Annotated in this window: 81 protein-coding genes and 4 pseudogenes (1 of these 85 running past the window's edge); 40 read left to right on the forward strand and 45 right to left on the reverse strand. The window is 65.0% G+C overall.

The genetic code is table 11. The features are described 5' to 3' along the window. The first annotated feature begins 139 nt into the window (after nt 1-139). The 4 genes from A9971_RS03245 to aepX all read left to right on the forward strand — a co-directional run bounded on the left by A9971_RS03245 (nt 140) and on the right by aepX (nt 4,719). Nucleotides 140-1,369, forward strand: a complete 1,230-nt coding sequence (locus A9971_RS03245) for a pyridoxal phosphate-dependent aminotransferase (RefSeq protein ID WP_183000907.1) — start codon at nt 140-142, stop codon at nt 1,367-1,369. Nucleotides 1,370-1,488: 119 nt separating this feature from the next. Beyond that, on the forward strand, nt 1,489-2,319 hold the full coding sequence (locus A9971_RS03250; protein WP_011060440.1) for a hypothetical protein: 831 nt from the start codon (nt 1,489-1,491) through the stop codon (nt 2,317-2,319). A gap of 81 nt (nt 2,320-2,400) precedes the next feature. After that, on the forward strand, nt 2,401-3,786 hold the full coding sequence (fumC, locus tag A9971_RS03255) for a class II fumarate hydratase (RefSeq protein WP_161467372.1): 1,386 nt from the start codon (nt 2,401-2,403) through the stop codon (nt 3,784-3,786). 42 nt (nt 3,787-3,828) lie between these two features. Continuing rightward, the gene (aepX, locus tag A9971_RS03260; RefSeq protein ID WP_011060442.1) at nt 3,829-4,719 is read left to right on the forward strand and encodes a phosphoenolpyruvate mutase; all 891 of its coding nucleotides are present in this window, start codon (nt 3,829-3,831) and stop codon (nt 4,717-4,719) included. Between the two features lie 351 nt (nt 4,720-5,070). On the opposite strand, the gene A9971_RS03265 is transcribed toward aepX, so the two are convergent. Beyond that, on the reverse strand, nt 5,071-6,501 hold the full coding sequence (locus tag A9971_RS03265; protein WP_011060443.1) for an efflux transporter outer membrane subunit: 1,431 nt from the start codon (nt 6,499-6,501) through the stop codon (nt 5,071-5,073). 59 nt (nt 6,502-6,560) lie between these two features. Beyond that, on the reverse strand, nt 6,561-7,361 hold the full coding sequence (locus A9971_RS03270) for a helix-turn-helix transcriptional regulator (protein ID WP_011060444.1): 801 nt from the start codon (nt 7,359-7,361) through the stop codon (nt 6,561-6,563). Nucleotides 7,362-7,956: 595 nt separating this feature from the next. On the opposite strand from A9971_RS03270, the gene ofaA reads away from it, so the two are divergent. The 5 genes from ofaA to A9971_RS03295 all read left to right on the forward strand — a co-directional run bounded on the left by ofaA (nt 7,957) and on the right by A9971_RS03295 (nt 45,720). Then, entirely contained in the window at nt 7,957-14,322 is a 6,366-nt protein-coding gene (gene ofaA / locus A9971_RS03275) for an orfamide A non-ribosomal peptide synthetase OfaA (protein WP_183000908.1), read from the forward strand. A 317-nt stretch (nt 14,323-14,639) separates the two neighbouring features. Further along, nucleotides 14,640-27,743 carry an orfamide A non-ribosomal peptide synthetase OfaB gene (gene ofaB, locus A9971_RS03280; RefSeq protein WP_183001963.1) on the forward strand — a complete coding sequence of 4,368 codons (13,104 nt, stop codon included), beginning with the start codon at nt 14,640-14,642 and terminating at the stop codon, nt 27,741-27,743. Beyond that, entirely contained in the window at nt 27,740-42,457 is a 14,718-nt protein-coding gene (gene ofaC, locus A9971_RS03285) for an orfamide A non-ribosomal peptide synthetase OfaC (RefSeq protein WP_183000910.1), read from the forward strand. The genes ofaB and ofaC overlap by 4 nt, the downstream gene beginning before the upstream one ends. A 150-nt stretch (nt 42,458-42,607) precedes the next feature. Further along, nucleotides 42,608-43,759: a macrolide transporter subunit MacA gene (gene macA, locus A9971_RS03290; RefSeq protein ID WP_011060449.1), complete on the forward strand. Its 1,152-nt coding sequence runs from the start codon at nt 42,608-42,610 to the stop codon at nt 43,757-43,759. 2 nt (nt 43,760-43,761) lie between these two features. Then, nucleotides 43,762-45,720, forward strand: coding sequence for a MacB family efflux pump subunit (locus A9971_RS03295; RefSeq protein ID WP_041117091.1), 1,959 nt, complete (start codon nt 43,762-43,764; stop codon nt 45,718-45,720). Nucleotides 45,721-45,780: 60 nt separating this feature from the next. Here the strand turns inward: A9971_RS03295 and A9971_RS03300 are convergent, their stop codons facing one another. The 11 genes from A9971_RS03300 to A9971_RS03350 all read right to left on the reverse strand — a co-directional run bounded on the left by A9971_RS03300 (nt 45,781) and on the right by A9971_RS03350 (nt 55,528). Next, entirely contained in the window at nt 45,781-46,569 is a 789-nt protein-coding gene (locus A9971_RS03300; protein ID WP_041752100.1) for a LuxR family transcriptional regulator, read from the reverse strand. A 336-nt stretch (nt 46,570-46,905) separates the two neighbouring features. Beyond that, nucleotides 46,906-47,631 carry an N-acetyltransferase gene (locus A9971_RS03305; protein ID WP_041117100.1) on the reverse strand — a complete coding sequence of 242 codons (726 nt, stop codon included), beginning with the start codon at nt 47,629-47,631 and terminating at the stop codon, nt 46,906-46,908. Between the two features lie 48 nt (nt 47,632-47,679). Beyond that, nucleotides 47,680-48,090 (reverse strand): GtrA family protein, encoded by a 411-nt coding sequence (locus tag A9971_RS03310; protein WP_051167105.1) that lies wholly within the window; start codon nt 48,088-48,090, stop codon nt 47,680-47,682. Between the two features lie 57 nt (nt 48,091-48,147). Further along, nucleotides 48,148-49,086: a glycosyltransferase family 2 protein gene (locus tag A9971_RS03315; RefSeq protein ID WP_197731928.1), complete on the reverse strand. Its 939-nt coding sequence runs from the start codon at nt 49,084-49,086 to the stop codon at nt 48,148-48,150. A 39-nt stretch (nt 49,087-49,125) separates the two neighbouring features. Further along, nucleotides 49,126-50,340: a hypothetical protein gene (locus tag A9971_RS03320; RefSeq protein WP_015634939.1), complete on the reverse strand. Its 1,215-nt coding sequence runs from the start codon at nt 50,338-50,340 to the stop codon at nt 49,126-49,128. A gap of 532 nt (nt 50,341-50,872) precedes the next feature. Next, entirely contained in the window at nt 50,873-51,286 is a 414-nt protein-coding gene (locus A9971_RS03325) for a VOC family protein (RefSeq protein WP_041117105.1), read from the reverse strand. A 175-nt stretch (nt 51,287-51,461) separates the two neighbouring features. After that, nucleotides 51,462-52,928 (reverse strand): GDL motif peptide-associated radical SAM/SPASM maturase, encoded by a 1,467-nt coding sequence (locus A9971_RS03330; RefSeq protein WP_183000911.1) that lies wholly within the window; start codon nt 52,926-52,928, stop codon nt 51,462-51,464. Between the two features lie 132 nt (nt 52,929-53,060). Beyond that, nucleotides 53,061-53,669 carry a DUF1842 domain-containing protein gene (locus tag A9971_RS03335; protein WP_011060454.1) on the reverse strand — a complete coding sequence of 203 codons (609 nt, stop codon included), beginning with the start codon at nt 53,667-53,669 and terminating at the stop codon, nt 53,061-53,063. Nucleotides 53,670-53,720: 51 nt separating this feature from the next. Next, nucleotides 53,721-54,356 (reverse strand): DUF1842 domain-containing protein, encoded by a 636-nt coding sequence (locus A9971_RS03340; protein ID WP_011060455.1) that lies wholly within the window; start codon nt 54,354-54,356, stop codon nt 53,721-53,723. 36 nt (nt 54,357-54,392) lie between these two features. Further along, complete coding sequence (locus tag A9971_RS03345) at nt 54,393-54,581, reverse strand: DUF1843 domain-containing protein (protein WP_015634943.1); 189 nt, start codon at nt 54,579-54,581, stop codon at nt 54,393-54,395. Between the two features lie 317 nt (nt 54,582-54,898). Beyond that, nucleotides 54,899-55,528, reverse strand: a complete 630-nt coding sequence (locus A9971_RS03350; protein ID WP_183000912.1) for an HAD family phosphatase — start codon at nt 55,526-55,528, stop codon at nt 54,899-54,901. 163 nt (nt 55,529-55,691) lie between these two features. On the opposite strand from A9971_RS03350, the gene A9971_RS03355 reads away from it, so the two are divergent. Next, nucleotides 55,692-55,898 carry a DUF6021 family protein gene (locus tag A9971_RS03355; RefSeq protein ID WP_015634945.1) on the forward strand — a complete coding sequence of 69 codons (207 nt, stop codon included), beginning with the start codon at nt 55,692-55,694 and terminating at the stop codon, nt 55,896-55,898. Nucleotides 55,899-55,993: 95 nt separating this feature from the next. Continuing rightward, nucleotides 55,994-56,179, forward strand: a complete 186-nt coding sequence (locus tag A9971_RS03360; protein WP_011060459.1) for a DUF2188 domain-containing protein — start codon at nt 55,994-55,996, stop codon at nt 56,177-56,179. Between the two features lie 94 nt (nt 56,180-56,273). Here the strand turns inward: A9971_RS03360 and A9971_RS03365 are convergent, their stop codons facing one another. From A9971_RS03365 to A9971_RS03385, 5 genes are all read right to left on the reverse strand, one after another. Next, nucleotides 56,274-56,798, reverse strand: coding sequence for a hypothetical protein (locus tag A9971_RS03365; RefSeq protein WP_019095111.1), 525 nt, complete (start codon nt 56,796-56,798; stop codon nt 56,274-56,276). A gap of 50 nt (nt 56,799-56,848) precedes the next feature. After that, the gene (locus A9971_RS03370) at nt 56,849-57,451 is read right to left on the reverse strand and encodes a hypothetical protein (RefSeq protein ID WP_183000913.1); all 603 of its coding nucleotides are present in this window, start codon (nt 57,449-57,451) and stop codon (nt 56,849-56,851) included. A 50-nt stretch (nt 57,452-57,501) separates the two neighbouring features. Then, the gene (locus A9971_RS03375; RefSeq protein ID WP_183000914.1) at nt 57,502-57,915 is read right to left on the reverse strand and encodes an LIC_13387 family protein; all 414 of its coding nucleotides are present in this window, start codon (nt 57,913-57,915) and stop codon (nt 57,502-57,504) included. Between the two features lie 120 nt (nt 57,916-58,035). Next, a complete protein-coding gene (locus A9971_RS03380) occupies nt 58,036-59,808 on the reverse strand; it encodes an acyl-CoA dehydrogenase C-terminal domain-containing protein (RefSeq protein ID WP_183000915.1) in 1,773 nt (590 codons plus the stop codon). Between the two features lie 196 nt (nt 59,809-60,004). Next, the gene (locus A9971_RS03385) at nt 60,005-61,627 is read right to left on the reverse strand and encodes an acyl-CoA synthetase (protein WP_015634950.1); all 1,623 of its coding nucleotides are present in this window, start codon (nt 61,625-61,627) and stop codon (nt 60,005-60,007) included. Nucleotides 61,628-61,937: 310 nt separating this feature from the next. On the opposite strand from A9971_RS03385, the gene A9971_RS03390 reads away from it, so the two are divergent. Both A9971_RS03390 and A9971_RS03395 read left to right on the forward strand, forming a co-directional pair. Continuing rightward, on the forward strand, nt 61,938-63,839 hold the full coding sequence (locus A9971_RS03390; protein ID WP_123430357.1) for a PAS domain S-box protein: 1,902 nt from the start codon (nt 61,938-61,940) through the stop codon (nt 63,837-63,839). Next, nucleotides 63,836-64,471: a response regulator transcription factor gene (locus tag A9971_RS03395; RefSeq protein WP_015634952.1), complete on the forward strand. Its 636-nt coding sequence runs from the start codon at nt 63,836-63,838 to the stop codon at nt 64,469-64,471. The genes A9971_RS03390 and A9971_RS03395 overlap by 4 nt, the downstream gene beginning before the upstream one ends. 3 nt (nt 64,472-64,474) lie before the next feature. Here A9971_RS03395 and A9971_RS03400 read toward each other — a convergent pair whose 3' ends face one another. Both A9971_RS03400 and A9971_RS03405 read right to left on the reverse strand, forming a co-directional pair. Beyond that, a complete protein-coding gene (locus A9971_RS03400; protein ID WP_161467367.1) occupies nt 64,475-65,071 on the reverse strand; it encodes a TetR/AcrR family transcriptional regulator in 597 nt (198 codons plus the stop codon). Next, on the reverse strand, nt 65,064-65,915 hold the full coding sequence (locus A9971_RS03405) for a 3-hydroxybutyryl-CoA dehydrogenase (RefSeq protein WP_183000916.1): 852 nt from the start codon (nt 65,913-65,915) through the stop codon (nt 65,064-65,066). Before A9971_RS03405 ends, A9971_RS03400 begins: the two co-directional genes overlap by 8 nt. Before the next feature lie 171 nt (nt 65,916-66,086). On the opposite strand from A9971_RS03405, the gene A9971_RS03410 reads away from it, so the two are divergent. Next, on the forward strand, nt 66,087-67,103 hold the full coding sequence (locus tag A9971_RS03410) for an AraC family transcriptional regulator (protein WP_183000917.1): 1,017 nt from the start codon (nt 66,087-66,089) through the stop codon (nt 67,101-67,103). 691 nt (nt 67,104-67,794) lie between these two features. Here the strand turns inward: A9971_RS03410 and A9971_RS03415 are convergent. Further along, on the reverse strand, nt 67,795-69,663 hold the full coding sequence (locus A9971_RS03415; RefSeq protein ID WP_183000918.1) for a sigma-54-dependent Fis family transcriptional regulator: 1,869 nt from the start codon (nt 69,661-69,663) through the stop codon (nt 67,795-67,797). A gap of 355 nt (nt 69,664-70,018) precedes the next feature. Here A9971_RS03415 and A9971_RS03420 point away from each other — a divergent pair. The 6 genes and pseudogenes from A9971_RS03420 to A9971_RS03445 all read left to right on the forward strand — a co-directional run bounded on the left by A9971_RS03420 (nt 70,019) and on the right by A9971_RS03445 (nt 76,260). Then, nucleotides 70,019-71,094, forward strand: a pseudogene (locus tag A9971_RS03420) (ATP-NAD kinase family protein). A gap of 2 nt (nt 71,095-71,096) precedes the next feature. Continuing rightward, nucleotides 71,097-72,074 carry a thiamine pyrophosphate-dependent dehydrogenase E1 component subunit alpha gene (locus A9971_RS03425; protein WP_065363509.1) on the forward strand — a complete coding sequence of 326 codons (978 nt, stop codon included), beginning with the start codon at nt 71,097-71,099 and terminating at the stop codon, nt 72,072-72,074. 30 nt (nt 72,075-72,104) lie between these two features. After that, nucleotides 72,105-73,118 (forward strand): alpha-ketoacid dehydrogenase subunit beta, encoded by a 1,014-nt coding sequence (locus A9971_RS03430; RefSeq protein ID WP_183000919.1) that lies wholly within the window; start codon nt 72,105-72,107, stop codon nt 73,116-73,118. Then, complete coding sequence (locus tag A9971_RS03435) at nt 73,118-74,230, forward strand: acetoin dehydrogenase dihydrolipoyllysine-residue acetyltransferase subunit (RefSeq protein WP_077933760.1); 1,113 nt, start codon at nt 73,118-73,120, stop codon at nt 74,228-74,230. Before A9971_RS03430 ends, A9971_RS03435 begins: the two co-directional genes overlap by 1 nt. 88 nt (nt 74,231-74,318) lie before the next feature. Further along, nucleotides 74,319-75,392: a 2,3-butanediol dehydrogenase gene (locus A9971_RS03440; protein ID WP_011060473.1), complete on the forward strand. Its 1,074-nt coding sequence runs from the start codon at nt 74,319-74,321 to the stop codon at nt 75,390-75,392. A gap of 142 nt (nt 75,393-75,534) precedes the next feature. Then, the gene (locus tag A9971_RS03445; protein ID WP_183000920.1) at nt 75,535-76,260 is read left to right on the forward strand and encodes a hypothetical protein; all 726 of its coding nucleotides are present in this window, start codon (nt 75,535-75,537) and stop codon (nt 76,258-76,260) included. A gap of 224 nt (nt 76,261-76,484) precedes the next feature. Here A9971_RS03445 and A9971_RS03450 read toward each other — a convergent pair whose 3' ends face one another. Beyond that, nucleotides 76,485-77,771 carry an MFS transporter gene (locus A9971_RS03450; protein ID WP_077933761.1) on the reverse strand — a complete coding sequence of 429 codons (1,287 nt, stop codon included), beginning with the start codon at nt 77,769-77,771 and terminating at the stop codon, nt 76,485-76,487. 75 nt (nt 77,772-77,846) lie between these two features. Then, nucleotides 77,847-79,226: a M20 family metallopeptidase gene (locus A9971_RS03455; protein ID WP_183000921.1), complete on the reverse strand. Its 1,380-nt coding sequence runs from the start codon at nt 79,224-79,226 to the stop codon at nt 77,847-77,849. Nucleotides 79,227-79,342: 116 nt separating this feature from the next. Here A9971_RS03455 and A9971_RS03460 point away from each other — a divergent pair, with 116 nt between their 5' ends. Continuing rightward, nucleotides 79,343-80,227, forward strand: coding sequence for a LysR family transcriptional regulator (locus tag A9971_RS03460; protein ID WP_183000922.1), 885 nt, complete (start codon nt 79,343-79,345; stop codon nt 80,225-80,227). A 214-nt stretch (nt 80,228-80,441) separates the two neighbouring features. Here A9971_RS03460 and A9971_RS03465 read toward each other — a convergent pair whose 3' ends face one another. Beyond that, nucleotides 80,442-80,798, reverse strand: coding sequence for a DUF6572 domain-containing protein (locus A9971_RS03465; RefSeq protein WP_015634966.1), 357 nt, complete (start codon nt 80,796-80,798; stop codon nt 80,442-80,444). A gap of 266 nt (nt 80,799-81,064) precedes the next feature. Here A9971_RS03465 and A9971_RS03470 point away from each other — a divergent pair, with 266 nt between their 5' ends. After that, nucleotides 81,065-81,496 carry a hypothetical protein gene (locus A9971_RS03470; protein WP_183000923.1) on the forward strand — a complete coding sequence of 144 codons (432 nt, stop codon included), beginning with the start codon at nt 81,065-81,067 and terminating at the stop codon, nt 81,494-81,496. Nucleotides 81,497-81,716: 220 nt separating this feature from the next. Here the strand turns inward: A9971_RS03470 and A9971_RS03475 are convergent, their stop codons facing one another. Further along, complete coding sequence (locus A9971_RS03475; RefSeq protein WP_065363518.1) at nt 81,717-82,073, reverse strand: DUF6572 domain-containing protein; 357 nt, start codon at nt 82,071-82,073, stop codon at nt 81,717-81,719. A 520-nt stretch (nt 82,074-82,593) separates the two neighbouring features. Between A9971_RS03475 and A9971_RS33090 the strand changes: the two are divergent. After that, nucleotides 82,594-83,349 (forward strand): annotated as a pseudogene (locus A9971_RS33090) (MCP four helix bundle domain-containing protein); the annotation flags it as partial. A 66-nt stretch (nt 83,350-83,415) separates the two neighbouring features. Further along, entirely contained in the window at nt 83,416-84,204 is a 789-nt protein-coding gene (locus A9971_RS33095; protein WP_370059486.1) for a methyl-accepting chemotaxis protein, read from the forward strand. Nucleotides 84,205-84,312: 108 nt separating this feature from the next. Here the strand turns inward: A9971_RS33095 and A9971_RS03485 are convergent, their stop codons facing one another. Both A9971_RS03485 and A9971_RS03490 read right to left on the reverse strand, forming a co-directional pair. Then, nucleotides 84,313-84,747, reverse strand: a complete 435-nt coding sequence (locus tag A9971_RS03485) for a hypothetical protein (RefSeq protein WP_183000924.1) — start codon at nt 84,745-84,747, stop codon at nt 84,313-84,315. Between the two features lie 32 nt (nt 84,748-84,779). Then, on the reverse strand, nt 84,780-85,148 hold the full coding sequence (locus A9971_RS03490) for an antibiotic biosynthesis monooxygenase (RefSeq protein ID WP_015634969.1): 369 nt from the start codon (nt 85,146-85,148) through the stop codon (nt 84,780-84,782). Nucleotides 85,149-85,280: 132 nt separating this feature from the next. Between A9971_RS03490 and A9971_RS03495 the strand changes: the two genes are divergently transcribed. Further along, nucleotides 85,281-85,709: a MarR family winged helix-turn-helix transcriptional regulator gene (locus A9971_RS03495; RefSeq protein WP_041752108.1), complete on the forward strand. Its 429-nt coding sequence runs from the start codon at nt 85,281-85,283 to the stop codon at nt 85,707-85,709. 75 nt (nt 85,710-85,784) lie between these two features. Here the strand turns inward: A9971_RS03495 and A9971_RS03500 are convergent. The 5 genes and pseudogenes from A9971_RS03500 to A9971_RS03520 all read right to left on the reverse strand — a co-directional run. Continuing rightward, nucleotides 85,785-85,988: pseudogene (locus A9971_RS03500) on the reverse strand (type II toxin-antitoxin system HicB family antitoxin); the annotation flags it as partial. Nucleotides 85,989-86,018: 30 nt separating this feature from the next. Continuing rightward, complete coding sequence (arsH, locus tag A9971_RS03505) at nt 86,019-86,717, reverse strand: arsenical resistance protein ArsH (protein WP_015634972.1); 699 nt, start codon at nt 86,715-86,717, stop codon at nt 86,019-86,021. Nucleotides 86,718-86,726: 9 nt separating this feature from the next. Beyond that, nucleotides 86,727-87,197, reverse strand: a complete 471-nt coding sequence (locus tag A9971_RS03510; RefSeq protein ID WP_015634973.1) for an arsenate reductase ArsC — start codon at nt 87,195-87,197, stop codon at nt 86,727-86,729. A gap of 28 nt (nt 87,198-87,225) precedes the next feature. Beyond that, a complete protein-coding gene (locus tag A9971_RS03515) occupies nt 87,226-88,509 on the reverse strand; it encodes an arsenic transporter (protein WP_183000925.1) in 1,284 nt (427 codons plus the stop codon). Nucleotides 88,510-88,529: 20 nt separating this feature from the next. After that, nucleotides 88,530-88,877: a metalloregulator ArsR/SmtB family transcription factor gene (locus tag A9971_RS03520; RefSeq protein WP_169894003.1), complete on the reverse strand. Its 348-nt coding sequence runs from the start codon at nt 88,875-88,877 to the stop codon at nt 88,530-88,532. 106 nt (nt 88,878-88,983) lie between these two features. Between A9971_RS03520 and A9971_RS03525 the strand changes: the two genes are divergently transcribed. Beyond that, nucleotides 88,984-89,661 carry a hypothetical protein gene (locus tag A9971_RS03525; protein WP_310889323.1) on the forward strand — a complete coding sequence of 226 codons (678 nt, stop codon included), beginning with the start codon at nt 88,984-88,986 and terminating at the stop codon, nt 89,659-89,661. A gap of 206 nt (nt 89,662-89,867) precedes the next feature. Here A9971_RS03525 and A9971_RS03530 read toward each other — a convergent pair whose 3' ends face one another. The 3 genes from A9971_RS03530 to A9971_RS03540 are packed head-to-tail and all read right to left on the reverse strand — an operon-like array spanning nt 89,868 to nt 91,391. Then, nucleotides 89,868-90,299 carry a carboxymuconolactone decarboxylase family protein gene (locus tag A9971_RS03530; protein WP_011060488.1) on the reverse strand — a complete coding sequence of 144 codons (432 nt, stop codon included), beginning with the start codon at nt 90,297-90,299 and terminating at the stop codon, nt 89,868-89,870. A gap of 28 nt (nt 90,300-90,327) precedes the next feature. Then, complete coding sequence (locus A9971_RS03535) at nt 90,328-90,948, reverse strand: FMN-dependent NADH-azoreductase (RefSeq protein WP_183000926.1); 621 nt, start codon at nt 90,946-90,948, stop codon at nt 90,328-90,330. Beyond that, nucleotides 90,945-91,391 (reverse strand): GNAT family N-acetyltransferase, encoded by a 447-nt coding sequence (locus A9971_RS03540; protein WP_183000927.1) that lies wholly within the window; start codon nt 91,389-91,391, stop codon nt 90,945-90,947. The genes A9971_RS03535 and A9971_RS03540 overlap by 4 nt, the downstream gene beginning before the upstream one ends. Nucleotides 91,392-91,478: 87 nt before the next feature. On the opposite strand from A9971_RS03540, the pseudogene A9971_RS03545 reads away from it, so the two are divergent. Next, a pseudogene (locus A9971_RS03545) lies at nt 91,479-92,881 on the forward strand (PLP-dependent aminotransferase family protein). A 150-nt stretch (nt 92,882-93,031) separates the two neighbouring features. On the opposite strand, the gene A9971_RS03550 reads toward A9971_RS03545, so the two are convergent. Both A9971_RS03550 and A9971_RS03555 read right to left on the reverse strand, forming a co-directional pair. Beyond that, a complete protein-coding gene (locus A9971_RS03550; RefSeq protein WP_182999911.1) occupies nt 93,032-93,433 on the reverse strand; it encodes a type II toxin-antitoxin system HicB family antitoxin in 402 nt (133 codons plus the stop codon). A 35-nt stretch (nt 93,434-93,468) separates the two neighbouring features. Then, on the reverse strand, nt 93,469-93,651 hold the full coding sequence (locus A9971_RS03555; RefSeq protein ID WP_041752740.1) for a type II toxin-antitoxin system HicA family toxin: 183 nt from the start codon (nt 93,649-93,651) through the stop codon (nt 93,469-93,471). 692 nt (nt 93,652-94,343) lie between these two features. Between A9971_RS03555 and A9971_RS03560 the strand changes: the two genes are divergently transcribed. From A9971_RS03560 to A9971_RS03595, 8 genes are all read left to right on the forward strand, one after another. Beyond that, nucleotides 94,344-94,862 carry a sugar O-acetyltransferase gene (locus tag A9971_RS03560; protein WP_053150430.1) on the forward strand — a complete coding sequence of 173 codons (519 nt, stop codon included), beginning with the start codon at nt 94,344-94,346 and terminating at the stop codon, nt 94,860-94,862. 20 nt (nt 94,863-94,882) lie between these two features. Next, nucleotides 94,883-96,121 (forward strand): aminotransferase class III-fold pyridoxal phosphate-dependent enzyme, encoded by a 1,239-nt coding sequence (locus A9971_RS03565; protein WP_041117182.1) that lies wholly within the window; start codon nt 94,883-94,885, stop codon nt 96,119-96,121. Then, nucleotides 96,099-97,886, forward strand: coding sequence for a 1-deoxy-D-xylulose-5-phosphate synthase N-terminal domain-containing protein (locus A9971_RS03570; RefSeq protein ID WP_220802792.1), 1,788 nt, complete (start codon nt 96,099-96,101; stop codon nt 97,884-97,886). The genes A9971_RS03565 and A9971_RS03570 overlap by 23 nt, the downstream gene beginning before the upstream one ends. Nucleotides 97,887-97,982: 96 nt before the next feature. Beyond that, nucleotides 97,983-98,828 (forward strand): SDR family NAD(P)-dependent oxidoreductase, encoded by an 846-nt coding sequence (locus A9971_RS03575; protein ID WP_015634986.1) that lies wholly within the window; start codon nt 97,983-97,985, stop codon nt 98,826-98,828. Then, nucleotides 98,821-99,444: a DUF1349 domain-containing protein gene (locus tag A9971_RS03580; protein ID WP_053157465.1), complete on the forward strand. Its 624-nt coding sequence runs from the start codon at nt 98,821-98,823 to the stop codon at nt 99,442-99,444. The genes A9971_RS03575 and A9971_RS03580 overlap by 8 nt, the downstream gene beginning before the upstream one ends. A 6-nt stretch (nt 99,445-99,450) precedes the next feature. Further along, nucleotides 99,451-100,236, forward strand: coding sequence for an HAD-IIB family hydrolase (locus A9971_RS03585; RefSeq protein ID WP_182999912.1), 786 nt, complete (start codon nt 99,451-99,453; stop codon nt 100,234-100,236). 18 nt (nt 100,237-100,254) lie between these two features. Beyond that, complete coding sequence (locus A9971_RS03590) at nt 100,255-101,280, forward strand: methyltransferase (protein WP_015634989.1); 1,026 nt, start codon at nt 100,255-100,257, stop codon at nt 101,278-101,280. 109 nt (nt 101,281-101,389) lie between these two features. Further along, a complete protein-coding gene (locus A9971_RS03595; RefSeq protein WP_283990159.1) occupies nt 101,390-102,580 on the forward strand; it encodes an MFS transporter in 1,191 nt (396 codons plus the stop codon). Between the two features lie 269 nt (nt 102,581-102,849). On the opposite strand, the gene A9971_RS32830 is transcribed toward A9971_RS03595, so the two are convergent. Further along, entirely contained in the window at nt 102,850-104,010 is a 1,161-nt protein-coding gene (locus tag A9971_RS32830; RefSeq protein ID WP_244868188.1) for a hypothetical protein, read from the reverse strand. A 12-nt stretch (nt 104,011-104,022) separates the two neighbouring features. On the opposite strand from A9971_RS32830, the gene A9971_RS03605 reads away from it, so the two are divergent. Then, the gene (locus tag A9971_RS03605) at nt 104,023-104,610 is read left to right on the forward strand and encodes a hypothetical protein (RefSeq protein ID WP_042942434.1); all 588 of its coding nucleotides are present in this window, start codon (nt 104,023-104,025) and stop codon (nt 104,608-104,610) included. A 613-nt stretch (nt 104,611-105,223) separates the two neighbouring features. On the opposite strand, the gene A9971_RS03610 is transcribed toward A9971_RS03605, so the two are convergent. The 7 genes from A9971_RS03610 to A9971_RS03640 form a co-directional block, all read right to left on the reverse strand. Continuing rightward, a complete protein-coding gene (locus tag A9971_RS03610; RefSeq protein WP_182999924.1) occupies nt 105,224-105,502 on the reverse strand; it encodes a hypothetical protein in 279 nt (92 codons plus the stop codon). Nucleotides 105,503-105,634: 132 nt separating this feature from the next. After that, nucleotides 105,635-106,435, reverse strand: a complete 801-nt coding sequence (locus A9971_RS03615; protein ID WP_259652279.1) for an amino acid ABC transporter ATP-binding protein — start codon at nt 106,433-106,435, stop codon at nt 105,635-105,637. Nucleotides 106,436-106,451: 16 nt separating this feature from the next. Continuing rightward, nucleotides 106,452-107,693 carry an FAD-binding oxidoreductase gene (locus A9971_RS03620; RefSeq protein WP_182999913.1) on the reverse strand — a complete coding sequence of 414 codons (1,242 nt, stop codon included), beginning with the start codon at nt 107,691-107,693 and terminating at the stop codon, nt 106,452-106,454. 46 nt (nt 107,694-107,739) lie between these two features. After that, a complete protein-coding gene (locus A9971_RS03625) occupies nt 107,740-108,450 on the reverse strand; it encodes an ABC transporter permease (protein WP_011060496.1) in 711 nt (236 codons plus the stop codon). Continuing rightward, nucleotides 108,447-109,166, reverse strand: a complete 720-nt coding sequence (locus A9971_RS03630) for an ABC transporter permease (protein ID WP_182999914.1) — start codon at nt 109,164-109,166, stop codon at nt 108,447-108,449. Before A9971_RS03630 ends, A9971_RS03625 begins: the two co-directional genes overlap by 4 nt. An 86-nt stretch (nt 109,167-109,252) precedes the next feature. Beyond that, nucleotides 109,253-110,005 carry a transporter substrate-binding domain-containing protein gene (locus tag A9971_RS03635; protein WP_053150435.1) on the reverse strand — a complete coding sequence of 251 codons (753 nt, stop codon included), beginning with the start codon at nt 110,003-110,005 and terminating at the stop codon, nt 109,253-109,255. A 16-nt stretch (nt 110,006-110,021) separates the two neighbouring features. Beyond that, nucleotides 110,022-110,897: a MurR/RpiR family transcriptional regulator gene (locus A9971_RS03640; protein ID WP_047285528.1), complete on the reverse strand. Its 876-nt coding sequence runs from the start codon at nt 110,895-110,897 to the stop codon at nt 110,022-110,024. A gap of 131 nt (nt 110,898-111,028) precedes the next feature. On the opposite strand from A9971_RS03640, the gene A9971_RS03645 reads away from it, so the two are divergent. From A9971_RS03645 to nahK, 4 genes are all read left to right on the forward strand, one after another. Further along, on the forward strand, nt 111,029-112,075 hold the full coding sequence (locus tag A9971_RS03645) for an Ldh family oxidoreductase (protein WP_169894017.1): 1,047 nt from the start codon (nt 111,029-111,031) through the stop codon (nt 112,073-112,075). A gap of 224 nt (nt 112,076-112,299) precedes the next feature. Next, complete coding sequence (locus tag A9971_RS03650) at nt 112,300-113,484, forward strand: porin (protein WP_182999915.1); 1,185 nt, start codon at nt 112,300-112,302, stop codon at nt 113,482-113,484. 520 nt (nt 113,485-114,004) lie between these two features. Further along, entirely contained in the window at nt 114,005-115,168 is a 1,164-nt protein-coding gene (gene nosP / locus A9971_RS03655; RefSeq protein ID WP_011060502.1) for a nitric oxide-sensing protein NosP, read from the forward strand. Further along, nucleotides 115,098-115,343, forward strand: the start of a protein-coding gene (nahK, locus tag A9971_RS03660) for a hybrid sensor histidine kinase/response regulator NahK/ErcS' (protein ID WP_182999916.1). The gene runs 2,397 nt beyond the window's last position; the window shows 246 of its 2,643 coding nt (coding positions 1-246); its start codon is at nt 115,098-115,100; its stop codon lies beyond the right edge, outside the window. The genes nosP and nahK overlap by 71 nt, the downstream gene beginning before the upstream one ends.

Below are 115,343 nucleotides of genomic sequence, written 5' to 3' on the forward strand. Positions count from 1 at the left end.
CGCAAACAGTATTGGCCGCTATTTGCGACTGTCATCAGAATGTAAGACGACCAGCCTAGACCAGCTTTCCAGGTTGCCGGGGGCACATGGGTACAGGCTCGGTTCACTCTGTTTTCCGATTGTTTTCGCAGGTACAAAAATGACAAGCAGCGAAGCCACGGCCGTCCGTTTTTCCTTGTCCCAGCGTGCGCTGGGCCTCAGTGCTCCAGGCACCTCGAGCATGCGCAGCAAAGCCAACGCCCTGAAGGAAAGCGGGATCAAGGTGATCAATTTCGCCGCCGGCGAATTGTCCTTCGATGCCTGCGAGGACATGCGCGCCGGGGCCATCGAAGCCATCGCCAATGCGCGCAACCGCTACACCCCGCCCATCGGCCTGCCGGCCCTGCGCGAGAAGCTCGCGCAACGGGTCAGCCAGCGCACCGGGGCTGCGTTCGCCGCCAATGAAGTGGCGGTCACCGCCGGGGCCAAGCAGGCGCTCTACAACGCCTGCATGGTGCTGCTCAACCCCGGGGACGAGGTGATAGTGCCCACCCCGTACTGGGAAACCTTTCCCACCCAGATCCGCCTGGCCGGCGCCACCCCGGTGTGCGTCCAGACCCGCGCCGACCACTACCGGCTGACGGTGGACGCGGTGCGTGGCGCGCTCACCGAGCGCACCCGGATGATCGTCATCAACACCCCCAACAACCCCACCGGCACCGTCTATGAACGCGAGCAACTGCTGGCCATCGCCCAGTTGGCCCAGGAGCGGCAACTGTGGGTGATGTTCGACGAGTGCTATCGCGGCCTGGTGCGCGAAGGCCACGAGCACCACAACATCCTGGCGCTGTGCCCGGCATTGAAAGGGCAGACGGTGCTGATCGATTCCTTCTCCAAGAGCCAGGCGGTGACCGGCTGGCGGGTCGGCTACGCCTGCGCCCCGGCGCCGGTGATCGCGGCCATGCACAACCTGCAGGGGCACACCACCTCAAACCCCAGCAGCCTGTCCCAGTACGCCGCGCTCAATACCCTGAACGCCGATTCGTCGCACTTTGCCGACCTGGTCAACCCGTTCCTGCAACGCCAGCTGCACGCCGCACGCACCTACCTCGACCGCCTGGAAGGGGTGAGCTATGCGCCGCCGGAAGGCGCCTTCTACCTGTATATCGATGTCTCTTCCCGGCTCGGCGGCTACTACCAGGGCGAAGCGGTGCGCGATGTGGATCACCTGGCCGACCTGCTGCTGACCGAGGCGCACATCGCGGTGGTGCCCGGTTCCGGTTGTGGCGACCCCCACTGCATCCGCATTTCCTACGCCGTGGAATATGAGGAACTGATCGAGGGCCTGGGCCGTTTCGCCCAGTTCATCTCGGCGATCGTCATCGACTGAAGCGGCTCCCGGCAGCCCAGCCCCCAGGGGATCAAGCCCGTTCCTGAGCCCGCCGTGGCCCGGGCCGGCGTCGTTCATCTTGTTGTCCGTGAAGTGAAGAACAATTACAGGAGAAAAACATGGAGAGTTCCCGCAAGGCGTTCATCGGCTACGTGCACCAGGCCCTGGTGGATGTCGAGGACCGCAACCTGGTGGAGGCCCTGCTGACGGGCTTTGAAAACCACCCCGACAAGCTGGACGGCTACTGCCTGACCTACCAGCGCATGACCTCGCGCAAGTGGTCCGAGGACTCGCTGTGCACCTTTTTCTGCGGCTGGCGCAGCCCGGATGGCGCGGCCCATGCGGTGTCCAGCATCATCGTGCGGCTGCTGCAGGAGTCCGAGGACCTGCCCGGTGATGACAACAAGCTCAAGCTGCTGGAGGCGGCCCGGCACTGCGGCGAGATCATCGTCGAGGACGTCGGCCTGGGCGAGATGCACGGCCATCCCCACCATTCCAAGCTCTACCACCGCATGGCCTCGGCCATCTGCGGCTCGGACAACTGGCGCCTGCAGGACAAGTACCTGAACCCCATCACCAAGGAGTTCTCCACCTGGGTCGGCGAGAAGCGCCCGCTGGCTCCGAACCTGGTGGAAGCCCTGGAGATGATGGCCCTGACCGAGCTGTTCAACACCGGCGAGTACAACCTGATGACACCGCTGTGGAAGAACTGGCTGCGCGAATCCTGCGGTTACCCCGCCGGGGAAGCCAACCGCATCGCCGGCTTCCTCAGCGTTCACTGCGGCGCCGTCGAGGCCCGGCATTTCCGCCACGCCACCGACGCCCTGAAGCTCTACACCCAGGCCACCGGCCAGCAGGTCAACTACCGGCGCATCGCAGCGCTGTCCGATGAGTACGTGCTGCGCGCCTGCCAGCACCTGGAGAAGATGGCCTCCGTACTCAAGGAATAAGCGCCTGCCAACCAGGCCGGGCAGGGCGCCTGCCCGGCACCGCAGGCCGGACCCTCATTCATTTATTGGAGAACTACCCACATGCGTCTTGAATCCGACTCGATGGGTTCCATTTCGGTACCGTCCAACAAGTACTGGGGAGCCCAGACCGAACGCTCCATCCACAACTTCCCCATTGGCCGTGCACGCTTCCAGTGGGGGGCGCCGATGATCCGCAGCATGGGCATCCTGAAGAAGGCCGCGGCCCTGGCCAACCTCAAGCTCGGCGAGCTGCCGGAAGCCATTGCGCTGCCCATCGTCAAGGCGGCGGATGAGGTGATCAGCGGGCAACTGGACGAGCATTTCCCGCTGGTGGTGTTCCAGACCGGTTCCGGCACCCAGTCCAACATGAACGCCAACGAAGTGATCGCCAACCGGGCCATCGAGATGCTCGGCGGCGAGCTGGGCAGCAAGAAGCCGATCCACCCCAACGACCACGTCAACCGTGGCCAGTCGTCCAACGACACCTTCCCCACGGCGATGTACATGGTGGTGGTGACGGAGATCTTCGAAACCCTGCTGCCGGGCGTCTCGGTGCTGCGCGACACGCTGTTCGAGAAGGCCGAGCAGTACCGCGATGTGGTCAAGGTCGGACGCACCCACTTGCAGGACGCCACCCCCATCACCCTGGGCCAGGAGATCGGTGGCTGGGTCGAGCAGATCGACTATGCCCTGGCGGCCATCCAGCACAACCTCACCGGCCTCTACGACCTGGCCATCGGCGGCACGGCGGTGGGCACCGGGCTCAACTCCCATCCGCAGTTCGGCGACGAATGCGCCCGGGTCATCGCCGAGCTCACCGGCTACCCGTTCAAGTCCTGCGCCAACAAGTTCTTCGCCCTGTCGGCCCATGACGCACTGATCAACACCTCGGCGGCGATCCGCACCCTGGCCATGGCCCTGATGAAGATCGCCAACGACGTGCGCTGGCTGGCCAGCGGGCCGCGCTGCGGCATCGGCGAGATCGACATTCCAGAGAACGAGCCGGGCTCCTCGATCATGCCGGGCAAGGTCAACCCGACCCAGTGCGAGGCGCTGACCATGGTCTGTACCCAGGTCTTCGGCAACGATGCCACCGTGGCCTTCGCTGGCAGCCAGGGCAATTTCCAGCTCAACGTCTACAAGCCGGTGATGGTGCACAACGTGCTGGAAAGCATCACCTTGCTGGCCGAGTCCTGCCGGGCCTTCAACGACCACTGCGCGGTGGGCATCGAGCCGAACCGGGCGCGCATCGAGGCCAATATCGAGAAGAACCTGATGCTGGTGACCGCCCTCAACCGCCACATCGGCTATGACAAGGCCGCGATCATCGCCAAGACCGCCCACCACGAGGGCAAGTCGCTGCGGGACGTGGCCCAGCAGCTGGGCTATGTCTCGGCGGCGGATTTCGACCGCTACGTGGTGGCCCTGGACATGACCCACCCCTGAGCGAACCCGGTGTTCCCCAACCACAAGAGGCGTGTGAATCCCATGCAGGAAGCTGATATTCGCCGAACCAACCTGAGCCAGTTGCTGCGCCGCAAGCGCTGCCTTCGCGTGCTCGAAGCCCACAGCCCGATCTCCGCTCTGCTGGCGGAGCAATCCAGGCTGGAGCGGGGCAGCGGACCGAGCCTGGTCTACGACGCCATCTGGTCCAGCTCCCTTACCGACTCGACCCACAAGGGCCTGCCGGACATCGAGATCCTTTCGCCGAGCAACCGCTTGCACGGCATCCGCGAGATCTTCGATGTGTGTTCGTTGCCGATGATTTTCGACGGCGATACCGGGGGCAAGGCCGAGCACTTCGCCATCCACGTGAAGATGCTGGACCGGGCCGGGGTTTCGGCGGTGGTGATCGAGGACAAGTGCGGGCTGAAGAAGAACTCGCTGTTCGGCAACGCGGTGAGCCAGCTCCAGGACTCCATCGAGGAGTTCTGCGAAAAGATCCGCGTGGGCTGCGCCAACCGCAGCCACGAGGATCTGCTGATCATCGCCCGTTGTGAAAGCCTGATCCTCGACAAGGGCATGGACGACGCCATCGAGCGCTGCCTGGCCTATGTCGCGGCCGGCGCCGACGGGATCATGATCCACAGCCGCAAGAAGGACGGCCTGGAGATCCTCGAGTTCGCCCGGTTGTTCCGTCGCCATTGCCCGCGGGTGCCGCTGATCTGTGTGCCCACCAGCTACGCTCACTTGAGTTTCGACGAGCTGGAGGGGGCCGGCTTCAACGCGGTGATCTACGCCAACCACATGCTGCGCAGTGCCTACATGGCCATGCGTGATGTGGCGGTGGGGATTCTCGAGCATGGCCGGACCCTGGAGGTGGAGCCGCGGTGCCTGGGCATCGACGAGATCCTCGACCTGGTGCCGGGCACCCGTTAGGCACTCGCGGCCAACCCCCGTCGCAGGGCCTTCGAAGGGCGTGCTTTATCCGGTGTCGCGGCAAGATTCGGAACGTCCTGAAATCAGAATTTTCCTACAGACGCTGTGGAGGGTGCTGTCTAGACTCGCTCCCTGTTCGCCCGGCCAGCTACCACAGGCAACACGCTGAATGGCGGTGGTTGGTCAGGGCGGGCTGCAACACGGCTGTACCTGCCTGCCCGGTCCATGTTTCGCCTACTGCCCAGGCTGACCGGGTTGGTTCTACAGCGTGGGGCACTCATGGCCCCGGTCCCCACATCCCCCCAACCTCTCATCGCCCCAGCCCCCTGATACCCGGCCATCGCCAGTGGCTCAGGGCAAGGTCTGGGCGCGGGCCAGGCTCGGTGCCTGCGCGCCATCCTCCCAGGCACCACCCAGGGCCCGGAACAGATTTACCTCGGCCAGCAACTGCGCCAGGCGGTCATTGATCAGCCCTTGCTGGGCGCTGAACAGCGAGCGCTGGGCATCGAGGAACACCAGGTTGCTGTCGACGCCGATGCGGTAGCGGTGCTCGGCCAGGTTGTAGTAGTCCTGGCTGGCCTGCACCAGGCTGTGCTGGGCACTCAGTTGCTGCTGGAAGGTCTGGCGCGCGGCCAGGCCGTCGGCGACTTCCTGGAAGGCGGTCTGGATGGCCTTTTCATACTGGGCGACGCTGATGTCCTTCTGCAGCCGGGCGTAATCCAGGCTGGCCCGCAGGCTGCCGGCATTGAAGATCGGCAGGTTGATCTGCGGCTGGAAGGTCCAGGCCCCGGCACCACCCTTGAACAGCCCGGACAGCTCCTTGCTGGCGCTGCCGGCGTTGGCGGTCAGGCTGACGCTGGGGAAGAACGCTGCACGGGCCGCGCCTATATTGGCGTTGGCGGCCTGCAACTGGTACTCGGCCTGGAGAATGTCCGGGCGCCGCTGCAGCAGGTCCGAGGGAAGGCCCGCGGGCACCTGGGCCAGCATGCCCTCGGCCAGCCCGCGCCGGGGCAGGGCGTCGGGCAGCGGCGCCCCCACCAGCAGCGTCAGGTTGTTCAGGTCCTGGGCCACCTGGCGCTGGTAGCGGGCCAGGCTGGCGCGGGCACTGTCGACGCTGGTGCGGGCCTGGGCCACATCCAGGGCCGAGATCTTGCCGGCGCTGCCATTGCGGGCGGTCAGGCGCAGGCTCTGTTCGTCCGCGGCCAGGGTCTTGCGGGTCAGCTCCAGCAACTCCTGGTCGGCACACCAGCTCAGGTAGGCCGTGGCGACATTGGCCACCAGGCTCAACTGCGCGCTGCGCCGTGCCTCTTCGCTGGACAGGTAGGTCATCAGCGCCTGCTGGCTGAGGCTGCGGATGCGCCCGAAGAAGTCCAGCTCATAGGCACTGATGCCCAGGTTGGCGGAGTAGCTGGAGCTGATCAGTGCCTTGCTGCCGGTCATCTGTTCCGGCAGGCGCTGGCGCTTGCCCGAGACGCCGGCGCTCACCGCCGGGAACAGGTCGGCACGCTGGATGCGGTACTGGGCCTGGTAGGCCGCGACATTCAGCGCCGCCACCCGCAGGTCGCGGTTGTTCTGCAGGGCGCTGTGAATCAATTGCTGCAGCAACGGGTCCTGGAACAGTCCCTGCCAGTCGGCCCCCGGGTTGCCGGCAGCGGGGGCGAAGGCTGCGCCCTGTGGGTACTGGGGCGCCACGGGAGCGGTCGGGCGCTGGTAGTCCGGGGCCAGGGAGCAGCCGCCGAGGGCCAGGGCCAGGGCCGCCAGGGTCAGTGGGGAGTTACGCATTGATCAGCCTCGTGACAAGGACATCCTGATGGCGGACAGCCAGGGGCGTGCGGGCGGTTTCAGGCGCCGACCATCCACTTGGCCAGCCCGTGACGGCCGCTGACCCCGAGCTTGGCGGCGGCGCGCTTGAGGTAGGTTTCCACCGAGCTGTTCTTGACGCTCAGGCGCTGGGCCATTTCCGGCACGGTGCCGCCGGTCAGCAACCCCAGGCAGACTTCCTTTTCCCGCGCCGAGAGGGTGATGTCACCCAGGGACAGGCGCTCATCGAACTCCCGTTGCAGCGGTGTCTGCTGCAAGGCATCGGCGGGCTTGGCACTCCAGCTGCGCAGGTTCTTCAGGGCCTGTTGCCGGTGCAGCTGGGCGTGGCGTTCCAGCAACGGCAGCAGGGTCTGCGACAGGCTCTTGAGAAACGACAGTTCGGACAGGGAAAAACCGCCCTGGTCGGGAGCCCGGTAGAGGGCGATGACACAGCGGCGATTGGCTTTGCGCGAGACCAGGTGGCATTGGTGCGCGGTGGTGCGGGAAGGGCCGCTGCGGGCCTGGGCATTCATTTGAATCAGCAGCGAGTCGTCCATTTCCAGCATCTGCTGCAGCAGCGGGTCATGGCGTCGCGGCGGCTCCGGCAGTGGCAGGTCCTTGTGCAGCCCGGCGCGGCCCAGCAGGGTAATGGCCAGGGGGCTGGCCTGGCGTTCGTCCAGGGTCCATTCGCTGAGTACCAGTTGGGTCAGTGGCACCAGCTTGTCCACCAGTTGCAGCATTTCGCTGGCGAACTGCGGGTGGCCGGAGCTGGAAATCAACTGCCCCAGTTCGAAGTAGAAGTGCGGGGTTTCCAGGTTCGCAATACTGCTGGTCAGACTCATATCCTTATCATCCTTGATCGAGACAAATCGCTGATCGACGCGCGCTTGCCGCGGCATGCCGTGGCAGATTCCCGATGAACCTGATCCAGTTCCCGGGCGTTGATTTAAGCCTATGGCTTTGCCTGGCGTCTGTAGGGGGAAACCGGGACATCATGGCCCTGCCAGGGCCTCGCCAAGGCTCTGGGTCAAGCCCTTGCGACGGTCCCGTCGCGCCCGCCGGCGGGGTGTTTCCCGGCGTCAAGGTTGCCCGAGGGGCAAGCCTGCGGTGGAACGCAAAAGCCCTCCGCCAGGCCATGAGCGTCGTTCACGCGTAGCCAATTTCCTACAGCCGATTCAGCTGATCAGCAGAGCTGCTGCAACAGCCCGGCGCGGTGCTGCCCGAGGTGGCCGACCGGGGCCGGAACTGTCCGGGTTTCGGGTGACATACAGGCCCTGGGGCCGATGCTTAAATCCGCGGACGCCGGTGCCCGGGCCCATCACATGAGAAGGATCTTATGACGCATTTTTCCGCCGCAGCCGTGGGCGCTTTCGTCGCGCCAGTCACCCCAGCCAGCCACTGCCCGCCATGGGCCGGGCACCCCGCCCGGGGGCGCGCATGAACGCCGGTCCGGTACAGGCCCGGGGCCTGCCGCTGACCGCCGGGCAGCGCGATATCTGGCTCGACCAACTGAGCCGGGGCGACTCGCCGCTGTACAACATCGGCGGTTATGCCGTGCTCAAGGGGCCGTTCCGGCCCGAGCTGATGCAGCGCACCGTGGAGCTGCTGGTGGACAAGCACGACGTGCTGCGCACGGTGCTGTCCCTGGAGGGCAGCGTCGACGGCCTGCCCTTGCAGCACTTCGACCGGCAGTGGCCGGTGGAGCTGGTGTTCCATGACCTGTCCGCGGCGGCCGATCCGCTGGCAGCGGCCCAGGCGCAGATCCGCCGGCAGATGCAGCAGGCGTTCAAGCTCGACGGCGAACGGCTGTGCCGCTTCTCGCTGTTCCGGGTGGGCCCCGAGCATCACCTGATGGAAGTCGAGGCCCATCACCTGATCCTCGACGGCTGGGGGTTCGCCCAGCTGTCCCAGTCCCTGGGCGGGCTCTACAGCGCCCTGGCCAGCGGCGAGGAGCCCCAGGCCACGGCGCCGTCCTTTGTCGACTTCATCGAGGACGACGCCCGCTACCACCAGTCCAGCCGCTATGCCCGGGACCGCGACTACTGGCTGGACAAGTACCAGAGCCTGCCGGAGCCGGTGCTGCGCCCGCGCTACCGGCCCGCCGCCGACGCCGCGACCTCGGGGGCGACCCTGGTCCAGGCGTTCCCCGCGGCCTTGCACGAACGTATGAAGGCCCTGGGCAAGAGCACCGGGGCCTCGGCCTTTCATGTGCTGCTGGCGGCGCTGCATGTGTACTTCACCCGCACCCTGCAACGGGACGAATGGGTCCTGGGCATGCCGGTGCTGAACCGCCCCAATGCGGCCTTCAAGGTGACCCTGGGTTCCTTCACCCAGGTCAGCGCGGTGCGCATGGACTTCGGCCGCGAACTGAGCTTCGAGGCCCTGGTGGGGGCGGTGCGCGATGTACTGAAACAGGACTTCCGCCACCAGCGCTTTCCCCTGAGCGAACTCAACCGCGCCCTCGGCCTGCTGCGCGAAGACCGCGCGCAGCTGTTCGAGCTGTCGCTGTCCTACGAACTGGAAGACCTGGACTACCGCTACGGCGAGGCGGCGGCCTCGTCGGTGAAAGTCTCCAACCGCCACGAGCCCACGCCCCTGGCCATCCACCTGCGCAGCAACAGCTTCGATGACAGCGCCTGGATGCACTACGTCTACGACTCGGCGTATTTCCAGCCCGAGGAAATCGAGGCCCTGGCCGCGCGCCTGCTGCATGTGCTGGAGCAGGGGCTGGACAATGTGCAACTGCCGGTGGCCCGCTTCTCCCTGCTGCCTGCCGCTGAGCTGCGCCGCTTGCAGGCCTGGAACGCCAACGAACAGCCAGCCGCCGCCGAACAGCGGATTCACGCCCGGGTCGCGGCCTGGGCCCGGCGCACGCCCCAGGCCATTGCCCTGGTCGCCCAGGGCCAGGCCCTCAGCTATGAACAGCTCGACCGCCGGGCCAACGCCCTGGCCCTGCACCTGCGCGAGCTGGGAGTGGGGCCGGATGCGCGGGTGGCCATTGTCGCCCGGCGCAGCCCGGAAACCCTGGTGGGGCTGCTGGCGATTCTCAAGGCCGGCGCGGGCTATGTGCCCCTGGACCCGGCCCATCCGGCTGAGCGCCTGGCCTTCCTGCTGCACGACAGCGCACCGCGGGCGGTGTTGACCCAGGGCGCCCTGCGCCAGTGCCTGCCGACGCTGAACGTGCCGCTGATCGACCTCGACAACGGCCAGTGGCTGGATGGCCCGGGCGAGATTGCCGAGACCGCCGGGCTGACCGCCGAGCACCTGGCCTACGTGATCTACACCTCCGGCTCCACCGGCCAGCCCAAGGGCGTGATGGTGGAGCACCAGAGCCTGTCGAACCTGGTGGACTGGCATGGCCGGGCTTTCGACCTCCAGGCTGGCAGCCACACCTCATGCCTTGCCGGTTTCGGCTTCGATGCCATGGCCTGGGAAGTCTGGCCGGCCCTGTGCGCCGGGGCGACCCTGCACCTGGCGCCGGTCAGCGACGGCCCCGAGGAGCTGGACCGCCTGCTGGCCTGGTGGCGCGCCCAGCCGCTGGAGGTGAGCTTTCTGCCGACCCCGGTGGCCGAGTACGCCCTCAGCCAGCAACTGGGCCACCCGACCCTGCGCACCTTGCTGATCGGCGGCGACCGCCTGCGCCAGTTGCCTGCTGACCCCGGGTTTGCCGTGATCAACAACTACGGCCCCACCGAGGCCACGGTGGTCGCCACTTCCGGTGCCATCGAGGCCGGGCAGGCCCTGCATATCGGCCGGCCCATCGCCAATACCCGGATCTACCTGCTGGATGAACAGCAGCAACTGCTACCCATCGGCGTGCCCGGCGAGCTCTATGTGGGCGGTGGCGGGGTGGCCCGGGGTTACCTCAACCGCGATGGGATGAATGCCGGACGCTTCCTTGCGGACCCCTTCAGCGACCGCCCCGGCGCGCGCATGTACCGCAGCGGCGACCTGGCTCGCTGGCGGGAGGACGGCAGCCTGGAATACCTGGGGCGCAACGACGATCAGGTGAAGATCCGCGGCCTGCGCATCGAGCTGGGGGAAATCGAGACCCGCCTGGGGGATCACCCGGCAGTGCGCGAGGCGCTGGTCCAGGCCCGGGACGGCCAGTTGCTGGCCTGGTTCATTCCGCGCCAGGCGGTCACGGCCCTGCAACTGCGGGAATTTCTGCGCCAGCAGTTGCCGGAGTACATGTTGCCCATGGCCTACGTACCGCTCGACGCCTGGCCGCTGACCGGCAACGGCAAGCTGGACCGCCGGGCGCTGCCGGCGCCGGGGCCCGAGGACCTGATCAGCCGCGCCTACGAGGCGCCCCAGGGCCCGCTGGAAATCACCCTGGCCGGGCTCTGGAGCGAGCTGCTGCAGGTGGAGCAGGTGGGCCGCCACGATCACTTCTTCGAACTGGGCGGGCATTCGCTGCTGGCCCTGCAACTGATCCAGCGCATGGCCCAGGCCGGCCTGCAGGCCGATGTGCGGGTGCTGTTCGGCCAGCCGACCCTGGCCAGTCTCGCTGCGGCGGTGAGCACCGGGCAGGTCGTCGAGGTCCCGGCCAACCGCATTCCGCCCGACTGCCAGCGCATCACCCCGGCGATGCTGCCCTTGGTGGAGCTGGACCAGGACAGCATCGACCGGGTGGTGGCCTGCATCCCCGGCGGCGCTGCCAATGTGCAGGACATCTACCCCCTGGCGCCGTTGCAGGAGGGCCTGCTCTATCACCACATGACCGCCGCCCGCGATCCCTACCAGCAGCACGCGCTGTTCGCCTTTGCCCGGCGCGAGGACCTGGACGCCTTCGCCCTGGCGCTGCAGGCAGTGATCGAGCGCCACGACATCCTGCGCACCAGCCTGGTCTGGGACGTGCTGGAGCAGCCGCTGCAGGTGGTCTGGCGCCAGGCCCGGCTGACGGTTCAAGAATGGCAGGCCGGGCCCGGCGGCCATGTAGCGGAGCGACTGCGCGAGCACTTCGACCCGCAGCACAACCCGCTGGATATCCGCCAGGCGCCGATGCTGGCCCTGGCCTGGGCCGAGGACCGGGCCAATGGGCGCTGGATCGGCCTGCTGCGCTTCCATCACCTGGTCAACGACGCCACCAGTACCGCGGTGCTGCTGGCGGAAATCGCCGCCCATGTGCAAGGCCGGCAAGCCAGCCTGGCGCCGGCCTATGCCTACCGTGACTACGTGGCTCGCACGCGCCAGGGGCAGGCCGCCCACAAGGCGTTCTTCGAGGCCGGCCTGGGCACGGTGGACGAGCCGACCCTGGCCTTCGAACTGCAGGAACGGCCCGGGGAACATCTGGACCTGCAACACGCCAGCGGCCTGCTGGAAGCCGAGCTTGGCCAGCGCCTGCGAACCCAGGTGCGCCAGCTCGGGGTCAGCGCCGCCAGCCTGTTTCACCTGGCCTGGGCCCTGGTACTGGGGCGTACCAGCGGCCGTGAGGACGTGCTCTTCGGCAGTGTATTGCTGGGCCGCCTGCAAGCCGGGGCGGGGGCCGACCGGGCCCTGGGCATGTTCATCAACACCTTGCCACTGCGCCTGGAGCTGGCGGGGCTGACGGTGGCCGAGGGGCTGGGCCAGGCCCAGCAGCGCCTCAGTGCCTTGCTTGCCCACGAGCAGGCGCCGCTGTCCCTGGCCCAGCGCTGCAGCGCGGTGGCGGCGCCGACTCCGCTGTTCAATGCCTTGCTCAACTATCGCCACAACCTCGGCGGCGACCTGTTGCAGGGTTTGCCTGGGGTCGAGTTGCTGAGCAGCGAAGAGGTGCTCAGCTACCCGCTGATGCTGGCGGTGGACGACCTGGAACCGGGGTTCCGCCTGGGCTGCCGGGCCCCGCGGCGGATCGGCGCGCAACGCCTGCTGGGCTACCTGAGCACCGCTCTCGAAGCGCTGGTGCTGGCCCTGGAACAGGCGCCGCAGACGCCGTTGCACAGCCTGTCGATCCTGCCGCCGGTGGAGTCGCGCTACCTGCTGCAAACGCTCAATGCCACCCGTTCGCAATACCCGCGGGAGCTGACCCTGCATGCCCTGTTCGAGGCCCAGGTGCGGCGCACGCCCGAGGCCATTGCACTGCAGGCCGGCGCGCGGCAACTGAGCTACCGGCAGCTCAACCAGCGCGCCAACCAGCTGGCCCATTACCTGCGCGAGCAGGGGGTGGGGCCGGATGTGCGAGTCGGGCTCTGCGTGCAGCGCAGCCCGGAACTGCTGATCGGCCTGTTGGGCATCCTCAAGGCCGGCGGTGCCTATGTGCCCCTGGACCCGGACTACCCGCTGGAGCGCCTGCGCTACCTGGTGCAGGACAGCCAGCCACTGGCGGTGCTGGTGCACCAGCCGACCCGCGAGCTGCTGGGCCCGCTGCCCCTGTCGCTGATCGACTTCGACCGCAGTACCTGGGAGCAGGCGCCGCAGCATGATCCCGTGGTGGCAGGGCTGACGGTTTCGCACCTGGCCTACGTGATCTACACCTCGGGTTCCACCGGTACACCCAAGGGGGTGATGGTGGAGCACCGCGGCCTGGGCAACCTGATGCACTGGAGTTCGCAGCTGTGTGGCGAGCGGGCCCGGGGCACCCTGCTGCAAAAGGCGCCGTTCAGTTTCGACGGCTCGGTCTGGGAGCTGTTCTGGCCCCTGGTCACGGGCATGCGCCTGTTGCTGGCGCGGCCCGACGGCCAGCGCGATCCGCTGTATCTGGCGCAATTGGTGCGCGAGGAGCAGGTGAGCATGATCAAGTTCGTGCCGGCCATGCTCCTGCAATTTCTGCAGCTGGAAGAGGCCGGCCAGTGCCACAGCCTGACCGATGTGTTCTGCGGCGGCGGCGAGCTGACCGAAGCGATTGCCCGGCTGTTCCGCCAGCGCCTGCCCGGGGCCCGTTTGCACAACGTCTACGGCCCCACCGAGGCCACCGTGGACAGCAGCGCCTGGACCCTGGAGCCCGGGGCGGCGGTGCCGCCGGTACAACTGCCGATCGGCAAGGCCATCACCAACACCCGGCTGTATGTGCTGGATGCCCATGACCAGCCGGTGCCCCAGGGCGTCAGCGGCCAGCTGCACATTGGCGGGGTCGGGGTTGCCCGGGGTTACCTGGGCTTGCCGCAGTTGCAGGCCGAGCGCTTTATCGACAGCCCCTTCGTCGCCGGCGACCGGCTGTACCGCAGCGGTGACCGGGTGCGCTACAACGCTGACGGCGACCTGGAGTTCCTCGGGCGCAACGACTTCCAGGTCAAGCTGCGGGGGCTGCGCCTGGAGCTGGGGGAAATCGAGGCGCGGCTGGCCAGCCACCCGGCCCTGCGCGAGGTGGCGGTGCTGATGCGTGGCGAGCGCCTGGTAGCCTATTTCAGCCTGCACCCCGGGGTGGCGGCGCCGGGGATCGAGGCGCTGCGGGCCCATGTCCTGGAGCGTCTGCCGGAGTACATGGTGCCGGCAGCCTATGTGCAACTGGCGGCGCTGCCCCTGAGCGCCAACGGCAAGCTGGCGCGCGATGCACTGCCGGAGCCGGGCCTGGAAGCGGTGCTGAGCCGCGATTTCGAGCCGCCCCAGGGGCCGCTTGAAACCACCCTGGCGCGGCTCTGGGCCGAGGTGCTGCAAGTGGAGCGGGTAGGGCGCCACGACCACTTCTTCGAACTGGGCGGGCATTCCCTGCTGGCGGTCAGCCTGGTGGCGCGGATGCGCCAGGAAGGCCTGCACGCCGATGCCCGCCTGTTGTTCAGCCAGCCGACCCTGGCGGCGCTGGCGGCCCATACCCTGGGCCAGTTGCAGCGCCTGGAAATCCCCGCCACCACCATCCCCCAGCTCAAGCGCCAGCGGCGTCTCTGAGGCCGCTGCAAGTGCTTTTCCCCGCGCCGGCCCCAGGGCCGGCGCGGGCCGTGGTACCTCAGCGGGACAGGCCCCGCGCCATGTCCCGGCTTCCCATGTCAGCCCCGCTGCGGCGGATGTTTTAGCGTCTGCGAGCTGCCAGCAAGCCTGGCGGGCTCACTGTCCCTGGTGCTTTTTGCGCAACGGCGCGACAGCCCCGCGCGGTGCCTGGCAGCGGCGCTTGTCGCCCGTCCGGGCAGCGGGGCGCCGGTGAAAGGTTGCATCTGAAACAAGGACGTTCTCTTCAACCGTTTCCGAATTCTCAGGCAGGTTACAAGATGCAGTTCAGCGAATTGATGGCAGTGCTTTCGACCCTGGCGATCCGTCTTCAACGGGAACAGGAGGACCTGCTCGTCCAGGGCGATGACGAGGCGCTGGACGACGGGCTCTGGGACAGCCTGGTGCAGCACAAGGCCCGGCTCCTGGAACTGCTCGACGGCCAGGGCGGCAGCTGGCTGAGCCCGGCCTTCAGGATCACCCCGGACATGCTGCCCCTGGTGCAGCTGGACCCGCCCGCCATCAAGCGTATCGTCGCCGCAGTGCCTGGTGGCGCCGCCAACGTGCAGGACATCTACCCCCTGGCGCCGCTGCAGGAGGGCATGCTCTATCACCATTTGTCCGCCGCCCAGGGCGACCCCTATGTGCTGCAGGCGCGCTTCGCCTTTGCCAGTGCCGAGCGACGGCAAGCCTTCGTCGAAGCCTTGCAATGGGTCATCGACCGCCACGACATCCTGCGTACCGCCATCGCCTGGGAAAGCCTGGATGAGCCGTTGCAGGTGGTCTGGCGCCAGGCGCCGCTGGTGATCGAGGCCGTGGCGCTGGACCCGGCCGACGGCGATGTGCTCGGCCAGCTGCAGGCCCGCTACGACTCCCGGCACTTTCGCCTGGACCTGCGTCAGGCGCCGCTGCTGCGCCTGGTGCACGCCGAGGACCCGGCCAACCAGCGCCAGGTGGCGCTGCTGCTGTTTCATCACCTGGCCCTGGATCACTCCGCGCTGGACCTGGTACGCCAGGAAATCCACGCCCGCCTGCAAGGGCACAGCGAGCGCCTGCCGGCCCCGGTACCGTTTCGCAACCATCTGGCCCAGGCCCTGGCAAGCCGCAGCGAGGCGGCCCACGAGCGCTTCTTTCGCGAGATGCTCGGCGATGTCGACGAGCCGACCCTGCCGTGCGGCCTGGGGGATGTGCAGGGCGCCGGGCGGGTGATCGAAGAGGCCCGGCTGACCCTGGACCGCGAGCTCAGCCAGCGCCTGCGGGCCCAGGCCCGGCAACTGGGGGTGAGCAGCGCCAGCCTGATGCACCTGGCCCTGGCCCGGGTGCTGGGCCAGCTGTCGGGGCGCGAAGCGGTGGTGTTCGGCACCGTGCTGCTGGGCCGCATGGAGGCCGGCGAAGGCGGCGAGCGGGCCCTGGGCATGTTCATCAACACCTTGCCGCTGCGGGTGGATGTCGGCGCCCAGGGCGTGCGCGCCGGGGTCCTGGCCACCCATCAGCGGCTCAGTGCCTTGCTCGCCCATGAGCATGCGTCCCTGGCCCTGGCCCAGCGCTGCAGCGGGGTCAGTGCGCCGACGCCGCTGTTCAGCGCCATGCTCAACTACCGCCACAGCCACGCCGCCGATGGCGCCCAGGTGCAGGAGGTGGCCCCGGGCATCCAGGTGCTGGGCGCCGAAGAACGCACCAACTACCCGCTGACCATCAACATCGATGACCTGGGAGAGGATTTTTGCATCACCGCCCTGGTGGATCGGCAACTGGGCGCCGAGCGCATCGCCGGCTACCTGCTGACCGCCCTGGAGAGCCTGGCCCTGGCCTTGCAGAGCACTCCGCAGGCACCGCTGTACAGCCTGGAGATGCTCCCGGCCAGCGAGCGCCGCTACCTGTTGCAGGGCCTGAACACGCCGCTGGGGCACTACCCGGACAGCCCGCTGATCCACCAGCAGGTGGAAGCCCAGGCCCGGGTCCAGCCCGAGGCCCCGGCGCTGCTGTTCGGCGAGCTGCGGCTGAGCTACGGCGAGCTCAACCGGCGCGCCAACCAGGTGGCCCACCGTTTGCTGGCGCTGGGTGTACGCCCGGACCAGCGGGTGGCGATCTGTGTCGAGCGCGGCGTGGAAATGATCGTCGGCCTGCTGGGCATCCTCAAGGCCGGCGGCGCCTACGTGCCCATCGACCCGGCCTACCCCCGCGAGCGCATCGCCTACACCCTGCAGGACAGCGACCCGGTGGCGCTGCTGGTGCAGGCCGGCACCCAGTCCCTGGTGGCCGACCTGCGGGTGCCGCTGATCGACCTCGACAGCCGCACCCTGGCCCATGAAGCCCAGGAGGACCCCGAAGTGCCGGGGCTGACCCCGGCCCACCTGGCCTATGTGATTTACACCTCGGGCTCCACCGGCCTGCCCAAGGGGGTGATGGTGGAGCACCGCAACGTGGCCCGGCTGTTCAGCGCCACCCGCGACTGGTTCGACTTCAACTGGCGGGACGTGTGGGCGCTGTTCCATTCCTTCGCCTTCGATTTCTCGGTGTGGGAGATCTGGGGGGCGCTGGTGCATGGCGGCCAGTTGCTGGTGGTGCCCCAGGCCGTCAGCCGTTCGCCGGATGACTGCTACCGGCTGCTCTGCGAAGCCCGGGTGAGCATCCTCAACCAGACCCCCAGCGCCTTCCGTTCGCTGATCGCGGCCCAGGACCAGAGCCCCCTCAAGCACTCTCTGCGCCAGGTGATCTTCGGCGGCGAGGCCCTGGAACCGGGGATGCTCAAGCCCTGGTATGCCCACCTGGAAAACGTCGGCACCCAGCTGGTGAACATGTACGGCATCACCGAAACCACGGTGCACGTGACCTATCGCCCGTTGCAGGCGGCGGATGCCCAGCTGGTGGGCAGCAGCCCCATCGGCCGGCGCATTCCCGACCTGCAACTGTATGTGCTCGATGCCCACCGCGAGCCGCTGCCCAGCGGCGTGGTGGGTGAGTTGTATGTGGGCGGCGCCGGGGTTGCCCGGGGCTACCTCAACCGCGATCAGCTGACCGCCGAGCGCTTTATCGCCGACCCCTTCAGCCACGAGCCGGGGGCGCGGCTGTACAAGACCGGCGACCTGGCGCGCTGGCGCAGCGACGGCAGCCTGGAGTACCTGGGGCGCAACGATGACCAGGTGAAGATCCGCGGCTTTCGCATCGAGCTGGGGGAGATCGAGGCCCGCCTGGCGGCCTGCGACGGCGTGCGCGAAGCGGTAGTGATCGCCCGGGAAGACACCCCGGGGGACAAGCGCCTGGTGGCCTATGTGATCCCCCGGCCGGGGGCCGCTGCCAGCGCTGCGCAACTGCGCGAGCAACTGCAACAGAGCCTGGCCGAGCACATGCTGCCCAGCGCCTTTGTGACGTTGCAGGCCTGGCCCCTGACCCCCAACGGCAAGCTCGACCGCAAGGCCCTGCCGGCGCCGGACAGCCAGGCCCTGGCCCGGCGTGAATATGCAGCGCCCCAGGGCGAGGTGGAACAGGCCATCGCGACGATCTGGCAAGAGCTGCTGGGCTTGCCGCAGGTCGGGCGCCAGGACAACTTCTTCGAGCTGGGCGGGCACTCGCTGCTGGCGGTCAAGCTGATGGAGCGCATGCGCCAGGTGGACCTGTGCGCCGATGTGCGGGTGCTGTTCGGCCAGCCGACCCTGGCCGCCCTGGCGGCGACCGTGGGCGGGCAGCGCGAGGTGCAGGTGCCGGCCAACCGCATCGCCGCCGATTGCCGCCACATCACCCCGGACCTGCTGCCCCTGGCGGACCTCGATCAGGCCGCCATCGACCGGCTGCTGGCGCGGGTGCCCGGCGGCGCCGCCAACGTCCAGGACATCTATGCCCTGGCGCCCTTGCAGGCGGGGATCCTCTATCACCACCTGAGCAGCGCCGAGGGCGATCCCTATGTGCTCCAGGTGCAGTTCGAATTTGCCGGCGAAGACGCCCTGCAAACCTTCGCCCTGGCCTTGCAGCAGGTCATCGCGCGCCACGACATCCTGCGCAGCAGCATGGCCTGGGAAGGCCTGGAACAGCCGGTGCAGGTGGTCTGGCGCCAGGCGCCCCTGGACATTCAGGTGGTCGAGACGGACCCGGCCCAGGGCCCGGTGCTGGAGCAGCTGCAGGCGCGTTTCGACCCCCGTCGCTACCGCCTGGACCTGAGCCGGGCGCCGCTGCTGCAACTGGCCTGCGCCGCGGACCCGGGGCAGCAGCGCTGGCTGGGCCTGCTGTTGTTCCACCACCTGGCCCTGGACCACAGCTCCCTGGAGGTGTTGGTGGAGGAGATCAGCGCGGTGCTGCAGGGCGCCGCCGCGCAGTTGCCGGCGCCGGCACCGTACCGCAACTATGTGGCCCAGGCGCGCCTGGGCCATGGTGAGGAGCAGCACCAGGCGTTCTTCCGCGAGATGCTGGCGGACATCGACGAGCCGACCCTGGCCTTCGGCCTGCAGGACGTGCAGCGCGACGGCAGCGGCATCCGGGAGCGTCAACTGCGCCTCGACCCGGCGCTGTGCCGGCGCCTGCGGGAACAGGCGCGGCACCTGGGAGTGAGCCTGGCCAGCCTGCTGCACCTGGCCTGGGGCCGGGTGCTGGGGCAACTGGCGGGCCGCGATGACGTGGTGTTCGGCACCGTGCTGCTGGGAAGGATGCAGGGCGGCGCCGGTGCCGACCGGGCCCTGGGCATGTTCATCAACACCTTGCCGTTGCGGGTCAGTGTCGGGGAGCAGGGTGTGGCCGAGGCCTTGCGCGCCACCCACGCCCGGCTGGCCCGATTGCTGGGCCACGAGCACGCCTCCCTGGCCCTGGCCCAGCGCTGCAGCGGCGTGCCGGCATCGCTGCCCCTGTTCAACAGCCTGCTCAACTACCGCCACAGCGCTGCCGACACCGCGCAGCAGGGGCCGGCGAGCTGGGAGGGGATCCGCGTGCTCGACTCCCGGGAGCGCAGCAATTATCCCCTGGCGCTGAATATCGACGATGACGCCCACGGCCTGCGCCTGACCGTGCAGGCCGTGGCGCAGGTGGACGGCGATCGGGTCTGTGGCTACCTGCAGTGCGTGCTGGAACACCTCGCCCAGGCCTTGGAGCAGACCCCGGCCCTGGCCCTGGAGGACATCCCGGTACTGCCGGCGGCCGAGCGCCGCCAGGTATTGCTGGAGTTCAACGCCAGCACCCGCGACTACCCGCGCCAGCACACCGTGCACCGGCTGTTCGAGGCCCAGGCCCAGGCCCACCCGCAGCGGGTGGCGGCGGTCGAAGGCCAGGCGCAGCTTAGCTACGGCGAGCTCAATACCCGGGCCAACCAGTTGGCCCGGCACCTGCTGGAGCTCGGGCTGCAGCCCGGCGACCGGGTGGCGATCCTGTTGCCACGGTCCCTGGACCTGCTGGTGAGCCAACTGGCCGTCTGCAAATGCGCCGCGGCCTATGTGCCCCTGGATACCAACGCCCCGGCCCAGCGCCAGGCCTTCATGGTGGAAGACAGCGCCAGCGTGCTGCTGCTCAGCCGCAGCGACCAGGTGCTTGCGTGCCCGGCCAGAAGGGTCGACCTGGACCGCCTGCAACTGGCGCCATTGCCCGGGCACAACCCGGACCTGGCGCAGTCGTCCGAGACCGTGGCCTACATCATGTACACCTCCGGCTCCACCGGCGTGCCCAAGGGCGTGCAGGTGCCGCACCGGGCCATCAGCCGCCTGGTGCTCAACAACGGCTATGCCGATTTCAACCCCGAGGACCGGGTGGCCTTCGCCTCCAACCCGGCCTTCGACGCCAGCACCATGGATGTCTGGGGCGCCTTGCTCAATGGCGGCCGGGTGCTGGTGATCGATCACTACACCCTGCTGGAACCTGCGCGTTTCGGCCGGGCCCTGAGCACGGCCGGGGCCACGGTGCTGTTTGTCACCACGGCGCTGTTCAACCAGTACGTGCAACTGATTCCCGAGGCCCTCAAGGGCCTGCGGATTCTCCTCTGCGGCGGCGAGCGTGCCGACCCGGCGGCCTTTCGCCGCCTGCTGGCGCTGGCGCCGCGGCTGCGCCTGGTGCACTGCTACGGCCCCACCGAAACCACCACCTACGCCACCACCCATGAAGTCACCGCCCTGGCCGATGACGCGGAGCACGTGCCCATCGGCCGGCCGATCGGCAACACCCGGGTGTATGTCCTGGACGCCCAGCAGCGGCCGCTGCCCATCGGTGCCCCGGGGGAGATCGTGATCGGCGGCGACGGCGTGGCCCTGGGTTATCTCAACCGCCCCGAACTCAACGCCGAGAAATTTATCCGCGACCCTTTCAGCGAACAGCCCGGGGCCTTGCTGTACCGCACCGGGGACATTGGCCGCTGGCTGGGCAACGGCCTGCTCGAATGCCTGGGGCGCAACGACGATCAGGTGAAGATCCGTGGCCTGCGCATCGAACTGGGGGAAATCGAGGCGCGCCTCACTGCCTGCGCCGGGGTCAAGGAGGCCGTGGTCCTGGCCCGGGAAGACGAGCCCGGGGACAAGCGCCTGGTGGCCTACTACACCCTGCAGGCGGACGCTGCGCCGCTGCCGGCCGAAGCCCTGCGCGCGGCCCTGCAGCAGCAACTGCCGGACTACATGGTGCCCCTGGCCTACGTGCAGTTGCAGGCCTTGCCCCTGACCAACAACGGCAAGCTGGACCGCAAGGCGCTGCCGGCGCCGGCCCCGTCGGCCTTGCTCAGCCGTGAATTCGTCGCCCCCCGAGGCGAGGTGGAAATCGCCCTGGCGCGGATCTGGAGCGAGCTGCTCAAGGTGGAGCAGGTGGGGCGCCACGACCACTTCTTCGAACTGGGCGGGCACTCGCTGCTGGCGGTGAGCCTGATCGAGCGCATGCGCCAGATCGGCCTGAGCGCCGATGTGCGGGTGCTGTTCAGCCAGCCGACCCTGGCCGCCCTGGCCGATGCCGTGGGCAGCGGCCGGGAAGTGCAGGTGCCGGCCAACCTCATCAGCGCTGATTGCCCGCGCATCACCCCGGACCTGCTGCCCCTGGTGGAACTGGACCAGGAGGCCATCGACCGGGTGCTGGCCAGCGTGCCGGGCGGCGTGGCCAATGTGCAGGACATCTACCCCCTGGCGCCGTTGCAGGAGGGCATTCTCTATCACCACCTGAGCGCCGGGCAGGGCGACCCCTACCTGCTGCAATCGCGCCTGGCCTTCGACAGCCTGGAGCGACTGCAGCGTTTCGCCGGGGCCCTGCAGCAGGTCATCACGCGCCATGACATCCTGCGCACCGCGGTGCTCTGGGAAGGCCTGCCGCAACCGCTGCAAGTGGTCTGGCGCCATGCCGAGCTCCGGGTCGAGGAACAGCACCTGGACCCGGCCGAGGGTGACCTGCTGGCGCAGTTGCAGCAGCGCTTCGACGCCCGTCACTGGCGCCTGGACCTGGCCCAGGCGCCGCTGATCCGCCTGGTCTATGCGCGAGAGCCCGGGCAGCAGCGGGTGCCGGCGATCCTGCTGTTCCACCACCTGGCCCTGGATCACACCGCCATGGAGGTGATCGGCGAGGAAATGCGCGACCTGCTGTTCGACCGCGCGCAGCACCTGGGCACACCGGTGCCGTACCGCAACTATGTGGCCCAGGCCCGCCTGGGTGCCGGGCAGGCGGAACACGAGGCGTTCTTTCGCGACATGCTCGGGGACATCGACGAGCCGACCCTGGCCTTCGGCGTAGAGGATGTACAGGGTGACGGCCTGGGTATCGAAGAGGCCGAGCTGGTGCTGCCCGAGGCCCTGAGCCAGCGCCTGCGGCAACAGGCGCGGCACCTGGGGGTGAGCGCCGCGGCCCTGATGCACCTGGCCTGGGGCCTGGTGCTGGGGCAGTTGGCCAACCGTCGCCAGGTGGTGTTCGGCACCGTGCTGATGGGCCGCATGCAGGGCGGCGCGGGCGCCGACCGCGCCCTGGGGGTGTTCATCAATACCCTGCCGCTGCGGGTCGATGTGCAGGGCAGCGTGCGTGCCGCGGTCAAGGCCACCCACGCCCGGCTCAGCGCCTTGCTCGGCCATGAGCACGCCTCCCTGGCCCTGGCCCAGCGCTGCAGCGCGGTGGCGGCCGGCGCGCCGCTGTTCAATACCTTGCTCAACTACCGCCACAGCGTGCCGAACACGGCGGCGCCGGACGGCCTGGATATCTGGCAGGGCGTCGAACTGCTGGGGGGCGAGGAGCGCAGCAACTACCCGCTGAGCCTCAGCGTCGATGACCTGGGCGAAGGCTTCAGCCTGGCGCTGCTGGCCCAGGCCGGAATCGGTGCGCAGCGTGTCGGCGCTTATATGCAAAGTGCCCTGGAGCAACTGGCCCAGGCCCTGGAACACAACCCGCAGGCGGCCCTCGAACAGTGCTCGGTGCTGCCGCCACAAGAGCGCGAGCAACTGCTGGAGGGCTGCAATGCCAGCACCGCCGACTACCCCCGCGGGCAGACCCTGCACGGGCTGTTCGAGGCGCGAGCGGCACAGGCTCCCGACGCTGTGGCGCTGGTGCAGGGGCCGTTGCGCCTGAGCTACCGCCAGCTCAACCAGCAGGCCAATCAGCTGGCCCGGCAACTGCTGGAGTTGGGCGTGCACCCAGACGATCGCGTGGCCCTGTGCCTGCAACGCGGGCCGCACTTGTTGCGGGGCATGCTGGCGGTCCTCAAGGCCGGGGCGGCCTATGTGCCCATCGACCCGAGCCTGCCGGCCGAACGCATCGCCTACCTGCTGCAGGACAGCGCGCCGCTGGCGGTGCTGGTACAAAGCGCCACCCGCGAGCTGCCGGGCAGCCTTGCGGTGGTGTCGATCGATCTCGATGGGGTTGCCTGGCAGGAGGCCGAGCTGGGCAACCCGCTGCTGCCGCACCTGACCCCGGCGCACCTGGCCTATGTGATCTACACCTCCGGTTCCACTGGCCTGCCCAAGGGCGTGATGGTGGAGCACCAGAGCCTGGAAAACCTGGTGCACTGGCACTGCGCGAGTTTCGACCTGGGCCCGGGGCGGCACAGCTCCAGCGTCGCCGGCCTGGGCTTCGACGCCATGGCCTGGGAGGTCTGGCCGACCCTGTGCAGCGGCGCGACCCTGCACCTGCCGCCCGCCGATGTGGGCAGCCAGGATATCGAAGCGCTGCTGCACTGGTGGCGCGCCCAGCCCCTGGATGTCAGCTTCCTGCCGACCCCGGTGGCCGAATACGCCTTCAGCCAGGGGCTCGGCCACCCCACACTGGACACCTTGCTGATCGGTGGCGACCGCCTGCGCCAGTTCGCCGCCGACCCGGGTTTTGCAGTGATCAACAACTACGGCCCCACCGAAGCCACGGTGGTGGCCAGCTCCGGGCGGATCGAGGCCGGTAGCGCCCTGCATATCGGCCGGCCCGTGGCCAATGCGCGGCTCTACCTGCTGGACGAACTGCAGCGTCCGGTGCCCCAGGGGGTCAGTGGCGAGCTGTATGTGGCCGGCGCCGGGGTGGCCCGGGGTTACCTCAACCGCCCGCAAATGACCGCTGAGCGCTTTCTCAACGACCCCTTCAGTGCCGAGCCCGAGGCACGCATGTACCGCACCGGTGACCTGGCCCGCTGGCGCGCCGACGGCAACCTCGACTACCTGGGGCGCAACGACGACCAGGTGAAGGTGCGCGGCATGCGCATCGAACCTGGGGAAATCGAGGCGGCGCTGCTCACCCATCCGGCCCTCAAGGAAGCCCTGGTGCTGGTCCGCGAGGGGCGCCTGCTGGCCTATTTCACTTCCCGTACCGAGGGCGTGCAAGCCGCCGCCGAAGACCTGCGCGACCACCTGCAAGGCCGGCTGCCGGACTACATGCTGCCGGTGGCCTATGTGCGCCTGCCGGCCATGCCCCTGACCGCCAACGGCAAGCTCGACCGCAAGGCCCTGCCACCGCCGGGGGAAGAGGCCTGGCTGAACCGGGAATTCGTGGCCCCCGAAGGCGAGGTGGAACAGGCCCTGGCGCGGATCTGGAGCGAGGTGCTGCAGGTGGAGGCGGTGGGGCGCCATGATCACTTCTTCGAACTGGGCGGGCATTCGCTGCTGGCGGTGAGCCTGATCGAACGCATGCGCCAGATCGGCCTGGACGCCGACGTGCGGGTGCTGTTCGGCCAGCCGACCCTGGCTGCGCTGGCGGCTGCGGTGGGCAGTGGCCGCGAGGTCGCGGTCCCGGCCAACCGGATCACCGCGGATTGCCCGCGCATCACCCCGGACCTGCTGCCGCTGGTGGAACTGGAGCAGGAAGCCATCGACCGAGTGGTGGCCAGCGTGCCCGGCGGCGTGGCCAACGTGCAGGACATCTACCCCCTGGCGCCGTTGCAGGAGGGCATTCTCTATCACCACCTGAGTGCCCGGCAGGGCGACCCCTACCTGCTGCAATCGCAGCTGGCCTTCGCCAGCCGGCAACGCCTGGATGATTTCGCCGCAGCCCTGCAGCGGGTGGTCGAGCGCCACGACATCCTGCGCACCGCGGTGCTCTGGGAAGGCCTGAAGCAGCCGCTGCAAGTGGTCTGGCGCCAGGCAGGGGTGCAGGTGCAAGAGGTGCAAGCGAACCCCGCCCAGGGCGAGGTCCTGGAGCAACTGCAGGCGCGCTTCGATGCCCGGCACCTGCGCCTGGACCTGACCCGGGCGCCGCTGATGCGCCTGGTGTATGCCCAGGACCCGGCCCGCCAGCGCATCGTCGCCATCCTGCTGTTCCATCACATGGCCCTGGACCACACCGCCCTGGAGGTGGTGCGCGAGGAAATCCAGGCCTGCCTGCTGGGGCAGTCGCCCGCGGGCACGGCGATTCCCTATCGCAACTACGTGGCCCAGGCGCGCCTGGGTGTGAGCCGTGAAGAGCACGAGGCATTCTTTCGCGAGATGCTCGGCGATATCGATGAGCCGACCCTGCCGTTCGGCCTGCAGGACGTGCAGGGCGATGGCGATGCCATCGAAGAGCGCCAGCAGGCCCTGGAACCGTCACTGAGTGCGCGCCTGCGGACCCAGGCCCGGTTGCTGGGGGTGAGTGCGGCGAGCCTGTTCCACCTGGCCTGGGCCCGGGTCCTGAGCGTCACCTCGGGCCAGGACCGGGTGGTGTTCGGCACCGTGCTGCTGGGGCGCCTGAGCGCCGGGCAGGGCGCCGACCGGGCCCTGGGCATGTTCATCAACACCTTGCCGCTGCGGGTCGACCTGGATGCGCGTGGCAGCCGTGCCGCGGTCAAGGACACCCACGCCCGGCTCAGTGCCCTGCTGGGTCATGAACACGCCTCCCTGGCCCTGGCCCAGCGTTGCAGCGGGGTGGCCGCGCCGCTGCCGCTGTTCAGTGCCATGCTCAACTACCGCCACGGCAGCGACGGGGTGCCGAGCCAGGCCGTGCAACAGGCCTGGCAGGGCATCGAGACCCTGCACAGCGAGGAGCGCACCAACTACCCCCTGAGCCTCAACGTCGACGACCTGGGCCAGGGGTTCCGTCTCACCGCCATGACCCTGGCGCGGATCGGTGCCGAGCGTATCTGCGGCTACATGCAGCAGGCCCTGCTGGCCCTGGTGGAGAACCTGGAGACGGCGCCGCAGCGGCCCCTGCGCGAGGTGCCGATCCTGCCGCCGCAGGAGCGTCAGCACCTGCTGCAAGGGTTCAACGCCACGGCCGTGGATTACCCCCTGGAGCAGACCCTGCACGGGCTGTTCGAGGCCCAGGTGCGGCGCAGCCCCGAGGCCACTGCGGTGCAGGCCGGCGAGCAGCAGCTGAGCTACGGCGAACTCAACCGGCGCGCCAACCAGCTGGCCGGGCACCTGCTGCAACTGGGCGTCGGCCCCGACAGCCGGGTGGCGATCTGTGTCGAGCGCGGGCTGGAAATGGTGGTCGGCCTGCTGGCGATCCTCAAGGCCGGCGGCGCCTATGTGCCCATCGACCCGGGCTACCCCGCCGAGCGCATCGCCTACATGCTCGACGACAGCGCGCCCCTGGCGGTGCTGGCCCAGGGCGCGACCCGGGCATTGCTCGGCGAACTGGCGCGGCCCCTGGTGGACCTCGACCAGCTGGCCTGGAGCGGGCCGGCGCCGGGCAACCCGCAAGTAGAGGGGCTGACCCCGGGGCACCTGGCCTATGTGATCTACACCTCCGGTTCCACCGGCCAGCCCAAGGGCGCGATGAACGAGCACCGGGCCGTGGTCAACCGCCTGTTGTGGATGCAGGCGCAGTACCGCCTTGGCACCGAGGACGCGGTGTTGCAGAAGACCCCGTTCAGTTTCGACGTCTCGGTCTGGGAGTTCTTCTGGCCGCTGTTCACCGGCGCGCGCCTGGTGATGGCGCGCCCCGACGGGCACAAGGACCCGGCCTACCTGCGCCAGGTGATCCGCGAGCAGGGCATCAGCACCTTGCACTTCGTGCCCTCGATGCTCGATGTGTTCCTGGCCCAGGGCGAGGGCGCCGAGGACCTGGGCCTGCGCCAGGTGATGTGCAGCGGCGAGGCATTGCCGGGCAGCCTGGTGCGGCGCTTCAAGCAGCAACTGCCACAGGTGGCATTGCACAACCTCTACGGCCCCACGGAGGCCGCGGTGGACGTCACTGCCTGGGATTGCAGCGGCCCGCTGGCCGATACCCCGGACCACACGCCCATCGGCAAGCCCATCGCCAATACCTGCATCTACCTGCTGGACGCGCAGATGCAGCCGGTGCCCCTGGGGGTGGTGGGCGAGCTGTACATCGGCGGGGTGCAGGTGGCCCGGGGTTACCTGAACCGCGAGCAGTTGAGCGCCGAACGTTTCCTCAAGGACCCGTTCAGCCAGGAACCGGGGGCGCGCCTGTACCGCACCGGCGACCTCGGGCGCTATCAGGCCGACGGCACTATCGAGTACCTGGGGCGCAACGACGACCAGGTGAAGATCCGCGGCCTGCGCATCGAACTGGGGGAGATCCAGGCGCGCCTGACCCAGCTGGAGGAGGTCAAGGAGGCGGTGGTACTGGCCCGCGAGGATGTGCCCGGCGACCAGCGCCTGGTGGCCTACTACACCACCCACGACAGCGCCCGGCGCCTGCCCGTCGAGCACCTGCGCACGCAACTGCTGCAGCACCTGCCGGAGTTCATGGTGCCGGCGCTGTTCGTGCACCTGGCGGCGCTGCCCCTGAGCGCCAACGGCAAGCTGGCGCGCAAGGAACTGCCGGCCCCGGGGCTGGAGGCGGCCCAGGTGCGCGAGTACGAGGCCCCGGTGGGCGACACCGAAATCGCCCTGGCGCGGCTGTGGGCCGAACTGCTCAATGTCGAGCGGGTGGGGCGTCACGATCATTTCTTTGAACTGGGTGGGCACTCACTGCTGGCGGTCAGCCTGATCAGCCGCATGCGTGAGCTAGGCATGGAAGCCGATGTCCGGGCGTTGTTCGAACAGCCGACCCTGGCGGCCTACGCGGCCATGACCGAACGAATGGAGATCGTCCTGTGAGCGTGATCGAACTGTTGGCGACACTGAAGGAAAAGGATGTGCAACTGGTGCTCAAGGACGACCAGTTGGTGGTCCAGGGCAACAAGCAGGCCCTGAGCGAACCGCAGCTGCTGGCCCGCTTGCGCGAGCACAAGCCGGAGCTGATCGAGCTGATCCGCGCCGGCCAGTATTCGCCGAGCAAGGCCGGGCAGGTGCAGGTGCCGGCCAATGGCATCACCCCGGGCATCAGCCGCATCACCCCGGCGATGCTGCCCCTGGCCAACCTCGACCAGGAGGCCATCGAGCGCATTGTCGCCAGCGTCCCGGGCGGGGTCGCCAACGTGCAGGACATCTACCCCCTGGCGCCCCTGCAGGAGGGCATTCTCTACCACCACGTCAGTGCGCAGCAGGGCGACCCCTATGTGATGCAGGCGCAGTTCGCCTTCGCCAGCGAGGAACGCCTGGAAGCCTTTGCCGAGGCCCTGCGCGGGGTCATTGCGCGGCACGACATCCTGCGCACCGCGGTGCTCTGGGATGGTCTGGAGCAGCCGATGCAGGTGGTCTGGCGCGAGGCCGGGCTGGAGCTGCAAGAGGTCGAGACCGACCCTGCGGCCGGTGAGGTTCTGGCCCAGTTGCATGCGCGTTTCGACGCCCGCCACTATCGCCTGGACGTCAGCCAGGCGCCGCTGCTGCGCCTGGTGCATGCCCGGGATGAAGCCGGGCAGCGCATCGTCGCCATGCTGCTGTTCCACCACATGGCCCTGGACCACAGCGCCCTGGATGTGGTGCGCCACGAGATGCAGGCCTTCCTCACCGGGCAGGCCGAGCGCCTGGGGCCGGCCATGCCGTTTCGCAACTACGTGGCCCAGGCGCGGCTGGGCATCAGCGAACAGGAGCACGAAGCGTTCTTCCGCCAGATGCTCGGCGATATCGACGAGCCGACCCTGCCTTACGGCCTGCAGGATGTGCAGGGCGATGGCCGGGCCATCGAGGAATGCACCCAGGCCCTGCCAACCGAGTTGAGCCAGCGCCTGCGGACCCGGGCCCGGCTGGCCGGGGTCAGCGCGGCCAGCCTGTTCCACCTGGCCTGGGGCCGGGTGCTGGGCACCCTGGCGGGCAAGCACAAGGTGGTGTTCGGCACTGTGCTGATGGGCCGCCTGCAAGGCGCCGAAGCCACCGAGCGGGCCCTGGGGATCTTCATCAACACCTTGCCGTTTCGCCTGGATGTGGACAGCCAGGGCCTGGGCGAGGCCCTCAAGGCCACCCACGCCCGGCTCACCACCTTGCTGCGCCACGAACACGCGGCCCTGGCCCTGGCCCAGCGTTGCAGCGGCGTGAGCGCACCGACCCCGCTGTTCAGCGCCTTGCTCAACTACCGGCACAGTGCTGCCGGGGCCAGTGCCGCGGCCCAGGCCGCCTGGGCCGGGATCAGCACCCTGAGCTCCGAGGAGCGCACCAACTACCCCCTGACCCTGAGCGTCGACGACCTCGGGCAGGATTTCAGCCTGACCCTGCTGGCCAGCACCCAGGTCGACCCGCGGCGTATCCTCGGCTACCTGCTGTGCACCCTGGAGAACCTGGCCCAGGCCCTGGAGCAGACGCCGCAACTGGCCCTGGAGCAGTTGCCGATCCTGCCGGTGGCGGAGCGCGAGCAGGTGCTGGAAGGCTTCAACCGCAGCGCGGTGGACTACCCCCGGGGGCAGGCTATCCATGGCCGCATCGAGGCCCAGGCGCAGCGCACCCCAGACGCCCTGGCGGCCTGCTACCAGGGCCGCTCGCTGAGCTATGCCGAGCTCAACCGACAGGCCAATGTCCTGGCTCGGCAACTGCGCGGGCTGGGGGTGCAGCCCGATGACCGGGTGGCCATCGTTGCCCGGCGCAGCCTGGAAACGGTGGTGGGCCTATTGGCGATTCTCAAGGCCGGGGCCTGCTATGTGCCCATCGACCCGGCCCACCCGGCCGAGCGTCTGAACTACCTGCTCCAGGACTGCGGCCCGCGGGCGGTGCTGACCCAGGCCGAGCTGCTGGGGCGCCTGCCGGCCCTGGCGGTGCCGGTGATCGAACTCAACCAGCGGTTGTGGCTCGATCAGACGGCGGACAATACCCAGGTACCGGGGCTGAGCGCGGCCAACCTGGCCTATGTGATCTACACCTCCGGCTCCACCGGCCTGCCCAAGGGGGTGATGGTGGAGCACCGGACCCTGGGCAACCTGGTGGACTGGCACTGCCAGGCCTTCGACCTGCGTCCCGGCAGCCAGGCCTCGTGCCTGGCCGGCTTCGGTTTCGATGCCATGGCCTGGGAGGTCTGGCCGGCGCTGTGTGTGGGCGCGACCCTGCACCTGGCACCGGCCCAGGACGGCAGCGAGGACCTGGATGCGTTGCTCGCCTGGTGGCGTGCCCAGCCCCTGGACGTGAGCTTCCTGCCGACCCCGGTGGCCGAGTACGCCTTCAGCCAGGAGCAGGGCCACCCGAGCCTGCGCACCCTGCTGATCGGCGGCGACCGCCTGCGCCAGTTCAGCCACGACCAGGGCTTTGCCCTGATCAACAACTACGGCCCCACCGAAGCCACGGTGGTGGCCAGTTCCGGGCCGATCCACGCCGGTGGCGAGCTGGACATCGGCCGGCCGGTGGCCAACGCGCGCATTTACCTGCTGGATTCCCAGCAGCGCCCGGTGCCCATCGGCGTCGCCGGTGAGCTGTATGTGGGCGGCGCCGGGGTGGCCCGGGGGTACCTCAACCGCCCGCAATTGACCGCCGAACGCTTTCTCGACGATCCCTTCAGCGACCAGCCTGAGGCGCGCATGTACCGCAGCGGCGACCTGGCGCGCTGGCTGGCGGACGGACGCATCGACTACCTGGGGCGCAACGACGATCAGGTGAAGATCCGCGGCGTGCGCATCGAGCTGGGGGAAATCGAGACCCGCCTCTGCCAGTTCCCCGGTATCCAGGAAGCCGTGCTGCTGGCCCGCGAGGATCAGCCGGGCAACCCGCGGCTGGTGGCCTATTTCACCCAGCAGCAGGACGTCGCCCTGGACGTGGCGCAGTTGCGCGCCCACCTGCTGGCGCAGTTGCCTGACTACATGGTGCCGGTGGCTTATGTACGGCTCGACGCCTTGCCCCTGACCGCCAACGGCAAGCTCGACCGCAAGGCCCTGCCGGCGCCGGATCAGGCGGCGCTGTTTGGCCGTGAATACCAGGCCCCGCAAGGCGCCACCGAAACCACCCTGGCCGCGATCTGGCAGGAGGTGCTGCACCTGCCGCGGGTCGGGCGCCAGGATCACTTTTTCGAGCTGGGCGGCCATTCGCTGCTGGCCATGCGCATGGTGTCCCAGGTACGCCAGCGCCTGGGGGTGGAACTGGCCCTGGGCGAGCTGTTCGCCAATGCCGAGCTGAGCGCGGTGGCCGCGGTGCTGGAGCGTGCCGGGCGCAGCCATCTGCCGGAGATCTTCCCGGCGGTGCAGGATCACGACCTGCCGCTGTCCTTCGCCCAGCAGCGCCTGTGGTTCCTGGCGCAGATGGACGGTGCCGCCAGCGCCTACAACATTCCCATCGGCCTGGGCCTGCGCGGGCAGCTCGATCGCTCGGCGCTGCGCCAGGCGCTGCAGGCCATCGTCAGCCGCCACGCCACCTTGCGCAGCCGTTTCGTGCGCGTAGAGGACCAGCCCCAGGTGCTGATTGGGCCCCTGGACAGCGCTCTGGAACTGCACGAGGAAGACCTGCGCCAGGCGCCGCTGACCCTGGCCGGGCGGGTGCGTGCCGAAGCCGCCCAGGCCTTCGACCTGGAGCAGGGGCCGGTGATCCGCGCGCGCCTGCTGGCCCTGGCGGACGATCACCATGTGCTGCTCCTGACCCTGCACCACATCGTTGCCGATGGTTGGTCCATGGGCGTGCTGACCCGGGAGCTGGTGGCCCTGTACGAGGCCTTCAGCCAGGGCCGGCCCGATCCCTTGGCGCCGCTGGCGGTGCAGTACAGCGACTTTGCCCTGTGGCAACGGCGCTGGCTCAGCGGCGAGGTGCTGCAGCAGCAGAGTGACTACTGGCGCCAGGCCCTGGCCGGCGCGCCCAGCCTGCTGATGCTGCCCACCGACCGGCCGCGGCCGCAGCAGCAGGATTTCAGCGGTGGCAGCATCGAGCTGCTGCTGGACCGGGCCCTGAGCGACCAGCTCAAGGCCCTGAGCCAGCGCCATGGCTGCACCCTCTACATGACCCTGCTGGCCGGCTGGGGGCTGCTGCTGAGCCGCCTTTCGGGGCAGGACGATCTGCTGATCGGCAGCCCGGTGGCCAACCGCATGCGCGCCGAGGTGGAAGGGCTGATCGGGCTCTTCGTCAACACCCTGGCCCTGCGCCTGGACCTGGACCCGGGGCAGAGCGTGAGCGGGCTGCTGGCCCAGGTCCGCGCCCGCAGCCTGGAGGCCCAGGGGCACCAGGACCTGCCGTTCGAGCAGGTGGTGGAAATCGTCCGGCCCCAGCGCAGCCTGTCCCACAGCCCGCTGTTCCAGGTGGTGCTGACCTGGGTCGACAACTTCGCCCAGGACCTGCAACTGGGGGACCTGAAACTCGAAGGTGTGGCCGGGGCCAGCGCGGTGGCCAAGTTCGACCTGACCCTGAGCCTGGGAGAAAGCCAGGGGCAGATCCGCGGAACCCTGGACTACGCCACCGCGCTGTTCGATGAGGCCACGGTGCAGCGCTATGCCGCCTACCTGGTGCAGGTGCTGCGGGCCATGGTGGCCGACGATCAGCAATGCCTGGCCCAGGTGCAGTGGCTGGATGAGACCGAGCGCCGGCAACTGCTGGAGGATTTCAACGCCAGCGCCGTGGACTACCCACGGGGCTGGACCCTGGCCCAGCGCTTCGAGGCCATTGCCGCTCGGCAGCCCGAGGCCACGGCCCTGCAGGTGGGCGCGCAGCGCCTGAGCTATGGCCAGTTGAATGCCCGGGCCAACCAACTGGCCTGGCACTTGCGGGAGCTGGGGGTGGGCCCGGATCAGCGGGTGGCGATCTGCGTCGAGCGCGGGCCGGGGATGGTGATCGGCCTGCTGGGGATTCTCAAGGCCGGTGGCGCCTATGTGCCCATCGACCCGGGTCACCCCGCGGAACGCATCGCCTACCTGCTGCAGGACAGCGCGCCGCTGGCGCTGCTGGTGCAGGGCAGCACCCGGGCCCTGGTGGGCCAACCGGCCATGGCCCGGGTGGACCTCGACCAGCCCGAGTGGCAGGCCCGCCCCGAGGGCAACTTGCAGGTGCCGGGCATGAGCTGCGCGCACCTGGCCTATGTGATCTACACCTCCGGCTCCACCGGCCTGCCCAAGGGCGTGATGGTGGAGCATGCCAGCCTGGAAAACCTGCTGGACTGGCATTGCCAGGCCTTCGACCTGGGGCCGGGGCGACATGCCTCCAGCGTCGCCGGTTTCGGCTTCGACGCCATGGCCTGGGAGCTCTGGCCGACGCTGTGCGGCGGCGCCACCCTGCACCTGCCGCCGGCCGGTATCGGCCACCAGGACCTCGACCAACTGCTGCACTGGTGGCAGGCCCAGCCCCTGGACCTGAGCTTTCTGCCGACCCCGGTGGCCGAATACGCCTTCAACCAGGGCCTGGGCCACCCGACCTTGCGCACCCTGCTGATCGGCGGCGACCGCCTGCGCCAGTTCAGCCAGGAGCCGAGCTTTGCCGTGGTCAACAACTACGGCCCCACCGAAACCACGGTAGTGGCCAGCTCCGGGCGGCTGCTGGCCGGCGGGCCCCTGGACATCGGCCGGCCCATCGCCAATGCACGGATCTACCTGCTGGACCCGCAGCAGCGGCCGGTGCCCATCGGCGTCGCCGGTGAGCTGTATGTGGGCGGCGCCGGGGTGGCCCGGGGCTACCTCAACCGCCCGGAGCTGACGGCCGAACGCTTTCTTGAAGACCCCTTCAGCACCGTGCCGGGCGCACGCATGTACCGCAGCGGCGACCTGGCGCGCTGGCGGGCGGACGGGCGCATCGACTACCTGGGGCGCAACGACGACCAGGTGAAGGTACGTGGCGTGCGCATCGAGCTGGGGGAGATCGAGACCTGCCTCAACCGCCTTCCGGGCATCCGCGAGGCGGTGCTGCTGGCCCGGGAAGACCAGCCGGGGCAGACCCGGCTGGTGGCCTATTTCAGTGCAACCCCCGGCGCCGAGCCGAGCCCGGCCGAGCTGCGCAGGCGCCTGCTGGAGCAACTGCCGGAGTACATGGTGCCGGCGGCCTATGTGCACCTCGCTGCCTTGCCCCTGACCGCCAACGGCAAGCTCGACCGCCGGGCGTTGCCGCAACCGCCGCTGGAGGCGCTGCTGAGCCGGGACTATGTGGCCCCCGAGGGCGACAGCGAGATCGCCCTGGCGCAGATCTGGAGCGAGCTGCTGCAGGTCGAGCGGGTAGGGCGCCACGATCACTTCTTCGAACTGGGCGGCCATTCGCTGCTGGCCATGCGCATGCTGTCCCAGGTGCGGCAGCGCCTGGGGGTGGAGCTGGCCCTGGGCGAGCTGTTCGCCAATGCCGAACTGTGCGCCGTGGCCGCGGCCCTGGCCCGGGCCGAGCGCAGCAGCCTGCCGGACCTGCTGCCGGCGCCGCGCAACCAGCCGCTGGCGCTGTCCTTCGCCCAGCAGCGCCTGTGGTTCCTGGCGCAGATGGAAGGGGCCAACACCGCCTACAACATTCCCATCGGCCTGCGCCTGCGCGGGCCACTGGACGGCGCGGCCCTGCAGCAGGCCCTGGAGCGCATCGTCGCGCGCCATGAAACCCTGCGCAGCCGCTTTGCCCAGTACGGTGACGAAGCCCAGGTGCTGATCGCCCCGGCCGAATCCGGGCTGGAGCTGCTGCTGGAAAACCTGCGGGGCCACCCCCAGGCCAGCGACGCCTTGCAGGCCCTGGTGCAGGGCGAGGCCTCGGCGCCGTTCGACCTGCAACGCGGGCCGCTGATCCGCGGGCGCCTGGTCAGCCTGGCGGACGACCACCATGTGCTGTTGCTGACCCTGCACCATATCGTCAGCGATGGCTGGTCCATGGGCGTGCTGACCCGGGAATTGGTGGCGCTGTACCAGGCCTTCAGTCGTGGCCTGCCCGACCCCCTGGCGCCGCTGGCGGTGCAGTACAGCGACTTTGCCCACTGGCAGCGGCACTGGCTCAGTGGCGCGGTGCTGGAGCAGCAGGCGCAGTACTGGCGCCAGGCCCTGGAGGGGGCGCCGCCATTGCTCATGCTGCCCACCGACCGGCCACGGCCGGCCCAGCAGGACTACGCCGGCAGCAGCGTCGAGGTGCGCCTGGATGCGCAATTGACCGCCGGCCTGCGCGCCCTGAGCCAGCGCCATGGCACCACCTTGTACATGACCCTGATGGGCGCCTGGGCGCTGCTGCTGGGGCGGCTCTCGGGGCAGTCCGAGGTGGTGATCGGCACCCCGGTGGCCAACCGCATGCGCGCCGAGGTGGAAGGGTTGATCGGGCTGTTCGTCAACACCCTGGCCCTGCGCCTGGACCTGGAGGCGGCGCCCCGGGTCCAGGCGCTGCTGGCCCAGGTCCGCGCCCGCACCCTGGAGGCCCAGGCTCACCAGCACCTGCCGTTCGAGCAGGTGGTGGAGATCCTGCGGCCGTTGCGCAGCCTGTCCCACAGCCCGCTGTTCCAGACCCTGTTCACCTGGCAGAACGGCGACGGCCCGCAGCTGGAGCTGGGGGACCTGCAACTGGAGGGCATCCACGAGGCCAGCCACTTCGCCAAGTTCGACCTGTCCCTGAGCCTGGGGGAGGTGCAGGACCGCATCGAAGGCAGCCTGGAATACGCCACGGCGCTGTTCGATGAAACCACCATGCTGCGGTATGCCGGCTACCTGCAGCGGGTGCTGCAGGCCATGGTGGCCGATGAACAGATGCTGCTGGCACAGGTGCCGCTGCTGGATGCCGCCGAGCGCGAACAGCTGCTGCACGGCTTCAATGCCACCGCCCGCGACTACCCTCTGGAACAGACCCTGCACGGGCTGTTCGAGACCCAGGTGCTGCGCAGCCCCGAGGCCATCGCCGTGCAGGCCGGCGAGCAGCAGTTGAGCTACCGCGAGCTCAACCAGCAGGCCAACCAGCTGGCCGGGCACCTGCTGCACCTGGGCGTCGGCCCCGACAGCCGGGTGGCGATCTGCGTCGAGCGCGGGCTGCCCATGGTGGTGGGCCTGCTGGCGATCCTCAAGGCCGGCGGCGCCTACGTGCCCATCGACCCGGGCTACCCCGCCGAACGCATTGCCTACATGCTCGACGACAGCGCGCCCCAGGCGCTGCTGGCCGATAGCGCGACCCGGCCGCTGCTGGGCAACCTGGCGCTGCCCCTGGTGGATCTCGACCAGCCGCAATGGCACCGCCAGCCCCGGGTCAACCCGCGGCTCAACGGCCTGACCCCGAGCCACCTGGCCTATGTGATCTACACCTCCGGTTCCACCGGCCGGCCCAAGGGCGCGATGAACGAGCACCGGGCCGTGGTCAACCGCCTGCTGTGGATGCAGGAGCAGTACCGTCTCACTGCCGAGGACGCGGTATTGCAGAAGACCCCGTTCAGTTTCGACGTCTCGGTCTGGGAGTTCTTCTGGCCGTTGTTCACCGGCGCACGGCTGGTGATGGCGCGCCCCGATGGGCACAAGGACCCGGCCTACCTGCGCCAGGTGATCCGCGAGCAGGGCATCAGCACCTTGCACTTCGTGCCCTCGATGCTCGATGTATTCCTGGCCTATGGCGACACCCGCGAATGCGCCGGCCTGCGCCAGGTGATGTGCAGCGGCGAGGCGCTGCCGGGCAGCCTGGTGCGGCGCTTCAAGCAGCAGTTGCCGCAGGTGGCGCTGCACAACCTCTACGGCCCCACGGAAGCGGCGGTGGACGTCACCGCCTGGGATTGCGCCGGCCCGCTGGCACAGACCCCGGACAACACCCCCATCGGCAAGCCCATCGCCAATACCCGCATCTACCTGCTGGACGGGCAGATGCAGCCGGTGCCCCGGGGCGTGGTGGGCGAGCTGTACATCGGTGGGGTGCAGGTGGCCCGGGGTTACCTGAATCGCGAACAACTGAGCGCCGAACGCTTCCTCAAGGACCCGTTCAGCCAGGAACCGGGCGCGCGCCTGTACCGCACCGGCGACCTGGCCCGCTACCTGGCCGACGGCACTATCGAGTACCTGGGGCGCAACGACGACCAGGTGAAGATCCGCGGCCTGCGCATCGAGCTGGGGGAAATCCAGGCGCGCCTGACCCAGCTCGAAGGGGTCAAGGAAGCGGTGGTGCTGGCCCGGGAAGATGTGCCGGGCGACCAGCGCCTGGTGGCCTACTACACCACCGTTGCCGGGCAGCCGGCCCTGGCGGTGGAACAACTGCGCCGGGCGCTGCTGGAACACCTGCCGGAGTTCATGGTGCCGGCGCTGTTCATGCACCTGGCGGCGCTGCCCCTGAGCCCCAATGGCAAGCTGGAACGCAAGGCCCTGCCGGCCCCGGGGCTGGAGGCGGCCCAGGTGCGCGAATACGAGGCCCCGGTGGGCGACACCGAGATCCTCCTGGCGCAACTCTGGGCCGAACTGCTCAAGGTCGAGCGGGTGGGGCGCCACGACCACTTCTTCGAACTGGGCGGCCATTCGCTGCTGGCGGTGAGCCTGATCGGCCGCATGCGCCGGGCCGGGCTCTCGGCGGATGTGCGGGTGCTGTTCGGCCAGCCGACCCTGGCGGCCCTGGCCGCTGCCGTGGGCCGCGGTCGCGAGGTGCAGGTACCGGCCAACCTGATCTACCGCGACTGCCCGCGCATCACCCCGGACCTGCTACCGCTGCTGGCACTGGACCAGGCCGCCATCGACCGGGTGGTGGCCACGGTGCCCGGCGGTACCGCCAATGTGCAGGACATCTACCCGCTGGCGCCGTTGCAGGCCGGCATCCTGTTCCACCATCTGGCGGCTGGAGCGGGTGACCCCTACGTGTTGCAGGCGCAGTTCGCCTTTGCCAGCACCGAGCGCCTGCAGGCCTTCGCCCAGGCCTTGCAGGGGGTGATCGAACGCAATGACATCCTGCGCAGCGCGGTGCTCTGGGAAGGCCTGGAGCAGCCGCTGCAAGTGGTCTGGCGCCAGGCGCCGCTGTGCTGCGAAGAGATCGCCCTGGAGCCTGGCGACGGCGAGGTGCTGGGCCAGTTGCAGGCGCGCTTCGACAGCCGTCGCTACCGCCTGGACATCGCCCAGGCGCCGCTGCTGCGCCTGGTGCATGCCGCCGACCCGGTGAACCAGCGAGTGGTGGCCCTGCTGCTGTTCCATCACCTGGTGATGGACCACGTGGCCCTGGAGGTGCTGCAGCACGAACTGCAAGCCTTCCTCCTGGGCCAGCAGCAGCGCCTGGGGGAAGCGGTGCCGTACCGCAACTACGTGGCCCAGGCGCGCCTGGGCATCGGCGAGGCCGAGCATGAGGCGTTCTTCCGCCAGATGCTCGGCGATATCGACCAGCCGACCCTGCCGCTGGGCCTGCAGGAAGTACCGGGAGGCAGCGCCGAACTCAGCGAAGCGCGCCAGCCCCTGGACCGCCTGCTGAGCCGGCGCCTGCGCTTGCAGGCGCGGCAACTGGGGGTCAGTGCCGCAAGCCTGATGCACCTGGCCTGGGGCCGGGTGCTGGGCAGCCTGGCGGGGCAGCAGCAGGTGGTGTTCGGCACCGTGCTGCTGGGGCGGATGCAGGGCGGCGAGGGCGCCGAACGGGCCCTGGGAGTGTTCATCAACACCTTGCCGCTGCGGGTCGATCTGGGCGAGTTGCCGGTGCGCGAGGCCCTGCTGGCCACCCATGAGCGGCTGGCGCAGCTGCTTGGCCACGAACAGGCGCCGCTGGCCCTGGTCCAGCGTTGCAGTGGGGTGGAGCCGGGTACACCGTTGTTCAGCAGCCTGCTCAACTACCGCCACAGTGCCCCGGCGGCAAACCAGGCGGGGCAGGCCGGCAGTGCCTGGGAGGGCATGCAGTTGCTCAATGCCCAGGAGCGCAGCAACTACCCGCTGACCCTGAGCATCGACGACCTGGGGGACGGCTTCATGCTCACCGCCGTGGCCGCCGGGATCGATGCCCGGCGCATCTGCGACTACCTGCACGGCACCCTGGAACAGCTGCTGCTGGCCCTGGAGCAGCAACCGGAACAGGCCATCGGCCAGGTGCCGGTGCTGCCGCAGGCCGAGCGCCGACAGGTACTGGAGGGCTTCAACGACACGGTGCGCGACTACCCGCGCGAGCAGGCCCTGCACCAGTGTTTCGAGGAGCAGGTGCTGGCCCGGCCGCAGCAGGTGGCGGCGGTGCAGGGCGCCGAACAGCTCAGCTACATCCAGCTCAACACCCGGGCCAACCAGCTGGCCCAGCATCTGCTGCAACTGGGGGTGCAGCCTGGGGATCACGTGGCGCTGCTGCTGCCGCGCTCCCTGGACCTGCTGGTGAGCCAACTGGCGGTGAGCAAGTGCGGCGCCGCCTATGTACCGCTGGACGTCAATGCCCCGGCCGAGCGCCTGGGGTTCATGCTGGCCGACAGCGGGGCGCCGGTGCTGCTCAGCCACAGCGAGCGGGTGCTGGAAGCCGCGGTGCAACGGGTCGACCTGGACCGCCTGCGCTTCGACCGGCTGGCCGGGCACAACCCGAACCTGGCGCTGTCGTCCGAGGCGGTGGCCTACGTCATGTACACCTCCGGTTCCACTGGAGCGCCCAAGGGCGTGCGGGTGCCGCACCGGGCCATCACCCGGCTGGTGATCAACAACGGCTATGCCGATTTCAACCCCGAGGACCGGGTGGCCTTCGCCTCCAACCCGGCCTTCGACGCCAGCACCCTGGAGGTCTGGGGGCCGCTGCTCAACGGTGGCCGGGTCGTGGTGGTGGACCACGCGACATTGCTGGACCCGCACGCCTTCGGCTCGCTGCTGGAACGCACCGGGGTCAGCCTGCTGTTCCTCACCACCAGCCTGTTCAACCAGTACGTGCAACTGGTTCCCCAGGCCTTCAAGGGGCTGCGCATGCTGCTCTGTGGCGGCGAACGGGCGGATGCCACGGCCTTCCGGCGGATCCAGGCCGAGCTGCCGCACTTGCGCCTGGTCAACGGCTACGGGCCCACCGAGACCACCACCTTTGCCGTGACCCATGAGCCCGGTGAGCTGGCGGCGGATGCCGACAGCGTGCCCATTGGCCGGCCGCTGTCCAACACCCGGGTGTACGTGCTCGATGCCCTGGGCCAGCCGCTGCCGGTGGGGGTGGTGGGGGAGCTGTACATCGGGGGTGATGGCGTGGCCCTGGGCTACCTCAACCGTCCGGACCTGTCGGCGCAGAAGTTCCTCATCGACCCGTTTCACCAGCAAACCCAGGGCACCGCTGCGCCGGCCCTGATGTACCGCACCGGCGACCTGGGCCGCTGGCTGGAAAATGGTCTTCTGGAATGCATCGGGCGCAATGACGAGCAAGTGAAGATCCGCGGCCTGCGCATCGAACCCGGGGAAATCCAGGCGCAGTTGGCCCGCTTCCCCGGCCTGCGGGACGGCGTGGTCGTGGTGCGTGAAGACAGCCCCGGGGACAAGCGCCTGGTGGCCTACTACACCCTGCACGAGCACACCCCGGCGCCGGACGCGGAGCAACTGCGCAGCCACCTGCAACAGCAGTTGCCGGACTACATGGTGCCCCTGGCCTATGTGCACTTGCAGGCCTTGCCCCTGACCCGCAACGGCAAGCTGGACCGCCGTGCGCTGCCGGCGCCCGGCAGCGCGGCCCAGCTCGCCCAGGCCTATGCCGCGCCCCAGGGCGCGCTGGAGCAGGCCCTGGCCGGGCATTGGGCGGCGGTGCTGAAGCTCGAGCAAGTAGGGCGCCACGACCACTTCTTCGAACAGGGCGGGCATTCGCTCTCGGCCATCCAGTTGCTCAACCGCCTGCAACAGGCGGCGTTCGACGTGACCCTGGCGGAGCTGTTCCAGCACGCCACGGTGGCGGCCATGGCGCGCCTGTTGAGCGAGCGCACGGCCGCGCCGCGCTCCACCGAGCTGATCCCGGTGCGCACCGGCGGCAGTGGCCCGGCGCTGTTCCTGGTCCATGAGTTCACCGGGCTGGACGTGTATTTCCCGGCCCTGGGCCAGCACCTGGAAGGCGATTTCCCGATCTACGGCCTGCCCGGCGTGGCGGTCGGCGAGCCGCAGTTGCGCACCCTGGAATGCCTGGCCACACGCTTGGTTGACGTGATGCGCAAGGCCCAGCCGCAGGGGCCATATCGCCTGGCCGGCTGGTCCTTCGGTGGGGTCCTGGCCTATGAGATCGCCCAGCAGTTGCTGGGCCTGGACCAGGAGGTGGAGTTCCTCGGCCTGATCGACAGCTACGTGCCGCGCCTGACCGACCAGGGCAAGGCTCGCTGGTCTGGCGAGCACGCGCACAAGCGCCACCTGCTGTTGCAGTGCCGCGCCTACTGGAGCGCCCAGGGCGCGGCCGGGGTGCAGCCCCTGGCGCACCTGGAACAACTGGAGGCGCTGCTGGAGCCACTGGACTTTGCCGACCTGCTGCAACGCTGCCGCGACCAGGGGCTGCTGTTCGAGCAACTGGCCACGGCGCCGCCGCAAGCGCTCGGTCATTACCTGGACCGCGAGGTCGCCCACGGCCATGCCCTGGCCCATTACCGGGTCCATCCCCTGGGCATGCCGGTGCATCTGTTCTGCGCCGCCGAACGGCCCACCGAGCTGTCCGGGCGCAGCCCGACCCTGGGCTGGGGCGAGATCCTGCCGGCGGGCGAACTGCACTGCATCAGCGTGCCCGGGGACCACCTGAGCATGATGAAGGCGCCGCATATCCAGGCCCTGGGTCACGCCCTGGGTCACGCCCTGGGCCAGGCCCTGGCGGCGACCAGGGCCAAGGGCGCGGTGAGCGCTGTGCCGCACCAGCCCTTGCTGCGGATCCAGAGCGGGCGCCCCGGGCACACGCCGATCTTCTGCGTGCCCGGGGCCGGTGACAGCATCACCGGCTTTATCGGCCTGAGCGAGGCCCTGGGGGCCGAATGGCCGATCCTCGGCCTGCAGGCCCGGGGCCTGGACGGCTGCGGGGTGCCCCATGGCCAGGTCGAAGTGGCGGCCCGGCATTACCTGGAGGCCATCACCGCCGAGTACCCCGACGGGCCGCTGCACCTGATCGGCCATTCCTTCGGCGGCTGGGTGGCATTCGAGATGGCCGGGGCCCTGCAGGCCGCCGGTCGCGAAGTGGTGTCGCTGACCCTGATCGACAGTGAGGCTCCCGGAGGCAATGGCGCGCTAGGGCGGCCCTATACCACCACCGCGGCGCTGTGGCGCTTGATCGAATCCATGCAACTGGCTGCAGGCCAGGACATGGGCATCGACCCCGAGCGCTTCGCCGCCGAGGACGATGGCATGCAGATGCACCTGCTGCATGCCGGCATGGTACGGGTCGGGCTGTTGTCCCCGCGCGCCGACCCGCGGGCCATGCACGGCCCGGCGCGAACCTTCGCCAGCGCCCTGCGTACCCGCTACCAGCCTCGGCGCCCGTACCAGGGCAAGGTGCGCCTGGTGCTGGCGGGTGACCCGAGCCTGGACGCCGCCGGCAACCGCCGGGAGCAGCAGGGGATGGTCCAGGGCTGGCGCCGGCAGGCTGCGCACCTGCAGGTGTGGTACGGCCCGGGCAACCACTTCAGCCTGCTCAAGGCGCCCAACGTCTACCACCTGGCGGCCTGGTGGCATGACGGCCTGGCGCTGCCCCAGGGGGAGGTCATGTCATAGGGCGCGGGGCAACACAGGCGCTGGCCCTGCCGGCGCCTGGACACCCGGTTTCATTCATCTGGAACACCGCTCACTACGGCAGCACGGTGTTCTGTAAGGGGGCTCGCCGCTGGCCGGTGCAGCCCGCCCTCAACGGACTTGTGGTCATCTATGGAAAAGTCGAAGTTTCGCAAAATCGGTATGGGGCTGTTGCTGGTGGTTGTGGCCGGGTTGATTTTCTATACGGTGCAGGCGCCGGCGGAGCCGCCGCAGTACCTGACCGCCAAGGTCGAACGGGGGGATATCGAGAACGCGGTCCTGGCCTCGGGCCTGCTCGAAGGCATCAAGCAGGTGGATGTCGGGGCCCAGGTCTCCGGGCAGTTGAAGTCGCTCAAGGTCAAGGTCGGGGACAAGGTGAAAAAGGGCCAGTGGCTGGCGGAAATCGACCCGCTGGTGCTGCAGAACACCCTGCGCCAGGCCCAGGTGGACGAGGAGAACCTGCAGGCCAAGCGCCGCGCCACCGCGGCCCAGCTCAAGGAAACCAAGGCCATCTACGAGCGCTACCGTGACTTGCAGTCCGACGCCTCGATTTCCCAGCAGGATTACGAGACCGCCGAATCCAACTACGAGGTGCAGCGGGCCAACCTGCTGTCCCTGGACGCGCAGATCAAGAGCGCGCACATCCAGATCGACACCGCCAAGGTCAACCTGGCCTACACCCGCATCGTCGCGCCGATCGATGGCGATGTGGTGGGGGTGGTGACCCAGGAAGGCCAGACGGTGATCGCCAACCAGCTGGCGCCGGTGCTGCTCAAACTGGCGGACCTGGACACCATGACCGTCAAGGCCCAGGTTTCGGAGGCCGATGTGATCCATATCGCCCCCGGCCAACAGGTGTACTTCACCATCCTCGGCGAGGCGGAAAAACGCTACTACGCCAAGCTGCGGGGCACTGAGCCGGCGCCGCAGAACTTTCTCGAAACCCAGACCGCCGGCACCCCCAAGCAGAACACCGCGGTGTTCTACAACGCGCTGTTCGACGTGCCCAACCCGGACCATCGGCTGCGCATTTCCATGACTGCCCAGGTACGCATCGTGCTGGATACCGCCAAGGACGTGCTGATGGTACCGGTGGCGGCCCTGGGCCCGCGCAATGCCGACGGCAGCTTCGCGGTGCGGGTGCTGGACGCCAAGGGCCATGCCCAGGCGCGCAACGTCAGCACCGGGATCAACAACAACGTCAAGGTGCAGATCAAGGACGGCCTGGCGGAGGGTGACCGGGTGGTGATCGGTGATCCGCTGCCCGGCACGGCAGGGGCCTGAGCATGAGCGAGCCCCTGCTGCACCTCACCGGCATCAGCCGCAGCTTCACCGCCGGGGATCGGGAGTTCCTGGCCCTCAAGCACATCGACCTGAGCATCCAGGCCGGGGAAATGGTGGCGATCACCGGGGCCTCGGGGTCGGGCAAGTCGACCCTGATGAACATCCTCGGCTGCCTGGACTATGCCACCGCCGGCAGCTACAAGGTCAACGGCCGGGAAACCCGCGACCTCGACGACCAGGCCCTGGCGGAACTGCGCCGCGACTACTTCGGCTTCATCTTCCAGCGCTACCACTTGCTGCCGCACCTGAGCGCCATGCACAACGTCGAGATGCCGGCGATCTACGCCGGTACCCCGCAAGTCAGGCGCCATGGCCGGGCCCGGGAACTGCTGGCGCGCCTGGGTTTGTCCGGGCACCTGGGCCACCGGCCCAACCAGCTCTCCGGCGGCCAGCAGCAGCGAGTGAGCATCGCCCGGGCGCTGATGAACGGCGGCGAAGTGATACTCGCCGACGAACCCACCGGTGCCCTGGACACCGCCAGCGGCAAGGAGGTGATGAACATCCTCCAGGAACTGCACGGCCTGGGGCACACGGTGATCATCGTCACCCACGACCCCAAGGTGGCGGCCAACGCCCAGCGCATCATCGAAGTGCGCGACGGCGAGATCGTCAGCGACCGGGCCAACCCGCGCCCGGCGGACGAGGCGCCGAGCGAGCCACCGGTCAGCGTGCGGCCCGCCGGTGCGCGGCGCCTGGTGGCCAGCCTGGGGCTGTTCAAGGAGGCCTTCGTGATGGCCTGGGTGGCGCTGGTCTCGCACCGCATGCGCACCCTGCTGACCATGCTCGGGATCGTCATCGGCATCACCTCGGTGGTGTCCATCGTGGCCATCGGCGAGGGCGCCAAGCGCTACGTGCTCAAGGACATCCAGGCCATTGGCAGCAACACCATCGACATCTTCCCCGGGGCCAGTTTCGGCGACAGCCGGGCGGCGGCGATCCAGACCCTGATGCCCGCCGACGTGACGGCCCTGAACCAGCTGTACTACGTCGACAGTGCCACGCCCATGGTCGGCCGCAGCCTGTTGCTGCGCTACGGCAACATCGACCTCAACGCCACGGTCAACGGCGTCAGCCACCTGTATTTCCAGGTTCGCGACATCAAGCTGGCCAGCGGCATTTCCTTCAGCGAGAACGACGCGCGGCGCCAGGCCCAGGTGGTGGTGATCGACCACAACACCCGCAACCGCCTGTTCGGCCCGGATGTCGACCCGCTGGGGCAGGTGATCCTGGTGGGCAACCTGCCGTGCACGGTGATCGGCGTGACCCGGGAGAACAAGAACATGTTCGCCGCCAGCAACCTGCTGAACGTCTGGCTGCCCTACGAGACCGCCGCCGGGCGGGTGCTCGGCCAGCGCCACCTGGACAGCATCAGCGTGCGGATCAAGGACGGCCAGCCGAGCAAAGTGGTGGAGGAGCATGTGAAGAAGCTGATGGAGCAGCGCCACGGCACCAAGGATTTCTTCACCAACAACCTCGACAGCATCATGCAGACGGTGCAGCGCACCAGCCGCTCCCTGGCCCTGCTGCTGTCGCTGATCGCGGTGATTTCCCTGGTGGTGGGGGGAATCGGGGTGATGAACATCATGCTGGTGTCGGTCACCGAGCGGACCCGGGAGATCGGCATCCGCATGGCGGTGGGGGCCCGGCAGTCGGATATCCGCCAGCAGTTCCTGGTGGAGGCGGTGATGGTCTGCCTGATCGGCGGGGCCATCGGCATCAGCCTGTCGTTCGCCATCGGCTACCTGTTCACCCTGTTCATCAAGGAGTGGGAGATGGTGTTTTCCATGGGGTCGATCATTACCGCGTTCGCCTGTTCGACCCTGATCGGCATCGTCTTCGGCTTCGTTCCGGCGCGCAACGCCGCGCGCCTGGATCCCATCGAGGCCCTGGCCCGGGATTGACAGGCCGTAGACCGAACCGCCGGCGCTGGGGCCGGCGGGGGTTACAGGGCCAAGGCCGGATCAGGCCGTCGGGGTTTCGCTGCTGTGCGGCGCTTGTTCCTCGGGCGAGTACATCCAGCGTAGCAGCGAGTGCCGGCCACTGATGCCGAGCTTGATGGCGGCGCGCTTCAAGTAGCTTTCGACGGTATTGACCTTGAGCTTGAGCTGCTCGGCCAGCTGCGGCGCGGTGCGCCCGGCCAGCAGCCCGACACAGACCTCCAGCTCGCGGTTGGACAGGCGCAGCCCGGACTGTTCCAGGCGCGCGGCAAAGCGCAGGCGCAGGCTTGCCAGGCCCTCGATGGCGGCACTGTCCTGCTCGGCGGCATCGCCCCGGGGCTGCAGGGCGCTGATGTGTTTTTCCACCATGGGCAGCAGCAACGGCGAGATGTCCTCCAGCAGCAGGCGTTCCTGGGGGGAAAAGCTCTGGTCCTGGCTGCTGCGGTACACCGAGAGCACGTAGTGGTAGGAGTCCTTGCGCCCGGTCAGGTGCAGTTGTGCCGGGTCCGCGTGGCCGCGCTGGCGTTGCAGCGACGGGCCCGGGGCCGGTTCGCCGGGTTGTTCGGGAAAGCCGGTGAGCAGCAGCGGGTCATTGCTGGCATGGGCATCGCTGTACAGCGGGTGGCGGGTCTGCATCAGGGTGTTGCCGGTTCTGCCGACGGCCTGTTCCGGGTCGGCCCGCAGTTGGGTGATATGGGTGGCGTCCACAGCCAGCTGGGTGAGTATCAGGTCGTGCAGCATGCGCGGAAAGTTGCGGCTGCCGGTGCTGGCGATGACCTTACCAATGTGTGGAAACAGTATTTGTGAGTTCATCATTTCATCCATGAATGTGAAGGTGTGGAGGGGGGCTGCCTTATAGCAACGAGTTTGGGTCAGGGTTGATTTACCTCCTGTTTGCTCTGGGCGACAAAGGGTCGCCTCGTATCCTAGTACAAGGTTTTGTTGGTCGTTTGGTGAAAATGGTCAAATAGTCGATTTTTCAAGCATTGACTTTGCTTTTTTGAGGGGCTGGTTAAAGAAGGATCGCACCATCAATCGCTGTAGAGGGGGAGCAGCTTGAAATCGGTCTGGACCACAATACATCGATGGCCTCATTCCTCTGGTCCTAGCTGGGCCAATGAGGCTGATAGTGTTCTGCTCATCACATTCTCAGGCGCTAGTACTGGGTTTTTTCCAGAAGTGATAAAAAGGTTCGATCTTCTGAATCTGAAATTCGCATTTCTGGTAAAGCCCACATGCGGACAGGTTGTTCTTTTGGGTAACAACCTGACATTGCTTGAAACCTCGGTCCTGGAACCATTGTTGAGCGTGTCTGACCAGCGTTTGACCATGTCCTTGTCCGCGAACTGATGAATCAACGGCGAGTAGCCCTATGTCTGCAATGCCGTTCTTTGTGCCAGCGGTCAACATCGCCACTATTTTAGTGTTACTGCGTATCACAAATACCTCGAGAGCGATTTCCTTGGCTGCTGACCTTCTGGCCCAGATGCTGTAGAGCTCATGGAATTTTTCCAGGTCGATATTAGGGTCAACTGAAAACCTTGAGTACTCGCCGCTTTGAACAGCGAGGTCGATCAACTCTTCAACTTTCATTGATGGATGGTAGGTTTCCACCAGTGACGAATATCTCTTGCCCTTGGTGGTGGCGAGGTTGGTGATGAACGTAGCCTTAAGATCTACTAGGCTGCCTTTCATGGGGAGTGAGTCCAGCTCACTCAGCTCTTTTTCTGATTGCCAGTAAACTAAGCTGGCACCTAGTTTTAGCGCCTTGCTTAACTGCTCTTGCAGATGGGCCTTCGAAAGTGTGGGGTTGCTGATTCGATAGACTGGGGTCTGAAAAAAATCGGTGTCCCACTCAAGCTTTTCTATATCCATTGCTCTCTCGATGTTTAAGTTAATTGCTGTTTTACAAAGAGATAAGTATTAAGAGTTTAAGGGGGTGACAGGGTTTTCCCTGAACACGTAGTACTTGCATGCGAGAAAACTGTACGCCGCTAATAATATTATGGCCGATGCTTGGACTATTTCATGCGGGTAGTGGAGTTGGTCGAAAAATACATACAGTAATATCAGGTTTATCACATAGCCTGATACATGCATTTGTATGTAGCGAAATGGTGCGCCAGCTCGCCCGCTTTTTTTGAAAGTCCAACGGTAGTTGACAGAATAGCTGTAGGTGGCTCCTGCCAGATACATAAGCGTCATAGACAATTTTTCTCCGCAACCGGCATACACGATCAGTAAGTAACCAGCGTAAGCCAAGGCATTGCTGGTTACGCCAATAATTCCGTAGCGAATCAGCTGAATGATGGTATGGGTAGGGATAGTGTTCACTATGGCATTCTATTTGGCTTTGGAGTTGAAGGGGTAGTGGAACTGCCAGTATTCAGACTAGAAGGTTTTTCGTCCGACGATATAAAGCGGACGCTTTTTAGTCTCGTCGAATGTCTTGCCTATATATATGCCGACTACGCCCTGAATGGAGATGACAATTCCGCCAATGAAGAAAATAGATACCATGAGGCTGGTCCAACCTTGTACTACCGTGCCATGAAAGTAGGTGGTGATCATAAGGTAGATACCATAGATGAATGAAAGTGAGGCCATTGTAAAGCCGAGCTTTACTGCAAGCCTAAGTGGTTTGTCCGAATAGGCGATAATGGTATCCATGGCCAGACTCCAAAGTTTGGAGAAAGTGTAAGTGCTTTTGCCGTGGCCACGTTCGCAGTGCTCGACATCAATGCCGGTGCTGGTAAAGCCCATCCAGTGGACCAAGGCGCCAAAAAAACGCAACTGTTCACGCATTTGGCACAGATTGTCAGTAACTTGGCGGGAAATTATTCGAAAGTTACCGCTATTCCCGTCATACTCAAAGTCGGCAAGATAACTGAACGTCTTGTAAAAAAACCACGAGCCTAGGCGCTTTATTGCAGAGTCTTTTCTTAAACCTCGTAGAGCCAGGACAATGTCGTACCCTTCCTGTGCCTTGGCATATAACCGGGGAATTTCTTCAGGACGATCCTGTAGGTCGCAGTCCATGACCACAACCCAATCTCCTCGGGAACTATCGAGACCCGCAGTGATGCCGTAATGCTGGCCGAAGTTCCGGCTTAGCTGAATTCCCCGCACTCTTGGATCGACCTTTGCCAACTGTTTTATTAAATCCCAGGAGCGATCGCCGCCGCAGTCCTCAATCAACAGGATTTCAAAATTTGGTGTGATCTCTTCCAGCGATGTTTTCAATCGCGCATAAAGCTCCATCAGCGAATTTTCAGCCTTGTAAACAGGTACGACGACAGAAATGTGAGGTTTTTCTTTTGGATTTTCCACTGTGCTTATCATTTATAGGTTTAAAGGGGAGTTCGGGATTTACCAGAATTTTTGATAGCGAAAACAGAGCTCTAGGAAGTAGTAGAGTGCTCCGAATGCAGTGTGTGCGAAAAACAAGATGACGCAACGTTTATATTTTTTTACGTTGCTTATTGTTGTTGTAAAAGCTTCTTTGTTTTTTAGCAGGAATGCTGCAGAGAAAAGGAAAGTCAAGTATAGGCCAATCTGACCGCTCCACCAAAAATTTCCGGCATACATCCGGTAGCCACTTTCAGAAAAGAAGTAAGTCAAAATTAACCCCATCAAGAGACAGAGCGATGCGAGAAGCAGTGCCTTGTCTTTGATGAACTCTTTAGGGTAGTAGCAGAGTACAAGAAGTGGGAATGCGATAGATAGAATCAGCTTGATGAATAAGTATTTTGAGTAGTGGGCCATGCTTTCAAAAGGAAGAAATAAAACGTGGCTTTCCTCATTTGCGGTTTCTATTGAAAGGCTTTGGTAGAAGTAGGTGTGCAGAAACTGAAGACTGAGCACGAATACTGTCGGCAGGAAAAAAGCCCAGTAAATATATGCGCTTTTCAGGCTGCTTTTCAGTTGCTGGGTTGCGATGAGAAATAAAATCAGTGCTGGCAAAATGATAATAAGGAAATTTGGCTTTGATATTCCGCAGAAAAAAATTGAAATTGCCAGTAGCGTGCCTCTTGAGAGTGTGTTGCCTGAGGTTTCGGTGAAAGATTTTAATGTGTAGCAAAAAGCGATGAGGGCTAGTGGCTTGAGCAGGAGCATTGTTGGACTATGATAAATCGTAAGCCCCACATAGCCAAAATAGAAATGATGGTCAAATACCGCAAGGATCTGGAGGGGGCTGGCCACTAGTAAACATACTGACACAAGCGTGGCTGTTTTAGCTGAGGTGTACCGGCTGAGGACTTTATAGTTTAAGATCGCCAGCAGGTAAATGGCGGAAACTATGATGATGGTGGAGGCTATGGCGTAATTGACACTTAGAATATTTTTAGTGAGGATCGTGAGTAGATGGTATAGCGGGTGCGGCAGCATGAGAGTGCCGTTATCTTCCATATCGCTCGCCCATTTCAGGTGTGCAACATAGTCGCCGCCAATTGTTGAGAGCTTATATATAAGGGGGGTGAAGGTGATGAAAGTAAATGCAAGTAGTATGAAGTAGGCGCGAGTGTGGTGTTGGCGGTTTTTATCTGGTGCTGGATATGTTTCGCTTATGTTGTCGTCTGTCATTCGCTCTCGCCTATTTTATTCTGGTTTTTACAGGAATCTATTCTTGGAGTGGTTTTGGTGTTCTATTTAATCTTGCCGGAATGAGTTGGTCTTTGGGTTGGTCTATGTTTTTTGCATATGTTTAAGTGATAAAGTAATTCTGGGTCGCACTGAGTCAATGGTTTATTGACGACGATGATGTTTTGATTTTCGTGTTCAGAATCTGTTCCTGTTTTACTTTCTGTTTTAGGTTCAAGAGCATCGTCCTGCTGCCGGACCTTATAGGCCCAAGTCCCCGTCAAGCTAAGGGGCGAGAGGTAAATTTGGCGGCGAGTATACCCTCAGTCCCTCTAGGGAGTCCTCTATTGTTGGCCCACGAGTGCTGTTTTCGGAGCGAAACAGCAAACTGATCTGGTCTTCGTCCTCATTGGTCGCAGGAATATCCGCTTCCGACAATTGGTTTGGCTGCTACCTCCGCAACGGATTGACCTCCCCGGGAAGCCACCCAGAACTTCCTGGAGGAGGGCAATGTTGGTAGTCAGGTGGGCCAGGGTTACTGGCGCTTCTCGCAATTGACCATCCATGGCACACCAAAGCGGTCCACCAGCATGCCGAAGCGCTCGGCCCAGAAGGTGGCTTCCAGGGGCATCTGCACGTTGCCCTGTTCGGCCAGGGCGGCGAATACCCGTTCGGCTTCGGCGGCGTTGTCGATGTTCAGCGAGATCGAACAGCCGTGGATGCCCAGGTAGGGCAGCTCAGGGGTGGTGTCCGAGCCCATCAGCACCTGGTCGCCGACGCTCAGGCGGGTGTGCATGATGCGTTCGTGACAGTCGGCAGAGATGTGATCACGGGCCGGGCTTTCACCGAAGGTCATCATCATTTCCAGGGTGCCGTTCAGGCATTGGGCATAGAAGGTGAAGGCGGCCTTGCAGGTGCCGTTGAACACCAGGTAGGGGTTGATTTTCATGCTGTGCTCCGGTCGCAGGTAACGGGCAGGCACGCGGGCCTGTGGACGAACTTCCATAGCAAAGCCGCTATCGGCCCTGCGCGGAGGTTTTTTTATAGATGGTTTTTCCATGCTCGCCCGTGGCGATATAACCGTCGCCGCGCCATTGGGGGCGCGGCGGCGGTGCGGGCGGGGGTTACAGGCGCGGCTGCTCCTGGGGCGTGCCGAGCAACTGGTGCAGGGTGTTGATCAGCGCCTGCTGGCGCAGCCGGTCTTGCTGGTGCCGGGCTTCGGCGGCGGCGACATCGGCGTTGCAGTGCGGGCAGGTGCTTTCATGGGCGTGGATGTACTCCAGGCAATTGCGACACAGGGCCAGGCGCGGCGGGATGCGGCCTTCCTCGGGCGACGCCTGGCCCTGGTTGACCCAGGCCAGCTTGATCACCTGGCCGCTGTCGTTGACGCTCGATACCGCCTCGCCGGTGTCGATGCGTTCGGTGATCAGGTCGAAACGGCCCACCGAGAACGACGCCGGGCCGGCGTCTTCGAGCTTGACGATGCGTTCGCGCAGGCCCTTTTTCGCCAGGTCCAGGGTCCGGTAGTGGCAGTAGGGATTGTTCCCCGGCTTGCCCAGCAGCGAGTGCGAGGTCCAGGTGCACCCGCCGCGGCAGACATCGTTGTAGTAACAGGTGCGGCAGTAGCCCCACAGGTCGTCCACCGAGCGCAGGCGGCCGAAGTGGATGCCTTCGCTGTAGTGCCAGATGTCGTGCAGGCTCATGCTGCGCACGTTGCCACCGGAGAAACCCACGGTGGCCAGGGACGGGCAGCCCTTGACCGTGCCGTCGGCCTCCAGGGCCAGGACCGTCTGCCCGGCGGCGCAGCCGCTCCAGTGCACGCGGTCGTCGCCGAAGCCGCGCCACATGTGCTCGTAGGGGCCGTAGTAGCCGATGTTGTTGCCCACATTCATCAGCAGCCCGCGCTCGGCGCCTTCGCGGTACAGGCGCGCCAGCAGCGGCATCACCTCCAGCAACTGGTAGGGCTGCAGCAGCAGCTCGGGGTGATCCACCGCATTGCCCATGGCCACGGTCAGCTGGATCTGCCAGTGGCTGGCGCCGGCATCGATGATCAGCTCCATCAGGGCCGGCAGGTCGGGCAGGGTGGCGGCGCCGATCTGCGTGTTGACGCTGATCTTGAGGCCGGCCTGCTTGGCCCGGCGCAGGGTATCCAGGGCCTTGTCGAAGGAGCCGGGGACATTGCGCACCGCGTCATGCAGCGGCGCCAGGCCATCCAGAGAGACGCCGACGCCATTGAGCCCGGCATCCACCGCGGCCTGCATCTTGGCCGGGGTCAGGTTGCGCCCGCCGGTCTGGATCGCCACGTACATGCCGTGGTCGTGGATGGCCTGGATCAGCCGCGTCCAGTCCTTGCGCAGATAGGCTTCGCCACCGATCAGGGTGACTTCCCGGGTGCCCAGGGCGGCGATCGAATCGATCACCGACAGGCATTCCTGGGTATTGAGTTCGCCCGGGCGCCGATGCCCGGCGCGGGAGCCGCAATGCAGGCACTTGAGGTCGCAGGCGAGGGTGATTTCCCAGACCACGTGCACCGGGACAAAGCGCTTGAGGTCGGTTTCGCTGAGGTAGCGGGCGGGGAGACGGTCTGACATGAGAGTTCCTTGCGCACCCGGCGGTGCGCGGCACCAACCCATCGAAATAGGCGCGCCTTCCTTGTGTCGCAATGGCGCGGTCGTTTTGTGGCAGCCCCCGGGGCCGCGGCGGGCGGCCCCGGGGGCTGGTGGTCAGCGCTGTTCCAGGCGGCTGATTTCTGCCTGCAACTGCTGCACCGCCTGGGTCAGGTTGTCAGCGTTGGCCAGTTGCTGCTCGCCCTGGGCCACCAGTGCCTTGAGCCGCGCCAGGTCGCCGCTGGCCTGGGCCTGCTGCAGCGCCACGGCATACAGCGGGTGGCGCACTTCGGCGGCCGGGCCGGCCTGGCTGGCGTAGTCCGCCGCCTGCGCCTGCTCCACCGGGGCCGGGCTCACGGCGGCGTGTTGCACCACGTGCCAGTGCCCCTGGAACTGGTACTTGTAGCTGGCGAAGCCGCTGGCCCAGTCCAGGCCGAGGATGCCCTGCAGGTGGAAGGTCTCGGCGATCTGGCTGGTGGGGCCGCTGGGGTTGCCGGCCAGGCTGAGGATGATGTGCCCCTCGCTGGAGGGGTCGAGCTTGACCTGGGAGTAGTCGCCCCACACGTCGGCGTGGAACTGCACCGGTGGCGAGGTGCTCTGGGTCACGCGGGCAACGCCGCTGACGCGTTTCTTCGGGGTATCGACCAGCAGGTCGAGGGTCAGCACCGGCCCACCGATCACGGGGTTGGCGACGATGAGGCGGGTATGGAACAGTCCGATTGTCATGCTGCAACTCCTTATCTTCTTGAAGACATCAGGTTCGATGGACGGCCGGGCTCAGCGCCGCTCCTGCTGGCTGATCTCGGCCTTGGCGGCCACCAGTGCGGTGCGGATCAGCGGCAGCTGTTCCAGTTGCTGGGTGGCGACCTTGTGCAGGCTCTTCATCTGCGCCAGGTCACCGCTGGCGATGGCACCGTGGATCGGCGCCCCGTACAGCGCCGAGATCGGCGGCAGCGGATGGTTGGGCTGGCCGCGGTGCAGAGGGGCCGACAGGGTGCTGGACTGCACGGTTTCCTGCAGGTGGGCGGGCACCTGGTTGACCGTCACCCAGCTGTGGCCGTTGTAGTACTGATAGTTGGCCACGCCTTCCTTCCAGTCGTCGCTGACCACCAGGTGCAGCTTGAAGTTGATCACCGAGTTCGACCCCGGGCCGCCCTGGTTGCCCTGGGCCGTGATGAGGATCTTGCTGGTGCTGGGCGGCATGACGGTGAGGTAGGTGTACTGGCCCCAGACATCGCTGTGCAGGTCCAGGGGCGGGTTGACCGCCTGGGTGATGCTGGAAGTGCCGCGCACACTGTGTTCCGGGGTATAGGCCAGCAGGTTGAGGATCAGGGTGGGTGCGCCGGGTTGCGAGGTGCCGATGCGGTAGCTCAGGGGGAACAGGCCTTCGGCTTGCGAGTAGTTGCCGGACATTTGCTTTGCCTCCATTCAATGACAGGGGAACCGCGATCAGCGGCGTTCCAGGCGGGCGACTTCCTTGGCCAGCTGTTCGTAGGCGTTGTGCAGATCCTTGGGTTCGTTCCTGGCCGGATCGCGCTTGGCCAGCAGGGCTTTCATCTCCGGCAGCTTGCCTTCGCTGATGGCCGACTGGATGGCGACTCCGTAGGGGGGGATCACATGTTGGGATGCATTGCTCATGGCGTTTGCCTTCCGTGGGTGTGGATGGGGTGCTGCGCTACTCGGCAGCTTTTGCAGTTAAGCAGCGCGGGTGGAATTGGCAGGGTAATGGCACATTGATTTTGTGGGTTTCCGACCGGTGGATTCACGGTCGGTAAAGGGTTGATTTTGGAGACATTCCAAAGGGCGATATGCAGGCGGGAGGTGATTGCGGATGGCGATAGGAGGGGGTGAGAAAGGGGGGCGAGCGTAGGCACCGGCTGCCGGCGAAGAGGCCCTCGACAGCCATGCATCGCCCTGGCCGGCGCCTTCGCTGGCAAGCCAGCCCCTACGGGGTGTCAGTGCGCTCGGACCACCCCCAACTCCTCCAGCCGGCGCCGGGTCTCGGCCGCCGTCACATGATGAATCGCATGCCACCCCAGCGCCGTTGCGGCGACGATATTGGGCGCATGGTCGTCAATGAACACCAGTTCCTCGGGAGCCACCCCTGGCAAATGCGCACGAATGCGCCCCAGGGTCGTGTGATAGATCTCGGCATCCGGCTTGATCTGGCGCTCTTGCCCCGACACGACGATGTCGCGAAAGCGCTGCAGAAACGGGTAATTGTCCCAGGCATAGGGAAAGGTTTCCCGGGACCAGTTGGTCAGCCCGAACAGGGGCACCTGCGCCTGGTGCAGTTCTTCCAGCAGGGCTACGCCCTGATCCAGTGGCCCCTTGAGCATTTCCGGCCAGCGCCCGTAATAGGCCTCGATCAAGGGGGCATGGTCGGGGGGCTCGGCCACCAGGCTGCGGGTCGCCTCGGCCAGGCTGCGGCCGGCGTCCTGCCGGGTATTCCAGGCCTGGGTGCAGATGGTGTCGAGAAACCACTGGCGGCGCTCATCGTCGGGGATCAGCTGGCGGTACAGGTGGTGCGGGCTCCAGTCGAACAGCACGCCACCAAAATCGAAAACCACGGCACGAATCGTCATGAACACGTCCTTTTGAGCGGTTATGGGCCAGGCGCCATCCTGCGACGCCCGGCAGCACAATGCAATTTGCCGCTGGCCGCTGGTCCGCTCGGCGGCACCCTGGCCACGAATCGTGATCCAACCCCTGTATCCGGCCTTTTCCAGGCTGGCACAGGAGCTGCCCATGACTGCCAAGAACCCCACGGGGCCGCGCTCGTCCGAGCATGCCTCGAATCATCATGACCCGGGTTTCGATCCCGATTCGCCAGACCTGGCCGACCCCCAGGTAGACCCGGTAGGCCCGGCCAGGGCACCCCTGGACCGCCCTGAACCCGAGCACCGGCGCAAGCGCTCGCGGGCCTACGATCCCCTGGCCAACCTGAAGAAGTGACCCGGCGCGCCGACATGCGGCAGTCGCCGGGCGGTGTGGCGGGTGTAAGGTAAAACGCCCAAGCCCCAGGCTCGCCGAGGAAAAAGGAGGTGTCCATGAGCACGCCGCTGCTGAACAAACTGCAGATCAACGGCTATCAGGTCTTGAGCGTCAACCACGGGCCCTGGAAGGTCTGCACGCCGGGTGACCGGCTTGCTACCTTCGGCACCCGGGAAGAGGCCATGGCCTTTGCCGCCGCCCTGCCGGCGCGCAGGCAACGACCGGCCGCCACCGGTGGCTAGCGCCCAGGCAGGAAAAAAGCCCCGACCGGTTCGGGGCTTTTTTATGCCCGGCCGGGGGCATGGCCGGACGGGGCGAGGGCGCAGCGGGGCGCAATTACGGCTGCATGAAACTCAGCAGTGGGAGGATGAAGGCTGCTGCCAGGGCCAGTGCCCACAGGGTCTGCAGAAACAGCTCATCGGCGTTGTCGGCGGCGGGCCGCGGGGCGAGGCGGCGGCGCCAGTAGAAGTACAGGCCGCTGACCACGAACACACAGGTGATGCCCATCATGTACTCCAGCTCCCACTTCTGGGGGCTGATGGCCAGGCTGCCGTCCTGGTCATCCGGGTAGTCGAGCCGCCACCAGGCGCCCAGCAGCAGCGGCACCAGCCCGGCCAGGAGCCAGGCCAGGCGCGCGCCGGGCATCCGGGTCAGCAGGGTCACGGCCAGGCCGATCAGGCACAGCACCCAGACAAAGAGGTACAGCTGAAAGCCCATGGCCCCACCGAACAGCGTGCTGCTGACATCCCGCGGCTGCATCATCTGCACGTCGCACAGCAGCATCAGCGACAAGGGCGCGGCAACGACGATCCAGCACAGAGGGCGGTAGAGCCACAACCACAGGGTAAACAGGCGAGACATGGGCACACTCATCGAGGTTTGGTGAAGCAAGAAAGAGGCGGGGTTGACGGTCAGTCGACAATGACCCGGGTGCCAGGGCCCAGGCACAGGCTCAACTGTTCGCCGGCCCGGTTGAAGGCGCAGTACGGCAGGGGCGCCTTGCTGGCATTGACCAAGGGGGGGATGAAGAAGCCCCCCAGCAACACCGCCCATGCAATCCGCAACGACAGCTCACGGAGGGTGGCGGGGGCTCTCGGCTTGAGCCGCTGCCGGTGCAACAGGTAGATGCCGCTGTAGACCAGGGCGAAACCGAAGACCATCACATAGTCCAGCTCCCGGGCCTGGATGCTGAAGATCAGGTTGCCGTCGAAATCATCCGGGTAGTGGATCCGCCACCACAGGCCCAGCAGCAACTGCACCAGCCCACCGATGATCCAGGCCAGGCGGGCGCCGGGCACCCGGGTCAGCACGGCCAGGCCCAGGCCGATGACGCTGAAGGCCCAGCCGCCCAGGTACAGCATGAAACCCATGGAGCCGCCGAACAGCGTGCCGCCGACTTCCCGGGGGACGATCAGGTGCAGGTTGCAACGGATCATGGTGGCCAATTGTGCGGCCACGGCGATCCAGCACAGGAGGTAGTAGAGCCGGGACCAGAAGGTGTGCAGGGGCGACATGCAGAGACTCGAAAAAAACAGGGCCGATGAGAGTGTGTGGTGGGCTGGGTTCAAACCAACGGCAAACCGCAGGCAAGCGCGAACAGCACCAGGGCGATGCTGATGCCCGCCAGGGGAATGCGAAACCAGTAACGGATGGCCAGCACCCACAGGCTGGCGAGAAACCCCAGGCCGATCAGCAGCAAGCCACGGGCCTCCAGCAGCAGGGCCGGGTGCAGCCAGGCGAGGTAGCCATAGACCAGGCCGAACAGCATGGCGCCCAGGCTGTGGCTGGCGTTGAAGCCGACCCAGGCTCGCCACAGGCTGGTCTGGCGGGTGATCATCGGCGACACCTGGCGCATGCGTTCGGCCAGGGCCGGGTCACGGGGCTGGAATTTGTCGGTGGCGAAGGTGTAGATCAGGTGCAGGGTGCCGAGCAGCAGCACGATGGCTGAGCTGGCGATGATCAGGGCGGGGGCCAACACGTTTCTTCCTTGGGCGGTGCTCGGGTGCGCGGAGTATGCCGGGCCGCCCGGGGTTTTGCACCTGCGGGCGCGGCTTTTTTACCGGCACGGGGCAGGGCGCCGGGCGCCCTGCCCAGGGGCTCAGAAGTGCTCGGCGTCGAGGCCGAACAAGGAGGCGCTGCCGGCGCGGATGCTCTGCTCCAGGCTGAGGATGCGCGGCAGCATGCGACTGAAGTAGAAGCGCGCGGTGGCCAGCTTGGCACCGTAGAAACCGTCGTCCTCGGAACGCTTGTGCTCGGCCACCTGGGCCATGCGCGCCCACAGGTAGGCGTAGGCCACGTAGCCGAACAGCTGCAGGTATTCGACGCAGGCGCTGCCTACCGCGTGGGGGTTCTGCGCCGCCTGTTCACGCAGCCAGTCGCTGAGGTCTTCCAGGCGTTGCACCGCGTCCAGCAGCTCGGCGGCGTAGGCGGCGCCGGGCAGGTAGGCGTAGTCGCGGATCTCGCCGGTGAACAGGCGCAGGGCCACGCCGCCGTTGCCCACCACCTTGCGCCCCAGCAGGTCCAGGGCCTGGATGCCGTTGGTGCCTTCGTAGATCTGGGCGATGCGTACATCCCGCACCAGTTGCTCCTGGCCCCATTCGCGGATGTAGCCGTGGCCGCCGAAGATCTGCTGGCCCAGCACGCAGCTGTCCAGGCCGGTGTCGGTGAAGAACGCCTTGGCCACCGGGGTCAGCAGCGCCACCAGGGCCTCGGCGTTGTGCCGCTCATGGGGCTGGTCGGCGAACTTGGCCAGGTCCAGCTGCTGGCCGACGTAGCTGGCAAACGCCCGGCCGCCTTCGGTCATGGCCTTCATGGTCAGCAGCATGCGCCGCACATCGGGGTGGACGATGATCGGGTCGGCGATCTTGTCCTTGACCACCGGGCCGGCCGGGGAGCGGCTCTGGATGCGCTCGCGGGCGTAGGTGCGGGCGTTCTGGTAGGAGTTCTCGGCGCAGCCGATACCCTGGATGCCGATGGACAGGCGCTCGTAGTTCATCATGGTGAACATCGCCGCCAGGCCCTTGTTGGCCTCGCCGATCAGCCAGCCGGTGGCGCCGTCGAAGTTCAGCACGCAGGTGGCCGAGGCCTTGATGCCCATCTTGTGCTCGATGGAACCGCAGCTCACCGCGTTGGCCGCGCCGAGATTGCCGTTGGCGTCCACATGGATCTTCGGCACCAGGAACAGCGAGATGCCCTTGGGCCCGGCCGGGGCGTCCGGCAGCTTGGCCAGCACCAGGTGGATGATGTTCTCGGTCAGGTCCTGCTCGCCGCCGGTGATGAAGATCTTGCTGCCGCTGATGCGGTAGCTGCCGTCGGCCTGGGGCTCGGCGCGGGTGCGGATGATCCCCAGGTCGGTGCCGGCGTGGGCCTCGGTGAGGCACATGGAGCCGGCCCAGCGGCCTTCGTACATCGGCGGCAGGTACAGCTGTTTCAGCGCTTCGCTGGCGTGGGCGTCGATGGCCAGGCAGGCCCCGGAACTCAGGGCCGAGTACAGGGCGAAGCTGGAGTTGGCGGCGTAGAGCATTTCCTCGAACTGCACCGCGAGCATCTTCGGCATGCCCATGCCGCCGTAGGCCGGGTTGCCGCTCAGGCCGACCCAGCCGCCCTGGATATAGGTGCTGTAGGCCTCCTTGAAACCGGCCGGGGTGCGCACCTGCCCGGCGTGCCAGCTGGCGCCTTCCTCGTCGCCGCTGCGGTTGAGCGGGGCGATCAGGTTGCCGGTGACCTTGGCCGCTTCTTCGAGAATGGCGTCGGCGGTGTCGCCGTCCACGGTATCGGCCAGGGCCGGCAGGCGCGCCCAGAGCTTGGGTGCGTTGAACACTTCATGCAGGACAAAGCGCATGTCGCGCAGCGGAGCGTTGAATTCGGGCATTGCAGGAACCTCGGGCAAAAGTGGAGGTTGAGCGGCCTCGGCCGCATGAATCGACAACGAAAACCCCGCCACCTTGTAGGAGCCGGCTTGCCGGCGAAGAGGCCCGCAAGCCATGCATCGCCCTGGCCGACGCCTTCGCTGGCAAGCGAAGCGCCGCCCGGCCAGCTCCTACAAGGGCTGGGTAGGTGTATTCAGGCTAGAGGTTTTTCGCCATGTCGCGCAGGACGAACTTCTGGATCTTGCCGGTGGAGGTCTTGGGCAACGGGCTGAAGACCACGGTACGCGGTACCTTGAAGCCTGCCAGGTGCTCGCGACAGAAGGCGATGATCTCGGCTTCGCGCACGTCCTGATGATCGGCCTTGAGGGTGATGAAGGCACAGGGCGTCTCACCCCACTTTTCATCGGGCCGGGCCACCACCGCCGCTTCCAGCACTGCCGGGTGGCGATAGAGCACGCCTTCCAGTTCGATGGTGGAAATGTTCTCGCCCCCGGAAATGATGATGTCCTTGAGCCGGTCGCGGATCTCCACGTAGCCGTCCGGGTGGGTCACCCCCAGGTCGCCGGTGTGGAACCAGCCGCCCTCGAAGGCTTCGGCGGTGGCCGTGGGGTTCTTCAGGTAGCCCTTCATCACGGTGTTGCCGCGCATGAAGATCTCGCCGATGGTCTGGCCGTCCCGGGGCGTGGGTTCGAGGGTTTTCGGGTCGGCCACCATCACCCCTTCCAGGGTCGGGTAGCGCACGCCCTGGCGCGACTTGATCTGCGCCCGCTGTTCCAGGGGCAGTTCATCCCAGGCGGCGTGCCAGGCGCACAGGGTCACCGGGCCATAGACCTCGGTCAGGCCGTAGACGTGGGTCACCTTGATGCCCATTTCCTCCACCGCGCCGATCACCTTGGCCGGCGGCGCGGCCCCGGCCACCATGGCGTTGACCGGGTGGTCGATGGCCGCCTTGGCGGTGTCGGGCATGTTCACCAGGGCATTGAGCACGATGGGCGCGCCGCACAGGTGCGTGACCTGATGCTCGCGGATCAGGTCGAGGATCTTCTGCGGGTCGACCCGGCGCAAAAACACATGCACCCCGGCCAGGGCGGTGACGGTCCAGGGGTAGCACCAGCCGTTGCAGTGGAACATCGGCAGGGTCCACAGGTACACCGGGTGGTTGCCCATGGCCCAGGTCATCTGGTTGCCCAGGGCGTTGAGGTAGGCGCCGCGGTGGTGGTAGACCACGCCCTTGGGGTTGCCGGTGGTGCCCGAGGTGTAGTTCAGGGCGATGGCCTGCCACTCGTCATCGGGCCACTGCCAGGCAAACTCGGGATCGCCCTCGGCCAGGAACGCTTCGTAGTCCAGCTCGCTGACCGGCTGGCCCTCGCCGTACTCCGGGTCGTCGAGGTCGATCACCAGGGGCGGGTGATCGAGCATGGCCACGGCGGCGTGGATCACCTCATGGAACTCGCGGTCGGCGATCAGCACCTTGGCTTCGCCGTGGGCCAGCATGAAGGCGATGGCCTCGGCGTCCAGGCGCACATTGAGGGCATTGAGCACGGCGCCGATCATCGGCACGCCGAAGTGTGCTTCGAGCATCGCCGGGATGTTAGGCAGCATCACCGCCACCGTGTCGTTCTTGCCGATGCCGCGCCCGGCCAGGGCCGAGGCCAGGCGCCGGCAGCGGCTGTAGGTCTGGGCCCAGGTGCGACGGATCGAACCGTGGATCACCGCCGGGTAATCGGGGTAAACCGCAGCGGTACGCTCGATGAAGCTCAAGGGGGAGAGGGCGATATGGTTGACGGCAGTCGGCGCTAGGCCTTGCTCGTAGATGGACATGGTTCGGGTACCCGGTGGCTGATTATTAGCTCTATTGGCCGAGGCTTGGGTGGCGCGTGCTGTGTACCTGGGGGCACTGACTGTAGGCGCCGGCTTGCCGGCGAAAGCGATCCCACGGGCCTCTTCGCTGGCAAGCCAGCTCCTACGTTCGGCGTTGCTTACAGGTACGCAGCACACCCAGCGAAAGCTCGGTGACTTATCCGGGGTCTTTTATATACTGTTTGTCGATTGATATGGAAGTACTACCTGAGTTGTATAGTAGTTGTACTATAAAAAGAACCTACCCTTCCGGCCGCGAGACTGATCGACCATGCCCGACTCTACCCACCTGCGTCACTGGCTGCGCCTGCAGCGTGAAGGCCAGTTGCCGGACTCGCCCTGGCTCGGCCACGACCCGCAACCCAGCCTGCTGCTGGACGCCCAGGCGCAGCCGCTGGACCTCAACCCGGCACTGCGCCAGTGGCTGGACGATGCTGCCACTGGCGATCTCGCGGCCCTGCTGCCGGTCAACCACCCGGCCCTGGTGCGGGCCTGCCTGGAGCAGCAGCGCGCCATCGAGCAGGTGGAAGCCCAGTGGGGCGAGCGCATCCTGCTCTGGAGCTTTATCCCCGATCCGCATCGCCAGCGGGTACTGGCGCGCTGCCAGGAAGCCACGGCCCAGGTCCGGGCCGAGCGCGAGTCGGCCAAGGCCCGGCGCCTGTACCGCCTGATCACCGAAAACACCACTGACCTGATTTCCCGGCACACCCCGGACGGCAGCTTCCTCGACGCCTCACCGGCCTCCTGGACCCTGCTCGGCTACTGGCCCGAGCAACTGCGCGGGCGTCTGGCCCGCAGCCTGTTCCACAGCCAGGACCTGGCCGGGCTGATGCAGCGCACCCGCGATGCCCTGGAGCAGGACGGCTACCACACCATGACCTACCGCATCCGCCATCGCGACGGCCACTACCTGTGGTTCGAAACCGCCTGCCGCGGCATTCGCGACACCTACACCGGCACCGTGGTGGAAGTGGTGGCGGTGTCCCGGGACATCACCGCCCGGGTCCAGGCCGAAGAGAACAAGCGGCGCCTGGCGGAAGTGGTAGAGGCCAACCCCGACCCGGTGCTGTTCATCCAGCCCGGGGGCGCGGTGACTTACCTCAACCCGGCCGCCCGGCGCACCCTGGGGCTCGGCGACGGGCAGGCAATGCCGCCACTGGCGGCCATTCTCAGCGCTGCGGTACTCGACAGCCTGCAACGCGAAGGCTGGGACCGCGCTGAACACAGCGGCCGCTGGAACATCGAGGCGCGCCTGCAACCGCCGGCCGGCGGCGCCTCGGTGCCGGTCTCGCTGATGCTCCTGGCCCACCGCGCGGCCAGTGGCGAGCGTTTCTATTCCCTGGTGGCCCACGACCAGAGCGAGCGCGAACTGCGCGAAGCCCAGCAGCGCCATCACCAGGACGAACTGGCCCACACCGCGCGCCTGGTGACCCTGGGCGAACTGGCCTCGGGTATCGCCCACGAGATCAACCAGCCGCTGGCCGCAGTGGTCAACTACGCCAATGCCAGCCAGCGCTACTTGCAGGCCCTGGGCACCCAGCCAGAGGCCGCCCGCAAGGTGGCCCAGGGCCTGGAACGGATTGCCGAGCAGGCGACCCACGCCGCCGAAGTGATCAAGCGCCTGCGGGCCTTTTTGCGCAAGGGCGGGCGCCGGGTGCAGGCCCTGGACATCGCCGAAGTGGCCCGGGAAACCGTGCGCCTGTGTGCCTGGGAAGCCCAGGCCAGCCAGGTGACGATCGACTTGCAGCTGGCGGATAATCTGCCGCCGGTGTACGCCGACCGGGTGCTGCTGGAGCAGGTGCTGCTGAACCTGCTGCGCAACGCCATCGAGGCCAACCGCGAAGTGCATGGGCAGCAGGGCTCGCACATTGTGCTGGCCGCCGAGGCGACGGCCGAAGGCGGGGTGCAGATCAGCGTCAGCGACCAGGGCCCCGGTGTCTGCGCCGAGCAACTGCCGCAGCTGTTCACCCCGTTCTACACCAGCAAGGCCAATGGCCTGGGGCTCGGGCTGTCCATGAGCCGCAGCATCGTCGAGGGCTTTGGCGGCGACTTGCAGGCCCAGCCCCAGGCCGTCGGCCTGCGCATGTGCTGCCGGCTGCCGGCCAGTGCCCCGGCCGACCCCTCGGCAACGTCCCAGGCAACTTCCCCCGCAACGACAGGAGCAAGGCAATGACGAGTGTGGCGCAGCAACTGGTGTATGTGGTCGACGACGACCCGGGCATGCTCGACTCCACCGTCTGGCTCCTGGAGTCGGTGGGGCTCAAGGCGCTGCCCTTCACCAGTGGCCGCGAGTTTCTCGAACACTGCGACCCGAGCCTGAACGCCTGCGTGCTGCTGGATGTGCGCATGCCCGGCATGGGCGGGCTGAACGTCCAGGAAGAGCTGCGCCAGCGCGATATCCGCCTGCCGCTGATCTTTGTCAGCGGCCACGCCGACGTGCCCATCGTGGTCCGCGCGTTCAAGGCCGGGGCGGTGGATTTCATTGAAAAGCCCTACAACGAACAGCTGTTGCTGGACAGCGTGCAGCAGGCCCTGAGCCGCGCCGACCGCCATCAGAACCAGAGTGCCGGGCAGGCCCGGGTGCAACGGTTGCTGGAAAGCCTGACGCCACGGGAGAAAGACGTGTTGCTGCCGCTGGTGCAGGGCTACACCAACCGGGAAATTGCCGAGCAACTGGGGGTCAGCATCAAGACCATCGACCTGTATCGCTCACGGGTGATGAAACGCATGCAGGCCGAACACCTGCCGGAACTGGTGGGCATGGCCATTGCCGCCGGGCTGGTAGACCCGCTGCACCTGCGCTGAGGCTCAGGCCACCGCGCTGCGCACGGGCATGCCGCCCAGCAGGCGCTCGATGGCGCCGCTCAGCAGGTTTTCCAACAGGGCTTCGCGTTCCCGCTCGGCCAGGGGTTGCTCGCTGAACCAACTGGGGGCGCTGTTGAGCAGGTTGGCCAAAGCATGGGCCGCGGCGCGCTGCGCCTGTGGGCCAAGGCCGGTCGGGGTGCCCAGCAACTGCACCAGCTGTTGTTCGTAGCGTTCGCGCAATTGCCCGACCCGCAGTTGCTGGTCGGGATTGAGGCAGCCGCTGTCGCGCTCCACCAGGCGGAAATGCCGCGGCAATTCCCGATGCAGCTTCAGGTGGGCGCGGATCAGCGCCGGCAGGCAGTCGCCCTGCAACTTGCGCCGTTGCAGGCGCTTGAGGGTGCTGTGCAGCTCATCGAAGAACTCCTCGATCAGGTCCAGCAACAGGTGCTGCTTGCTCGGGTAATGGTGGTACAGCGAGCCCGGGGTCAGCCCCAGATGGCTCGCCAGCTCACGCATGCCGACCTGGCCGAAGCCCTTGCTGGCGAACAGCTCCAGGGCCTTGTCGCGGCTTTCGGCAAAGCGTGAGCAGCGCTCAGCCATAGTGATGGAAACCCCGACCGGTCTTGCGCCCCAGGTAGCCGGCGGCAACCATTTCCTTGAGCAGCGGCGCGGGGCGGTACTTGCTGTCGTTGAAGCCGTCGTAGAAGGCTTCAAGGATCGCCAGCAGGGTGTCCAGGCCGATCAGGTCGGCCAGGGCCAGCGGGCCGATCGGCTGGTTGCAGCCCAGGCGCATGCCGGCGTCGATGTCCTCGGCGCTGGCCAGGCCTTCCTGGAACACCAGGATCGCCTCGTTGATCATCGGCACCAGGATGCGGTTGACCACAAAACCCGGGCGGTTGCCGGCGGTGATCGCGGTCTTGCCCAGGCGCTGGGCCATGTCCATGGCCAGGGCGTGGGTCGCGTCGCTGGTCTGCAGGCTGCGGATCACCTCGATCAGGCCCATCACCGGCACCGGGTTGAAGAAGTGCAGGCCGATGAACCGCTCGGGCGCGCTGACGCTGGCGGCCAGTTGGGTGATCGACAGCGACGAGGTGTTGGAGGCGATCACGCACTCGGCGCTGACCTGGGCGGCGATCTGCTGCAGCACCTTGAGCTTGAGGTCGAGGTTCTCGGTGGCGGCTTCGATCACCAGTTGCGCATCCTTGAGCACGCCGTAGTCGGTGCTGATGCGGATCCGGCCCAGGGCGGCGAGCTTGTCGTCTTCGCCGAGGGTGCCCTTGCTCACCTGGCGGTCGAGGTTCTTGCCGATGGTGGCCAGGGCCTTTTCCAGGGCGCCCTGGGCGATGTCCAGCAGGGTCACGTCAAAGCCCGCCTGGGCGCAGACCTGGGCGATGCCGTTGCCCATGGTGCCGGCGCCGATCACCCCGATATTCGCAAGATTCATCTTCAGCTCTTCCTTTGTTCATTGCCTTCGCGGAGCATGGCGCGGTTGCCTTGCACAGCGCATTATCCAGCGCGAGTCTAGAGCCCGGCGCGGTGGCCGGCCTATGCCGAAAGCGGTCAAGCGTGCTGGCGTTTTTTGCCATAGGTCCAGCTACGGGAGCACAGCCTCTACATGCGTGAATCGGATTCGGTCGCGGTCTACTTTGTCCGGGTGATGACCCACGCCCTGCGCCAGCAGCCGGCGCGGCTGGCGGCCGTGCTGCGCGAGGCCGGCATCGACCCGGCGTTGCTCGACCAGCCCCGGGCGCGGGTGCCCGGCAGTGCCTTTGCCGCCCTGTGGCTGATCCAGATCCGCGAGTTGCAGGACGAATTCTTCCAGCTCGACTCCCGGGGCATGCCGCCGGGGGCCTTTGCCCTGATCTGTCGCGGACTGATCCAGGAGCCCAACCTGGAAAAGGCCCTGCGCCAGTGCCTGAACAACTTCGGCCTGTTCCTGCGGGACGTCCGCGCCAGCCTCAGCCTGCGGGGCAAGCGTGCGGTGATCAGCCTCGACAGCCGCTGCGCCGACCCGCTGCGCAGCCACTACGCCGAGGAAACCCTGCTGGTGCTGATCATCAGCCTGCTGTGCTGGCTCGGCGGGCGACGGATTCCCATCGACCGTGCCGACTTTCGCCACTCGCGCCTGAGCCTCAGCGACGATGCGCTGCTGTGGGGCAGCAACCTGAGCTGGAACGCCGGGCGCACCGAGATCGAATTCGCCAGCCGCTTCCTGCGCCTGCCGGTGGTCCAGGACCTGGCCTCACTCAAGGTGTTCCTGCGCAGCGCCCCGCAATGGCTGGTGATCCGCTTTCGCAACCAGCACGGGCTGACCACCCAGGTGCACCAGCGCCTGCGGGGCAGCCACTACAGCCAGTGGCCGACCCTGGAAGCCTTCGCCCGCGAAGTGCAGATGAGCGCCAGCACCCTGCGCCGACGCCTGGAGCGCGAAGGCGGCTCCTATCAAGAGATCAAGGACGAAGTACGCCGCGGCGTCGCCGTCGAGCTGCTACGCCGCTCGGCGGCCAGCATCAGCGAGATTGCCGAACTCACTGGCTTCCAGGAGCCCAGCGCCTTCCACCGCGCGTTCAAGAAATGGACCGGCGAAAGTCCCGGGCGCTACCGCGCGCGTTTCCAGCCAGCCCCCGCCTGATTCCACGACATCCCGGCTCCTACGGATTTCGCCACATCACACAGCCCCCCCCGTAGGAGCTGGCTTGCCAGCGAAGGCGCCCGCAAGATCACCGCCCCATCCGAGGACTTGTTCGCCGGCAAGCCGGCTCCTACGGATTTCGTCCCATCACGCAGTCCCTTGTAGGAGCTGGCTTGCCAGCGAAGGCGCCCGCAAGATCACCGCCCCATCCAAGGGCCTGTTCGCCGGCAAGCCGGCGCCTACGGATTTCGTCCCGTCACGCAGTCCCTTGTAGGAGCTGGCTTGCCAGCGAAGGCGCCCGCAAGATCACCGCCCCATCCGAGGGCCTGTTCGCCGGCAAGCCGGCTCCTACGGATTTCATCCCATCACGCAGTCCGTTGTAGGAGCTGGCTTGCCAGCGAAGGCGCCCGCAAGATCACCGCCTGATCCGAGGGCCTGTTCGCCGGGAAGCCGGCTCCTACGGATTTCGTCCCATCACGCAGTCCGTTGTAGGAGCTGGCTTGCCAGCGAAGGCGCCCGCAAGATCACCGCCCGATCCAAGGGCCTGTTCGCCGGCAAGCCGGCTCCTACGGATTTCGTCCCATCACGCAGTCCCTTGTAGGAGCTGGCTTGCCAGCGAAGGCGCCCGCAAGATCACCGCCCCATCCGAGGGCCTGTTCGCCGGCAAGCCGGCGCCTACGGTCGGTGTGGATTAGGCCGGGCTGCGGCCGGGCATCTGGATGCCGTGCTGCTGCACGCGGCGGTACAGGGTGGCGCGGGAAATGCCCAGGGCCTTGGCTGCCGCCACGGGTTTCCAGCGGTGGCGCACCAGGGCATCCAGCAGGGCCTGGCGCTCGGGGCTGGTGGCGGTTTCCAGGGCGGGCAGGGCGCTTTCGGCCTCGGCGCCGCGCAGTTGTTCGGGCAAGTCATGCAGTTGGATCAGCGGTCCTTCGCACACCGCGCAGGCGTAGCGCAGCACATGGCGCAATTGCCGCACGTTGCCCGGCCAGCGGTAGCCCAGCAGGCATTCCAGCGCCGCATTGCCCAGTTGCACCGGCGCACCGCAGCGCTTGGATTCCTCTTCGACAATCCGGGTGATCAGCGCCAGCCGGTCGCTGCGCTCGCGCAGCGGTGGCAACTGAAAGCGCGCGCCCCCCAGGCGGAAATACAGGTCCTCGCGAAAGCTGCCCTCGGCCACCAGCGCTTCCAGGTCTCGGTGGGTGGCGCAGATCACCTGGATATCCACCGCCTTGCGTTGCGCGGCCCCCAGGGGCGCCACTTCACCCTCGGCCAGCACCCGCAGCAGGCGGGTCTGCAAGGCCAGGGGCATGTCGCCGATCTCATCGAGGAACAGGGTGCCGCCATCGGCCTGTTGCAGCAGGCCCTGCATGCCCTTGTTCGAAGCGCCGGTAAAGGCTCCGGCGACGTAGCCGAACAGTTCGCTTTCGATCAGGTTCTCGGGAATCGCCGCGCAGTTCACCGCGACAAAGGGCCGGTCCCGACGCTGGCTGGCCTGGTGCAGCTGGCGGGCGAAGACTTCTTTGCCGGAGCCGGTCTCGCCCTGGATCAGCACCGGCAGGTGGCGGTCCTTGACCCGCACCGCCAGGCGCAGGCTCTGTTCCACCCGCGGGTCCAGCGGTTCGCCGGCCAGGCTCAGGCGCGGGCGCTGTGCCGGGCGCCTTGGCGCTTGCAGGCGGCCGTGGAGGTTATCGGAAAGGGGGCACAGGGCTTCGTCGCGGGCGCGCTGCAACAGCTGCGGGTCGAACACCTGGGCGATGTGCTGGGGCAAGCAGCCATAGCGGCGCAGCAGGTAATGGCGCGCCGCCGGGTTGAGCGCGCGCAGGCAACCGTCGTCGTCCCAGGCCAGCAGGTAATCCGGCTGGCTGTCGACATAGCCCGGGCTGGCATGGGCCCGTAGCACCCAGTAGCCCTGGGCGCTGTTCATGAAGAACGCCTGTTCGATCTCCCGCGCGCTCTGCACCACCATCTGCCGGATCAGGTGCTGGGAACGGCGGTCATCCGGGGAGCGCACCGCCGACACATCCAGCACCCCCAGCAGCTCGCCCTGGGGATCGAACACCGGGGCGGCGGAGCAGGTCAGGCCGATGAAGGCGGCGCGAAAGTGGTCGCGCTTGTGCACGGTGATCGGCGCGCGCGCGGTAAGCACCGCTGCCACGCCGCAGGTGCCTTCTTCACCCTCCGACCAGCAGGTGCCCAGGTACAGCCCGGCCTTGCGGCAGTCGTTGCGCAGGGTGGATTCCACCCGGTAGTCGATGGTCTGGCCCTGGGCGTCGGTGAGCAGCACGCAGTAGTCGGCGTCGCGCACCCGGCCATGCAGGCGGGCCACTTCTTCGCTGGCGATGCGCAGGAACAGCTCGGAACGCTCGCGGCATTCCTTGAGCACGTTTTCGGACAGGATGCGCGGCCCCTGCAGCGAGCCGGGGTCCAGTTGGTGCTGCTCCATGGAGCGGCGCCAGGAATCGAGGATCAGGCTCGGCACCGGCGCCTGGGGCAGGTGATCGGCGTTTTTCAGGACCCGGCTGACGCAGTCCACATGGGCTTTTGAATGTGCGGAAAGCATGAAGGCCTCCGGTTGCAGCTTCTTATCGTTGTGGGCGCATTAAGCGCCGATCCGCGGCTCCCGACAAGCACCGGGCGGCGCCGTGGGGGCGCTGAGACGCAACGTCTCAGGGTCTCGCCAAGGCCCCGTGCAGCCTGACATGCAACGTCTCAGGCGCAGGGCTTCCCGACACCTGCAGGCGAGTGCAACAGCCGCTCTGCCACGGGCCTTTGCAGCGGTTTTTCCATAACTGGCACCGGCCTTGCTCTGGCTCTTGGCAACCAGTTCTCGGCAACCCGCGTCGACTGGCCCATCGAAGAATAAGAACGAGGTGCCCGATGTTTTCTCCTGCCTGTGCTCCGCCCGCGGTGAGCCCATGAACCGCCGCCCCCTCACCGTCGGCATCATCGCCAACCCGGCTTCGGGCCGTGATGTGCGCCGCCTCACCGCCAACGCCGGCCTGTTCTCCAGCACCGACAAGGTCTCGGTGATCCAGCGCCTGCTGGCGGCCTTTGGCGCCACCGGCATCACCCAGGTGCTGATGCCCACTGACATGACCGGCATCGCCGCCGCGGTGCAGAAAAACAGCCGTAGCCGCCAGGCCCGGGAGCAGCACTGGCCAGCCCTGGAGTTTCTCGACCTGACCCTGCGCCAGAGCGTCGAGGACACCCGCCAAGCCGCACGCTGGATGGCCGAGCGCGGGGTGTCGCTGATCGCCGTGCTCGGTGGCGATGGCACCCACAAGGCGGTGGCTGCCGAGGTCGGCGACATTCCGCTGCTGACCCTGTCCACCGGCACCAACAACGCCTTTCCGGAACTGCGCGAAGCCACCAGCGCGGGGCTGGCCGGTGGGCTCTACGCCAGCGGCCGGGTGCCCGCCGAGATCGCCCTGCGGCGCAACAAGCGGCTGCTGGTGCGCGAGCCGTCCCGGGGCCTGTGTGAGGTGGCCCTGGTGGACGTGGCGGTGTCGCCCCTGGCCTTTGTCGGCGCCCGGGCCATCAGCCGCGCCAGTGATCTGGCCGAGGTGTTCGTGACCTTCGCCGAACCCCAGTCCATTGGCATTTCCGCGCTCTGCGGGCTGTGGTTGCCGGTGACTCGCCAGGAAGCCCACGGCGCCTGGATGCGCCTGGACCCGCAGTCCCCAGAAGCGCTGCTGGTGCCCCTGGCCCCGGGCTTGTTGCAAGGCTGCGGGGTGCTGGAGGCCGGTTACCTGCCAGCCGATGTGCCCCAAGCCCTGTGCCTGAGCGCCGGCACCCTGGCCCTGGACGGCGAGCGCGAGATCGAATTCAACCCCCACGACCGGCCCACGGTCACCCTGGATGCCGGCGGCCCGCTGAGCATCGACGTCAACGCGGTCCTGGAACACGCGGCGCGCCAGCGCCTGCTGGCCATCGACCGCCATCACCGGCAACACCCCGTGAACCTTCAGTCCGAAGACACCCTGGAGAATAAAAATGTCGACACCCCTGACCACTGATCAGTTGCTCCACGCCTACCGGGTGATGCGCACCATCCGCGCATTCGAAGAACGCCTGCACGTGGAATTCGCCACCGGCGAGATCCCCGGTTTTGTCCACCTCTATGCCGGTGAGGAAGCCTCGGCCGCCGGGGTCATGGCCCACCTGCGGGACGATGACTGCATCGCCTCCAACCACCGGGGCCACGGCCATTGCATCGCCAAGGGCGTGGACGTCTTCGGGATGATGGCGGAGATCTACGGCAAGAAGACCGGGGTCTGCCAGGGCAAGGGCGGCTCCATGCACATCGCCGATTTCGAGAAGGGCATGCTCGGCGCCAACGGCATCGTCGGCGCCGGGGCGCCGCTGGTGGTGGGCGCGGCCCTGGCCGCCCGGCTGCAAGGCACCGACGGCGTGTCGGTGGTGTTCTTCGGCGACGGCGGCTCCAACGAAGGCGCGGTGTTCGAGGCCATGAACATGGCCTCGGTGTGGAACCTGCCGTGCCTGTTCATCGCCGAGAACAACGGCTACGCCGAGGCCACGGCCTCCAACTGGTCGGTGGCCTGCGACCACATCGCCGACCGCGCCGCCGGCTTCGGCATGCCCGGGGTGACGGTGGACGGCTTTGATTTCTTCGCCGTGCACGAAGCTGCCGGCGCCGCCGTGGAGCGGGCCCGGGCCGGGGAGGGGCCGTCGCTGATCGAGGTCAAGCTGACCCGCTACTACGGCCACTTCGAGGGCGACGCCCAGACCTACCGCGCGCCGGATGAGGTCAAGCATTACCGCGAGCACAACGACTGCCTGATGCAGTTCCGCGAGCGCACCACCCGTTCGGGCCTGGTGCAGGCCAGCCAGCTGGACCAGATCGATGCCGACGTGGAAGCGCTGATCGAAGACGCGGTGCGCAAGGCCAAGTCCGACCCCAAACCGAGCCCCGCCGACCTGCTCAGCGACGTCTACGTCGCTTATCCATAACGCCCCACAGAACAACAAGAGACCACCATCATGGCGAGAAAAATCAGTTACCAGCAGGCCATCAACGAAGCCCTGGCCCAGGAAATGCGGCGCGACCCCAGCGTGTTCATCATGGGTGAAGACGTGGCGGGCGGCGCCGGCGCCCCCGGCGACAACGACGCCTGGGGCGGCGTGCTCGGGGTGACCAAGGGCCTCTACCATCAATTCCCCGGGCGGGTGCTGGACACCCCGCTGTCGGAGATCGGCTACGTCGGCGCTGCGGTCGGCGCCGCCACCCGTGGCGTGCGCCCGGTGTGCGAGCTGATGTTCGTCGACTTCGCCGGCTGCTGCCTGGACCAGATCCTCAATCAGGCGGCGAAGTTTCGCTACATGTTCGGCGGCAAGGCCCAGACCCCGCTGGTGATCCGCACCATGGTCGGCGCCGGCCTGCGCGCCGCGGCCCAGCACTCGCAAATGCTCACCTCGCTGTGGACCCACATCCCCGGGCTGAAAGTGGTCTGCCCCTCGTCGCCCTACGACGCCAAGGGCCTGCTGATCCAGGCCATCCGCGACAACGACCCGGTGATCTTCTGCGAGCACAAGCTGCTCTACAGCCTGCAGGGCGAAGTGCCGGAGGAGTCCTACGCGATTCCCTTCGGCGAGGCCAACTTCCTGCGCGACGGCAAGGACATGACCCTGGTGTCCTACGGGCGCACGGTGAATACCGCCCTGGACGCGGCCCGCAGCTTGGCCGGGCGCGGTATCGACTGCGAGGTGATCGACCTGCGCACCACCAGCCCGCTGGATGAAGACAGCATCCTGGAAAGCGTGGAGAAGACCGGGCGCCTGGTGGTGATCGACGAAGCCAACCCGCGCTGCTCCATGGCCACCGACATCTCGGCCCTGGTGGCGCAGAAAGCCTTCGCCTCCCTCAAGGCGCCGATCGAAATGGTCACCGCGCCCCACACCCCAGTGCCGTTCTCCGACGCCCTGGAAGACCTGTACATCCCCGACGCGGCGAAGATCGAGAAAGCCGTGCTCACCGTGATCGAGTGGAGCCGCTGATGAGCCAGATCCATACCCTGACCATGCCCAAGTGGGGCCTGTCGATGACCGAGGGCCGGGTCGATGCCTGGCTCAAGGAAGAAGGCCAGAGCATCAGCAAGGGCGATGAAGTGCTGGACGTGGAGACCGACAAGATCTCCAGCAGCGTCGAGGCGCCGTTCTCCGGCATCCTGCGTCGGCAGATCGCCCGCCAGGACGAGACCCTGGCGGTGGGCGCGCTGCTGGGCATCGTGGTCGAAGGCGAGGCCAGTGACGCCGAGATCGACGCGGTGATCGAGCAGTTCCAGGCCAGCTTCGTGCCCGGCGACAGCGCCGATGAAGACAGCGGCCCGGCCCCGCAGAAGGTCGAACTGGGCGGCCGCCTGATCCGCTATTTCGAGCGCGGTGAAGGCGGTACGCCGCTGCTGCTGGTGCACGGCTTTGGCGGCGACCTCAACAACTGGCTGTTCAACCACGAAGCCCTGGCCGCCGGGCGCCGGGTGATCGCCCTCGACCTGCCGGGCCACGGCGAATCGACCAAGGCCCTGCAACGGGGCGACCTGGATGAATTGAGCGAAGTGCTGCTGGCGCTGCTGGATCACCTGGAGATTCCCGTGGCCCATCTGGTGGGCCACTCCATGGGCGGCGCGGTGTCCCTCAACACCGCGCGGCTGGCGCCGGACCGCGTGCGTTCCCTGACCCTGATCGGCAGCGCCGGGCTGGGCCGCGAGATCAACGGCGACTACCTGCAAGGTTTTGTCGAGGCCAGCAACCGCAATGCGCTCAAGCCGCAGCTGGTGCAGTTGTTCTCCAACGCCGAGCTGGTGAACCGGCAGATGCTCGACGACATGCTCAAGTACAAGCGCCTGGAAGGGGTGCAAGCGGCCCTCGGGCAGTTGGCCGGCAACCTGTTTGCCGACGGCCGCCAGCAGGCCGACCTGCGCCCGGTGGTGCAGGACGGCCCGCAGCCGGTGCTGGTGATCTGGGGCAGCGACGACCGGATCATTCCGGTGAGCCACAGCGCCGATCTCAAGGCGCAGATCGAGGTGCTGCCGGGGCAGGGGCACATGCTGCAGATGGAAGCGGCGGAGCAGGTCAACCGCCTGATCCTCGACTTTATCCAGCAGCACTGAGGTGTTCTGCGGCGGCCAGGGGGCCGTCGCAGCTCTACAAGAATAAGGAGAAGCCAAGATGAGTGTTTCCCTCAAGCCTGTTCCCAGCATGCGTGCCGCGGTCTGGCACGGCCGCCACGATATCCGCGTCGAAGACGTACCGCTGCCCGACGCGCCGCCTGCCGGCTGGGTGCAGATCCGCGTCGATTGGTGCGGCATCTGCGGCTCCGACCTGCACGAATACGTGGCCGGGCCGGTGTTCATTCCGGTGGACGCACCGCACCCGCTGACCGGGATCAAGGGCCAGTGCATCCTCGGCCACGAGTTCTGCGGCGAAATCGTCGCCCTGGGCGAAGGGGTCCAGGGTTTCAGCGTTGGCCAGCCGGTGGCCGCCGACGCCTGCCAGCACTGCGGCACCTGCTACTACTGCACCCACGGCCTGTACAACATCTGCGAAAACCTGGCCTTTACCGGGCTGATGAACAACGGCGCCTTCGCCGAATTGGTCAACGTGCCGGCCAACCTGCTGTACGCCTTGCCGGCCAACTTTCCCGCCGAGGCCGGAGCGCTGATCGAGCCGCTGGCGGTGGGCATGCACGCGGTGAAAAAAGCCGGCAGTTTGTTGGGGCAGAACGTGGTGGTGGTCGGCGCCGGCACCATCGGCCTGTGCACCATCATGTGCGCCAAGGCCGCCGGCGCGGCCCAGGTGATCGCCCTGGAAATGTCCGGCGCGCGCAAGGCCAAGGCCCTGGAGGTGGGCGCGACCCACGTGCTCGACCCCAAGGAGTGCGACGCCCTGGCCGAGGTCAAGCGCCTGACCGGCGGGCTGGGGGCCGATGTCAGCTTTGAGTGCATAGGCAACAAGCACACCGCCAAGCTGGCCATCGACCTGATCCGCAAGGCCGGCAAGTGCGTGCTGGTGGGGATATTCGAAGAGCCCAGCGAGTTCAACTTCTTCGAGCTGGTGGCCACCGAGAAAACGGTGCTGGGGGCCCTGGCCTACAACGGTGAGTTCGCCGATGTGATCGCCTTTATCGCCGATGGCCGGCTGGATATTTCGCCCCTGGTGACCGGGCGCATCCAGCTGGAAGAGATTGTCGGCCAGGGCTTCGAGGAACTGGTCAACAACAAGGAGCACAACGTCAAGATCATCGTGTCCCCCGGTCAGTTGCGACGCTCGTAAACGAGCGATTTGGCGATGGCCGGCCGCGGCCATCGCACTTTTTTACAGTTTTGCGTTCTATCACCTGGCCTGGCCGCGCCGATCCCCGCCGCAGCCCGTGAATTCCGACCCGGTGCCGATGGCCTACGCTCCCTCTTCTTGCATGATGCAAACCCGCTTTCAGCGCCTGTTCCTGGTGGCGCTGCTGATGCTTGGCGCCACGGCCTGTACCCAACAGCAAGGGCGCGATTTTGCCAAACAGTTTCGTGAAGGCAAGCCTGACGAATTCTTCCAGACCAGCGTCGATCGCATGGCCACCATCGGCATGCGCGACAACCTGCAGAGCCTGTACCTGCTGATGGGCAAGCTCTACCTGCGCAACCCCAGCCAGTGGCGCAAGTCGGGTTTCCCCGATGGCACCACGGCCCAGCGCGAGATCCGCAATGCCATCGAAAAGCGCCAGCCGCTGCCGGCCCTGGGGGATCGTCGCGACCTGATGGCCCTGAGCTATTCCCTGAGCCCTGAGTTCCAGGGCGATCGGGTGGGGGCCTTCATCTATGCCATTGGCAGCATGCTGGTGACCGCCCATGGCGGGCGCACCGAGTTCTACATGACCGATACCATCGACCCGCAATTCATCAGCAACGCCGCGCGCAATATCGAGAAGGCCACCTGGCTGCTGAGCCAGCGCCAGGATGCCAATGGGGTGCTGTTGCTGTTCTCCAACGAGATTTCCGAGGAGGGCAGCAACCTGAGTTTTGCCGTGGAGTTCGGCAAGATCGTCGCGCGCCTGGATTTGCTCACGCAGATTCTCGATGAGCGCTACCGGCGGGTGGGGTTCAATTACGCGCAGAGCCTGCTGCTGATGAATTTCTTGCCGGTGCAGTAGGAGCTGGCTTGCCAGCGAAGGCGCCCGTCCAGACGCTGCATGTCTCGCGGGCCTTTTCGCCGGCAAGCCGGCTCCTACGGGGAACTGCACGGACTATCTGCCTGCTGTAGGAGCTGGCTTGCCAGCGAAGGCGCCCGTCCAGGCGCTGCATGTCTCGCGGGCCTCTTCGCCGGCAAGCCGGCTCCTACGCGGCGCTTTTGCCCCGCGCAAAAAACGGTCGCATTTCAGGTCATGCCGAGTTTCTTGCGGGCCATCACCAGGGCTACGACGCTCAACGCCGCCGCCAGCATCAGGTAGAAACTCGGTGCCAGCTGTGAGCCGGTCAGGGCAATCAATCCGGTAGCGATCACCGGTGCAAAACCGCCGAAGATCGTGACCCCCAGGTTGTAGCTCAGCGACATGCCGGTGACCCGGGTGCGCACCGGGAAGATGTCCGCCATCAGCGACGGCAGCGGGGCGAAGTACACCGCCTTGATCAGGGCCATCAGCGCCACCACCAGCAGCAGCGAGCTGGCACTGGGGCGGCTGTTGAGCCAGAAGAACGCCGGCAGGATCGCCACGGCATAGACCACCGCCGCTGCCAGCATGATTTTCAGGCGACCGATATGGCCGGACAGGTAGCCGACGATGGGCGTGATGATGGTCAGGATCAGGCCGCCGGTAAGGGTCGCCAAAAAGCCCGAGGACTGGGCGATGTTCAGGCTGGTGGCGGCGTAGGACGGCATGTACTGGATCATGTAGTTCGAGGCGGTCGACACCACCAGGGTGCCCATGGCGATCAGCAGCAGGGTCTTCTGGGTCACCAGCACTTCGCGCAAAGGGCGTTCCCCCGGTTCGCTGGCCTTGAAGTCCGGCGACTCGTCCACCGTACGGCGGATGTACAGGCCCACCGGGCCCAGCAGCAGGCCGAAGAAGAACGGCACGCGCCAGCCCCAGTCGAGCATCTGCTGGGCATCGAGGTGCTTGGTCAGGAAGTAGCCGAAGGTCGAGGCGATGACCACGCCAAAGCCCTGGCTGGCGAATTGCAGGCTGGCGACAAAGTGCCGGGTGCGCGGCGGCGCGTGTTCCAGCATGAAGGCGGTGGAGGTGCCGAACTCGCCACCGGCAGAGAAGCCTTGCAGCAGCCGGGCCAGGAGGATGCCGATCGGCGCGGCGAGGCCCAGGGTGGCGTAGCTGGGCATGATGGCGATCAGCAGGGTGCCCGTCAGCATGATCAGGATCGACAGGGTCAGGGCCTTCTTGCGGCCCTTGCGGTCGGCGTAGGAGCCCAGTACCGCCGCGCCCAGGGGGCGGATCAGGAACGAGATGCCGAAGGTGGCGAAGGCCAGCAGCAGGGAGAAGGTCGGGTCCGCGGTGGGAAAGAACACCTGGCTGATGGTCAGGGCGAAGTAGGCGTAGATCGACAGGTCGAACCACTCCAGGGTGTTGCCGATCAGGGCGGCGCCTATGGGTTTCCACAGGGCCTTGGGTTCGACCCGGGTCGCGGTCGAGGTGGTGGCTAACGCTGTCATACAGGACGCTCCTGCTTATTGTTGGATTTTGAGCGACAGGTGCCCGGCCAGGGCCGGGCGGGGTAAGCGATGGCCTCAGGTCCGGGGCAGGTCCCCCAGGTCCCAGAACAGGGCCGTCATGATCTCCAGGCCTTCACGAATCACCGGCAGCAGCAGGTGTTCGTCCGGGGCGTGCTGCGAGCAGCCGGGGTAGGAGTGGGGAATCCACAGGGTCGGCAGCCCCAGCACTTCGGCGAAGATGTCGTTGGGCAGGGTGCCCGCCAGGTTCGGCAACAGCGCCAGGCGCTGCGCACTGCTACCTGCAATCGAGGTCTTGGCGAACCTGACCCAGGGGTGGTCCGGGTCCAGGCGGGTGGCCGGGGAGCAGCGCTCCATGACGATCTCCACCTGGCTGAAACCTTCGCGGTCCAGGTGCGCCCGCAGCAGGTTTTCCAGCTGCTGCCAGGGCGTGCCGAGGACAAAGCGCAATTGGCAGAAGGCCACGGCCCGGGGCGGAATCGCGTTCACCGGCTTTTGCGGATTGCCGGTGCTGAAAGCGAGGATTTCCAGGGTGTTCCAGGCAAACAGGCGCTCGCCCAGGGTCAGCCCCGGTTCGCCCCAGTGTTCGTCCAGCGGGCGGCCCAGGGAGTCGCGGTCAATCTCCAGGTCGGCGATGGCGGCGCGCACGTTGTCGGGAATGTTCGCCGGCAGCAGTTCGCGGCAGCGGATGCGGCCGTTCTGGTCCACCAGGCTGGCCAGGGCGTTGGCCAGTACCACGCCGGGGTTGCTCATCACCCCGCCCCAGTTGCCCGAGTGCAGGCCCTTGTCCCGGGTGTTTACCTCTAGGCGGAACTGCGCTGAACCGCGGGAGCCAAGGAACAGCGTCGGCCGGGCCTGATTCAGCCGTGGGCCGTCGGAGGCGATGAACACATCGGCCCGCAACATTTCGCGCTGCTCCTGGCACAGCTGGCGCAGCCCCGGGGAACCGGCTTCCTCACCCATCTCGAACAGCAGCTTGAGGTTGAAGCCCAGTCGCCCGTCGCGGGCCTTTAGCACTTGCTCCAGGGCGGTCAGGTTGATGCTGTGCTGGCCCTTGTTGTCGGCGGTGCCACGGCCGTACCAGCGTTCGCCCTCCAGGGTCAGCTGCCAGGGATTCAGGCCCGTGCGCCACTGTTCGGCGTAACCCGGCACCACGTCGCCGTGGCCGTAGCTGAGCACTGTGTGCAGGGCTGGGTCTTCCAGGCGCGTTGCAATCAGGAACGGCCCACCGGCCTCGGGGTTGGCCAGCATGTGGCAGTCGAAGCCCAGGCGCTGCAGCAGCGGCTGGATTTCCTCCAGCAGGTAGCGCGGCAGTTCATCGGCATGGGCCGGGTCCTGGCTGTCACTGCGAAACGCCACCCGGCGTCGCAGGTCCTGTTCAAAATGGCCGTCGTCCAGGTACTGGCGAACGCCGGCGAGGGCAGCTTGCTTGGTCATTGCAACTCCGGTCGGGCAAGGGAACGGGCCCATGGTGGAGTTGGCAAAGGCATCTGTATATTGCTGTTTTTTGAAGGCATGATTCTAAAAATTGGATGCCTGGCAAGGGGATGCAGATGGACTATCGGTATTTTCTGGCGGTGATCGATGCGGGCTCCCTGGCCGCGGCGGGGGAGCGTTTGCACATCGCCCCCAGCGCGGTGAGCCGGCAGATCGCCCTACTGGAAGAGAGCGTTGGCGTGGCGCTGTTCGAGCGGCGCCCGCGGGGCATGCAACTCACCGCCGCTGGCGAAGCCCTGGCCGAACACGCCCGGCGCACCTGGCTGGAACAGGAGAACATCCTCGCCGAACTGCGGGGCGAGGGTTACCCGGGGGCCAAGGTGATCCGCCTGGTATCCACCGAGGGCCTGTCGCGGTATTTCCTGCCCCGGGTGCTGCTGGAGCATTACCGCCTGCGGCCCGGAGCCGAGTACCGCCTGGACGTGATCTCGCCCCACGAGTGCGTGCAGCGCATTCGCCGGGGCGAGGCGGACGTGGGGCTGACCTTCAGCACCGAGCCGGTGGAGGGGGTCAACGTGTGCTACTCGATCCGCTCGCCGATTCGCGCCCTGATGCGCGCCGGGCATCCGCTGGCCAGCGCCGGGGTGCTGTCACTGGAGCAGGTGCAGGCGTTTCCCGTGGCCTTGACGCCCAAGGGCACCACCCAGCGGCAACTGCTGGACCTGGTGTGCCAGATGGACGGCCTGAGCTTTGAACAGGTGATGACTTGCAACTTCTCCGGGGCCCTGCATGAGTTTGTGCGCCAGTCGGATACGGTGGCCTTTGCCAGCGCCATCAGTGGTGAAGGGCAGGGGATGGATGGGCTGGTGTCGGTGCCGCTGTCCAACCCGCGCTTGGGCGATCGGGACATTCAGGTGCTGACCATGCCCAAACGGGTGCTGCCGGAAAGTCTGGCGTTTTTTATCGAGACCTTGATTGTGCGGTTGCAGAAAGAGGGCTGAGGGAGGCTGCTGACCGTTCTCGCCGAGCCGGACACACTCAGGGCGCTGGGTGAGTTCCTGATCAAGGCTTCAGCCGACATGGCGGCCAATGGCCTGGAGCATGTGCACCTGCAAGACGTGATCGAGCACTTCTCGCACCAGCAGCATGTGGATGTGATTGCCCTCAACCGGGCTGTGATCAAGCCTGCCTGAGGCAGCGCCGTGCCCGGCCCGGCTACATGTTGCGAATCCTCTCGTCGGCCCTGAGCTCGAACTCAAAGCCAATGCCCACGTCATTCAGGGTTTCGGTGACCCGGGCCATGAAGTACTCGGCCTGCGCGGGCAATTCATACAAGCCAATGACCCGGATGATCGGGTACTTGCCATAGGCGCCGGGGATCTCGGTGTAGATCTCGCCACTTTCGATGAAGGCGATGTAGCTGTTGATTTTCTCTTGCAGCACGAGCAAGTGCTCGCCTTGTTCCGCCTTGTCGCCCCATTCGAGGTGGTCGGTCATCACCAGTAGCAGGTCGTTGGGAGCCTCCTTGGAGATCCCCCAGAAATCGATGACTTTGGGATTGGTGACGGACATGGCTGATCCTTCAGGCGGCGGGGGCGGGGATTGTATTACGTGCCCCGGGGTTAGTGGCGGTGCTGTTGCGCGTGCGGCATGGATGGGCATGCAGCGCACGATGCAGGAACTGTTCTAGTGGCCGGGCCGGGCCCTGATGGCGAGAACCGCTCCGGCGATTTTCCAACAACCGTTGCGTAATGGATAGTTGGCCATAGGATGTGCGCGTTGCCGATGATGATCGGGCCCCATCGTCGTGATCCTTTACTCAGTTTCAAGGTTGCTGCATGAATCCGGATGACTTCAAGAAATTCAATATCGGCTCAATTGTTCGGGCCACTCAAAGCTCTGCTGCGCTCAAACACCAGCTCGGCTTCCTGATCAAGGTTCTGCAAGAACTGGAGATCCAGTTCTCCGACTGCGAGCAGGATCCTCTGCGCCTGGCGAAAGCCTATGTTGCCGGAGAAATTCCTGCTGAACGCTGCAAGGCGCAGGCTGCACTCTGGTGGGCAAAAATCGATGAGCTAGGGGCAATACGAGGGTTCAAGGATCGGGAGGTATTGAAGGCACGACTGGCCATTTGTCTGCTGTCGAATGATGAGGACGATATTTGTGTGTTGGGAGATAACCTCTCGTGGTTTCTTGAGGTGTTGGGTTTCTTGAATGTGGAACCGATGAAGCCAATTGAAATGATGAGAGAGTATTTCGAGTTCAAATAGAAGTTCATTCGCGCCCGGCTCGCTCTCGGTGCCCTGGCCGGCAGCCTGACGACAGGCAAGACCCCATGCGTTTTGCTGGCTCCCTCCGTCACGCTGGCGGGGTGCTCGACGCGTTTTCCATGAGCCGCATGTGGATTTCATTGCGCTTGATCGGGCGCTGATCCTGCCTGCACAAGGTGTCCCTGCGCGCGGCTCAATCGGCGAGCGCGCAGGGGGCGAGCTACAGGCTGGGAGCCTCTTGGTTCACTTTCAGCTCGAAATCGAAGCCGATGCTCCGCTCATGGAGGATCTCGGTAATGCGTTTGAAAAACCAATCGACTTGCTCGGGCAGTTCGTGCAAACCCAGTACCCGGATAATCAGGTGTTTACCGCAGGCATCGGGAATTTCGCTGTAGATCTCTTCACTTTCGATGAAGGTGATGTAGGTGTTGATCTTCTCTTGCAGCAGGAGCAGGTGTTCGCTGTGTGCCGCTTCGTCACCCCATTCGAGGGGGTCGACCATGATCAACAGCAGGCTGTCGGGCGCCGATTTGGGGATGGCCCAGATATCGATGACTTTTGGATTGGTGATGGACATTGCTGATCCTTCAGAACGTGGAGGCGGCATTATAGGCCGTAGCGATGGGTTTCTTCAGTGGGCAATCGGTGGTCGCGGTTCCGGCCCGTGGGCGAGGCCAGGGTGGGTTTGCCCCGTTCAGGCGCAACCTGATCGAGCGGCGGCGTCTCTTTTCAACAGCGGTCTGATCGACGGTAGTGACAAAACGCCATCATCTGCTATGGCTTGTTAGGCCCCCCGTGGATAGATGCCGGGCTCCAGGTGCCATTGCCCAGAAAAATCGAGACGGCGCGGGCCGCGTTATTCGACTTAACTGATGCTCACGCGCCAAGGGGGACATGGGCGCAGGAGGACCGAGTGGGGCCTGCGTCCCGACAGGCCTGGATTGACCCGAGTGAGTATCGACGTTGCCGTGCCGGGTGGGCCGCTAACCTGGTCGTCGGCTTGTTTGCAGCTCTCTGACACTCAGTCGATAGCGTGGAATGACAGCAGGGAAGTACCGACCATTCTATTAGAGAGATAAAAAATGAACGTCAGGACAATGAATCTTGCTCCAAGGTCTGCCGCCTTTTTCTCGCTCATTGTCCTGGTGGTGTTCGCCCTGGGCATTGTCGCCGTGCTGCAAATGGGCAAGCTGCGAGACGCGGAGCAGGATGTCGAGACCAACTGGATGACCAGCATCCGCGAGATCGGCAAGATGAAGAGCAGCGTCTTGCGCCTGCGTCTGGAAAGCATCCGCATCACCGTGACCACCGACGAACAGCAGCGCCAGACCCGCATCGCCTCGTTGAGCGGTTATCGATCCAACCTGCAGAACACCATCAACCAGTACGAACCCCTGATCACCGGGCCGGCGGAGCGTGAGCTGTACCAGGCTGTAGCGACCGATGTGCAGGCCTACTTCAAGCTGGTGGACGAGCTGGAGCCGCTGCTGCGCAGTGGCGACAACGCCGCGGCCATCACCCTGATCAACACCCGCATCAGCCCCATGACCAACGCCATGCAGGAGAAGATGGACAAACTCTCGGACTTCAACGACGAGGGCGCCAGGCAGGCGGGGATCACTGCGGCGTCGGTTTACAGCAGTGGCCTGACGCTGGTGCTGGTGTTGATGGGGGTGACGGTGGTGCTCACCGTGGTGTTGGCGGCGGTGCTGACCCGCAGCATCACCGCGCCCATCAGCGACGCCCTGGCCGTGGCCGAACGTATTGCCGGCAGCGACCTGTCCCGGGAGATCGGCGTCAGTGGCCGCGATGAAGCCGGCCGCCTGCTGGCCGCCCTGGCGCAGATGCAGACCAACCTGCGGGAAACCATCGCCCACATCGCCGATTCCTCCACCCAACTGGCCTCGGCCTCGGAAGAAATGACCGCAGTGACCGAAGACGCCAGCCGCGGGCTGGTGCGCCAGAACGACGAAGTCAGCCAGGCGGCCACCGCCGTGACCGAAATGAGCGCCGCGGTGGACGAGGTGGCCCGCAACGCCGAAGCCGCCGCCCAGTCGTCCCGCGAGTCCATGGAGTTCACCCGCTCCGGCATCGAGAACGTGGCCCAGACCCTCAAGGCCATCGAAGGCCTGGCCGGCAACGTGGCCAGCACTGGCGAGCAGGTCAAGGCGCTGTCCAGCCGCGCCCAGGACATCAGCAAAGTGGTGGAAGTGATTCGCGCCATTGCCGAACAGACCAACCTGCTGGCCCTCAATGCCGCCATCGAAGCCGCCCGCGCCGGCGAGCAGGGCCGGGGCTTTGCGGTGGTGGCCGATGAAGTGCGGGCCCTGGCCCACCGCACCCAGCAGTCGACCCAGGAAATCGAACAGATGATCAGCGCGATCCAGGCCGACTCGACCCACGCGGTGAGCGCCATGAACGTCAGCGCCGAGATGGCCAGCAGCTCGATCTCCGTGGCGCAGAACGCCGACCTGTCCCTCAAGCAGATCGCCCAGGCGATTACCCAGATCAACGAACGCAACCTGCTGATCGCCACCGCCTCGGAAGAGCAGGCCCAGGTGGCGCGCGAGGCGGACCAGAACCTGACCAGCATTCGCGAGCTGTCGATCCAGAGCTCGGCGGGGGCCAGCCAGACGGCCAGCGCCTGCGGGGAGATGGCCAATCTGGCGATCGAGTTGAACCGGCTGGTGGCACGGTTCAAGGTTTGAGCGCGGTTTTTTGCCCTACGGTGGTCTGGTTCCTCCGTAGGAGCTGGCTTGCCAGCGAAGGCGTCGGTCCAGGCAACGCATGGCCTACCGGCCCCAAGGCATGGCCCTCTACAACCGACCGCTAAGCCGCAAACCATCACGCACGTTCAACCCCATCAATGTGAGGTTGGTGGCCCCGGCGATCAGTTCGATGACCTGCACCACGTAAAAACCCGTGTCGAAGCTGCCTGCCGACGCCCACCGGTTGAGCACAATTGCGCAGGGCACGAGCACCAACAGGCCGTTGGCGGCAATGAAGGGCATGCGTTTTTGCTTCGAGGCGATCAGGCGTCCCTGCCGGGCCCGGCTCAGCCCCATGCCGCTGGCTCCCGCCACTGCCATTGCCGGAATCAGCACCCAGAGCCCGGGGCTGACGATCAGTTGCTTGAGTTGAGCGATCGCATGCAGGGTTCCCATGCTTTCCACCAGCAGGGTCGAGACAAAGAACGTGGCGATGCACAACAGGGCCAGCAGGCTGGCGGTGAGGTGAAGTCGTTTGAGCATGGGGCGCTTCCCGTCAGTCGATTGGGCTGTGTTCACACTGTGCAGATATTCGGCACGGCGACCTTGGTGAACAGATGGGGCATGGCCAGGGCACTGGAGGGGTAGCGGCCCAGGGCGTTGGCGAAATCCGGGTGACTGAAGGCTTCGCGAAAGCGCTCCACCGACTCCCATACGGCGTAGTTCAGGAACATGCAGCTGCCACCGATGGCCTGGTGGAGCTGCGTGGAAATGTAACCGGCCCGCTGTTTCATCCAGTTGGCATCCAGCTCCCAGGCACGCAGAAGCTCGGGTATATCGTCCTCGTCGACGCTGAACAGGTTGACCAGCACCACCGGTGACTCGCTGCACTGGAGTTGCTGATGGATGGGGACTACAGGATCAAGCGGGCGAATGGACAACATGGCGATCTCCAGTATGTAAACATGATGACAATATGGTGCCATGGATAAAAACTAGCTTGATTGACATCATGGTGTCAATGTGGAAAAGTTCGCGGCATGAAAAAACCAAACCACACCCCCGCTGGACGCGCCATGACCGACCTGGTCCTCGAGCTCTTTCGAGCCAGTGCGCGCATGCTCACCGCAGGCGACCGCCTGGTGGCCGAGATCGGCCTGACCAGTGCCCGCTGGCAGCTGCTTGGCACGATCGTGGCTGCCGATCGGGCGCAGCCGGTGTCATGGATTGCCCGCGACATGGGCGCCAATCGGCAGAACGTTCAGCGCATCGTCAATGACCTGGTGCAGGATGGCCTGCTGGAATTTCAGCCGAACCCGCATCACCGTCGGGCGCAACTGGTGCTGCTGACGGAGGCGGGAAAGGCGGCATTCGATCAGGCGTTGAAGCTGCAAGCACCCTGGATCAACGAGCTTGCCCAGGGGCTGGAAGTCGATGAGATCCAGACGACCCACCGTGTACTGAACCAGCTGCGCAACCGGCTTGAGCAAGACCAGGGCGAATGAGCCATGCCGGCCTGAACACGACCCTCCAACCTGACGGCGTTCTGCATTGGCCCTGTTCCCCGGTTGACCCTGTACTTAGCGCCCGAGCTTTTCCTGCGCCGCCTCCGCCAGAAAGGACGAGCGGCTCTTGATGCTGTGCTCGCGGACAAAACGGTCGATCTGCTGAATCACATAACCGGGCAAGGTCACGTTGACCTTCTCGGTCTTGCCCAGGTAAGGCGTGATGTCGATCTCCAGCATGCCCCAGCCCATCCTCGCCAAATCGGGGGTAGCGAGGTGCGAAGGCTATGAATAGGCCAGTGGTCCCGCTCAGATTGAACGCTGGTTGACCCGGGCCATCAATTGCTCGGCGCTTTCCTTGCGCTCGGAATAACGGTCCACCAGAAACGCCTGCCGGTCGCGCAGCAGCACGGTGAACTTCACCAGCTCTTCCATCACATCCACCAGCCGGTCGTAGAACGGCGAAGGCTTCATCCGCCCGGCGTCGTCGAACTCCATGTAGGCCTTGGGCACCGAGGATTGGTTGGGGATGGTGAACATGCGCATCCAGCGCCCGAGCACGCGCAACTGATTGACCACGTTGAACGACTGGGAGCCGCCGCAGACCTGCATCACTGCCAGGGTTTTGCCCTGGGTCGGACGCACCGCGCCAAGCTCCAGCGGAACCCAGTCGATCTGCGCCTTGAACACCGCTGACATCGCCCCGTGGCGTTCTGGCGAACACCAGACCTGGCCTTCCGACCACAGCACCAGCTCCCGCAGTTCCTGGACCTTGGGATGGTCCGCCGGGGCATCGTCGGGCAAGGGCAAGCCGGAGGGGTTGAAGATCCGCGTCTGGGCACCGAAATGCTCCAGCAGGCGCGCGGCTTCTTCGACCAGCAGCCGGCTGAAGGAGCGTTCGCGGGTGGAACCGTAGAGCAACAGGATGCGCGGCTTGTGCTCGTCTGGCGTCGAAGTGGGCGCGCCATCGAACAGGCGCAAATCCAGGTTGGGTAGGTGCTCGGACATGGGGCCTCCTTAAAGCGTGCCGATGCGATCAAGCTCGGTCTTGAGCTGATCGCGGCTGAGGTGGTCGAAGGGCAGTGCGAAGAAGGCTGCGCAGCGCTGTTCGATCTGCGCCTGGGTGGCGCGGAACGCGGCGTCGATCGCTGCCTCTTCACCGCGCACATCGGACGGGTCCGCCAGCCCCCAATGGGCCTTCAGCGCCGGGCCGAAATACACCGGGCAGCTTTCACCGGCCGCCTTGTCGCAGACGGTGATGACGATATCCGGCGGGTTGTCGGCGAAGGCGTCATTGCCCTTGCTGTACAGGCCGTCGGTGGCGATGCCGGCCTGCTGCAAGGTCGACAGGCTGCGGGGCAGCACCTGGCCCTTGGGGAAGCTGCCGGCGCTGAGCGCCGCGAACCCCTTGGGTGCCAGATGGTTGAACAGGGCTTCGCAAAGAATGCTGCGGCAACTGTTGGCCGTGCACATAAACAGGACTCGCATGGGGGGCTCCTGCCGCTTTGGGCGGCTGTCAGAGGCTCAGGCGCAGGGCCAGGGCCGAAAGGGTGACCAGCAGAACCGGGAGGGTCAGCAGCACGCCGACCTTGAAGTAATACCCCCAGGTGATGCGCAGGCCCTTGCGCTCCAGCACGTGCAGCCAGAGCAGCGTGGCGAGGCTGCCGATGGGGGTGATTTTCGGGCCCAGGTCGCAGCCGATGACGTTGGCGTAGATCATCGCCTCGCGTACCAGCCCCTGCGCCTCGCTGGCCTGAATCGACAGTGCGCCGATCAGCACGCTGGGCATGTTGTTCATCACCGAGGACAGCAGCGCCGACAGCAGGCCGGTGCCCAGGGTGGCGCTCCACAGCCCCTGTTCGGCCAGGCGGTTCAGCACCTGGGCCAGCAGGTCCGTCAGGCCGGCATTCTTCAGGCCGTACACCACCAGGTACATGCCCAGCGAGAACACCACGATCTGCCACGGCGCCTCGCGCAGCACCCGGCGCGTGGAGATCCGGTGGCCCTTGGCGGCGACGGCAAACAGCAGCGCGGCACAGGCCGCCGCCACGGCGCTGATAGGAATACCCAGGGGCTCCAGGGCGAACAGCCCGACCAGCAGCATCAGCAGGGTCCAGCCCCCGACCCTGAAGGTGGCCCGGTCACGGATCGCCGTGCAAGGTTGCGGCAGCGCATCCAGGGCGTAGCGGTGCGGCAGGTCCTTGCAGAAATAGAGGAACAGCACCAGCAAGGTCATGGTGACACTGGCCAGGCTCACCGGCAGCATCACCGCCGCGTACTCGGCGAACCCCAGCCGGAAGTAGTCGGCGGACACGATATTCACCAGGTTGGACACCACCAGCGGCAGGCTCGCGGTGTCGGCAATGAAGCCCGCGGCCATGACGAAGGCCAGGGTCGCCCCGGGGCTGAAACGCAGCGCCAGCAGCATCGACATGACGATGGGCGTGAGGATCAGCGCTGCGCCGTCATTGGCGAACAGCGCCGACACCGCCGCCCCCAGCAGCACGCAGAAGGCGAACAGCCGATGGCCGCTGCCCCTGGCCCAGCGCGCCACATGCAGGGCGGCCCATTCGAAGAACCCGGCCTCGTCCAGAAGCAGACTGATGATGATCACCGCGATGAAAGTCGCGGTGGCGTTCCAGACAATGGCCCACACCGTGGGAATGTCCTGCAGCGATACCGCGCCCACCGCCAGCGCGATCATTGCGCCGAGCGTGGCGCTCCAACCGACGCCGAGGCCCTTGGGCTGCCAGATGACGAGAATCAGGGTGAAGAGAAAAACAGCCACAGCGACAAACATGCAGGTTCACTCGATAGGGGTCAGCAGCAAGCGGCTTCGCGAACGGGGCGGCCATCCATGTTCTGCAGGCGCGCGGCGTTGTCCTTGAGCCAAGCGGCGTTGGCCTTGGCCGTCACCTGCAGAATCTCCTGGACCCAGCCCGGCAACTGGGGGTTGAGGCGGTAATACACCCATTGGCCCTGGCGGCGGTCGAGCAGCAAGCCACTGCTGCGCAGTTGCGCCAGGTGGCGGCTGATTTTTGGCTGGCTGTCGTCGAGTGCACACATCAGCTCGCAGACACACAGCTCACCCTGATCGGCGATCAGCAGGGTGGCGCGCACACGGGTTTCGTCGGCCAGGCTTTTGAAGACTTCGGGAGGCGTGATCATGCTCGCTCCTTGTATATGGAAAATCGAATATACGAATATCCATATGTATTGAGCAAGCCAAAATTTTTCGAGGCGCAGGTCTGCGGTGAGGAGCGGCCAGAGGCGCGTGGCTTTTCATGGACGTTGCACGGCCGCCCATTGCACTATTGCGCCGGCCTTTCAGCCACTCATCACCCTCCCGTCGAAGACAGAACCCTCGACGGCCCCTGCCAAGGAAGTCATCAGACCCATGACCGTCAGCGAACTGCTTGCCGCCATTCGTAAACCCTATGTCGAAACCCTGGCGCGTATCGCCGCAGAAGGGGCGGCGCAAGTCGAGCCCGCTTACCGCAACAGCGATGGTTCGCTGGCGGTTGAAGGGGCCATGGCCACGCCTTGCCGGGTGGATGTGATTGCGGCCGAGGGCGCTTCGACTGGCGAGCCGGTGCAGGTCGATTCCGAAACCGAGCTGGGCTTTGAGCCTGTGCGCTTTGCGATCGAGCAGATGGCGGTGGTGATCTCGCCCTTTGGCTGGGACTGGTTGCCCCTGGAGGTGCGGGGCTTGAGCCTGGAACAGGCCTCTGAGGTTATTCGCACCTGGTTCTTTGAGTGGTTCGATGGCGAAGATGAAAACCTGCCAACCGAAGAAGGGCTGCAAGGGGTGCTGCACTTTGTGTCGGACCCGGAGGCCACGGAGGAGGGGTACAGGCTCAAGATTGACCTCGGCTCGGCGCCCGAAGAAGCGCTGGAAGCGCTGCTGTTTGCATTGGCCGATGCCGGCGCCAGCGGAGCTTTTCTCGCATAGAGCAGGAGAGGCCCCCGAGCCGACCTGATATCGCTTCCCCTGTAGGAGCTGGCTTGCCAGCGAAGCTCGCCAACGATGACGCGCAGCCACCTTCTTACCGCGTGCACCTGGGGGCGGGTTGGCCACGGCTCAATGCCTGCCTTCGACCCTCCTGTCCGCAGGGGCAGGAAGATCAACAGCCAACACCGCCAACGATGGCCTCGCTCTCAGAGCTTCATGCCCACCGCCAGTCGGTTGAAGGCATTCATCAAGGACACGGCCAAGGTCAGGTCGGAAATTTCAACGTCGCTAAAGTGCGCTTTCAGCGGTTCGTAGAGCTCGTCCGGCGCGCCCTTGTCGTGGACGTAGGTGAGGGTTTCGGTCCAGGCCAGGGCTGCACGCTCGCGTTCGCTGAACAGTTCGCTGACGCGCCAGCCGGCCAGGCAATCCAGCTTGTCTTGCGCCACTCCACACTCGCGCAGGGTCTGTGAGTGCTTGCCCAGGCAGAACGAGCAACCGTTGATCTGCGACACGCGCAAAAACACCAGTTCCACGAGAGGCAAGCCCAGGGGGCTTGCGACCAGGGCGGTGTTGGTGGCGAGCAGGCCTTGATAGGCGGCCGGCGACAGGGTGGCAAAGGGCAGTCTGAGTTGGCTCATGGTGAAACTCCGATAGGGAAAAAAGTGATCAGGCACAAACGAGAGGGTTGAACAGGGGCTGCAAGGACAGTGCGCTGCGGGCCTCGTCGAGGGTTGCACGCACGGCCTCGTCACCGAACACCAACCCTTGCAGATAAGTGAACTGCAGGTCGAACAGGCCGAGGGTGTTCAGCACCTGGCGCAGGTAAGGCGTGAGAAAGTCTGGCTGCCGTGCCCGCGGGCCCTGGTGAAAGCCGCCGGAACTGACCAGGACATGCACCGGGCGGTCCTTGAGCAGGCCGACCTTGCCCTCCGGGCCGGAGCTGAAGGTGCGGTGAATGCGCAGCACGTAGTCGATCCACAGCTTGAGCGCGGCCGGCAGGGTGAAGTTGTGCATGGGCGTGGCAATCAGCAGCACATCGCAGCGCTCCAACTCGCCGATCAGCCCTTCGGACACCTCGAACAGTGGCGCATCGAAGGGTGTGGGGGTGGTCAGGGCGTGGGCGTAGTCCAGGCCCAGCGGTGGCAACGGCTGCGCCCCCAGATCACGCTCGACCAGTTCAAGCTGCGGATAGCGTTGGCGCAGGGAGCTCACCAGCTCCAGTGCCAGCCGATGCCCCTGGGAAACCTGGCCATGGGGGCTGGCGTTGATCAACAGAACAGTGTTCATACCGGCTCCCCACCCTGAAGTCGCTGGGTGAAGTGCATGCCCCGAGCCAGCAACCCCTGGCGGAAATAGAAGCGCTGGGCCAAGGGCATATGCAGGCCGGTATCCAGGACAAAGTGCTCGCATTGACGCTGCACGGCCTCATCACGCACGGCGCTCAGCAGCCGCGCACCCAAGCCGCTGCGCTGAAGGTCGGGGCTCACCACCAAGTCATCGACGTAGATGAAGCGCCCGTAGAGCAGGTTTTCCAGCTCGCGGTAACCCGCCAGGCCGACGATGCGCTCGGCGTCCCACACGGCGAGCAAGCGGTAGCCCTGCTCGGTTTGCCGGGCTACTTGGGCGACATAGGCCGCCGGGCTGGTGAGGTGGGGGCGCAAGACACGCATCACGTCGAAACTGGCCGCCAGGGCCGCTTCGCTTTCGAGGTGTTGAAGGGTGTAGGGCATGTCCGTCATCCGCTGAAAAGAGATGACCCACTTTAGAAGGTCGATGGCTTAAGCTACAGGGCCAAAAAATGCATAAATGACTAGGCCATGATCCTTCCTTTCGAATTGGACCGCAGCCAGACGGCGCCGATCTATCGCCAGCTTTACCAGCGGTTTCGTGAGTCCATCGCCGATGGCCGTCTGCGTCCGGGGGACCGAGTGCCGGCGGTTCGCGCCTTGGCGGCGGAGCTCAACCTGGCGCGAGGCACCGTGGAAGCGGCTTACCAGCTGCTGATAGGCGAGGGCTACCTGATTGCTCGCGGGGCCGCCGGGACCATTGTCACCCCGCAACTGGCGCCGATTTGCGCGCCCGCGCAGCGTGCCCCAGTGGCTGCAACGACCCACCAGGCCACCCATGCCGGCACCTCGCCCTTGGCACTGCAAATGGGCCTGCCAGCGCTGGATGCCTTTCCGCGCAAACTCTGGACCCGCCTGGCGGGCCGGCAACTGCGCCAGGCGGGTGTCGAAGGCCTGGTCTACCCGGACGCGCGCGGCTACGCCCCGTTGCGGGCGGCCATTGCCTCCTACCTGGGGATTTCCCGGGGCATCAGCTGCCACCCGGAACAGATTTTCGTCTGCGCCGGCTACCGCGCCTGCCTCGACCTGATCAGCCACACACTGATGCGCCCGAGCGCCACCTGCTGGCTGGAAGAGCCCGGCTACTTCATGGCCAGGAGCGCGCTGCTGGAAGCCGGTGCGCAACTGGTGCCGGTGCCCGTGGACGATCAGGGCCTGGACGTCGCCCAAGGCATCGCCCGCGCCCCGGAGGCCGGCTTTGCCGTGGTCACCCCGACCCACCAGAGCCCGCTGGGGGTGTCGCTGTCCCTGCCGCGGCGCCTGGCCCTGCTGGACTGGGCCAACCGTCAAGGCAGCTGGATCATCGAGGACGACTACGACAGCGAATACCGCTACCAGGGCAAGCCCTTGCCGGCCCTCAAGAGCCTCGACCAGCAGGGCCGTGTGCTCTACACCGGCACCTTCAGCAAAGTCCTGTTTCCGGGGCTGCGCCTGGCCTACCTGGTGGTGCCCACCGAACAGACCCCAGCGTTCGCCCGCCAGGCGGATCGTTTGCACAACCACTGCCCGCACCTGCTGCAGGCGACCGTCGCGGCCTTTCTCAACGAGGGGCACTTTGCCCGGCACCTGAACAAAATGCGCGGCCTGTATGCGCGTCGGCGGCAATGGCTGGTGGAGGCGTTGCACCAGGCGTTGGGTGGGCGTTTGCAGATAGATCCACAGGCAGGGGGCATGCATGTGGTGGCTGGGCTGGGGGAGGGGGACGATGTGCAGATTGCCCGCTGGCTCGGGAGGTGGGGATTGCGGTGGAGCCGCTGTCGCAGTGGTATCTGGGGGACGGGAGTAGGCAGGGATTGGTGATGGGGTTTACCAATGTGGTCAGTGCGGAGCAGGCGGTGAGCGTGGCGGTGCGGTTGGGGCGGGTGATTGGGTGAGGTGGGGGTTGTGGCCGCTGAGGCTGGAGTCTTTCCTATGGCAGCCCCCACCATTTGGCCGGCCAAACCCCCTGTGGCAAGGGAGCTTGCTCCCGCTGGGTTGCGCAGCAACCACAACCGCCCTCACATCTAGCTGCCCTCTGGCCGCTTTCAGCGTCCGAGCTTTTCCAGCGCGGCATCGGCCAGGAAGGACGAACGGCTCTTGATGTTGTGCTCGCGGACAAAGCGGTCGATTTGCTGGATGACATAACCCGGCAGGGTCACGTTGACCTTTTCGGTCTTGCCCAGGTAAGGCGTGATGTCGATCTCCAGCATGCCCCAGCCCATGCCCGCGAACTCGGGGTTGGCGCGGTGCTTGCGGGTGGGAGAGGGCAGGGGGATGGCGTGCCCCGCTCGGGCCAGCTCTTCGAGCATGACGTGGGCAATCTCGATGGCGGCGCTGTAGGCGGTTTCGAAGGTGTCGCCGGCGGTGACTGCGCCGGGAATATCAGGAATCTGGATGCCGGTGGCGGTGTGTTCGTCGCCCCATTCGATGCAGATGGGATATTGCACGGGGATCTCCTCAATAGGTGCGAAGGTGGCGGGAGCTAGATCAGTTCAGCCAGTTTTCTGATGGCCCTGACCGTACCCCGTGGCAGATCCTTCTTCGGGTGAGGCGCCGGAACGGTGTTGGGCCTGTAAGGATGCTTGAACAGATGATGGCTTTCGGTGACTCGCTCCAGCACCCATCCTGTGGCTTCAAGCTCCTTGATCAACTGTCTGCTTTGCACCTCCATCTCCTTATCGGGGCGAGAGGTGCTTTATAACTCCAGGCGCATAATGGCGCAGGTTGAATTGTGTGTCTGGAGTTATGTGTCGGGACATGTCGTTCCGGGTGGTTTTTGGCCTTGGACGGTTGGGCTGGCCGTTCAGGGAGGCTTGGGTGTCGAGGTAGAAAATGGCGCCGTCATAGCAACTTTGCCAGCAGGCCGCGAAACGCTTGCACACCTCAAAGCGCTGATCCAGATCGGCCATGCGTGCCTGATGTGCGCTCAGTGTTTCCTTCAGCAGTGCTTGCTGGGCTCGGTAGCAGCAAGTCCCTTATCAGCCTACGCATCGCTGGTCAGGTGCGACGCGTAATTGGCAGCCCATCGGCGCCGTCACACTTAATCCAGAAGGGAAGTAACAGGCCCTGAAAACAGTGACAGAACAATACGACTGACGTAATAACAAATTTGCAAAGCGCTGGTGGCGAGTGTAGAAGGTGGAAAAATTTCAGAAAGTTCTGAAGTATATTTAAAAAATAAATAGTAGATGGAGATGATGATGGCTGAAGGGGATCAGGCTATTGGGGAAGTGTGGGCGTTAGTTGTTGGTGGTAGTGGCATTCATGGAACTAATGATTGTCTTTTTTGCCCCCGTTTACTTGCCGATCAGCACGGCATGAGTGCTCTCTGTTACGCCCGTGTGTACAGGGTGGCGTATGCGTGAGTTCATGACATTCGATGCGGCGGAACCTGCTTTAGTTGCCCGTAGGCGCATCGCCCGTGCTTTGTGTTCCTCCATCAGCAATAACCCTGATGGTCGGGAGCCGCTTTATAAACTCCTGTTCGGGTCAGTGGGTGAGGGGTTTGAACAGTGGGGCAATTTCTTTTGTGAGTTTGGTTCGAACATAAACATTGGTGACGGTGTTTTTATTAACGCCAATGGGGTGTTCCTCGATGCGTTTGAAATAAACATCGGGAACCGTGTGTTTATCGGGCCTCATGTCGGTATTTATACCTCTAACCATGCCAAGGATCTTGAGCAGCGGCGTCGTTATATAGAATCGGGTGCACCTGTAGTCATTGAAGATGATGTATGGATTGGCGGCGGCGCAACAATCTTGCCGGGCGTCACAGTGGGTAAGGGGTCAATTATCGGTGCGGGTGCTGTCGTGGCAAAGTCGGTTCCGCCACACAGTAAAGTGCTGGGCGCTGGTTCTCAGGTTTATCCGATCTAATCAATAGAGGGCATAAAGGGATGTTTGTCTATCAGTCACGCGTGAAAGATCAAATTGTTGGCTCTGTTAAAGATGTCAGTGTTCATGCAGAGGGTGGCATCTACACGGATGCGATTTCGGGCATGTTTAACGTACCGTTCGGGTATTCGTGCGACCCCATCAAGCAGCATATTTCCAAAACGTTGACGGATCTGCCTTTCCACCCCAAGGATCATTTCTATTCGTCCGAGCTGTTTGAAACTTCAGAGCTGCTGCTCAAACGCGCCAAGATGGAAGATGGCGGCTTGCTGTATGTCAACAGCGGCTCGGAAGCCATCGAGTCGTCGATTGCCATGGCCTTGGAATATCACCAGCGCAAAGGCAATACGTTCAAGAAGAAAGTGATCTGCCGCAAGCACTCCTATCACGGCGCCACCTTGGGGGCCCACAGTATTACCGGCAGGAACGATTTCAAGGACCTGCGTTGCAGCGGTTACGACACGATTCGGATCAACCCGCCATTCCCTGTCGTTCACGAAGGTCAGGCGTTGGAAATGCACAGCGTGGCGGATGTGGAGAATATTATTCTTCATTATGGTGCGGAGCAGATCGCTTGCATTATTTTCGAGCCGGTCAACCATTTGAAAGGGATGCGGCAAACTCCCGGCGAGTACCTGATCGGTATTCGTGAACTGTGTGACCGTTACGATATTGTGATGATTACCGATGAAATCGTGACCGGCGCCTCTCGAACCGGAGAGTTCTTGAATACCCATCAGTTTGGGGTTTCTGCCGATATCGTCGCGCTCGGGAAAGGCATCAGCGGTGGTTATTACCCGGCATCCGCTATGGCGACATCCCATAAAATCGCTTCGGTGTTTGACAAGCCAGAGCCGTGGATCCCGTTTTCCTATTCGCATACCTATGCAAGCAACCCGGTTTCGATCGCGGCCATCAATGCGTCGATGCGCGTGCTGGAACAGATAGAGGCCGCAGGGCAGCTACAAAAACTCATTACAAAGACTCAGGCGCTGTGTCAGGAAATCGCCGGGAATGAGCGGATCGCCCGCATTGAATCCCACGGCTTGCTGATCGGCATAACCCTGGACTCAAGCCTTGGGGAGCAGGCAGGCAAGAAGTTGGGTGGGCTGTGCTTTGAAAGGAAGTTGATTATCCGAGGTGAGGAAGATTGGGCTTGCCTGGCGCCCGCCTACATCATGTCAGAAGAAACGCTAAGTGACGTGTTCGAGGTGTTGAATGAATCAATTAGTCAGTTATGACCTCGAGCCAGTTGCCAGCCTGTTGACGCCGTTATATGGCATTCGTCAAAGCGTGCATAAACGGAAGGCGTACCTGACGGACGATGAGTATGTGCGTGCCAATGAGGAAGTTGAAGTCGGTATTGCCGAGTCGTCGAAGTGCCAGACGATCAACGAACTGTCGGTAGCCATCGCCAGACAATTTACGCCGTTCTATTCAGACGTAAGGGTCTGCCTGGAGCGGATTCATGAAATTGCCGGTTACGGAACCCTGGCATCTTGCCTGTCGTCACTGAACATTGCCGAAGCACTGTTTGCATTGGAACTCTGCAATGCGGCAGGGGTGGCCAATCAGGATCTGGTGATTGGCAGGGGGCATATTGCGCCATTGTTTTATGCTTATCGTCATCTACTCAACGGTATGCCTTTGGCTTTTTTGGCTGCGGTTCACGACAAGATTCCGGCTGTTGTCAATAAACACTACGGTTTTGCCTACAGCATGCGGCATAGCCTGGGCGAGGGAGTGGGCATTGCGTTGGGGCGGGCCAATACCAATCGTGATGCACGTGTTATCTGTGTGGCGGGTGATGGTGAGTTGAACGAAGGGGTGTCTTTCGAGGCGATTCGCCTGATTGGCGAACTTGAGGTCAAGAACCTGACGTTGATAGTGGACAACAATGGCAGAGGGATTGACCCACTTCCCGGGAAGTTGAGGCCGGAGTATTTGGCCGCCTACTTCTCTGATGTTTATGAAGTGGATGGACACGACACCCAGGCGATCAGTGAACACATTCGCCAGGCAGAGAAGGACCATCGCTCGGCCGCGATCATCTGTCATACCGAAAAAGGCGTTCACTCCTTCAAACGTGCCAGCCATCAGAGTTTGATGACGTCAACGGACGATCAGCAGAAGAATGATCTGAGGAAAGCTTCCAGTTGCAGTCGAACGGCCGACATTATCGAAGAAGTTCGCTCAGGGGCACCTGTCCATGTATTCACCGCGGATCTGGCCGCTCGGTTTGGCCTTAAGTCATTGTCCGGTTATTGCAACACTGGCCTGGCCGAGTCAGCGTTGCTGACCTGCGCGATGGGGTGCCCGGATGATGAACTGAAGTTTGTCCTGACCGATGACAAGTATTACCTCAACGCGATAGATGTACTGCACTCTGCTTTGATTGCCTGTCGTAATTTGCATGTCATTGGCGCTCGGAAGAACGGTGTGTGGGGCGGCGCTACGTACGCCTCAACCGTATTCAGCTTGCTGACGGAGGAAACCGTATACGAACTGACAGACCCTCTCGATCTGTTGGCCTGTATTCATCGGCAGAAAGCACAGGGTGGAAACGGCCTGTACTTAATGTACGACCAGCCCATGGAAAGAGTGTGTGCCCTGAGAGAGAAGTACCGGAAGCTGTCTGAAGATATCTATATTTTTCAGCCCGAGTTTGCCGCCGGTTCATTGATAGTGTCATCGGAGTCGATGGCGTATGAAGCCTTTCAGGTCGCCACGACAAAAAGATGCACGCATATCCGGTTCCTGTCCGTTCGGCCGGATCTTGAGCTGGTTAAAGAGATGCTGAGCCAATGTGCCGAAATTATTGTCGTAGAACATAACAGTGGTCGCTTCAACCTGGCTGAATACATTGAGTCCAGGTTGCTGGTTCGAGTTCGCAAGGTCTTCAGTGATGCCTACGAGTGGCCAACAACCGAGACTTTCCAGGCAAATGTTGCACCTCGAGCACTGGGTGCATTGTTGGCTGATCCGCCGTACGCATTAGTTAATTAGACTTCACACGTTTAAATGCAGTTTCAACTACTTATTGGTTTTCTGAGCCCTGTATAGGGTTCGGCGGGCTTTCTATGGATTCAGGAGCAGTGGTTTATGACGCAGGGAAATAAAGCGCAAGGCAAGTTGTCCGGTAAAACCATGATCGTCGTGGGCGGTGCCAGAGGCATCGGCTCCGCGATTGTTGAAGTACTGGCCAAAGAAGGTGTTCATGTCTACATCTTTGATACCGACCGGACACCCAATGCAATCAACCACTATCAAACTCAGGATGTCAGTGGTTATCAGGCGGCTCGCACGCTGGCGGCGGATCTGGTGGAGCAAGGGCTTTCGGTAAAGGCCATTGCGGTCGACGCAACGTCTGAAGCCCAGGTCATAGAAGCCGTAGCGGGCGTTGTCCATGAGTCAGAGCACTTTTACGGCCTGGTCAACGCCATTGGCAGCAGCCACCTGATCAACACGGTTGAATCATCGTTGAGCGAGTTTGACGCGATCGTGCAAACCAACCTTACAGCGCCTTACCTGACGTCGCGTGAAGCTGCCCGCGCACTGATCCAGAGGGGCAAGGGTGGCGCGATCCTGAATATCAGCTCCATTGCCGCAAAAGTCGCCTTTCCTGGAATATCTTCCTACTGCGCCGCGAAAGCCGGGTTGCAGGGCTTCTCTGGCGCCTTGGCGCTGGAGTTGGCCACTCACAATATCCGGGTCAACTGCGTTTGCCCCGGCATCGTCAAAACCAATATGTGGAAGTACCTGGAGAACCGCCTCATCGAGCCCAACGAGTCGCTGGATGACTTGTGGGCTCGCATGGAGGGCCTGATCCCGTTGGGTCGTACACAGATCCCGGAAAACATTGCCCGGTTCTGTCTGGCGGTGCTTGAGAACGAAGACATCACGGCTCAATCCCTGTCGGTCGATGGCGGAATGAACCTGTATGGATGACACCGTTGGCACTACGCCTCTTTTGCGCGAAGACCCGAACACCGTACTGAGGATCAGTGATCGTGTGTTCGCTGCCGAGCATTGCGCACAGCTGCGTTATGTAGCGCCGGTTCTGAAAATGCGAAGCGAACCCGGTAGCGATTCGTTCAATATTCCAGGGCTTCATACAGTGGACAGCTTGGGCACTTTGCTCACGTCCGTGACGGGAGAGTTTGCCCTTGGCGCTGACATCAAGTTATTCAGCCTGGCCAAGTTTGATGCTGCAGGGCTCTTTCTTGAAGTCGGGCTGCACAAGCTGAAGTTCGGTGTTGAAGAGTACGGCAGCCACAAGAAGATCGTATCGGTGCATTCATCGCCTTATAGCGATGAAGTCAATGGCATCGAGGTAAACGATAAGCCTGTGCGGCTGTTCATTTCGCGAAGTGGGGATGTGTTCTCGTGTTATCTGAGTGGCTCTGAGGGTGCGGTGGTGTTTCATCGGGCGTTCTATGTGAGCAACTGCCCGGATGAAGTGCGCGTCGGGTTTAGTGTGCAGTCGCCCTTTTCCGAGGGAGCGGTCGGGGAGTTTTCCCGGATTGAAATATCCTCACAGTCCATGGGACTCATCAGAGAGTGAGCAGGTATGACGAGCAAAGACACCTGGTTGATAGTTTCTGATTTTGACGAGACGTTCATGCCGGTCTTGTCATCTCGAGAGGCGGATGCCGGGATAGACAAACTGGAAAGCTGTTTGAATCAACTGAAACGCAAGCACCACCTGTTGTTTGGCTGGGCCACGGGAAACAGTCAAGCGGTGGTCCTGGACAAGATGAAGAGATACCCCGAATTTCCCTGGGACTTTGCACTGACCAGTCTGGGAACCGAGTTGTACTGGAATCACCCGGACCGTGTTCTGGAGGATGAGGGTTGGCCGTTACAAGGCGCAGGCACCTTTCCAGAGCGGGTCATAAGGCTTAGCACCCTGTTCGAGCAAGAGGGTATTGAGTTGACGTTGCAGTCGGAGGCTTTCCAGCAAAAACGCATTCGGGGTTATTACTTGAAGGCCGATGGCAATGAAGCGATCGCCATCGAGCAGATCCATAGACTCTGTTTGCAGGTGGGTCTTGAGGCCTCGATTACCTACGCCAGTGCCGCCGCCGGCGACCCTGAGAATGTCTACGATGTAGCCATCATGCACCCGGGGTGCGGAAAGAAGCAGGGGGTCGATTTCATCGTCAAGAAACATGAGATTTCCCCCGCCAGAGTCATCTCGTTCGGGGACAGTTGTAATGACATCGAGATGTTGAAGGCCTGTTCACATGGTTACCTGGTGGGCAACGCTTCGCATGAGGCCAGGCAGGCGTTTGATCGTGTTGTTGAGGGTTTTTATTGTCACGGCATCGTTGATGGTCTTCAACGGCATTTTTGAAATGGGATATGCATCTACATGGACAGTACAGGGCACACGGAGCATCACAGTGATAAACAGATATTTGATATCTACTTCGGGTTTATCAATACCTACACCTTGTTTTTTGCGGATGAAGTAAAACTGTTTGATCTGCTTGAAGGCAAAGCGCTGAGGCTGGGTGAAATCGGCTCGGCATTGGAACTGGCACCTCGGGCAGCACAGGCGCTTGTGGCTATGTGCACCAGTCAGGGGCTGCTTGAGAAGAGTGGGGAGTGCTATGGCCTGACGTCTTTGGCGCAAGCGTTTCTGACCCGAAAATCGGAGACCTCGTTCAGTGGGGTTCTGCAATCCGCACGCCACAAAGAAGATGCGTTCTCTTATGCATTCTTCAAAGAGTCGATGCTCAGTGGAGAGTCCGGGTTGTTTGGTGAGACTGATCTGTTTGAGAACAATGCGCAGGACCAGTTACACAGCGAAATTTTCACCAAGGCGATGCACAGTAAAAGCAAAGGACCGGCTAGGGCCTGGTCGGGTCGGATTGATCTGTCCGGGTATAGCTGTCTTCTGGATGTGGGCGGTGGTTCGGGTGTTCACTCTATTTGTGCGTTGGAGAAATGGCCTGAACTGAATGCCGTGATCTTTGATCTTCCCTATGTCTGCGATATTGCCGATACCTACGTCGAGCAGTACCGGATGGCGGGGCGCATCACAACCCATAAAGGAGACATCTGGGCGTCTGAGTATCCAGCCGCCGATGTGCATCTTTACAGTGATATCTTTCATGATTGGCCGCTGGACAAGTGTCTGTTTCTGGCCAAAAAGAGTTTTGATGCACTGCCCAGCGGCGGCCGTATCATTCTTCATGAGATGTTTTTTAATAAAGACAAGACCGGCCCACATAATGTCGCGGCTTATAACGCGAACATGTTGCTGTGGACCCAGGGTCAGCAATTGTCAGAGACCGAAATAAGGGAGCTGCTGACGATCGCCGGTTTTCGCGATATTACAGTTTCCCGCACGCAATACGGTGACTGGAGCCTGGCAACCGGAATCAAGTATTAAGGTTGCTGACAACCAATGCCCTATGAGGGCGTTCTGATTGCACAGTGTGAACTCAAGGTCCGGCGCATTCGCCCCGGACTTCACTTGTGTCTTCTTGCGGGAGATTAAAGTGATCCCAGTACGTTACCGTATTCTTTGTATTTACTCCGGCATGCTGGCGTTGACCCAGTATGAATGGATGCGCTTTGCGCCTATCACGGATCAGGTGTCCACCCAGTACGGTATTACTTATGGGGAAGTCGGTTCACTGTCTTTGGCGGTGACGGCACTTGCATTACCGCTGGCACTTCCCAGCGGTGGCCTGATTGACCGGATATCGGTGCAAACAGCCTTGCGTATCACCGCCATTGCCATGTTGTTGGCGGCATTGATCCGGGTGTTACAACCCCATTATGAATACCTGCTTGCCGGCCAACTGTTGTTCGGGTTTGTTCAACCCTTGACCATGTCGCTGCTCGTCAAGTTGATGATCACCTGGTTTTCTGAAGATGAGCACGTACGGGTCACGACGCTGTTCAGTACGGTGATTTTCCTGGGTATAGGCTCCGCGTTCATGATTGTCCCGTTGACGGAGGAGGGGAACGTCAGCAGTTCGTTGTTGATTGACGTCGCGATCCTGGGGCTGATTGCGCTATTGACCTTCATTTATGTCCCGCGAGATGGCCCTCTTGTGCAAACAACGTCCGCCCCGACCAAATCCGGCGGCCGTTTACTGGCAGAGGGTGTCGATTTATTGCGCACGGCTCCGTTCACGGCTGTTTTGCTGATGATTTTTTTAACCAACGGCTATTTCTCCGCCATTACGACATGGCTGGAGCCGATCCTGTTGCGTCAGGGGATCGATGCCCAGGTTTCAGGATTTATCGTTGTTCTGATGTTGGCCGGTGGTATCGCGGGTATGACGTTCATGCCTTTACTGGTGCGTAGCGGTGCAAGCGTGGGGGGCATTCTGTCCGGGGTTTCATTGTTGGCAGGGGGAGGCACGGTACTGCTTTTCACCTCGGGTTCCCCTTGGATATTGAGCCTGGCTGGGATCGTGATCGGTGCCGCGCTGTTATCTCCGCTGCCTCTTCTGCTGCAACTGATAGCCGACACTGCCGGACTCTCCAGATCTGGGACGGCGACCTCAATTTTCTGGTTAGTCGGCAATATTGGCGCCACGATAATGATCGCGACGTTGGGGGTTATCGCCGACCACGGTGACTGGGGAATGGCAGCGGTATTGCTGTGTCTGGTTCTGGTCGTCCAGATAACGATTTCGCTCATGGGCTTTCGAATGGTCGGCGCTAGCACTACCTGACTTCATATGGTTCTGTGTAGATATCCGTTGCTGCGGTCATGGCCGCTTAGGGTTTCGCTCTTACAGCGGGTCACTTTGGAAAAAACCGGAATGCCGGCCCAGCCCAAAGTCAGCAAAGGGCTCCTGCCCCCGCATCCGGCGCCTCGCCTAGGCTCGGCGTTCCCTCACTTCGGCATTGCTCCGGGGGCACGCCGCCACAGGCCATCCATGCCCAGCTGCCCCTGCTCAGGGCGAAGGCGGCATACGTGCGTTTCAAGCCGCACTCCGCTTCAACGTTGCCAGCAGGCCGCGAAACGCTTGCACACCTCAAAGCGCTGATCCAGATCGGCCATGCGTGCCTGATGTGCGCTCAGTGTTTCCTTCAGCAGTGCTTGCTGGGCTCGGTAGTAATACTCCAGCATTTCATTATTGGTCGACATTGCCTTGCTACGGTCGGCCGCTTCGCTGTCGGGCAGCAGTTCCTTGATCGCCGGGGTGTCGAGCAGGCCCAGACGGTTGGTGTAGTAGTCCTTGTACAACTGCAATGAACGGGCCTTGGTGCCACTCATCTCTTTGGCGAACTGCTCCAGGTTCTGCTGATATTCAGTCCAATAGGCATCGGGCAGGCTGAAGTCGAGGCGCCGTTTGCGTTCCGCTATGGATTTGTCGAGCAGTGTTTTCTGGACCGAAGGGGAATCCTCGGCGTCGGGCTTCATTTTCGCGATAACACTCGCGTCGACGATCTGCGCGATCAGCGCTGCACGCTCCGCTGACTGCGGTTGTGCTTCGGTGGGCTTGGGGAAAATAGGGTTGTGGCCGGCGCAGGCGGGCAGGCCTTTCTTGGTCAGCACGATCGGCGAACGCACAGTCTTGCCATCGATCTGGCGCAGACGGCTAAGGGTGACCTGGCAAGTGCGACCTACTTGGCGGAAGTCCGCTTCGTACTCGCCGCCGCTCTGCGGGGTGAAGTTGAACCCCACGGTGCACACGCTGCCGGTGCTCAAGGTATTGGCTCGCGCGAATAGCTCATGGCCCGGTTGCAGCCGCACTTCCAAGTAGGCCTTGGCATCCTCGGGTGCAGCGGCACTCATGTCTGCCCGTCGCCGGGTATTGGCGCTGAACAGGTTATTGAGCAGCCCCGTGGTTTGGCCGCCGCAGTGTTCGGCATCGAACAAGTCGAGCGTCGAGCTGTCACTGCTGCTGATAAAGCGCAGCTTCGCCGCATCGGGGGCACTGGCGTCCGGGTAGGTGCCATTGAAACTGCACCCGCCAAGTACCAGCGCGGCAATGCTTACAGCGCCACGCACGCGCCATTGGGAAAAACAGAACATGTTGATAGATCGTCCTTGATGCTCGAGTGGGCGAAAGGCCATCATGCTAAAGAAGGCAGTCGCCGCCGTCCAGCGCGCCTGTCGTCCCTGAATTTTCTGGGGATTTTCTTTGTCTCCCACCGAGGTAGCGGAATGTTTGGCTCGCGCAACATCTTTGCAATTGGTCTGATTGGATTACTGGCCGGTTGTTCGTCAATGCCAACTGAAATGGCCTTGAATTCACCCGTATACAACGCGCAAAACGCGGGCCTAGTGGTCGGCGCGCTGCTGGAAGGCGGCCCCTACGGAACCTACCTTGAGTTTCGCGATATCAAGAGCGGCAAGACTTATGGCTGGGGACCCAAGGATGACTACTCGGCATGGCTACCTGCCGGTGACTATGAAGTGAGCCGCCTGGGTCACCGTCGCGGGGCCATGGGGGCTTACTCCAAACCGCTGCGTTTCACCGTCACCCAAGGGCAGCTCAATTACCTTGGCGAGATGGTCTACGGCTGCTCGGCCGTCGCGCAACCGGCTGCGGTGTACGGCGTATTGAACTGCGGGGCCCTCGCGCTTGGCGAATGCACCGTCCCTAGCCCTAACGTGAACGTATGCGTGGTGGATCGCCAGGATCAAGCGATCAAGCATTTTTTGCAGCAACACCCCGAGCAAGCCCCTTTGCCCGTGCGTAACGCGGTCATGTCGGCAGCAGCCTCTGGATCGAGTGTCCGCTTTCCTTAGGCTTTGTACGAAAAGCCTTGGTGCTCGGTGATGCTGCGTTACTTTCGATACTCATGCGCATAGCTGCAAATAGGGTCCTGGTTATGGGCCCATAGTTTCAAGGGGCGAGGGTAGTTGATGAGTACAGTGTCGCGGTTGAATGAGCTGCTTGTTGATCACTGCCTCTCATCATTCGAAACCTGTAGCCGCTGTCGAGCGCAGTGAGGCTGCGCACGAGGACGCAGTCCTCGCCAAACCTGCCGATGCTTTTCACCTGGCTGCATACGGTTTTGTGTACATATCCGTTGCTGCGGTCACGGCTGCTTAGGGTTTCGCCCTTACGGCGACTCACTTTTGAAGAGCGCAAAAGTAAGCAAAACGCTCCTGCCCCCGCATCCGGCGCCTCGCCTAGGCTCGGCGTTCCCTCACTCCGGCATTGCTCCGGGGGCACGCCGCCACAGGCCATCCATGGCCTGGGGCGGCTAGCTCGGCATCCATGCCGAGCTGCCCCCTGCGCAACGCCTACGTTCGGCCTTCTGGAGGGGGCAGGAAGATCAAGATCAAAAGCCAAAGCAAGATCAAAGGCCGGGCCAAAGCCAAGCGCGTTTTACGCGCTGGTTGAGTTCAATGGCCTTCAAGCCTCTTGCGCTGTTCGCCACTGAATCACCTCCAGCACCGCGCAACCCTCCCGGGTGAGCAGGTGCACCCCTCGGGTGACCCGCGTCAGATCGCAGTCGGCAATGTCTTTCAGGTTAAGCGTGGACAGCGTGTCCATCAGATCCCGCACCACGGTGAAACGATGGGCCGCACTGCTGGCCAGATCGCTCAGAGAGGCTTGGGTGTCGAGGTAGAAAACGGCTCGGTTGGCGTCGTGGGTGTCGACGGCGGTAAAGCGCGAGAGTGGCTGGTCAATCTGAATCGCCCCTGATTTCCTAGACGCTTTTGACTGGCTGCTTCTGGCCGATAGCAGTCTTTCACTAAGTGCAGCAATAAATACCTCTACTTAAGCTAAACAGGCGCCGCACAATACGCGGCGCCGATCCACTCAATGCACAATCTGCGCAAGAAACGCCTTAGCCCTCTCACTCTTCGGCGCCCCAAAAAACTCCTCCGGCGGCGCGTCTTCAACGATGCGCCCCCCATCAAGAAATAGCACACGTTCGGCAACCTGCCGCGCAAACCCCATCTCATGGGTCACGCACAACATCGTCATACCACTCCCCGCCAGCTTCACCATCACATCCAACACCTCACTCACCATCTCCGGGTCCAGCGCCGAAGTCGGTTCATCAAACAACATGATCTTCGGCTCCATGCACAGCGCCCGGGCAATCGCCACGCGCTGTTGCTGCCCACCAGAAAGCTGGCTCGGGTACTTATCCGCCTGGTTCTCAATCCCCACCTTGGCCAGGAATCCCCGCGCCAGTTCTTCAGCTTTTTTCCGCGACAACCCGCGCACGGTCATCGGTGCCAGGGTGCAGTTGTCCAGCACGCTCATGTGCGGGAACAGGTTGAAGTGCTGGAACACCATGCCCACTTGGCTGCGTACCTGGGCGGCTTCGCGGGTGTTTTGCGAGAGGTCGGTGCGGTCCACCAGGATGCGGCCCTTTTCGGCAATCTCCAGGCGGTTGATGCAGCGGATCAGGGTGGATTTGCCGGAGCCGGAAGGCCCGCAGAGGACGATGCGTTCGCCCTGGCGCACCTTGAGGTCGATGTCGTGCAATACGTGGAAGGCGCCGTAGAACTTGTTCAGCCCGGCAATATCGATCACCACTTCACGCGGGTCGGCAATGGGCTGGGCGGGCGCTTGTGAGGCGGCGGGAAGCGGGGCGGTCTGGGTCTGCATGGCGGTTCTCCGTCGGTCAGTTGAAGCGCTCGGCGCGGTAGGGGGTGGGGTCGGTGAAGGGCGTTTCGCCGGTGACCATCTGTGCCAGCAGGTGGCCGCTCACCGGGCCCAGGGTCAGGCCGTGGTGGGCGTGGCCGAAGTTGAACCACAGGCCGGGGTGGCGCGGGGCCGGGCCGATCACCGGGCACATGTCCGGCAGGCACGGGCGGCGGCCCAGCCAGGGTTCGGCGTCGAGGCGTTCGCCCAGGGGGTAGAAGTGGCGGGCCAGGGCTTCGCAGCGGCGCAGTTGGATTTCGTTGATCGGGTCGTCGCAGTCGGCGAATTCGATGCCGGTGGTCAGGCGGATGCCGCCCACCATCGGCGCCAGGACGTAGCCGCCCACCGGGTCGAGGATCGGGTGCTGCAGGCGGGTGCCGGGCACGGCGGCGTAGTGCATGTGGTAGCCGCGCTTGATCGCCAGGGGAATGCGGTAGCCCAGGGGTTCGAAGATGCCGCTGGCTTGCGGGCCCAGCGCCACCACCACTTCCTGGGCGGTGATCGGGCCGAGTTCGCTGTGCACCTGCCAGCCGCCTTCGATCTGGGTCAGGGTCAGGGCGTCGCCGATGATGAATTGGCCGCCGCGTTGCTTGAACAGTTCGGCGTAGCCGCGGGTCAGGCCGCCGGGGTCGCTGACGGTCTTGGGGTCGAGCCAGTGCAGGCCGCCGACTACGTCTTGGTGCAGGCCGGGTTCCAGGGCCAGCAGTGCGGTGCGGTCCAGTACCCGGTAGTTGAGCTGGTAGTCGCGCAGGTCGGCGGCGGCGCGCTGGGCGAAGTCGAAGGCCTGCTGGTCGTTGAAGGCTTCGAGCCAGCCGCCGTCGGCGATCAGTTCCAGCATGTTGGCCGGGCGGGCCAGGGCCAGGTGTTCGGTGACGCAGCGTTCGATCAGCGGCAGCATGGCGCGGGTGGCGGCGGCCAGGCCCTTGGGCGAGGAGTGGCGCCAGTATTGCAGCAGCCAGGGGCCGGCCTTGGGCAGGTGGCGCAGGCTGTAGCGCACGTCCGATTGCTGGTTGAGGCCGTAGCGCACCAGCTTGGTCACTTCCCGGGGGAAGGCGTAGGGAATCACGCTGGCGCGTTCGATCAGCCCGGCGTTGCCGTGGCTGGTGCCGTTGCCCGGAGGCTGGCGGTCCAGCAGCACGACTTGGCGGCCGCGGGCCTGCAGGTGCAGGGCGCTGCTGACGCCGACGATTCCGGCGCCCAGAACGAGGGTTTGGCAATGCATGTTTGGGTCCTTATGACAGGGGCCGCGGGGCGGCCCGCTAAAGGGTTCAGTTCAGGTGCCGGCCCAGGCGGCCTTCCAGGTATTTGAGGCTGCGCCGTACCACTTCGACGATCAGCAGGTAGAGCACCGCGGCCCACAGGTAGATCTGGAAATCGAAGCTGCGGGAGAAGGCCAGTTTGGTCACCCCCATCAGGTCGTAGATGGTCACCAGGGAGGCGATGGCGCTGGCCTTGATCATCAAAATCAGCTCGTTGCCCAGAGGCCCGATGGCGATCAGCAGCGACTGCGGCAGGATCACTTTGCGAAACGCGGTCCAGCGCGACAGGCTCAGGGCCTTGCAGGCTTCGCGCTGGCCCTGGGCAACGGCCAGCAGGCTGCCGCGCAGGATCTCCGCCTGGTAGGCGGCGGTGTTCAGGGTGAAGGCCAGCAGGGTGCAGAACCAGGCGTCGCGGAAGAACCACCACAGGCCCACGTCCTGCCAGAAGCCTTTGAACGAACCCAGGCCGTAATACAGCATGAACAGCTGGGCCAGCAGCGGCGAGCCACGGAAGAAGTACACATAAGCCCCGGTGAAGCGCCGCAGGAAACGATTGCTGGACAGCCGCCCGAGGGCGATCAGCAGGCCGAGCACCGCGCCCAGGCTGAAGGAGATCGCCACCAGCTTGGCGGTCACCAGCAGGCCGTCAATAAAGCGCGGGCCGTAGCGTTCCAGCAGTTCCTGGTTGAGGAACAGGTTCAGCAGGTCATCCAGGTTCATGGCTGCAGGCTCCGTTGCGCACGGTTGAAGCGTCGTTCGAGAAAACTGAACAGGTGCCCGGACAGCGCCGAGAAGAACAGGTAGCCAAAGCAGGCCACGCTGTAGAACAGCATGGGTTCCTTGGTCACGCTGACCGCGAGGTTGGTCTGGCGCATCAGGTCCACCAGGGAAATGGTCGACACCAGGGAGGTGTCCTTGAGCAGCGACAGCCAGTTGTTGGAAAGCCCCGGCAGGGCGATGCGCGTCAGTTGCGGCAGCAGCACCCGGGTGAAGGTGGTGCGGCGCGACAGGCTCAGGGCGCTGGCGGCTTCGTACTGGCCCTTGGGCAGGGTCTTGAACGCGGCCAGCCAGATCTCGCTGGAGAAGGCGGCGAACACCAGGCTGAAGGCGATCATCGCGGCGACGAAGGTGTTGATCGCCACTTCACCGGGGTAGCCCAGGGCGCCGAGGATCTTCTGCGCGGCAATCTGGCAGCCGTAGTAGATGATCAGCAGGGTCAAGAGCTCCGGCAGGCCGCGAAACACCGTGGAAAAGGTCGTGGCCCAGGCCCGCGCCCAGCGGTTTTTCGAGCGCGCGGCCAGGGCTACGGCCAGCCCCAGGGGCAGGCCGATGGGCACGCAGGCCAGTGCCAGGGCGATGGTCACCAGGGCCCCGGCAAGCAGGGCCGAGCCCCAGCCGCCGCTGGCGAAGGACAGGAGTGACAGCTGTTCGAACATGCGCGAACCCTCTGGAAAAATGAACCGTGCAGGGCGCCGCCGCGCTCAAGAGAACGCGGGGCAAGGGCAGCGGCAAAGGCGGGCGGTCAGTAGATGTCGAAGGCGAAGTAGCGGCTGGAGATTTTCTTGTAGGTGCCGTCGGCAACGATCTCGTCCAGGGCCTTGTTCAGGCGCTCGCGCAGGGCGTTGTCTTCCTTGCGTACGGCGATCGAGGCGTCGGCGGTGGTGCCGTTGACGTCGCCGATGATCTTGCAGCAATCCTTGCCAGTGCTTTCAGCCCAGGCCAGCAGCGGGAACTTGTCGGCGATCACCCCGTCCACGCGCCCGGCCGCCAGGTCGCTGTTGGCTTCGTCCAGGGTCGGGTAGAACTTCACGTCGGCACCGGCCGGGCCGTAGTGGTCCTCGGCGTAGATGGCCTGGGTCGAGGAGGCCTGGGCGCCCACGGTGCGGCCCTTGAAGTTGGTCTGGGCGTCGGTGATGTCCGAGTCCTTGGGCACCGCCACCGACAGCGGGGTGCGGTAGTAGTGGTTGCTGAAGGCGATCTTCTTCTTGCGTTCGTCGGTGGCGATCATCGAGGCCACCACAGCGTCGTATTTCTTCGCCAGCAGCGCCGGGATGATGCCTTCCCAGTCCTGGGCGACGATCTGGCACTCGACCTGCATCTGCTTGCACAGGGCGTTGGCGATGTCCACGTCAAAGCCGTGCAGCTGGTTGTTGGAGTCCACGTAGTTGAAGGGCGGGTAGGCGCCTTCGGTGGCGATCTTCAAGGTTTCGGCCTGGGCCGTGGAGGCGGCGATGACCAGGGCGCAAGCGCCGGCGAAGCGGAGGACGTTGTTCATGGAGCACCTCGGTTATTTATTGTTTTGGTCGGGCGGACGATGTGTAGCCAACAAACTCGTTATGCAGGGCAGCGGTGGCTTCCAGGCGTTTTTCCACCTCGGGTCCCAGGTGCTTGCACACCTCGTTGACCAACAGGTGCACCAGCGACAGCATGGCCGCGGTGGATTCCCAGAACAGGTTGAATTCAGTGGGCACACGGAACACCTCGTCGGCGTTCTGCTCGGCCCAGTCGCAGAAGGTATCGGTGACCAGGGTCACCGGAATTCCCGCCTCGCGGGCCTTGTGGCACAGGGTCAGGGCGTGGCGCGAGTAGCGCCTTGCCTCGAACACCACCAGGGCGCAGTCCTCGGCGGGGCTCAGCAGTACGTCGGCGAAATGCCCGGCGGCGCCGTCCACCAGGTGCACGCCGTCGCGCAGGTATTGCAGCAGGTGGACCATGGAGGCGGCGATGCCGCGCTCGGTCTGGAACCCCGCCACGTACACCCGGCGCCGGCTGGCTAGGCGCTGGACCACGGTCTGCCAGGCCGGGGTCAGGCTGTATTCGTAGACCTTGACCAGCGCCGCCACTTCCAGCTCGAAGCTGCGGGGCAGGCCCTGGGCCGCCGGGTTGGGCTGCTGGCGAAATTCCTGCAGGCGGTCGCCCACCAGCCACGGGCCTTCGCCGAGGTCGTTCTTCAGGTCGTTTTTCAGATCCTTGAAATGGCTGTAGCCGATGGCGCGGCAGAAGCGGCCGACGCTGGACTCGCTGACGCCGAGTTTTTCGGCGATGTCGGCGGCGGTCTGGAAGGGCAGTTCATAGAGGTTGGCCAGCATGTAGCTGGCAATCGCCCGGCCCGACGCGGTGGCGCTGGACAGGCTGCTTTCAAGGCGTTGCTTGATGGGCTGGCTCATGGTTGTTTTCATTCTTGTGGGCCGTTGACAATGGAAAATGAATGTTTTCTGTCATGAAGTCAACATTTGACAGTTAACTGGCGTGACGCGATAGTCAGGCACCTTCCAATAACAATTCCAATGGAGCTGCAATGACCGAAGCGAACCAGGCGACCCTGGCGCAGGCACCCGTCGAGTACCTCGATCTGCCTGCCTTGACCGACTTGCTGCAACGCATTTTTCTTCGCCACGGCACCTCTGCCGAAGTGGCCCGGGTGCTGGCTGATAACTGCGCCCGCGCCGAGCGCGACGGTTCCCACAGCCACGGGGTGTTCCGCATTCCCGGTTATCTGTCGTCCCTGGCCAGTGGCTGGGTGAATGGGCAGGCGCTGCCGCAAGTGGAGGATGTGGCCCCCGGCGTGGTGGCGGTGGACGCCGCAGGCGGCTTTGCCCAGCCGGCTCTGGCGGCGGCCCGCGAGCTGCTGCTGAGCAAGGCCCGCAGCGCCGGGATCGCGGTCCTGGCGATTCGCAATTCCCACCATTTCGCCGCCCTGTGGCCGGATGTCGAGCCCTTCGCCGAAGAAGGCCTGGTGGCCCTGAGCCTGGTCAACAGCATGACCTGCGTGGTGCCCCATGGCGCCCAGCGCCCGCTGTTCGGCACCAACCCGATTGCCTTCGCCGCACCCCGCGAAGGCGCCGAGCCCATCGTCTTCGACCTGGCCACCAGCGCCATTGCCCACGGCGATGTGCAGATCGCCAAGCGCCAGGGCCAGCAGCTGCCACCGGGCATGGGGGTGGACCGCGACGGCCAGCCCACTTGCGACCCGGCAGCGATTCTCGACGGTGGCGCCTTGCTGCCCTTTGGCGGGCACAAGGGCTCGGCGCTGTCGATGATGGTGGAGCTGCTGGCGGCGGCGCTGACCGGTGGCAACTTCTCCTTCGAATTCGACTGGTCACAACACCCGGGGGCGCAGACGCCCTGGACCGGGCAACTGCTGATCGTCATCGACCCCAGCCACCTGGGCGGCGGGCATTTTGCCCAGCGCAGCGGCGAGCTGGTGCGGCAGATGCAGGCCGTGGGCCTGGAGCGCATGCCGGGGGATCGGCGCTACCGCACCCGAGCCAAGTCCCTGCAAGAAGGCATTCCCCTGGCCGCCGCCGAACTGGCGCGGCTGCGGGCCCTGGCGGGCGACGACTGAACGGGCGACGACTAAGGACTTCATCCCTTCGCACCCGGGTCCATGAGCCCTTGGTGTTACTCCAGGTAGTAGGCCCGGTAGCGGGCCGGTCGTGGATCGGATTTGCCGGTCCCTGCCAGCCCCTCCAAAGCATGCTGAATTTGCCCCCAAGGCAGCCTATGGGCGGCCTTGGCGCGTTTCGATAATCGCCTCCGACATTTCGTCCCCCGTTTGCGGAGCGCGCCATGCATAACAATAAGAACTGCCAGTACCCTCTGATTCCGGCCCTGCTTGTCGGCCTGTCGACCCTTGGCCTGGGCTCTGTCGCCGAAGCCGAGATCATGCTGTACGACAAGGACCAGACGACCTTTTCCACCGACGGCTACATCAACGCCTTCTACGTCAACAGCAAGGTCGACCGCGCCGGCGACCAGTACGACCGCCGTCAGGCGCGGGTGAAGATGGGCTTTCTGCCCAACTACCTAGGTTTCAACATGGGCAAGCAGGTGGACGACCTCAAGCTCGGCGCCCGGGCCTCGTTCTGGGTCACCATCAACGACAGCGAGACCAACGGCACCGACACCGCCATCGACGTGCGCCAGTTCTACGGCACCGTGGCCAACCCGGAGTGGGGCGAGGTGCTGATCGGCAAGGACTTCGGCCTGTTCGCCCGTTCCAACATCCTGCTCGATGAAATGCTCGCCGGGTACGGCCAGGTCAGCGACAGCCTGGGGCTGGTGGACGGCGGCGGGGTGTCGTTCGGTAACATCGGCAGCGGTTACCCCTATCCCTTTCCGTCGTCGCAGATCACTTACCGCAGCCCGGTGATGGACGGCCTGCGGGTGGCGGTGGGCATCCTCGACCCGGTGGACACCAACGACAGCAGCGCCCTGGGCAAGGCCTACCAGAAGAACCCGCGCACCGAGAGCGAGGTCACCTACCAGTTCGACCTGGGCGGGGCCAAGTTCTACAGCTGGCTCAACGGCAGCTACCAGACCTCCGACAACACCGACCCCAACGTGCAATCGGTGACCTCCAAGGGCCTGGGCTATGGCCTGCAGGCCAAGATGGGCGGCCTGTCCCTGACCGGTTCCGGGTTCCAGGCCAAGGGCATCAACCCGTTTTTCACCAACAACGCCGGCGAGGCCACCCTGCGCAATGTCGACAGCAAGGGCTACCTGCTGCAGGGCTCTTACAAGCTGGGCAAGAACCGCCTGGCGCTGTCCTACGGCAAGACGAAGGACGACGGCAACGGCGTGGTCGGCAGCGGCGCCGATTACCAGACCCGGGGCGTGGCGCTGTTCCACGACATCAACGACAACCTCAAGCTGGTGGCCGAGTACAACCAGTTCGAGATCGACGGCCACCACACCACCGCGCAGAACGAAAACACCGACACCTTCGCCGTGGGTGCCGTACTGACCTGGTAACCCCCGCGCCGGCCCTGGCGTGCGCATCGCGCCCGGGCCGGCCTCCCGCCTATCCCCTGTATTGACGCCTTCCCCTGTAGGAGCCGGCTTGCCGGCGAAGAGGCCCTCAAGCCTTGCACCAGCCCGGCCGGCGCCTTCGCTGGCAAGCCAGCTCCTACGCAGGACGCGCCCCGCATTCCCCGCCTATTTTCCCCATTGGCACCTTCCCCGTAGGAGCCGGCTTGCCGGCGAAGAGGCCCGCCAGCCTTGCACCAGGCCGGATGACGCCTTCGCTGGCAAGCCAGCTCCTACGCAGGTGGCGCGCCTTATTCCCCGTCTGTTTTGCGCATTGGTGCATGTCCCGTAGGAGCCGGCTTGCCGGCGAATAGGCCCGCCAGCCTTGCACCAAACCGGCCGACGCCTTCGCTGGCAAGCCAGCGCCTACACCCATGGAACCGGCTACCCGCTACCCAAGTAGCATTCGTGCCCCGGGGCCGGCTTCGTACACTCATTGCTCAGACAACCCGCGCCGGAGGCGACGATGCAGCAAGCCCAGAGCGAGGGCGTGGTCAGTGCCATGTCCCAGGCCGTCGATCCGCAGCAGGTGGCCCAGGACCTGGCCAGCCAGTTGCTGCATCCGCACCTGGGCTTCGTGCTGTTCTTCTGTTCCGCCGAATACCCCCTGCAGACCCTGGGCCCGGCCTTGCAGCAGAGCTTTGGCGGCATTCCCCTGGTGGGCTGCACCAGCGCCGGGGAAATCACCCCGCTGGGCTATGGACGCAACTGCGTGACCGCCATCGGCTTCGATCACCGGCACTTTTCCATCGCCGCCGAGTTGATCGACCAGATGGAGCACTTCAGCCTGATCGACGCCCAGCAGATGGTCGAACGCCTGGTGGGCCGCTGCCGCAGCAACACCCTGGCGCCGATCAAGGGCAACAGCTTCGCCCTGACCCTGCTGGACGGCCTGTCGAGCCGCGAAGAGATGGTGCTGGCCGCCCTCAGCGCGGCCCTGGGGGACATTCCCCATTTCGGCGGTTCGGCCGGCGATGACAACTACCTGACCCACACCCACGTGTATTACGGCGGCGAGTTCCACAGCGGCGCGGCGGTGGTGGTGCTGGTCAACACCTGGCTGGATTTCGAGGTGTTCACCACCCACCACATCCAGCCCCGGGAAGAAAAACTGGTGGTCACCGGCGCCGACAGTACCTTGCGCCGGGTCTATGAACTGAACGCCGAGCCCGCCGCCGAGGAGTACGCGCGGCTGATCGGCGTGCCCCTGGCGCAGCTCGACCACCGGGTGTTCGCCGCCCACCCCCTGGCGGTGCGGATCAACCAGCACTATTACGTGCGCGCGGTGCAGCAGGTGCACCCGGACCTGAGCCTGAGTTTCTACTGCGCGGTGGAAAACGGCATCGTCCTCACCGCCATGACCCCCGGCCCCTTGCTGCCCAACCTGCAACAGCTGTTCGACGGCTTGCAGCAGCGCCTCGGCGGGTTGCTGCTGACCATTGGCTGCGACTGCTTTTTGCGCCGCCTGGAGCTAGAGGGGCAGGGCAGCCTGGAGCAGATCGGGGCCTTTTTGCGGGAACAGCGGGTGATGGGTTTCAACACCTACGGAGAACAGTTCAATGGCATGCACATCAACCAGACCTTCACCGGCGTCGCCATTGCCCGCAGTCGAACTCCGGCCCGCCGCTGAGCTGCAAGCGCAGCTCGATGACCTGCAGCGCGAGAACCGCAAGCTGCGGCGCATCAACGAGGCGCTGATCGAGCGGGTCGAATCCGGCATCACCCGTGGCAACGACCCCTATGCGGCGTTCCAGCATTCGGTGGTGCTGGCCGAGCAGGTGCGTGAACGCACCGACGCCCTGAAC

It is taken from the genome of Pseudomonas sp. UME65, from assembly GCF_014170225.1.
In the GTDB taxonomy this organism is placed as follows: Bacteria; Pseudomonadota; Gammaproteobacteria; order Pseudomonadales; family Pseudomonadaceae; genus Aquipseudomonas; species Aquipseudomonas protegens.

What these genes read in the sequence shown, in the direction of transcription:
- A9971_RS03245 (WP_183000907.1), top strand. Translation starts at nt 140, where the DNA reads ATGACAAGCAGCGAAGCCACGGCCGTCCGTTTTTCCTTGTCCCAGCGT.
- A9971_RS03250 (WP_011060440.1), top strand. Translation starts at nt 1,489, where the DNA reads ATGGAGAGTTCCCGCAAGGCGTTCATCGGCTACGTGCACCAGGCCCTG.
- fumC (WP_161467372.1), top strand. Translation starts at nt 2,401, where the DNA reads ATGCGTCTTGAATCCGACTCGATGGGTTCCATTTCGGTACCGTCCAAC.
- aepX (WP_011060442.1), top strand. Translation starts at nt 3,829, where the DNA reads ATGCAGGAAGCTGATATTCGCCGAACCAACCTGAGCCAGTTGCTGCGC.
- A9971_RS03265 (WP_011060443.1), bottom strand. Translation starts at nt 6,501, where the DNA reads ATGCGTAACTCCCCACTGACCCTGGCGGCCCTGGCCCTGGCCCTCGGC.
- A9971_RS03270 (WP_011060444.1), bottom strand. Translation starts at nt 7,361, where the DNA reads ATGAGTCTGACCAGCAGTATTGCGAACCTGGAAACCCCGCACTTCTAC.
- ofaA (WP_183000908.1), top strand. Translation starts at nt 7,957, where the DNA reads ATGAACGCCGGTCCGGTACAGGCCCGGGGCCTGCCGCTGACCGCCGGG.
- ofaB (WP_183001963.1), top strand. Translation starts at nt 14,640, where the DNA reads ATGCAGTTCAGCGAATTGATGGCAGTGCTTTCGACCCTGGCGATCCGT.
- macA (WP_011060449.1), top strand. Translation starts at nt 42,608, where the DNA reads ATGGAAAAGTCGAAGTTTCGCAAAATCGGTATGGGGCTGTTGCTGGTG.
- A9971_RS03295 (WP_041117091.1), top strand. Translation starts at nt 43,762, where the DNA reads ATGAGCGAGCCCCTGCTGCACCTCACCGGCATCAGCCGCAGCTTCACC.
- A9971_RS03300 (WP_041752100.1), bottom strand. Translation starts at nt 46,569, where the DNA reads ATGAACTCACAAATACTGTTTCCACACATTGGTAAGGTCATCGCCAGC.
- A9971_RS03305 (WP_041117100.1), bottom strand. Translation starts at nt 47,631, where the DNA reads ATGGATATAGAAAAGCTTGAGTGGGACACCGATTTTTTTCAGACCCCA.
- A9971_RS03320 (WP_015634939.1), bottom strand. Translation starts at nt 50,340, where the DNA reads ATGACAGACGACAACATAAGCGAAACATATCCAGCACCAGATAAAAAC.
- A9971_RS03325 (WP_041117105.1), bottom strand. Translation starts at nt 51,286, where the DNA reads ATGAAAATCAACCCCTACCTGGTGTTCAACGGCACCTGCAAGGCCGCC.
- A9971_RS03330 (WP_183000911.1), bottom strand. Translation starts at nt 52,928, where the DNA reads ATGTCAGACCGTCTCCCCGCCCGCTACCTCAGCGAAACCGACCTCAAG.
- A9971_RS03335 (WP_011060454.1), bottom strand. Translation starts at nt 53,669, where the DNA reads ATGACAATCGGACTGTTCCATACCCGCCTCATCGTCGCCAACCCCGTG.
- A9971_RS03340 (WP_011060455.1), bottom strand. Translation starts at nt 54,356, where the DNA reads ATGTCCGGCAACTACTCGCAAGCCGAAGGCCTGTTCCCCCTGAGCTAC.
- A9971_RS03345 (WP_015634943.1), bottom strand. Translation starts at nt 54,581, where the DNA reads ATGAGCAATGCATCCCAACATGTGATCCCCCCCTACGGAGTCGCCATC.
- A9971_RS03350 (WP_183000912.1), bottom strand. Translation starts at nt 55,528, where the DNA reads ATGACGATTCGTGCCGTGGTTTTCGATTTTGGTGGCGTGCTGTTCGAC.
- A9971_RS03355 (WP_015634945.1), top strand. Translation starts at nt 55,692, where the DNA reads ATGACTGCCAAGAACCCCACGGGGCCGCGCTCGTCCGAGCATGCCTCG.
- A9971_RS03360 (WP_011060459.1), top strand. Translation starts at nt 55,994, where the DNA reads ATGAGCACGCCGCTGCTGAACAAACTGCAGATCAACGGCTATCAGGTC.
- A9971_RS03365 (WP_019095111.1), bottom strand. Translation starts at nt 56,798, where the DNA reads ATGTCTCGCCTGTTTACCCTGTGGTTGTGGCTCTACCGCCCTCTGTGC.
- A9971_RS03370 (WP_183000913.1), bottom strand. Translation starts at nt 57,451, where the DNA reads ATGTCGCCCCTGCACACCTTCTGGTCCCGGCTCTACTACCTCCTGTGC.
- A9971_RS03380 (WP_183000915.1), bottom strand. Translation starts at nt 59,808, where the DNA reads ATGCCCGAATTCAACGCTCCGCTGCGCGACATGCGCTTTGTCCTGCAT.
- A9971_RS03385 (WP_015634950.1), bottom strand. Translation starts at nt 61,627, where the DNA reads ATGTCCATCTACGAGCAAGGCCTAGCGCCGACTGCCGTCAACCATATC.
- A9971_RS03390 (WP_123430357.1), top strand. Translation starts at nt 61,938, where the DNA reads ATGCCCGACTCTACCCACCTGCGTCACTGGCTGCGCCTGCAGCGTGAA.
- A9971_RS03395 (WP_015634952.1), top strand. Translation starts at nt 63,836, where the DNA reads ATGACGAGTGTGGCGCAGCAACTGGTGTATGTGGTCGACGACGACCCG.
- A9971_RS03400 (WP_161467367.1), bottom strand. Translation starts at nt 65,071, where the DNA reads ATGGCTGAGCGCTGCTCACGCTTTGCCGAAAGCCGCGACAAGGCCCTG.
- A9971_RS03405 (WP_183000916.1), bottom strand. Translation starts at nt 65,915, where the DNA reads ATGAATCTTGCGAATATCGGGGTGATCGGCGCCGGCACCATGGGCAAC.
- A9971_RS03410 (WP_183000917.1), top strand. Translation starts at nt 66,087, where the DNA reads ATGCGTGAATCGGATTCGGTCGCGGTCTACTTTGTCCGGGTGATGACC.
- A9971_RS03415 (WP_183000918.1), bottom strand. Translation starts at nt 69,663, where the DNA reads ATGCTTTCCGCACATTCAAAAGCCCATGTGGACTGCGTCAGCCGGGTC.
- A9971_RS03425 (WP_065363509.1), top strand. Translation starts at nt 71,097, where the DNA reads ATGTCGACACCCCTGACCACTGATCAGTTGCTCCACGCCTACCGGGTG.
- A9971_RS03430 (WP_183000919.1), top strand. Translation starts at nt 72,105, where the DNA reads ATGGCGAGAAAAATCAGTTACCAGCAGGCCATCAACGAAGCCCTGGCC.
- A9971_RS03435 (WP_077933760.1), top strand. Translation starts at nt 73,118, where the DNA reads ATGAGCCAGATCCATACCCTGACCATGCCCAAGTGGGGCCTGTCGATG.
- A9971_RS03440 (WP_011060473.1), top strand. Translation starts at nt 74,319, where the DNA reads ATGCGTGCCGCGGTCTGGCACGGCCGCCACGATATCCGCGTCGAAGAC.
- A9971_RS03445 (WP_183000920.1), top strand. Translation starts at nt 75,535, where the DNA reads ATGATGCAAACCCGCTTTCAGCGCCTGTTCCTGGTGGCGCTGCTGATG.
- A9971_RS03450 (WP_077933761.1), bottom strand. Translation starts at nt 77,771, where the DNA reads ATGACAGCGTTAGCCACCACCTCGACCGCGACCCGGGTCGAACCCAAG.
- A9971_RS03455 (WP_183000921.1), bottom strand. Translation starts at nt 79,226, where the DNA reads ATGACCAAGCAAGCTGCCCTCGCCGGCGTTCGCCAGTACCTGGACGAC.
- A9971_RS03460 (WP_183000922.1), top strand. Translation starts at nt 79,343, where the DNA reads ATGGACTATCGGTATTTTCTGGCGGTGATCGATGCGGGCTCCCTGGCC.
- A9971_RS03465 (WP_015634966.1), bottom strand. Translation starts at nt 80,798, where the DNA reads ATGTCCGTCACCAATCCCAAAGTCATCGATTTCTGGGGGATCTCCAAG.
- A9971_RS03470 (WP_183000923.1), top strand. Translation starts at nt 81,065, where the DNA reads ATGAATCCGGATGACTTCAAGAAATTCAATATCGGCTCAATTGTTCGG.
- A9971_RS03475 (WP_065363518.1), bottom strand. Translation starts at nt 82,073, where the DNA reads ATGTCCATCACCAATCCAAAAGTCATCGATATCTGGGCCATCCCCAAA.
- A9971_RS33095 (WP_370059486.1), top strand. Translation starts at nt 83,416, where the DNA reads ATGACCGCAGTGACCGAAGACGCCAGCCGCGGGCTGGTGCGCCAGAAC.
- A9971_RS03485 (WP_183000924.1), bottom strand. Translation starts at nt 84,747, where the DNA reads ATGCTCAAACGACTTCACCTCACCGCCAGCCTGCTGGCCCTGTTGTGC.
- A9971_RS03490 (WP_015634969.1), bottom strand. Translation starts at nt 85,148, where the DNA reads ATGTTGTCCATTCGCCCGCTTGATCCTGTAGTCCCCATCCATCAGCAA.
- A9971_RS03495 (WP_041752108.1), top strand. Translation starts at nt 85,281, where the DNA reads ATGACCGACCTGGTCCTCGAGCTCTTTCGAGCCAGTGCGCGCATGCTC.
- arsH (WP_015634972.1), bottom strand. Translation starts at nt 86,717, where the DNA reads ATGTCCGAGCACCTACCCAACCTGGATTTGCGCCTGTTCGATGGCGCG.
- A9971_RS03510 (WP_015634973.1), bottom strand. Translation starts at nt 87,197, where the DNA reads ATGCGAGTCCTGTTTATGTGCACGGCCAACAGTTGCCGCAGCATTCTT.
- A9971_RS03515 (WP_183000925.1), bottom strand. Translation starts at nt 88,509, where the DNA reads ATGTTTGTCGCTGTGGCTGTTTTTCTCTTCACCCTGATTCTCGTCATC.
- A9971_RS03520 (WP_169894003.1), bottom strand. Translation starts at nt 88,877, where the DNA reads ATGATCACGCCTCCCGAAGTCTTCAAAAGCCTGGCCGACGAAACCCGT.
- A9971_RS03530 (WP_011060488.1), bottom strand. Translation starts at nt 90,299, where the DNA reads ATGAGCCAACTCAGACTGCCCTTTGCCACCCTGTCGCCGGCCGCCTAT.
- A9971_RS03535 (WP_183000926.1), bottom strand. Translation starts at nt 90,948, where the DNA reads ATGAACACTGTTCTGTTGATCAACGCCAGCCCCCATGGCCAGGTTTCC.
- A9971_RS03540 (WP_183000927.1), bottom strand. Translation starts at nt 91,391, where the DNA reads ATGCCCTACACCCTTCAACACCTCGAAAGCGAAGCGGCCCTGGCGGCC.
- A9971_RS03560 (WP_053150430.1), top strand. Translation starts at nt 94,344, where the DNA reads ATGCGTGAGTTCATGACATTCGATGCGGCGGAACCTGCTTTAGTTGCC.
- A9971_RS03565 (WP_041117182.1), top strand. Translation starts at nt 94,883, where the DNA reads ATGTTTGTCTATCAGTCACGCGTGAAAGATCAAATTGTTGGCTCTGTT.
- A9971_RS03570 (WP_220802792.1), top strand. Translation starts at nt 96,099, where the DNA reads ATGAATCAATTAGTCAGTTATGACCTCGAGCCAGTTGCCAGCCTGTTG.
- A9971_RS03575 (WP_015634986.1), top strand. Translation starts at nt 97,983, where the DNA reads ATGACGCAGGGAAATAAAGCGCAAGGCAAGTTGTCCGGTAAAACCATG.
- A9971_RS03580 (WP_053157465.1), top strand. Translation starts at nt 98,821, where the DNA reads ATGGATGACACCGTTGGCACTACGCCTCTTTTGCGCGAAGACCCGAAC.
- A9971_RS03585 (WP_182999912.1), top strand. Translation starts at nt 99,451, where the DNA reads ATGACGAGCAAAGACACCTGGTTGATAGTTTCTGATTTTGACGAGACG.
- A9971_RS03590 (WP_015634989.1), top strand. Translation starts at nt 100,255, where the DNA reads ATGGACAGTACAGGGCACACGGAGCATCACAGTGATAAACAGATATTT.
- A9971_RS03605 (WP_042942434.1), top strand. Translation starts at nt 104,023, where the DNA reads ATGTTTGGCTCGCGCAACATCTTTGCAATTGGTCTGATTGGATTACTG.
- A9971_RS03615 (WP_259652279.1), bottom strand. Translation starts at nt 106,435, where the DNA reads ATGCAGACCCAGACCGCCCCGCTTCCCGCCGCCTCACAAGCGCCCGCC.
- A9971_RS03620 (WP_182999913.1), bottom strand. Translation starts at nt 107,693, where the DNA reads ATGCATTGCCAAACCCTCGTTCTGGGCGCCGGAATCGTCGGCGTCAGC.
- A9971_RS03625 (WP_011060496.1), bottom strand. Translation starts at nt 108,450, where the DNA reads ATGAACCTGGATGACCTGCTGAACCTGTTCCTCAACCAGGAACTGCTG.
- A9971_RS03630 (WP_182999914.1), bottom strand. Translation starts at nt 109,166, where the DNA reads ATGTTCGAACAGCTGTCACTCCTGTCCTTCGCCAGCGGCGGCTGGGGC.
- A9971_RS03635 (WP_053150435.1), bottom strand. Translation starts at nt 110,005, where the DNA reads ATGAACAACGTCCTCCGCTTCGCCGGCGCTTGCGCCCTGGTCATCGCC.
- A9971_RS03640 (WP_047285528.1), bottom strand. Translation starts at nt 110,897, where the DNA reads ATGAGCCAGCCCATCAAGCAACGCCTTGAAAGCAGCCTGTCCAGCGCC.
- A9971_RS03645 (WP_169894017.1), top strand. Translation starts at nt 111,029, where the DNA reads ATGACCGAAGCGAACCAGGCGACCCTGGCGCAGGCACCCGTCGAGTAC.
- A9971_RS03650 (WP_182999915.1), top strand. Translation starts at nt 112,300, where the DNA reads ATGCATAACAATAAGAACTGCCAGTACCCTCTGATTCCGGCCCTGCTT.
- nosP (WP_011060502.1), top strand. Translation starts at nt 114,005, where the DNA reads ATGCAGCAAGCCCAGAGCGAGGGCGTGGTCAGTGCCATGTCCCAGGCC.